Annotated in this window: 96 protein-coding genes, 4 tRNA genes and 2 pseudogenes (1 of these 102 cut by a window edge); 59 read left to right on the top strand and 43 right to left on the bottom strand. The window is 72.0% G+C overall.

Going from position 1 to position 114,319, the window contains the following annotated elements; all coding sequences use genetic code 11:
- On the top strand, positions 1-986 hold the 3' portion of the coding sequence (gene hutU, locus EU555_RS00505) for a urocanate hydratase (protein ID WP_135412498.1). 679 nt of this gene lie to the left of the window's left edge; only the last 986 of its 1,665 coding nucleotides appear in the window; the start codon falls outside the window, past its left edge; its stop codon occupies positions 984-986.
- Positions 987-2,170: 1,184 nt separating this feature from the next.
- On the opposite strand, the gene EU555_RS00500 is transcribed toward hutU, so the two are convergent.
- Positions 2,171-3,250: a replication initiator protein A gene (locus tag EU555_RS00500; protein WP_135412896.1), complete on the bottom strand. Its 1,080-nt coding sequence runs from the start codon at positions 3,248-3,250 to the stop codon at positions 2,171-2,173.
- Positions 3,251-3,603: 353 nt separating this feature from the next.
- Between EU555_RS00500 and EU555_RS00495 the strand changes: the two genes are divergently transcribed.
- Entirely contained in the window at positions 3,604-4,008 is a 405-nt protein-coding gene (locus EU555_RS00495) for a DUF1236 domain-containing protein (protein ID WP_135412497.1), read from the top strand.
- A gap of 141 nt (positions 4,009-4,149) precedes the next feature.
- Positions 4,150-6,432, top strand: a complete 2,283-nt coding sequence (locus EU555_RS00490; protein ID WP_425375063.1) for a PAS domain S-box protein — start codon at positions 4,150-4,152, stop codon at positions 6,430-6,432.
- Between the two features lie 25 nt (positions 6,433-6,457).
- Here the strand turns inward: EU555_RS00490 and EU555_RS00485 are convergent, their stop codons facing one another.
- Entirely contained in the window at positions 6,458-6,880 is a 423-nt protein-coding gene (locus tag EU555_RS00485; protein WP_135412495.1) for an EamA family transporter, read from the bottom strand.
- A 177-nt stretch (positions 6,881-7,057) separates the two neighbouring features.
- Between EU555_RS00485 and EU555_RS00480 the strand changes: the two genes are divergently transcribed.
- From EU555_RS00480 to EU555_RS00470, 3 genes are all read left to right on the top strand, one after another.
- Entirely contained in the window at positions 7,058-8,242 is a 1,185-nt protein-coding gene (locus EU555_RS00480) for a cupin domain-containing protein (protein ID WP_135412494.1), read from the top strand.
- A gap of 307 nt (positions 8,243-8,549) precedes the next feature.
- Entirely contained in the window at positions 8,550-9,473 is a 924-nt protein-coding gene (locus tag EU555_RS00475) for a LysR family transcriptional regulator (protein WP_245524069.1), read from the top strand.
- Positions 9,474-9,572: 99 nt separating this feature from the next.
- Positions 9,573-10,910, top strand: a complete 1,338-nt coding sequence (locus tag EU555_RS00470; protein WP_135412493.1) for a globin-coupled sensor protein — start codon at positions 9,573-9,575, stop codon at positions 10,908-10,910.
- Between the two features lie 9 nt (positions 10,911-10,919).
- Here the strand turns inward: EU555_RS00470 and EU555_RS00465 are convergent, their stop codons facing one another.
- The 7 genes from EU555_RS00465 to EU555_RS00435 all read right to left on the bottom strand — a co-directional run bounded on the left by EU555_RS00465 (position 10,920) and on the right by EU555_RS00435 (position 19,405).
- Positions 10,920-11,342, bottom strand: a complete 423-nt coding sequence (locus EU555_RS00465) for a Zn-ribbon domain-containing OB-fold protein (protein WP_135412492.1) — start codon at positions 11,340-11,342, stop codon at positions 10,920-10,922.
- Positions 11,343-11,347: 5 nt separating this feature from the next.
- Positions 11,348-12,514 (bottom strand): thiolase domain-containing protein, encoded by a 1,167-nt coding sequence (locus EU555_RS00460; protein ID WP_135412491.1) that lies wholly within the window; start codon positions 12,512-12,514, stop codon positions 11,348-11,350.
- A 123-nt stretch (positions 12,515-12,637) separates the two neighbouring features.
- On the bottom strand, positions 12,638-13,552 hold the full coding sequence (locus EU555_RS00455; RefSeq protein WP_135412490.1) for an SDR family oxidoreductase: 915 nt from the start codon (positions 13,550-13,552) through the stop codon (positions 12,638-12,640).
- 17 nt (positions 13,553-13,569) lie between these two features.
- Positions 13,570-14,343 (bottom strand): enoyl-CoA hydratase-related protein, encoded by a 774-nt coding sequence (locus EU555_RS00450; RefSeq protein WP_135412489.1) that lies wholly within the window; start codon positions 14,341-14,343, stop codon positions 13,570-13,572.
- Positions 14,343-15,866, bottom strand: a complete 1,524-nt coding sequence (locus EU555_RS00445; RefSeq protein WP_135412488.1) for an acetyl-CoA acetyltransferase — start codon at positions 15,864-15,866, stop codon at positions 14,343-14,345. Before EU555_RS00445 ends, EU555_RS00450 begins: the two co-directional genes overlap by 1 nt.
- 232 nt (positions 15,867-16,098) lie before the next feature.
- On the bottom strand, positions 16,099-18,198 hold the full coding sequence (locus EU555_RS00440; protein ID WP_135412487.1) for an acetate--CoA ligase family protein: 2,100 nt from the start codon (positions 18,196-18,198) through the stop codon (positions 16,099-16,101).
- Entirely contained in the window at positions 18,188-19,405 is a 1,218-nt protein-coding gene (locus tag EU555_RS00435; protein WP_135412486.1) for an ABC transporter substrate-binding protein, read from the bottom strand. The genes EU555_RS00440 and EU555_RS00435 overlap by 11 nt, the downstream gene beginning before the upstream one ends.
- Positions 19,406-19,526: 121 nt before the next feature.
- On the opposite strand from EU555_RS00435, the gene EU555_RS00430 reads away from it, so the two are divergent.
- From EU555_RS00430 to EU555_RS00420, 3 genes are all read left to right on the top strand, one after another.
- Positions 19,527-20,372: an IclR family transcriptional regulator gene (locus EU555_RS00430; protein WP_135412485.1), complete on the top strand. Its 846-nt coding sequence runs from the start codon at positions 19,527-19,529 to the stop codon at positions 20,370-20,372.
- A gap of 129 nt (positions 20,373-20,501) precedes the next feature.
- Positions 20,502-20,999, top strand: coding sequence for a cyclic pyranopterin monophosphate synthase MoaC (moaC, locus tag EU555_RS00425; protein WP_135412484.1), 498 nt, complete (start codon positions 20,502-20,504; stop codon positions 20,997-20,999).
- On the top strand, positions 20,996-22,231 hold the full coding sequence (locus tag EU555_RS00420) for a molybdopterin molybdotransferase MoeA (protein WP_135412483.1): 1,236 nt from the start codon (positions 20,996-20,998) through the stop codon (positions 22,229-22,231). The genes moaC and EU555_RS00420 overlap by 4 nt, the downstream gene beginning before the upstream one ends.
- Before the next feature lie 68 nt (positions 22,232-22,299).
- Here EU555_RS00420 and EU555_RS00415 read toward each other — a convergent pair whose 3' ends face one another.
- The gene (locus tag EU555_RS00415; protein ID WP_135412482.1) at positions 22,300-22,569 is read right to left on the bottom strand and encodes a hypothetical protein; all 270 of its coding nucleotides are present in this window, start codon (positions 22,567-22,569) and stop codon (positions 22,300-22,302) included.
- Positions 22,570-22,998: 429 nt separating this feature from the next.
- Here EU555_RS00415 and EU555_RS00410 point away from each other — a divergent pair, with 429 nt between their 5' ends.
- The 3 genes from EU555_RS00410 to EU555_RS00400 all read left to right on the top strand — a co-directional run bounded on the left by EU555_RS00410 (position 22,999) and on the right by EU555_RS00400 (position 24,229).
- Positions 22,999-23,277, top strand: coding sequence for a NepR family anti-sigma factor (locus EU555_RS00410; protein WP_135412481.1), 279 nt, complete (start codon positions 22,999-23,001; stop codon positions 23,275-23,277).
- A gap of 8 nt (positions 23,278-23,285) precedes the next feature.
- Complete coding sequence (locus tag EU555_RS00405; protein WP_135412894.1) at positions 23,286-23,831, top strand: sigma-70 family RNA polymerase sigma factor; 546 nt, start codon at positions 23,286-23,288, stop codon at positions 23,829-23,831.
- A gap of 161 nt (positions 23,832-23,992) precedes the next feature.
- The gene (locus EU555_RS00400; RefSeq protein WP_135412480.1) at positions 23,993-24,229 is read left to right on the top strand and encodes a hypothetical protein; all 237 of its coding nucleotides are present in this window, start codon (positions 23,993-23,995) and stop codon (positions 24,227-24,229) included.
- Positions 24,230-24,257: 28 nt separating this feature from the next.
- On the opposite strand, the gene EU555_RS00395 is transcribed toward EU555_RS00400, so the two are convergent.
- From EU555_RS00395 to EU555_RS00375, 5 genes are all read right to left on the bottom strand, one after another.
- On the bottom strand, positions 24,258-27,329 hold the full coding sequence (locus EU555_RS00395; protein ID WP_135412479.1) for a glycosyltransferase: 3,072 nt from the start codon (positions 27,327-27,329) through the stop codon (positions 24,258-24,260).
- A gap of 124 nt (positions 27,330-27,453) precedes the next feature.
- Positions 27,454-28,428 carry an alpha/beta fold hydrolase gene (locus EU555_RS00390; RefSeq protein WP_135412478.1) on the bottom strand — a complete coding sequence of 325 codons (975 nt, stop codon included), beginning with the start codon at positions 28,426-28,428 and terminating at the stop codon, positions 27,454-27,456.
- A 483-nt stretch (positions 28,429-28,911) separates the two neighbouring features.
- A complete protein-coding gene (locus EU555_RS00385) occupies positions 28,912-30,066 on the bottom strand; it encodes a DUF305 domain-containing protein (protein ID WP_135412477.1) in 1,155 nt (384 codons plus the stop codon).
- 429 nt (positions 30,067-30,495) lie between these two features.
- Positions 30,496-31,491, bottom strand: a complete 996-nt coding sequence (locus EU555_RS00380; protein ID WP_135412476.1) for a LacI family DNA-binding transcriptional regulator — start codon at positions 31,489-31,491, stop codon at positions 30,496-30,498.
- A 149-nt stretch (positions 31,492-31,640) separates the two neighbouring features.
- Positions 31,641-32,681 (bottom strand): L-idonate 5-dehydrogenase, encoded by a 1,041-nt coding sequence (locus tag EU555_RS00375; RefSeq protein ID WP_135412475.1) that lies wholly within the window; start codon positions 32,679-32,681, stop codon positions 31,641-31,643.
- A 155-nt stretch (positions 32,682-32,836) separates the two neighbouring features.
- Here EU555_RS00375 and EU555_RS00370 point away from each other — a divergent pair, with 155 nt between their 5' ends.
- Positions 32,837-33,604, top strand: coding sequence for an SDR family oxidoreductase (locus EU555_RS00370; protein WP_135412474.1), 768 nt, complete (start codon positions 32,837-32,839; stop codon positions 33,602-33,604).
- A gap of 262 nt (positions 33,605-33,866) precedes the next feature.
- Here the strand turns inward: EU555_RS00370 and EU555_RS00365 are convergent, their stop codons facing one another.
- The 5 genes from EU555_RS00365 to EU555_RS00345 form a co-directional block, all read right to left on the bottom strand.
- Positions 33,867-35,246: an aspartate aminotransferase family protein gene (locus EU555_RS00365; protein WP_135412473.1), complete on the bottom strand. Its 1,380-nt coding sequence runs from the start codon at positions 35,244-35,246 to the stop codon at positions 33,867-33,869.
- Between the two features lie 394 nt (positions 35,247-35,640).
- On the bottom strand, positions 35,641-37,302 hold the full coding sequence (locus EU555_RS00360; protein WP_135412472.1) for an ABC transporter ATP-binding protein: 1,662 nt from the start codon (positions 37,300-37,302) through the stop codon (positions 35,641-35,643).
- 2 nt (positions 37,303-37,304) lie between these two features.
- Positions 37,305-38,159, bottom strand: a complete 855-nt coding sequence (locus EU555_RS00355) for an ABC transporter permease (RefSeq protein WP_135412471.1) — start codon at positions 38,157-38,159, stop codon at positions 37,305-37,307.
- A complete protein-coding gene (locus tag EU555_RS00350; protein ID WP_135412470.1) occupies positions 38,156-39,112 on the bottom strand; it encodes an ABC transporter permease in 957 nt (318 codons plus the stop codon). The genes EU555_RS00355 and EU555_RS00350 overlap by 4 nt, the downstream gene beginning before the upstream one ends.
- Positions 39,113-39,559: 447 nt before the next feature.
- Positions 39,560-41,182 carry an ABC transporter substrate-binding protein gene (locus tag EU555_RS00345; RefSeq protein ID WP_135412469.1) on the bottom strand — a complete coding sequence of 541 codons (1,623 nt, stop codon included), beginning with the start codon at positions 41,180-41,182 and terminating at the stop codon, positions 39,560-39,562.
- A 500-nt stretch (positions 41,183-41,682) separates the two neighbouring features.
- Between EU555_RS00345 and EU555_RS00340 the strand changes: the two genes are divergently transcribed.
- The 4 genes from EU555_RS00340 (at position 41,683) to EU555_RS00325 (ending at position 46,545) form a co-directional block, all read left to right on the top strand.
- Positions 41,683-41,970 carry a hypothetical protein gene (locus EU555_RS00340; protein ID WP_135412468.1) on the top strand — a complete coding sequence of 96 codons (288 nt, stop codon included), beginning with the start codon at positions 41,683-41,685 and terminating at the stop codon, positions 41,968-41,970.
- 144 nt (positions 41,971-42,114) lie between these two features.
- Positions 42,115-43,551, top strand: coding sequence for an aldehyde dehydrogenase family protein (locus EU555_RS00335; RefSeq protein ID WP_135412467.1), 1,437 nt, complete (start codon positions 42,115-42,117; stop codon positions 43,549-43,551).
- Between the two features lie 41 nt (positions 43,552-43,592).
- Positions 43,593-44,726, top strand: coding sequence for a CaiB/BaiF CoA transferase family protein (locus tag EU555_RS00330; RefSeq protein ID WP_245524068.1), 1,134 nt, complete (start codon positions 43,593-43,595; stop codon positions 44,724-44,726).
- Positions 44,727-45,033: 307 nt separating this feature from the next.
- On the top strand, positions 45,034-46,545 hold the full coding sequence (locus EU555_RS00325) for a fumarate hydratase (protein WP_135412465.1): 1,512 nt from the start codon (positions 45,034-45,036) through the stop codon (positions 46,543-46,545).
- A gap of 39 nt (positions 46,546-46,584) precedes the next feature.
- Here the strand turns inward: EU555_RS00325 and EU555_RS00320 are convergent, their stop codons facing one another.
- Together EU555_RS00320 and EU555_RS00315 are read right to left on the bottom strand one after the other, a co-directional pair.
- Positions 46,585-47,379, bottom strand: coding sequence for a 2-keto-4-pentenoate hydratase (locus EU555_RS00320; RefSeq protein WP_135412464.1), 795 nt, complete (start codon positions 47,377-47,379; stop codon positions 46,585-46,587).
- Positions 47,376-48,194, bottom strand: a complete 819-nt coding sequence (locus tag EU555_RS00315; RefSeq protein ID WP_135412463.1) for an SDR family NAD(P)-dependent oxidoreductase — start codon at positions 48,192-48,194, stop codon at positions 47,376-47,378. The genes EU555_RS00320 and EU555_RS00315 overlap by 4 nt, the downstream gene beginning before the upstream one ends.
- A 171-nt stretch (positions 48,195-48,365) precedes the next feature.
- Here EU555_RS00315 and EU555_RS00310 point away from each other — a divergent pair, with 171 nt between their 5' ends.
- Together EU555_RS00310 and EU555_RS00305 are read left to right on the top strand one after the other, a co-directional pair.
- On the top strand, positions 48,366-49,037 hold the full coding sequence (locus tag EU555_RS00310; RefSeq protein WP_135412462.1) for an RraA family protein: 672 nt from the start codon (positions 48,366-48,368) through the stop codon (positions 49,035-49,037).
- Positions 49,038-49,542: 505 nt separating this feature from the next.
- Positions 49,543-50,097 carry a GNAT family N-acetyltransferase gene (locus EU555_RS00305; RefSeq protein WP_135412461.1) on the top strand — a complete coding sequence of 185 codons (555 nt, stop codon included), beginning with the start codon at positions 49,543-49,545 and terminating at the stop codon, positions 50,095-50,097.
- Between the two features lie 176 nt (positions 50,098-50,273).
- Here the strand turns inward: EU555_RS00305 and EU555_RS00300 are convergent, their stop codons facing one another.
- The 3 genes from EU555_RS00300 to EU555_RS00290 form a co-directional block, all read right to left on the bottom strand.
- A complete protein-coding gene (locus EU555_RS00300; RefSeq protein ID WP_135412460.1) occupies positions 50,274-50,486 on the bottom strand; it encodes a DUF4287 domain-containing protein in 213 nt (70 codons plus the stop codon).
- 167 nt (positions 50,487-50,653) lie between these two features.
- Positions 50,654-51,277: a flavin reductase family protein gene (locus EU555_RS00295; RefSeq protein ID WP_135412459.1), complete on the bottom strand. Its 624-nt coding sequence runs from the start codon at positions 51,275-51,277 to the stop codon at positions 50,654-50,656.
- Positions 51,278-51,281: 4 nt separating this feature from the next.
- Positions 51,282-52,232, bottom strand: a complete 951-nt coding sequence (locus EU555_RS00290) for an acetamidase/formamidase family protein (protein ID WP_205820726.1) — start codon at positions 52,230-52,232, stop codon at positions 51,282-51,284.
- Positions 52,233-52,390: 158 nt separating this feature from the next.
- Here EU555_RS00290 and EU555_RS00285 point away from each other — a divergent pair, with 158 nt between their 5' ends.
- Positions 52,391-53,293: a beta-keto acid cleavage family enzyme gene (locus EU555_RS00285; protein WP_135412458.1), complete on the top strand. Its 903-nt coding sequence runs from the start codon at positions 52,391-52,393 to the stop codon at positions 53,291-53,293.
- A 101-nt stretch (positions 53,294-53,394) separates the two neighbouring features.
- Here EU555_RS00285 and EU555_RS00280 read toward each other — a convergent pair whose 3' ends face one another.
- From EU555_RS00280 to EU555_RS00270, 3 genes are all read right to left on the bottom strand, one after another.
- On the bottom strand, positions 53,395-56,229 hold the full coding sequence (locus tag EU555_RS00280) for an ATP-binding protein (RefSeq protein ID WP_135412457.1): 2,835 nt from the start codon (positions 56,227-56,229) through the stop codon (positions 53,395-53,397).
- Between the two features lie 238 nt (positions 56,230-56,467).
- Positions 56,468-56,881, bottom strand: coding sequence for a DUF3830 family protein (locus EU555_RS00275; protein ID WP_135412456.1), 414 nt, complete (start codon positions 56,879-56,881; stop codon positions 56,468-56,470).
- A gap of 46 nt (positions 56,882-56,927) precedes the next feature.
- Positions 56,928-58,208 carry an allantoate amidohydrolase gene (locus tag EU555_RS00270; protein ID WP_135412455.1) on the bottom strand — a complete coding sequence of 427 codons (1,281 nt, stop codon included), beginning with the start codon at positions 58,206-58,208 and terminating at the stop codon, positions 56,928-56,930.
- Positions 58,209-58,470: 262 nt separating this feature from the next.
- On the opposite strand from EU555_RS00270, the gene EU555_RS00265 reads away from it, so the two are divergent.
- The 3 genes from EU555_RS00265 to EU555_RS00255 all read left to right on the top strand — a co-directional run bounded on the left by EU555_RS00265 (position 58,471) and on the right by EU555_RS00255 (position 61,269).
- The gene (locus EU555_RS00265) at positions 58,471-59,370 is read left to right on the top strand and encodes a LysR substrate-binding domain-containing protein (RefSeq protein WP_135412454.1); all 900 of its coding nucleotides are present in this window, start codon (positions 58,471-58,473) and stop codon (positions 59,368-59,370) included.
- A gap of 94 nt (positions 59,371-59,464) precedes the next feature.
- The gene (locus tag EU555_RS00260) at positions 59,465-60,580 is read left to right on the top strand and encodes a D-alanine--D-alanine ligase family protein (protein WP_135412453.1); all 1,116 of its coding nucleotides are present in this window, start codon (positions 59,465-59,467) and stop codon (positions 60,578-60,580) included.
- 188 nt (positions 60,581-60,768) lie between these two features.
- Entirely contained in the window at positions 60,769-61,269 is a 501-nt protein-coding gene (locus EU555_RS00255; protein ID WP_167858403.1) for a GNAT family N-acetyltransferase, read from the top strand.
- A 92-nt stretch (positions 61,270-61,361) separates the two neighbouring features.
- On the opposite strand, the gene mdoH is transcribed toward EU555_RS00255, so the two are convergent.
- Positions 61,362-63,146: a glucans biosynthesis glucosyltransferase MdoH gene (gene mdoH / locus EU555_RS00250; protein ID WP_135412451.1), complete on the bottom strand. Its 1,785-nt coding sequence runs from the start codon at positions 63,144-63,146 to the stop codon at positions 61,362-61,364.
- A gap of 126 nt (positions 63,147-63,272) precedes the next feature.
- On the opposite strand from mdoH, the gene EU555_RS00245 reads away from it, so the two are divergent.
- The 4 genes from EU555_RS00245 to EU555_RS00230 are packed head-to-tail and all read left to right on the top strand — an operon-like array spanning position 63,273 to position 66,468.
- Positions 63,273-64,121 (top strand): zinc-dependent alcohol dehydrogenase, encoded by an 849-nt coding sequence (locus EU555_RS00245; protein WP_135412892.1) that lies wholly within the window; start codon positions 63,273-63,275, stop codon positions 64,119-64,121.
- An 11-nt stretch (positions 64,122-64,132) separates the two neighbouring features.
- On the top strand, positions 64,133-64,534 hold the full coding sequence (locus EU555_RS00240; protein WP_135412450.1) for a 6-pyruvoyl trahydropterin synthase family protein: 402 nt from the start codon (positions 64,133-64,135) through the stop codon (positions 64,532-64,534).
- Positions 64,531-65,574: a glycosyltransferase family 4 protein gene (locus EU555_RS00235; RefSeq protein ID WP_425375073.1), complete on the top strand. Its 1,044-nt coding sequence runs from the start codon at positions 64,531-64,533 to the stop codon at positions 65,572-65,574. The genes EU555_RS00240 and EU555_RS00235 overlap by 4 nt, the downstream gene beginning before the upstream one ends.
- 27 nt (positions 65,575-65,601) lie before the next feature.
- Positions 65,602-66,468 (top strand): methyltransferase, encoded by an 867-nt coding sequence (locus EU555_RS00230; protein ID WP_135412448.1) that lies wholly within the window; start codon positions 65,602-65,604, stop codon positions 66,466-66,468.
- 273 nt (positions 66,469-66,741) lie between these two features.
- Here EU555_RS00230 and EU555_RS00225 read toward each other — a convergent pair whose 3' ends face one another.
- Both EU555_RS00225 and EU555_RS00220 read right to left on the bottom strand, forming a co-directional pair.
- Positions 66,742-67,032 carry a hypothetical protein gene (locus EU555_RS00225; RefSeq protein ID WP_135412447.1) on the bottom strand — a complete coding sequence of 97 codons (291 nt, stop codon included), beginning with the start codon at positions 67,030-67,032 and terminating at the stop codon, positions 66,742-66,744.
- The gene (locus EU555_RS00220) at positions 67,026-67,691 is read right to left on the bottom strand and encodes a PspA/IM30 family protein (protein ID WP_135412446.1); all 666 of its coding nucleotides are present in this window, start codon (positions 67,689-67,691) and stop codon (positions 67,026-67,028) included. The genes EU555_RS00225 and EU555_RS00220 overlap by 7 nt, the downstream gene beginning before the upstream one ends.
- Before the next feature lie 143 nt (positions 67,692-67,834).
- Here EU555_RS00220 and EU555_RS00215 point away from each other — a divergent pair, with 143 nt between their 5' ends.
- Together EU555_RS00215 and EU555_RS00210 are read left to right on the top strand one after the other, a co-directional pair.
- Entirely contained in the window at positions 67,835-68,404 is a 570-nt protein-coding gene (locus EU555_RS00215; RefSeq protein ID WP_135412445.1) for a LemA family protein, read from the top strand.
- A 7-nt stretch (positions 68,405-68,411) separates the two neighbouring features.
- Positions 68,412-70,349, top strand: coding sequence for a M48 family metalloprotease (locus EU555_RS00210; protein WP_135412444.1), 1,938 nt, complete (start codon positions 68,412-68,414; stop codon positions 70,347-70,349).
- Between the two features lie 99 nt (positions 70,350-70,448).
- Here the strand turns inward: EU555_RS00210 and EU555_RS00205 are convergent, their stop codons facing one another.
- Positions 70,449-70,991, bottom strand: a complete 543-nt coding sequence (locus EU555_RS00205; RefSeq protein ID WP_135412443.1) for a cytochrome b — start codon at positions 70,989-70,991, stop codon at positions 70,449-70,451.
- Between the two features lie 204 nt (positions 70,992-71,195).
- On the opposite strand from EU555_RS00205, the gene ribA reads away from it, so the two are divergent.
- A complete protein-coding gene (gene ribA, locus EU555_RS00200) occupies positions 71,196-72,296 on the top strand; it encodes a GTP cyclohydrolase II RibA (RefSeq protein ID WP_245524067.1) in 1,101 nt (366 codons plus the stop codon).
- A gap of 142 nt (positions 72,297-72,438) precedes the next feature.
- Positions 72,439-72,936 carry a bacterioferritin gene (bfr, locus tag EU555_RS00195; protein WP_135412442.1) on the top strand — a complete coding sequence of 166 codons (498 nt, stop codon included), beginning with the start codon at positions 72,439-72,441 and terminating at the stop codon, positions 72,934-72,936.
- A 32-nt stretch (positions 72,937-72,968) separates the two neighbouring features.
- Here the strand turns inward: bfr and EU555_RS00190 are convergent, their stop codons facing one another.
- Positions 72,969-73,214, bottom strand: a complete 246-nt coding sequence (locus EU555_RS00190) for a (2Fe-2S)-binding protein (protein WP_135412441.1) — start codon at positions 73,212-73,214, stop codon at positions 72,969-72,971.
- Between the two features lie 358 nt (positions 73,215-73,572).
- Here EU555_RS00190 and EU555_RS00185 point away from each other — a divergent pair, with 358 nt between their 5' ends.
- On the top strand, positions 73,573-76,023 hold the full coding sequence (locus tag EU555_RS00185) for a PAS domain-containing protein (RefSeq protein WP_245524096.1): 2,451 nt from the start codon (positions 73,573-73,575) through the stop codon (positions 76,021-76,023).
- 142 nt (positions 76,024-76,165) lie between these two features.
- Positions 76,166-77,890 (top strand): sensor histidine kinase, encoded by a 1,725-nt coding sequence (locus tag EU555_RS00180; RefSeq protein ID WP_135412439.1) that lies wholly within the window; start codon positions 76,166-76,168, stop codon positions 77,888-77,890.
- A gap of 5 nt (positions 77,891-77,895) precedes the next feature.
- Here the strand turns inward: EU555_RS00180 and EU555_RS00175 are convergent, their stop codons facing one another.
- The 3 genes from EU555_RS00175 to EU555_RS35975 all read right to left on the bottom strand — a co-directional run bounded on the left by EU555_RS00175 (position 77,896) and on the right by EU555_RS35975 (position 79,160).
- Positions 77,896-78,303, bottom strand: coding sequence for a hypothetical protein (locus tag EU555_RS00175; protein WP_135412438.1), 408 nt, complete (start codon positions 78,301-78,303; stop codon positions 77,896-77,898).
- Between the two features lie 128 nt (positions 78,304-78,431).
- The gene (locus EU555_RS00170) at positions 78,432-78,665 is read right to left on the bottom strand and encodes a hypothetical protein (RefSeq protein ID WP_135412437.1); all 234 of its coding nucleotides are present in this window, start codon (positions 78,663-78,665) and stop codon (positions 78,432-78,434) included.
- A gap of 336 nt (positions 78,666-79,001) precedes the next feature.
- Positions 79,002-79,160: a hypothetical protein gene (locus EU555_RS35975; RefSeq protein WP_167858402.1), complete on the bottom strand. Its 159-nt coding sequence runs from the start codon at positions 79,158-79,160 to the stop codon at positions 79,002-79,004.
- 319 nt (positions 79,161-79,479) lie between these two features.
- On the opposite strand from EU555_RS35975, the gene mtoX reads away from it, so the two are divergent.
- Genes mtoX through EU555_RS00155 form a run of 3 tightly spaced genes read left to right on the top strand, consistent with a single transcriptional unit; the run spans position 79,480 to position 83,298 of the window.
- Positions 79,480-80,796 carry a methanethiol oxidase gene (mtoX, locus tag EU555_RS00165; protein WP_135412436.1) on the top strand — a complete coding sequence of 439 codons (1,317 nt, stop codon included), beginning with the start codon at positions 79,480-79,482 and terminating at the stop codon, positions 80,794-80,796.
- Positions 80,797-80,801: 5 nt separating this feature from the next.
- Positions 80,802-81,488, top strand: a complete 687-nt coding sequence (locus tag EU555_RS00160) for an SCO family protein (protein WP_135412435.1) — start codon at positions 80,802-80,804, stop codon at positions 81,486-81,488.
- A gap of 34 nt (positions 81,489-81,522) precedes the next feature.
- The gene (locus EU555_RS00155; RefSeq protein ID WP_135412434.1) at positions 81,523-83,298 is read left to right on the top strand and encodes a cache domain-containing protein; all 1,776 of its coding nucleotides are present in this window, start codon (positions 81,523-81,525) and stop codon (positions 83,296-83,298) included.
- A gap of 9 nt (positions 83,299-83,307) precedes the next feature.
- Here EU555_RS00155 and EU555_RS00150 read toward each other — a convergent pair whose 3' ends face one another.
- Positions 83,308-84,339: an ABC transporter substrate-binding protein gene (locus EU555_RS00150; protein WP_135412433.1), complete on the bottom strand. Its 1,032-nt coding sequence runs from the start codon at positions 84,337-84,339 to the stop codon at positions 83,308-83,310.
- 776 nt (positions 84,340-85,115) lie between these two features.
- Between EU555_RS00150 and EU555_RS00145 the strand changes: the two genes are divergently transcribed.
- The 3 genes from EU555_RS00145 to EU555_RS00135 all read left to right on the top strand — a co-directional run bounded on the left by EU555_RS00145 (position 85,116) and on the right by EU555_RS00135 (position 88,956).
- Positions 85,116-86,114 carry an FG-GAP repeat domain-containing protein gene (locus tag EU555_RS00145; protein WP_135412432.1) on the top strand — a complete coding sequence of 333 codons (999 nt, stop codon included), beginning with the start codon at positions 85,116-85,118 and terminating at the stop codon, positions 86,112-86,114.
- A gap of 257 nt (positions 86,115-86,371) precedes the next feature.
- A complete protein-coding gene (locus tag EU555_RS00140; RefSeq protein ID WP_135412431.1) occupies positions 86,372-87,367 on the top strand; it encodes a hypothetical protein in 996 nt (331 codons plus the stop codon).
- Between the two features lie 626 nt (positions 87,368-87,993).
- Entirely contained in the window at positions 87,994-88,956 is a 963-nt protein-coding gene (locus tag EU555_RS00135; protein ID WP_135412430.1) for a hypothetical protein, read from the top strand.
- 611 nt (positions 88,957-89,567) lie between these two features.
- Here the strand turns inward: EU555_RS00135 and EU555_RS00130 are convergent.
- Positions 89,568-89,642: transfer RNA gene (locus EU555_RS00130), tRNA-Thr, on the bottom strand.
- A gap of 217 nt (positions 89,643-89,859) precedes the next feature.
- On the opposite strand from EU555_RS00130, the gene EU555_RS00125 reads away from it, so the two are divergent.
- From EU555_RS00125 to EU555_RS00110, 4 genes are read left to right on the top strand one after another with little or no spacing between them, the layout of a single operon-like run.
- Entirely contained in the window at positions 89,860-90,849 is a 990-nt protein-coding gene (locus EU555_RS00125) for an ABC transporter ATP-binding protein (RefSeq protein ID WP_135412429.1), read from the top strand.
- A 46-nt stretch (positions 90,850-90,895) separates the two neighbouring features.
- Entirely contained in the window at positions 90,896-92,179 is a 1,284-nt protein-coding gene (locus EU555_RS00120) for an ABC transporter substrate-binding protein (protein WP_135412428.1), read from the top strand.
- Positions 92,176-93,129 (top strand): ABC transporter permease, encoded by a 954-nt coding sequence (locus EU555_RS00115; RefSeq protein ID WP_135412427.1) that lies wholly within the window; start codon positions 92,176-92,178, stop codon positions 93,127-93,129. The genes EU555_RS00120 and EU555_RS00115 overlap by 4 nt, the downstream gene beginning before the upstream one ends.
- 4 nt (positions 93,130-93,133) lie before the next feature.
- Entirely contained in the window at positions 93,134-94,030 is an 897-nt protein-coding gene (locus EU555_RS00110) for an ABC transporter permease (RefSeq protein ID WP_135412426.1), read from the top strand.
- A 363-nt stretch (positions 94,031-94,393) separates the two neighbouring features.
- Here EU555_RS00110 and EU555_RS00105 read toward each other — a convergent pair.
- From EU555_RS00105 to EU555_RS00085, 5 genes are all read right to left on the bottom strand, one after another.
- Positions 94,394-94,469, bottom strand: a tRNA-Lys gene (locus EU555_RS00105).
- A 75-nt stretch (positions 94,470-94,544) separates the two neighbouring features.
- Positions 94,545-94,620: transfer RNA gene (locus EU555_RS00100), tRNA-Lys, on the bottom strand.
- Between the two features lie 75 nt (positions 94,621-94,695).
- A tRNA-Lys gene (locus EU555_RS00095) sits at positions 94,696-94,771 on the bottom strand.
- A gap of 142 nt (positions 94,772-94,913) precedes the next feature.
- Positions 94,914-96,485 (bottom strand): 2-isopropylmalate synthase, encoded by a 1,572-nt coding sequence (locus tag EU555_RS00090; protein WP_135412425.1) that lies wholly within the window; start codon positions 96,483-96,485, stop codon positions 94,914-94,916.
- A 387-nt stretch (positions 96,486-96,872) separates the two neighbouring features.
- Positions 96,873-99,239: an oxidoreductase gene (locus tag EU555_RS00085; protein WP_135412890.1), complete on the bottom strand. Its 2,367-nt coding sequence runs from the start codon at positions 99,237-99,239 to the stop codon at positions 96,873-96,875.
- Positions 99,240-99,636: 397 nt separating this feature from the next.
- On the opposite strand from EU555_RS00085, the gene EU555_RS00080 reads away from it, so the two are divergent.
- The 16 genes and pseudogenes from EU555_RS00080 to EU555_RS00005 form a co-directional block, all read left to right on the top strand.
- On the top strand, positions 99,637-100,824 hold the full coding sequence (locus EU555_RS00080) for an ABC transporter substrate-binding protein (RefSeq protein WP_135412424.1): 1,188 nt from the start codon (positions 99,637-99,639) through the stop codon (positions 100,822-100,824).
- A 25-nt stretch (positions 100,825-100,849) separates the two neighbouring features.
- A complete protein-coding gene (locus tag EU555_RS00075) occupies positions 100,850-101,773 on the top strand; it encodes a branched-chain amino acid ABC transporter permease (RefSeq protein ID WP_135412423.1) in 924 nt (307 codons plus the stop codon).
- Positions 101,770-102,759, top strand: coding sequence for a branched-chain amino acid ABC transporter permease (locus tag EU555_RS00070; RefSeq protein WP_135412422.1), 990 nt, complete (start codon positions 101,770-101,772; stop codon positions 102,757-102,759). The genes EU555_RS00075 and EU555_RS00070 overlap by 4 nt, the downstream gene beginning before the upstream one ends.
- Entirely contained in the window at positions 102,756-103,511 is a 756-nt protein-coding gene (locus EU555_RS00065; RefSeq protein ID WP_135412421.1) for an ABC transporter ATP-binding protein, read from the top strand. The genes EU555_RS00070 and EU555_RS00065 overlap by 4 nt, the downstream gene beginning before the upstream one ends.
- On the top strand, positions 103,511-104,206 hold the full coding sequence (locus EU555_RS00060) for an ABC transporter ATP-binding protein (RefSeq protein ID WP_135412420.1): 696 nt from the start codon (positions 103,511-103,513) through the stop codon (positions 104,204-104,206). The genes EU555_RS00065 and EU555_RS00060 overlap by 1 nt, the downstream gene beginning before the upstream one ends.
- A 231-nt stretch (positions 104,207-104,437) precedes the next feature.
- Positions 104,438-104,896, top strand: coding sequence for a cupin domain-containing protein (locus EU555_RS00050; RefSeq protein ID WP_135412418.1), 459 nt, complete (start codon positions 104,438-104,440; stop codon positions 104,894-104,896).
- A gap of 3 nt (positions 104,897-104,899) precedes the next feature.
- Positions 104,900-106,156, top strand: a complete 1,257-nt coding sequence (locus tag EU555_RS00045; protein WP_135412417.1) for a flavin-dependent oxidoreductase — start codon at positions 104,900-104,902, stop codon at positions 106,154-106,156.
- Positions 106,157-106,240: 84 nt separating this feature from the next.
- The gene (locus EU555_RS00040) at positions 106,241-107,008 is read left to right on the top strand and encodes an SDR family NAD(P)-dependent oxidoreductase (protein WP_135412416.1); all 768 of its coding nucleotides are present in this window, start codon (positions 106,241-106,243) and stop codon (positions 107,006-107,008) included.
- Positions 107,005-107,316 (top strand): annotated as a pseudogene (locus EU555_RS35970) (MarR family transcriptional regulator); the annotation flags it as partial. The gene EU555_RS00040 and the pseudogene EU555_RS35970, both read left to right, overlap by 4 nt.
- A 210-nt stretch (positions 107,317-107,526) precedes the next feature.
- Positions 107,527-108,360, top strand: coding sequence for an enoyl-CoA hydratase family protein (locus EU555_RS35965; RefSeq protein ID WP_167858415.1), 834 nt, complete (start codon positions 107,527-107,529; stop codon positions 108,358-108,360).
- Between the two features lie 190 nt (positions 108,361-108,550).
- Complete coding sequence (locus tag EU555_RS00030) at positions 108,551-109,696, top strand: acyl-CoA dehydrogenase family protein (protein ID WP_135412414.1); 1,146 nt, start codon at positions 108,551-108,553, stop codon at positions 109,694-109,696.
- A gap of 174 nt (positions 109,697-109,870) precedes the next feature.
- Complete coding sequence (locus tag EU555_RS00025) at positions 109,871-111,457, top strand: AMP-binding protein (protein ID WP_245524095.1); 1,587 nt, start codon at positions 109,871-109,873, stop codon at positions 111,455-111,457.
- Entirely contained in the window at positions 111,454-111,897 is a 444-nt protein-coding gene (locus tag EU555_RS00020; protein WP_135412412.1) for a RidA family protein, read from the top strand. The genes EU555_RS00025 and EU555_RS00020 overlap by 4 nt, the downstream gene beginning before the upstream one ends.
- Positions 111,897-112,739: an alpha/beta hydrolase gene (locus EU555_RS00015; protein ID WP_135412411.1), complete on the top strand. Its 843-nt coding sequence runs from the start codon at positions 111,897-111,899 to the stop codon at positions 112,737-112,739. The genes EU555_RS00020 and EU555_RS00015 overlap by 1 nt, the downstream gene beginning before the upstream one ends.
- Before the next feature lie 76 nt (positions 112,740-112,815).
- A complete protein-coding gene (gene map, locus EU555_RS00010; protein WP_135412410.1) occupies positions 112,816-113,571 on the top strand; it encodes a type I methionyl aminopeptidase in 756 nt (251 codons plus the stop codon).
- A gap of 85 nt (positions 113,572-113,656) precedes the next feature.
- Positions 113,657-114,319, top strand: a pseudogene (locus EU555_RS00005) (IS3 family transposase); the annotation flags it as partial.

Genomic DNA, 114,319 nt, shown 5'->3' with positions numbered 1-114,319 from the left:
CCTGCCGGAGCAAGACCCCGCGCTCGGTCGCGCTGCTCGGCAACGCCGCCGAGATCTTCTCGGAGCTCTACGCTCGCGGCGTGCGCCCCGACTGCGTCACCGACCAGACCTCGGCCCACGATCCGGTCAACGGCTACCTGCCGGCGGGCTGGACGGTCGCCGAGTGGGAAGCGAGGCGCGAGACCGATCCGGCCGCGGTGGCGGCGGCGGCGAAGCGCTCGATGGCGGTGCATGTGCGGGCGATGCTCGATTTCCACCGCGCCGGCGTGCCGGTGGTCGATTACGGCAACAACATCCGCCAGATGGCGCTGGAGGAGGGCGTCGAGGACGCCTTCGCGTTCCCGGGCTTCGTGCCCGCCTATATCCGCCCGCTCTTCTGCCGCGGCATCGGGCCGTTCCGCTGGTGCGCCCTCTCGGGCGATCCGGAGGACATCTACCGCACCGACGCCAAGGTGAAGGAGCTTCTGCCCGACAACCACCACCTCCACCGCTGGCTCGACATGGCGAAGGAGAAGATCCGGTTCCAGGGCCTGCCGGCGCGGATCTGCTGGGTGGGCCTCGGCGACCGCCACCGCCTCGGTCTCGCCTTCAACGAGATGGTGCGCACGGGCGAGCTGAAGGCGCCGATCGTCATCGGCCGCGACCACCTCGATTCCGGCTCGGTCGCCTCGCCGAACCGCGAGACGGAGGCGATGCGCGACGGCTCCGACGCGGTCTCGGACTGGCCGCTCCTGAACGCGCTCCTCAACACCGCGTCGGGCGCGACCTGGGTCTCCCTCCACCACGGCGGCGGGGTCGGGATCGGCTTCTCGCAGCATGCCGGCATGGTGATCGTCTGCGACGGCAGCGAGGCCGCCGACCGGCGCCTTGAGCGGGTGCTGTGGAACGATCCCGCCACCGGCGTGATGCGCCACGCCGATGCCGGCTACGAGCAGGCGGTGGACTGTGCCCGGGCGCACGGGCTCGACCTGCCGAGCCTCGGTTGAGGGCTGTTCGACGGCCTTGACGGTTTTGCTCGACGGACCTGACGTCCTCTTGGTCATCCCGGGTTCTCGGCTGCGCCGAGCCCCGGGATGACGTGGAGAGATGTCGATACGATCGCCCCTTGACGCACGCCACTCGTCAATTCAGTCTCCAAGACGCCCAAGTGGCAGCCGGCGTATTTCGGGAACTCTGCGTCTGCCCGCATCGGTCACGGCTGCAGGCGTCGCGGGAGGCGAGACCGATGCTTCCCCGCCTGGTCGCCTCCCGTCTCCGGAACGCCCCTCTCGCGCCCACCTCGTTCAATCCCGCAGGGTGCGGGATTGCGGGGACACCGTGCATGACCGGCGTACTGGTCGCTCACGATCCCCGCTGTCCCCGATGTACGTGCTCCCGCAGCCGCGCCGCTTCCGTCTCCCCGGCGATACCGCTCAGCCGGTCGTCGTGCCTGCCATCGAGACGACCGAGCCACCCTTCGCCGCCTCGGCGCCGTCCCCGATCGCGCATCACGCCCACGTCCCACCACCCGGGCGTACTTCACGAACGGTTCGCCATGGCGCGAACCCTGCCCGTCCCGCCATCGCGCATCGCCGTCCGGTTCCACCGCCGCCCTGAATCCGCTCCTACGATGCGAGGTTTGACGAGTCGAGATCCCGATCCTCCACCACGGAGAGTCCCACAGGAAAGCTTTCTGGAGTCGAGTCCAGCTCGCGCCTGCCGGTTGGACAGATGCAGTGACCCGCTGATTCGTTCCGGCGCGTGCCGTGGACTCCTGTGGGTGCCGTGTGGATCCGGCCTCGACTCGCGATTGCGGGGACCGACTCAGCCTCAGCCTCGCCGTCCGGCTTTTCCCCGGAATGCACCGCTTAGAGTGTTACAGGAATCTTTATCGATTTAGGCGCTCGGGCGGCGACGATTCCGGGAACTCGCCCAAATGCTTAATGCCGGTCGGCCGTTCCCGTTGTGCCGAGGATTCGTCCCCGTTGTGCCGCGCGGCCCGTCCCCGAAGTACCGGGCCGGCGTTCCCGATCGCACGGTCCCCGTTCCCGAAGTGCCGAGATCATCCGGGGGCGTTCCCGAAGTGCCGACGTCGCCGGACTCATTCACAGGGATTCCGGGGATCGTCCTTCGGCGTCGCCCGGCTCGCGCGTCCGTCCCCCCGTACATCGGGAACGGGCCGGCCTGTGGATCAGCGGGCGTCGCGCACGAACCGTTCGGCGAAGCCCAGGAAGGCGCTCTCGTAGTTCTTAGGCTCCCGGTCCGGATCGTCCTCGAGCCAGCGGTCGAACTCGGTCTTGAGGCCGTAGACGTCCCAGCCCGGATGGGCCTTGCGGCAGAGCGCGATCGTCTCGTCCGACAGGTGGCGGAAGAGGGGGAGCGCCGCGGCCGCTTTCGGCTTGCGGGCGCGCTTCGGCTTCGCGGCCGGGCCGACGACGATCGCGTCGGTGACGAGGTCGCGCCGGATCATCCGCAGGTGCGGCTCGCCGCGCTCCTTCTCCTCGAGCCGCAGCACGAAGCCCGGCAGCTCGTCGGCCTTGGCGATCTTGGCGATCTCGAACTTGAACCGACGGTAGGTCCCCTCCGCCCCCGACTTGTCGAACAGGGTCGGCAGGCTGATGGCGAAGCCCCCCTCCCCCGCCCCGCCGGCATGCTTGCGGGCGATGCGGTAGAGCCAGCGCTCGCGCCCGCCGGTGATCCCGAAATAGGTGGGATCGATGGCGAGCACGCCGCCATCCATCAGCACGCCCTCGTAGAACCAGTCCGACAGCGTGATCGACATGCCGCGGCTGGCATTGGTCTCCTCGTCGATCGTGTCGTCGAACGCGTCGATCCAGCTGAACTGCCGCTCCTTGCGCTTGGCCTTCTCGGCCCGGATGTTGGTGCGCACCGAGGTCGATTGCAGGCGAAACAGCGCATCGCGCAGCAGCTTGTACTGCCGACCGCCGGTCTCGCGGCCGATCCCTTTCAGCAGGTCGTAGGGCATGAAGTGGAGCTTGCGCGGGATGTCGTTGCGGCCGCGCTTCTTCATCTCGCAGATCGTCGAGGCGGCCCAGATCAGGATGTCGGCGTCCCAGATCGTCGCCATGCCGTAGGCCTGGTTCGGCAGCACGCGCACCCAGACCGAGCCGTCGGGGCTCGTATAGTCGATCTCCTTCAGTCGCTTCTGCTTGGCGATCGAGAAGAACGGCCGCTCCATCGTCTCCCGCTGGTCGCGGAAGTGGACGAAGGGCACCACCATGTCGATCTGGTCGTTGCGCCGGTGGCTCATCGTCACGCCCGTGTCACGCCCAGGGGCACGGCCGCAGACCGGATCTCCGCCGGGAGCGCCGTCCCGCCTCGCGCCGTGCCATCCTGTGCCGCCATGCCGTCTCGAATCCGCGTGTCCGACGCTGACGCTAGGCGGGGCCTGTCTTCCAAATCGTGGACGGAACGGGGTTTTTGCCGGTCGTCCCCGATGCTCTTCAATCGCGGTTAACGCCGATTCCGGTTCGCCGCGCCGGCCCATCGGACGGGAGGCGCGGCTCGCCCGCCGGTCCGAAGCCGCCGCCGACCGCACCGGAACCGGCCGCAGCCTCCCGCCGTTCTCCTGCCACGGCCAAGCTCAGCTCGACGAGACACCCCATGCGCCTCGCCACCAGCACCCTCCTCCTTGCCGCCGGCCTCACCACCGCCCAGGCCCAGGGCCCCGCCCGGGGTGCGGCGGACGGCGCGGCGCGGGGCGAGGCGATCGCCGGGCCGGTGGGGGCGGTGGTGGGCGGCGCCATCGGGGCGGCGGTCGGCACCGCCAACGGCATCCTGGGCATCGACCGGCGCGAGCGGTTCCGCATCTACGCCGCCGGCGAGCGCCGGCCGTCCTTCCGGCACGAGGGACCGTTGCGCGTCGGCACGGTGCTGCCGCCCGGTGGCGTCGTCTATTACGACGTGCCGCCGGAATTCGCGCTCAAGGGCTACAACTACACCATCGTCAACGACCACCCGGTTCTCGTCGAGCCCGGCACCCGCCGCGTCGTCGAGGTGATCGACTGACGCGGCTGCCCCGCGGGGCTGCCTCGACGGCCAGAGGCTCGCCCGCGATCGAAGGTGACGATCATCCGCGGGCAGGCTATGAGCCGGGCAGGACCACGTCTCCCGCCCGGAATGTCACGTCGCCCCGATCCGCCGATTGCCGTGTGCGACCCCGACCGCCTCGGCGCGCTCGAGGCCTACGGCATCCTCGACACCCTGCCGGAGCGGGCCTTCGACGACGTCGTGCGGCTGGCCGGCCGCCTGTGCGACACCCCGGTGGCGCTGGTGAGCCTCGTCACCGCGACGCGGCAATGGTTCAAGGCCCGCACGGGCTTCCCCGCCCCAGAGACGGATCTCAGCCGCTCGGTCTGCGCCCACGCCCTGGCGCAGCCGGACTCGCTCCTGGTCATCCCGGACCTGACGCAGGACCCCCGCACCGCCGCCAACCCCCTGGTCACCGCCTCGCCCGGCATCCGGTTCTATGCCGGTGCGCCTTTGCGCACGCCCGGGGGGCAGGTGCTCGGCACGCTCTGCGTCATCGATTACGTGTCGCGCCCCGAGGGCCTGGGCGCCGCCGAGGCCGACGACCTGCGGGCGCTGGCGCGCCAGGTGGTGAGCCAGCTCGAGCTGCGCCGGGCCGTGGCCGAGCGCGAGGCGGCGCTCAGGGACGCGCGGGCCACCGAGGAGCGCTACCGACGGGCGGCCCGGGCCACCAACGACGCGATCTGGGACTGGGACCTCTGCGCCGACCACGTGCTGTGGAACGAGGCGCTCGCGACCGCCTACGGCCACGCCCCCGCGACGGTGGAGCCGACCGGGGCGTGGTGGCTCGCCCACATCCATCCCGACGACCGGGCCCGGATCGACGCCTCGATCCACGCCGTCATCGACGGGACCGGCACCGCCTGGAGCGACGAGTACCGCTTCCTGCGGGCGGACGGCTCCTACGCCCACGTCTTCGACCGCGGCTCGGTGATCCGCGACGAGGCCGGCCGGGCGGTGCGGATGATCGGCGCCCTGCTCGACCTCACCGAGCGCGATCGTGCCGAGGCCGCCCGGCGCGACTCCGAGCGCCAGCTCGAGCTCGAGCGCGGCCTGCTCGAGGCGGTCTTCCGGCAGGCGCCGGTCGGCATCTCGGTCGCCGGAATCGGACCCGGCGCGCCGAACCTCGTCAACGCCCGGGCCGAGGAGATCCTGGGCCACGGCCTCGGCGGGCGCGGGCTGTCGCGCTACGAGGCCTTCAGCGCGCTGCACGCGGACGGACGCTCCTACGACCCGCACGAATACCCGTCCCTGCGCGCCCTGCGCGACGGCGCGGTGGTGACCGGCGAGGGGATGCGCTACCGCAACGCCGCGACCGGGGAGGTGCGCCTGCTCGAGGTCTCGAGCGCGCCGGTGCGCGGCGAGGACGGCGCGATCCAGGCCGCCGTCACGGTCTTCCTCGACGTGACCGAGCAGCGCCGGGCCGAGGCCCAGCTGCGCCGCCTCGCCCTCGTCGCCGAGCAGTCGAGCGACCTCATCGCCATTGCGGATGCCGAGGGACGGGTCGTCTACGTCAACCCGGCCGGCCGGGCCCTCGTCGGCCTGGCCGGGGGGGCCGCCCAGGCCGCCCGCCTGACCGACTTCTTCACCCCCGAGGACCTGCCCTTCGCGGAAGGCACGATCCTGCCGGAGGTCCGGGCCGGGGGCAGCTGGAGCGGCGAGTTCCGGGTCCGCCACTTCGCCACGGGCGCGGCGGTGCCGGTGCGCTACAACCTCTTCTCCCTGCGCGGGCCCGGCGGCGCCTTCGAGGGCTTCGCGGCGGTGAGCCACGACATCTCGGCCCGCAAGGCGGCGGAAGCCCAGCAGGAGATCCTGAACCGCGAGCTGAGCCACCGGCTCAAGAACACCCTGGCGATCGTGCAGGCGATCGCCATGCAGACCCTGCGCAACGCCACCGATCCGGCCGAGGCCCGCGAGGCGCTGGCCGCCCGGCTGATCGCGCTCGGCAAGGCCCACGACATCCTGATGACCGGCGAGGGCGAGAGCGCCGACCTGCGGGCGGTGCTCGCCGGCGCGCTTTCGATCCACGACGACGGCCGGCCCGGGCGCTTCCGCCTCGGCGGCCCGCCGGTGCCCTGCGGGGCGCGGGCGGCCCTGTCGCTGGCCCTGATGGCGCACGAGCTCGCCACCAACGCGGTCAAGTACGGGGCCCTGCGGGTTCCCGACGGCTACGTCACCCTCGGCTGGACCGTCACCGACCCGGCCGACCCGGTCCTGGCCTTGCGCTGGCAGGAGCATGGCGGCCCCCGGGTGGTGCCGCCTGCCCGCAGGGGGTTCGGGTCGCGCCTGATCGAGCGGGGGCTCGCCGGCAGCGTCGGCGGCGAGGTCGCGACGCACTACCCGCCCGAGGGGGTCATCTGCACCCTGACGGCGCCGCTGGCGGAGCTGCGGACCGGGGGGTGAGCGGGAGGGAGGCCGGCGCGCCGCCTCAGCCGCGATAGGTGAGCAGGTAGGCGCCCGCCGCCACCAGGCCGACGCCGAGCCAGTTGATCCCCGAGAGGCGCTCGCCCAGCAGCGCCGCGCCGAACACGGCCACCAGCACGATCGACAGCTTGTTGAGGGTCGCGACCTGCGCCGCCCCGCCGACCTTCAGGGCGCGGAAGTAGCAGGCCCAGGACCCGGCCGTGGCGAGGCCCGACAGGCTCAACAAGCCGAGGTTGCGCCCGGTCAGGGACCGCAGGGCGTGCCACTGACCGGTGGCGAGGCAGATCGCCCCGAGCGCCATGAGGATCACCACCGAGCGCAGGAAGGCGGCGGCGTCGGATTCCGCCCCGGCGCTGCCGGCCCGGGCCAGCACCGCCGTGAGCGCCGTGAACACCGCCGAGACCAGCGCCCAGATCTGCCAGGACATGCCCGCTCCATCCTCCCGCGCTGCCCGCGCGGCATCATGCATGACCGCCATGAGCCGATGCCGACAATGCGTTTCACTGGCGCACCGGGCTGGCCCAGCGTCCCGCGCGACGGCCCGACAGGGGCCGGCGGGCGACGACCGGCGAGGCCGGCGCGCCGATCTCACGGGGGACGCATCATGGATCAGACGCGGCGGCTGTTTCTGGGGACGGCGGCGCTGGGCGCCAGCGGGCTGGTGGCGACGGGCGCGAAGGCGCTGGAGCACGATCACGGCAACCCGGGCGATGGCGGCTTCGGGCGCCAGGCGGTCTCGCTGCCGCCGGGCGCGAAGGTCGCCTATCACGATCCCAACGACGTCGGGGCGATGCCCGACTTCCGCTTCTCCCTCGACGGCAACCGGCCGAAGGTGACCTCCGGCGGCTGGGCCAAGGAGGCGACGGTGCACCAGTTCCCCATCAGCAAGGGGATCGCGGGCGTGCACATGTTCCTCGAGCCCGGCGCCTCGCGCGAGCTGCACTGGCACGCCATCGCGGCCGAGTGGGCCTACGTCATCGACGGGCGCTGCCAGACCGTGGTGCTCGATCCCTCCGGCGCCAGCGAGATCAACAACTACGAGCCCGGCGACCTCTGGTACTTCCCGAAGGGCCACGGCCACTCGATCCAGACCATCGGCGACAAGCCCTGCCACTTCATCCTGTCCTTCGACAACGGCGCCTTCTCGGAGCACGGCACGTTCTCGATCACCGACTGGATCGACGTGACCCCGAAGGACATGCTGGCCCTGGAGTTCGGCCTGACGAAGGAGGCCCTCGACGCCTTCCCGAAGGGCGAGACCTACATCCAGGCCGGCCCGGTCGTGCCCGCCTCCGAGGCCCTCGACGCGCCCTGGCCGAAGGAATCGACCCACAAGTTCCGCCTGCTCAAGGACCCGCGGGCTTTGCGCGAGTTCGAGGGCGGCACCTTCCGGCTCGCCACCGTCGACGAGTGGCCGATCCAGAAGACGATGTCGGGCGGCCTGATGACGATCAAGCCGGGGCAGATGCGCAAGCTGCACTGGAACGTCAACGCCAACGAGTGGCACTACTACCTGAAGGGCAAGGGCCAGGTGGCGTTGTTCGGCTCGGGCGGGCGCGGCAAGGTCGCCGAGTTCAAGCCCGGCGACGTCGCCTACATCCCGATGGGCTTCGGTCACGCGATCAGGAACATCGGCGACGAGGACCTCGAGATCGTCCAGACCTGGGACAACGGCAAGTTCGAGGAGATCGACCTCGACACCTGGATCAAGGCGAGCCCGCGCTACCTCCTGTCGAACAATTTTGCTGGTGTGCCGAGCGACACGATCACGAAGCTGAAGCAGGCGTGAGGCGCTGGCCGCCTCCTCACGGGGCCGTCTCGCGACCCGCATGTGACCCCTCCCCCCTCCGGGGGGAGGGTGCCCCACGGAGGGGGGCGGGAGAGGGGCGGCGCGACGCTGATCCAGGGAGCGCTCGTCATCACGGTCGCGACCTCTCCGGAAGCGGCGTCCCCTCTCCCGTCCCAAGTCGGGCTTGCCCGACCTGGGCACGCTGATGCGGAACTCGGGCAAGCCCGAGTTCCGTTGGGGGGAGGGTTTAGCCGTGCCTCATACCCCGTCTATCCCCCGCCTCCCCCCTCGGCTAAACCCCCAGGCCGTGAACTGGGACGCGTTCGACTTCAAGCTCCTGATCGTGTTCGACGCGATCATGCGCGAGCGCCACGTGACGCGCGCCGGCGAGCGGCTGGGCCTGAGCCAGTCGGCGGTGAGCCACGCGCTGCAGCGCCTGCGCCGGGCCCTCGGCGACGAATTGTTCGTGCGCGGCCCGGAGGGCATGAGCCCGACGCCCCGGGCGCTGACCCTGGCCGAGCCGGTGCGGCGGGCGCTCGCCGAGATCGAGGGCGTGCTGCACCAGGACCAGTTCGATCCGGCCTCCTCGACCGCGAGCTTCCGCCTCGTCGTCAACAACACCGCCGCGGTGGTGCTCGCCGCGCCGATCGCCGCCTGGATCGGCCGCCGCGCCCCGGCGCTGCACCTCCACATGAGCCCGAGCGGCACCGTGCGGGTCGACGACCTCCTGGACCGCGGCGACGTCGACCTCGCCATCGTCGGCAGCGGCCGGGTCGAGGGCGAGCGGTTCGGCACCACCACGCTGGTCCGGGACGGGTTCGCGGTCGTCGGCCGGCGCGGGCACCCGGCCCTCGACGCGCCCCTCACCTACGAGCGGCTTGCCGGGCTCCCCCACCTCGTCGTGTCCTCGACGGGCGACGATGTCGGGTTCATCGACGCGATCCTGAGCCGGCGGGGCCTGTCGCCGCGCCGCATCGCGATGTCGGCCCCGTTCCTGTCGGCGGCTCCGATCCTCGCCGCCTCGGACATGGTGGCGGTCCTGGGCGAGCGGATCGCCCGCACCCTCGCGACCGTGCATCCGGTCGCCTGCGCGCCCCTGCCGGCGGATCCCGACCTGCCGGTCACGCGCTCGGTCCTGGTCTGGGCCCGGCGCGTCGAGCGCCATCCCGGCCACGCCTGGCTGCGCCGGCAGATCGCCGACTGCGTCCGCAGCCTCCCGGGCGGACGTTAAGATATAACACGTAACAAACCGCCCCCGCATCGATCGGCGGTAACCGAAAATTATTGACTGCCCGCTTCAGTTGTTAATGGAAACGAGTGCAACTGAATCATGGATCAAACCGTCGTCACCGCCGAGCAGCGCCGGCGCTTCGCCACCTTCGGCCTCACGGACGACGACCTCGGCCGCCTGCGCGGCCTCGCCGGGTTCGCGCGCGAGCGCCTGCCGGAGCTGCTCGCCGCGTGGAACGCCCGCTTCGCGGAATGGCCGGAGATCCAGCAGACCCTGCGCGATCCGGAGGTGCACGAGGCCCGGGTCGCCCACTGGGTGCGGGTCGTGAGCGGCGAGTTCGGCCCGGCCTTCACGGCCTCGGCCGAGCGGCTCGCCTCGGTCTTCTACGCCCGCGGCGTGCCGGGCTACGCGGTGGCGATCTGCCACGCCACGGTGACGGCCGGGCTCACCGAGGCCCTTGGCCTCGGCGCGCCGCGCCGCCTGCGCGGGGGCCGCGAGGCGGCCGCCCTGCAGGGGGCCCTCACGCGGGCGGCCTGGCTCGACCTCGAGGTGCTGCTCGAGACCTACGCGGCCGCCGAGCAGGCGAGCCGCCGCCGCACCACCGCGGCCCTGGCGCAGACCTTCGAGGACCGCGTGCTCGCGGTGATCGGCGCCGTCACCGACCAGACCCGCTCGCTCGACGGCACCGTCGACGCGCTGTCGCGCAACGCCGCGCGCTCGAGCGAGGCCGCCACCGCGGTGGCCGCGGCCGTGCTCGAGGCCTCGGCCGGCACCGAGCAGGTGGCGCGCTCCGCCGAGCAGCTCCGCGCGGCGATCGCGGAGATCGCCGGCGAGATCGGCCGCTCCCACGCGGTGGCCGAGGAGGCGGTGGCGCAGTCCGACGGGGTGGCGGCGCGGGTCACGTCCCTGGCGGAGGCGGTGACCCAGGTCGGCGAGGTGGTGACGCTGATCACCGGCATCGCGGCCCAGACCAACCTGCTCGCGCTCAACGCCACCATCGAGGCCTCCCGCGCCGGCGCGGCCGGCCGCGGCTTCGCGGTGGTCGCGGCCGAGGTGAAGGCGCTCGCCCAGCAGACCGCCCGGGCCACCGGGACGATCTCCGGCCAGATCGACGCCATGCGGGCGGCGGCGGGCGGCTCGGTCGAGGCGATCGCGCGCATCCGCGAGACGATCGGCCGGATCAGCGAGAGCAGCGCGATGATCAGCGCCGCGGTCGAGGAGCAGAGCGCGGCGACCGCCGAGATCGCCCGCAGCACCCGCGACGTCAGCGCCGGCACCGACGAGGTCGCCCGCCTGATCGACCGCGTGCGCGAGGATGCCGGCGGCACCGCCGAGGTCGCGACCCGCGTCACCGACACCACCCGCGACCTCGGCCGGCAGGCCGAGACGATGAGCGCGGCGGTGGGGGCCTTCCTGGGGGAGGTCCGGGCGGCGTGATGCCGCCCGTCACGACCTGGGCGAGGCGCTGGGATCGGCCGGCCGGAAGCACGGCACCGGCGTCCCGTTGCGCGAGCGCGCGAAGACGAGGCGCACCGGCTGGCCGATTGCCAGGGCCTGCGCGTCGCACTCGACGAGGCTCGTCAGCATCGTCGGGCCCTCCGCCAGGGTGACGTAGGCGACCGTGCGGACGGGGTCCTCGCGGGTGAGCACCGTGAAGCTGTAGATCGTGCCGTTCCCTGAGGCCTCCTCCCAGGCGGTCTCGCCGAGGCAGAACGGGCACAAGGCGCGCGGGTACCAGTGCGCCTTGCCGCAGGCCGTGCAGCGGCGCAGCAGGAACCGGCCCTCGCGGGCCGCTTCCACGAAGGGCGCGGCCTCGGGGCTCGCCGGCGGGTCGGGCCAGTCGCCGTCGCGCAACGTGATGCGGGTCATCGGTCTCATTCCCTCCCGAGCACCAGGGTCGCGGCGCCGTGGCGGCTGCCCAACAGGCCGCCGATGCCGGTCGCGACGGCGAGGTCGCAGTTCCTCACCTGCAAAGCCGGATGGGCCTCGCCGCGGAGCTGGCGCACCGCCTCGATCACCTTGGTGATGCCGCCCCGGTTGGCCGGGTGGTTGTTGCACAGGCCGCCGCCGTCGGTGTTGAACGGCAGGCGTCCGCTCCCCGCGATCAGGTTGCCGTCGGCGACGAAGCGCCCGCCCTGCCCCTTCTCGCAGAAGCCCAGATCCTCGAGCTGCATCAGCACCGTGATGGTGAAGCTGTCGTAGATCGAGGCGTACTTGATGTCGGCGGGCGTGACGCCCGCTTCCGCGAAGGCCGCCGGCCCCGAATGGCGCGCCGCCGAGTAGGTGAGATCGACCTCGCCGCCGAGCTGGCCCTTGTGTGCCTCGCCCGCCCCCATCACCCGCACCAGCGGGCGCTTGAGGCTCCGGGCGATCTCGGGCCGCACCACCACCAGCGCCCCGCCGCCGTCGCTGACGACGCAGCAATCGAGCCGGTGCAGCGGATCGGCGACTATCGGCGAGGCCACGACGTCCGCGACGCTCACCACGTCGCGCAGCATGGCATTCGGATTGTGCTGCGCGTGGTGCGAGGCCGCGACCTTGATCCAGGCGAGCTGCTCGGAGGTCGTGCCGAACTCGTGCATGTGCCGGCGTGCGCAGAGCGCGTAGAGGTTGACCGTGGTCGGGCCGAACGGCGTCTCCCAGGCGCTGTCCGGCGCGTCGGCGATGACGGGCCGGGCCGCAGTGCCGGAATGGCCGGCGCTGCGCGGGCGCCCCGCCAGCGTGATCAGCGCGACGCTGCACTTGCCCATGGCGATCGCCTCCGCCGCGTGGGCCACGTGGGCGATGTAGGAGGCGCCGCCGATATCGGTGCTGTCGAGGTGGCGTAACCGCAGGTTCATGTAGTCGGCCATCGCCAGCGGCCCGAGGCCCGGCGCGTCGCCGGCGCAGAAATAGCCGTCGACGTCGTCCTTGGTCAGGCCCGCATCGGCGAGCGCCCCGGCGGCGGATTCGGCGTGGAGCTGGGCCACGGTCTTGTCCGGGGCCTTGCGGGTCGGGTGCTCGTAGGCCCCGGCGATGTAGGCGCGTCCGTTGATCGTCATGGTCTTTCGAAATCCGATGGATTGCTGCGCAATGCGAATTTCGGCTTCGCTCAAGCGTGCGGAGCGAAGCTCCGCCGCGCGGGCTGGTGATCCGTCTTCCGGACGATGCGTCCGGAAGACGGATCACACCGGGTCCCAGGAGAAGACGTCGGGGCTGCGGTCGAGGGGGGCGAGGTGGCCGGAGAGCGCTGGCATGCCGTGCTCGGCGATGGTCTCCGGCGTCCAGCCCTCGGAGCGGTGCACGCCGCGCACCGGGCGGGGATGGTTGAACACGAACACTTCGTTGTGGCGGGCCGCGAAGATCTGGCCGGTGACGTGGGCCGCGGCGTCGGAGGCGAGGAAGACCGCGAGCGGCGCGTTCTTCTCCGGCCCCATCGCCTGGAGCTTGGCGACGCGGGCCTTCTGCTCCGGGGTCTCGGCGGGGATCGAGCTCGTCATCCGGCTCCAGGCGAAGGGCGCGATGCAGTTCGAGCGCACGCCGAAGCGGCCCATGTCGAGGGCGATCGACTTCGACAGGGCGGCGATGCCGAGCTTGGCCGCCGAATAGTTCGCCTGCCCGATATTGCCGATCAGGCCCGAGGTCGAGGTCATGTGGACGTAGGATCCCGCGCCCTGGCGCCGAAAGACCTCGGCGGCGGCGCGGGAGACGAAGAAGCTGCCGTTGAGGTGGACGTTGATGACCGACAGCCACTCCTCCGGGGTCATCTTGTGGAAGATCTGGTCGCGCAGGATGCCGGCATTGTTGACCACGACGTCGAGGCGGCCGAACGCGTCGAGGGCGGTGGCGACCATGCGTTGCGCGGCGTCCCAGTCGGCCACCGTGTCGGTGCTGACCACCGCCTGCCCGCCGCGCTGCTCGATGATCGCGCGGGTCTGCTCGCCGGGCGTCGCCGAGGTCTCTCCGAGGCCGCTCAGGCTCGCGCCGACGTCGTTGACCACCACCCTGGCGCCGGCGAGCGCCATGGCCAGCGCGATCTCCCGCCCGATGCCGCCGCCGGCCCCGGTGACGAGCGCGACCTTGCCGTCCAGCATGCCCATGGAGTTCCTCCTCTGATTCACCGCCCGGTCCAGCGCGGCGGGCGCTTCTCCACGAAGGCCCGCGGGCCCTCGCGGTAATCCTCCGACTCCTGGACCCGGGCGCGGGCCGCGGCGCTCGCGGCGCGCAAGCCCGCCTCGTCGGAACCGGGCACCATCCGCGCGACCGCCAGGCTCTCGCGCACGGCGAGCGGCGCGTTGCCGGCGATGACGGTGGCCAGCGCCACCGCCTCGTCCCGGGCCGCTCCCGCGGCGACCCGCCGGTTGACGAGGCCGAGCGCGTGGGCGCGGGCGGCCTCCAGCCTCGCGCCGGTCAGGATCAGCTCGAGGGCGACCGCCTTGGGGATCGCCCGCGGCAGCCGGTAGAGGCCGCCCGCCGCCGCGACGAGGCCGCGGGTCACCTCCGGCAGGCCGAACTCTGCCCCCTCCCCGGCGACGATCAGGTCGCAGGCGAGCGCGATCTCGCAGCCGCCGGCGAGCGCCGGCCCGTCCACCGCGGCGATCCAGGGCTTCGTCCGCGCGGCGTGCACGAAGCCGGCGAAGCCGCCCTCGTCCGTCCAGAGGTCGTCGGCGCCGCCGGCCGCGATCACCGTCAGGTCGGCCCCGGCGCAGAAGACGGGGCCGGCGCCCGCGAGCACCACCGCCCGGACCGCGTCGTCGGCCTCCGTCGCGGCGACCGCCGTCGCCAGGGCGCGGGCGAGGCCTGAGTCGACGGCGTTGCGGGCCTGCGGGCGGTTGAGCGTCACCACCGCGACGTGGTCGCCGGCGCGCTCGACGAGGACGGGCTCCGCCATCACGCCGCCTCCCAGTCGAGGAGCCCGTCGGGGGCTCTGCGCAACGCGCCCTCGCGCCCGACGGGCGAGCTATCGAGGTCGGTCAGCACGCCGAGCGTGGCGCGGTCGGTGGCGGGCACCCGGGCGAGGAGGCGGGATTCGCCCTGGCGCAGCACCACGACGCCCCTCTCGGGCGCTCCCTCGCGGTCGAACAGCACGGTGTGGGTCTCGACCGTGGCGCGGCCCGTCGCATCCTCAATGACCGGCGGCACCGGCCCGCGGCGGCGATCGGCCTCGTCCTGGACCGAGATCGGCTCGGACGGGGCCGCGAGCGGGCGGCTTCCGAGCACCAGGGCGTGGTGCTTGGTGACGAACTCGCCCTGGCCGTAGAGCAGGCCGGCCGCGCCGGGGGCCTCGCGCAACCGCCGGACCATCGCGCAGGCGGCGTGCGCCATATAGCCGTTGAGCGGCGCGCCGAAGAAGGTGAGCCCGCCCGCCACCGTCGGGACGGCGTCCTCCGGCAGGCCGAGGCTGCGCCGCGCCATCTTGGGCACGCAGGGAAAGCAGCTGTAGAGCTCGACCGCCGCCAGGTCCGAGGCCGCGAGGCCGGCCCGGCGCAGGGTGGCGGCCAGCACCGCGTCCTGCGCCGGCGCATGGTCGAAGCGGTCGCGGGCGAGCCAGTCCCGCGGCTCGTTCGCGGCGGCGCCGGGCCCGATATGGATCAGGCGGTGCTCGGGGAGGCCGGCGGCGCGGGCGAGCGCCAGGCTCGCCACGATCACGGCGGCGGCCTGGTTCACCACGGGGTTGGCCACCATCAGCTTCGGATAGGGCCAGGCGATCGGCCGGTTGGCGGGCGAGGGCGTGGCGATCTCGTCCGCGCCGAAGGGGCGGCGCAGCCAGCCATGCGGGTTCTCGGCGGCGACCCGGGACATCGCGGCCCACAAGGCCGCCGATTCGTCGCGGCCCTGCCGCGGGGTCTGGCCCCAGGCGGCCTGGAGGGCGGTCTCGTAGAGCGGGTAGGCGAAGACCGGCTGCGACAGGCCGTGGCGCAGGGCCTGGGGGTGGAGGTAGTCGCGCACCCGCGGGTTGGTCCAGGCGGGGTCCGGCGCCGTCCAGGGCGGAGCGGCGTCGCGCTCCGGCCTCGATCCGGCGCGCCGCGCCGCCGCGGCGCTGTGCTCCGCCTCGCCGCTGCACAGGGCCGCCACCGCGGCCTCGCCGCGGGCGATGCGCAGCGCCGCCTCGTGCAGGAAGCGGACCGGCGTCTCGCCGCCCACGGGTCCGTAGGCGAGGCGGGCCGGGCGGTGGCCGATCATCTCGGCGACGCGAAGGGCTAAGTCGGCGTAGGGCCAGGACACCGCGTTGACGACGTCGAGGGAGGAGAGCCGCGCCAGCCAGCCGCCGCCCGCATCCGCCTCGGCGCGGGCCAGGGCCTCGGCCATCAGGGCGGCGGGCTCGGGGCCGACCGGGCCGCGGCCCGGCGCATCGGGCCGGTCGGCGATCTCGCCGATGCCGACGATGACGGGGATGCGGGCGGGGTCGGTCATGGCGAACCCGTCGCCGGAGAGATGCGCGCCCGACCCTCCCCCCTCTGCGGGGGAGGGTGGCGAATGAAGTGAGCCGGGAGAGGGGCAGCGCGACGCTGTTCCAGGTGGCGCCCTTCACGAAGCACGAGACATCTCCGGAAGCGGCGTCCCCTCTCCCGGCCCGGCCTCACGGCCGGGCCACCCTCCCCCGCAGAGGGGGGAGGGTTCAGGCGTGGCGCCTTGAACCCGCTCATCACCCCGCCTCCCCCACCTCGATCACCGCATCCGCCGCATACGCCCCCTCGGGCAGGGCGAAGACCGGGTTGAGGTCGATGGACGCCAGCCGCGGCCCCGCCGAGGCGGCGAAGACCGAGAGGCGCGACAGCATCCGGGCGAGCGCCGCGACGTCGCAGGGCGGCCGGCCGCGGGCGCCGGTGAGGAGCGGGGCGGCCTTGATCGAGCGGATCATCGCCTCGGCGACGTCCTCGCCGAACGGGCAGCGCCGAAAGACCACGTCGCGCATCACCTCGACGAAGACCCCGCCGAGCCCGACCATCGCCACCGGGCCGAAGACCGGGTCGCGCTGGATGCCCATGATGCACTCGACCGCGCCCTTGACCTGGCGCGCCACCAGCACGCCCTCGATCCGGGCTGACGGCGCGTGGCGGGCGGCGCGCTCGAGGAGGGTGGCGTGGCCGCGCCGGACCGCCCCGGCGTCGGCGATGTCGAGGAGCACGCCGCCGATCTCGGTCTTGTGCAGGATGTCCGGCGACAGGATCTTCATCACCACCGGGAAGCCGAAGCGTTCGGCCGCCGCGACCGCCGCCTCGGCGTCGGTGCAGACGGCCTCCGGCACCGTGGCGATCCCGGCCGCGGCGAGCAGGCGCTTCGCTTCCGCCTCGCTCGGGGTCGCCGCCGGCAAGGCCACCGGCCCGCCCGAGGGCGGCACGGTCGGCTCAGGCTCCGAAAAGCTCGCGCCGAGGCGGCCCATCGCGTCGAGGGCCGTGACCGCCCGGGCCGGGTCCTCGTAGAGCAGGTAGCCGTCGGCCTCGTACTCGCGGTTGCGCTCCTCGGAGGCCAGGACCGAGAGGGCGTAGAGCCGGTCCGGGTGGCCCGCCTTGACGGCGTTGAGCTGGGCGCGGATCGCCGGCGCCATGCTGGGGGCGCCGCCGATCTGGGTGAAGAAGGCGAGGATCGAGGAATAGCCGCCGTCGGCGATCATCGATTCGGTGAAGCGGCCGATCAGCGACAGGTCGTTGAAGGCCTGGGCGGTGCAGTCGACCGGGTTGCGCGGCGAGGCGAAGGGCAGCACCGCCTTCAGGCGCGCCTGCGCTTCCTGCGGCATCTCCGGCATCGGCAGGCCGGCCGCCTCGGCGGCGTCCGAGATCAGGACGCCGGCTCCCCCTGAGATGGTGATGACCCCGAGGGTATTGGGCACCGGGTAGATCCGCCGCGTCGCCGCGTAGGCGATGTCGATCAGCTCTTCCGTCGAGCGGGCCCGGATCGCGCCGTGCTCGGCGAGCACCGCGGAGAAGATCGCGTCGTTGCCGGCGATCGAGGCGGTGTGCGACTGCGCCGCCGCGCTGCCGACCGCGCTGCGCCCGACCTTCATCACGATCACGGGCTTTCGCGCCCGCCGGGCCGCGGCGAGGGACCCCGCGAAGGCTTCCCCGTCCTGCACGCCCTCGACATAGGCCATGATGACGTCGAGGTCGTCGTCCCGGGCCATCCAGCCGATCGCGTCGGCGACCGAGAGGTCGGCCTCGTTGCCGGTGGTGACCAGCATCGCGGTGCCGATGTTGCGGGTGCGGCAGGCGGCGAAGAGGTGGGTGCCGTAGGCGCCCGACTGGCTGGCGATGCCGATCCGCCCGGGCAGCGGCAGCCCGCCCTCGAGCGAGGCGGAGAAGATCGGGTAGAAGCCGGCCGCCGCGTTGAACAGGCCGAGGCAGTTGGGACCCAGGAGCCGCAGGCCGTGCCGCCGGGCGGTGGCGACGAGCGCAGCTTGCGCCGCCGCACCCGCCTCGTCCACTTCGGCGTAGCCCGCCGTGAACATCACGGCGAAGCGGGTGCCGCGCGCGCCGAGCTCGTCGACCGCCTGGAGCGCCGCCTCCCCCGGCACCGCCACCACCGCGACGTCGGGGACCTGCGGCAGGGCCGCGACGGAGGGGTAGCAGGGCAGCCCCTGCACCTCGGCCCGGTTCGGGTTCACCGGCAGGATCGCGCCCTGGAACCCGGCGCGCAGCATGTAGGCGATCGGCCGGCCGCCGATGCGGGTCGGGTCGGCGGAGGCGCCGATGATCGCGACCGCGCCGGGCCGGACCAGGGCGGCGAGATCGGCCGGTTCACTTGACATACGGGCACCCGCCTTCGGCGAGCGGCCGGAACGCCTCGTCGCCGGGAATCGTCGCCACGAGTTCGTAGAGGTCCCAGCGGCCCTTCGACTGGGCCGGCGTCTTGAACCGCATCAGGTACATGTCGTGGACCATGCGGCCGTCGGGCCGGACCTTGCCGCCTTGCGCGAAGAAGTCGTTGACCGGCGTCTCGCGCATCCTGGCCATCACGGCCGCCGCATCGGTGGTGCCGGCGGCCTTGACCGCGTTCAGGTAGTGGGTGAGCGCCGAGGTCACGCCGGCCTGGTAGGCGGTCGGCATTGCCTTGCGCAGGGCGTAGAAGCGCTCGGAATAGGCCCGGGTCTCGGGCGTGCGGTCCCAGTAGAAGCTGTCGGTGAACAGCGCGCCCTGCACCACCTCGAGGCCCAGCGACGCCGAATCGGTCAGCGTCACCTGGAGCGCCGCCATGATCTTGTCCGACTGGGACAGGCCGAACTCGTGCGCCTGCTTGATCGCGTTGGCGAAGTCGCTGCCGGCATTGGCCAGCGCGATCACCTTGGCGGGCGAGGCCTGCGCCTGGAGCAGGAAGGAGGAGAAGTCGGGGTTGTTGAACGGGTGGCGGACCTTGCCGACGACTTGGCCGCCCGCCGCCTCGACCGCCCGGGCCGCATCGCGCTCGAGGGCATGGCCGAAGGCGTAGTCGGCGGTGAGGAAGAACCAGGTCTTGCCGCCGCGGGCGGCCAGCGCCTTGGCGGTGGCGTTCGACGAGGCGTAGGTGTCGTAGGTCCACTGCACGCTGGTCGGCGAGCAGGACTTGCCGGTGATGTCGGACGAGCCGGCGCCGGAGATCAGGAAGATCTTTCCGCGCTCGCGGGTCACAGCCTGGATCGCCAGGGCGACCGCCGAGTTCACGCCCTCCGCCACCACGTCGACGCCCTTCGTGTCGAGCCAGTTGCGCACGATGCCGGACGCCACGTCGGGCTTGTTCTGGTGGTCGGCGGAGATGATCTCGATGCGCCTGCCCAGCACGGTCGGGCCGAAATCCTCGACCGCGAGCTTCGCGGCGGCGACCGAGCCCTCGCCGTTGCCCTCGCTGTACTGGCCGCTCATGTCGGTGATGATGCCGATCCTGAGCACGTCGCCGTCGGCGCGGGCCGCAGCCGCACCGATCACCGCCATCAGCATCGCCCCGGCGCAGCGCGCCGCCAGGGCCCGTCGCGTGCCTGCCATCCTGCTCCTCCCGTTGCCGCCGGGCCCGTTTCCCGGGCCTCGCGCGGATCGTCGTTTCCATTCCGCGGGCTGAACGATATTCTGGACCGTAAATGCGCGACCCGGCAAGGGGGGGTGGGGTGTGAACCAGGAGCTCGGCGAGCGGGCGGCGGTGATGGAGGTCGGCCGCGAGGTCGGGGCGGTGACGCAGGCCGCCGCGATCCTGCGGGCGGTGGCGGGCGCGCGGGACGCGCTCGGGGTCACGGCGATCGCCCGCGCCGCGGGGGTCAGCCCCTCGACCACCCTCAACATCCTGCGCACCCTGGTGCACGAGGGCTTCGTCGCCCTCGCGCCGGACACCAAGACCTACCGCCTCGGCCTCGGGCTGCTCGAGGTGGCGCGCCCGCTCCTCAACCGCTCGGACGTCGAATTGCTCCAGCCCGGGCTGCAGCAGGTCGCGACCGAGTTCGAGGCGACGGCGAGCGTCTGGCAGGTGGCGCCCGACGACAAGGCGCTGCTCCTCGGGCGGATCGTGCCGGCGAGCGGCATCCACATCGAGTTCCGGCTCGCCACCCGCATCCCGGCCTATGCCGGGGCGATCGGCCGGGCGGTGGCGGCGGCGGGCCAGCGCGCCGGCCTCCTGCCGCGCGCCACCCTGCGGGCCCGGTTCGGGGCGATCCGCTGGCACGTCCCGGTGCCGTTCGAGACCTACCTGGAGGAGGTCGAGGCCGCGTCCGGCCGCGGCTACGCCGTCGATGTCGGCCACCTCATCCGCGGCGTCACCTCGGTCGCCGCCGCCCTGTGCGACCGTAACGCTAGGCCGCGCCTCGTCGTGGCGGCGCACCTCTTTCAGGGGCAGCTCACCGAGGAGCGGCTGGCCGCGCTCGGCCTCGGCTTGCGGGCCCTCGTCGCGACGGCGCAGCCGGCGATGTTCGGCGCGGCCGGGACGCCGGGGCCGCCGGCGCCGCGCCGGGGCGGCGCCCGCTGACAGGATCTCGCCGATCCGTCCAGCGGGTCTGCCCTGCGGCGGTCATCGGGAAGCGCGCGTCGCGGGAGCGCCATGGCGGCGGCGCCGGCCGCCGTGCTAAGCGCGAAGCCGATCTTCCGGAGCCAGGCCATGCCGACCCTGACCCATCTCGACGCCGCCGGCGCCGCCAACATGGTCGACGTCACCGACAAGGCCGCGACCGACCGGGCCGCCCGCGCCGAGGGCCTGGTGGTGATGAACCCCGACACCCTGCGGCTGATCCGCGAGGGCGACGCCAAGAAGGGCGACGTGCTCGGCACCGCGCGGCTCGCCGGCATCATGGCGGCCAAGCGCACCCACGAGCTGATCCCGCTCTGCCACCCGCTGCTCCTCACCAAGGTCAGGGTCGAGTGCGAGCCGGACGAGACGCTGCCGGGGATCCGCGTCACCGCGGAGGTGCGGGTCCAGGGCCCGACCGGGGTCGAGATGGAGGCGCTGACCGCGGTCTCGGTCGCGTGCCTGACCGTCTACGACATGGTCAAGGCCGCCGACCGGGGCATGCGGGTCGAGGGCGTGCGGCTGCTGCACAAGAGCGGCGGCCGCTCCGGTGTGTGGGAGGTCTCCTCCCACAGGGAGGCCGGCGAATGAGCGCGCTCCTTCCCGTCGCCGAGGCGCTGGCGCGCATCCTCGCCGGCGCCAAGCCCGTCGAGCCCGAGACGATGCCGATCACGGCCGCCGCCGGACGCACGCTCGCCGAGGACGTGCGGGCCTTGCGCACCCAGCCGCCCTTCGCGACCTCCGCCATGGACGGCTACGCCGTGCGCGCCGCCGACGTCGCCGGGGCCTCGCCCGAGGCGCCGGTGCGGCTGACCGTCACCGCGACCAGCGCCGCCGGCCACGGCGCCCGCGGGCCGGTGGGCCCGGGCGAGGCGATCCGCATCTTCACCGGCGCGCCGCTGCCCGAGGGCGCCGACACGATCGTGATCCAGGAGGACACGCTGCCTGAAGGCGATGCGGTGCTGGCGCGGGTCGGCAACCCGCCGGGCCGCCACATCCGCGGCAGCGGGCTCGATTTCCGCGAGGGCGACCGGCTGCTGACGGCCGGCGAGCGCCTCGACGGCTGGCGGGTGGCGCTTGCCGCCGCCGGCGGCCACCCGACCCTGCGCGTCCGGCGCCGGCCGCGCGTCGCGGTGCTCGCCACCGGCGACGAGCTGGTGCGGCCGGGCGAGCCGGCGGACTGGGACCAGATCGTCGCCTCGAACGGCCTGGCGCTCGCCGCGATGGCGGAGGCGGCCGGCGCCGAGGCGATCGACCTCGGCATCGCCGGCGACACCTTCGCCGACCTTGAAGCCGCCATCACCCGCGCCCGCGACGCCAAGGCCGACCTCCTGGTCACGCTGGGGGGCGCCTCGGTCGGCGACCACGACCTCGTCCAGTCGGCGCTCACCCGGCAGGGGCTCGATCTCGGCTTCTGGCGCATCGCGCTCCGGCCCGGCAAGCCGCTGATGCATGGCCGCCTCGGGCCGATGGCGGTGCTGGGCCTGCCCGGCAACCCGGTCTCGTCGGTGGTCTGCGGGCTGCTCTTCGTCCAGCCGCTGATCCGGGCGCTGCTGGGCGATCCTGATGCCGGGGCCGACCGCAGCGAGCCGGGCCTCCTCGGGCGCGACCTGCCCGCCAATGACGGTCGCCAGGACTACATGCGGGCCGCCCTCGACACCGCGCCGGACCGGCTGCCGGTGGTCCACCCGGCCGAGCGGCAGGATTCCTCGATGCTCTCGGTCCTGGCCCGCTCCGAGGCGCTGCTGATCCGCGCGCCCCACGCGCCGGCGGCCCGGGCCGGCGATCCCTGCCGCATCCTGCGGCTCGACCGCGGCCTGTGAGGCGATGCGAGCCTCACGGCCCGGAATCATCTTGGGAGCCTGGGGAGCCTTGCGGCACCCCGGCGCGCCTATTCCGGCTGGACGCTGCCGCCGCCGGTCTTGCGGTCGTAGGCGGTGATCGCCGCCCGGCACTGGGCCGAGAGCTTGGCGCGGTTGCGTGCGAAGCAGCGCTCCACCTCCGGGCTGTCCGGGTCGGCGCCGGCGCACAATTTGAAGTAGTCGCCGGCACAATTCATCTGCAGGCCCTGATCGTCCCGCTGGGCGAGGGCCGGCGTCACCGCCAGGAGCGTCAGGAAGGCCGCGGCTGCGGCGGGTGCACGAAGCGACTTCGGGTTCAAGGCGTCATCCCCGCTGGAGAAACAGAGCCCCTAGGGTAGGTGCCGCGGGCCGCCGGACAAGCGCGGCCAGGTCACACAGGTGCGCGACCTGCTGCGCGAAGCGGGCGGCGCGTCGGTGCGCCTCACGCGGTCCGGCCGGTCGCCGATCCCGGTTATCAACCCCGTTAGATAATGATGGCCGAGATACTTGGCAATGTCGGTCTTGTCGTATTAAGCTCAAGCTTCACATGCTTATAGACAAGCTGGATCTCTACAGCCGAGCTTGGATTAAAATTCGCTGAATAGCCTTTTCAGAGAGCATTAAAATCCACGGCTTTATTGCGGCGCCGAACGAAGCACGAGGCGGCTCACAATCGGCGCGCCGCGGCTCCGGCCGGGCATCCTGCCTGGGCCGCGGCCCGGCCCCGGCAGCCGCGAGGCGAACCGGCGATGCACGACGACGAGACCGATACCGACGCTCCGGCCGGGCCGGAGCCGGGATCCCGCGGGCGGCCCGCCGGAAAGCCCGACAGGGCAAGGGGCGAGCTCGACGCCGCGACGCGGCGCCGGCTCGGCCGGGCCCTGCGTGCCCACTACGCCGACCTGTTGAACGCTCCCGTGCCGGAACGGTTCGCGGCGCTGCTCGCCGGGCTCGATGCGGGCGCCTCGCCGGGGGAGGCCGCCGGCGCGGCCGAGAGCCCCGCGGCCGGTCAGGAGGACGCGCGATGACGCCGTCGATGAAACCCGTCGATCCCGAGATGCGCGCGCTGCTGCTGGGCTCCATCCCGGCCCTGCGCGCCTTCGCGTTCTCGCTGACCCGCGACCTCGACCGCAGCGACGACCTGGTGCAGGAGACCCTGGTGCGGGCCTGGACCAAGGCGGACAGCTTCACCCCCGGCACCAACCTCTACGCCTGGCTCTTCACCATCCTGCGCAACCTGTTCTACTCCGAGCAGCGCAAGCGCCGGCGCGAGGTCGAGGATGCCGACGGGGTGATGGCCGGGCGGCTGACCGCTCTGCCGGACCAGGAGGCGCGGGTCGAGCTCTCGGCCTTCCAGGACGCGCTGAGCACCCTGCCGGCCAACCAGCGCGAGGCGCTGGTGCTGGTGGGGGCCCAGAACTTCACCTACGAGGAGGCGGCCGAGATCTGCGGCGTCGCCGTCGGCACCATCAAGAGCCGGGTCAGCCGGGCGCGCGGTCGCCTGGTCGAGCTCCTCGGCATGACCGGCCCCGACGACATCGGCAGCGACGGCGCGACGCTCGCCGCGATGGGCAATCCGTGAGGCGGCCGCGCGCTCCCGGCCCGGGCTCCTGTGAAGGCGACGGCCGGGGCGCCGCGGTCCCGGAACCGTTTTCGGGCCGGGGCGGTTTCGATGGCCCGGCGACGGACCTGCGGCGCCGTCCGATCGCGCCTGCGGCGCCTCTCAATCCGTGGAGTTGGTCGATGCCCCGCCCCTACGAAGCCGTCGCGGATGCGATCCGCACCGCCCGCGCCATCGTGATGCAGGAGGGCTCCGCGCTCGCCGCGGCGGCGCGGGGCGGGGACGACGCGGCGCTCGACGCGGCGAGCTGCGATCTCGTCAGCCGGATCGCCCAGGCGATCCTCGACGCCGAGAACGATGCCCTGGCGCGCGGGCTCGTGGCGCCCGACGCCCACCCGGCGAAGCGGCTGAGCGCATGACGCTCTATCTCGGAGGCCCGAGGCCGCCTCAGAGACCCGATCCTTCCGCGCCCTTGCCCGCCTCGATCGCGGCCTCGTAGGCCGCGAGGCTCGGCGCCGCCGCGGGCAGGGCCGGGATCCGGACCTCCGCCAGCCGGTTGCGGGCCTCCACCAGCGCGTCGAGCAGCATCGAGGTGTCGCGGCTGAGCGGCAGCAGCAGGCCGCCTCCCTCGGCGCGGATGCGCTCGGCCGGGGCGCCGGTGTCGAAGGCGACGACCGGGTAGCCCGCCGACCACGCCTCCGACAGGACGTAGGAATAGGTCTCGGGCCAGACGCTCGACAGGAAGACGTAGTCCGGATCGGCCTCCGCCAGCAGGCGCGGCAGGTCCGCGGGGTCGTAGGCGCCCGTCACCGTCAGGTTGGCGAGACCCGCCGCCCGCCGCGGGTCGGCGACGGAGCCGATCACCGTGAAGGCGATCGGCCGCCGCTCCCGGGCCGCGCGCTCGGCGAGCGCCACGACGAGCTCGAAGCCCTTGTGGTGGCCGATGGAGCCGACGAGCGCCACCCGCACCGCCCCGGTCCGGGCCCGCCGCGGCCGCGCAGGCGTCGCCGCCGGCGCCGCCTCCGGATGCGGCACCACCGCGATGCCGGTGAGGCCGAGGCGGTGCGCATAGCGCTCCGCGGTGTCGCGGGAGGGCGCCACCAGGCGCCGGGCGCCGCGCAGGATGCGCTCGTTCGTCGCCAGCCAGGCGTCGAGGCCGCCGCCCATCAGGGCGTTCTGGTCGGCGTAGTCGTGCGTCACCCCCCGCACGGTGCAGTGGCGGCAGACCTCCGGCGGCGGCTCCTCGCAATAGACGTCGCGTCCGTCGACGAGGTGCACCTTCGGGCAGTACCACTGGAAGTCGTGCAGCGTGACGGCGTAGGGCCAGCGGCCGGAGAGCAGCCGGTCGAGGAGGGCCGTCGGGTAGCCGAAGCGGGCGTTGAGGTGGAGGTCGATGGCGACGCCCTGCCGTTCCAGCGCCTCCAGGAGGGCGAGCAGGCTCCCGGGCCTGAGGCTCAGGGCCGCGCCGGCGGTGTCGAGGGTCAGGCTCAGGCGCCGGCCGGCCGGCGCCAGGGCGGCGATCTCGTGGTCCGGCGCCCGGTTAAGCCCGCGGACCTGGTCGACGTAGCGCGTCGCGCCGCCGCCGAGGCCATGCCCGAGATGCAGGGTCAGGCGCCGTACGCTCTGGGCCAGCAGCGCCCCGAGGGCGCCGACCCGCACCGGCTCGAGGGGGTCGGCGGCGATGAACGCGTCGACCTCGTCCTGGTAGTCCGGGTAGCGGGCGACGAGCCGGTCGTGGTTCTGCGCCAGGATCGCCAGCCGCTCGGCCTTGCCGAACGACACCGAGCCCTCGTGCTCGACATACGTGTCGGTGGCGGCGACGTGGATCCAGCCGAGGTCGCGGGCCTTGAGGCACCAGTCGACCTCCTCGCAATAGCCCCGGCCCCATTCGGGCGAGAGCCCCCCGACCTCGTCGAGGGCCTGCCGGTTCAGGTGGAGGCAGAAGCCCACCCCCGTCGGGATCGTCACCGGCTGGGGAGCGGCGGCCTCGAAGGCGGCGTCGATCGCCGCCGGGGTGAACCCGCGGAGCGGGCCTTGCGCCTCCGGCATGCCCGGGAAGCCCAGGATGGTGGCGTTGTTCGAGAGCGGGGTGGCGCTGGCGATGCCGGGGCGGCGGTGGCAGGCGCGGGCGAGCTTCTCCAGCGCGCGGGGCGCCAGCACCGTGTCGGCGTTGACGAGCACGGCGTCCTCGCCCGGCTCGAGCAGGGCGAGCCCGGCATTCACCGTGCCGATGAAGCCGAGATTGGCCTCGTTGCGCAGGACCGTCAGGCCCGGACGGCCCTCGGCCGCGAGCGCGTCGAGGGCGCGGGTGACGCCCGGATCGGGCGAGGCGTCGTCGATCACCAGCGCCCGCATCCGGCCGGGCGCGAGCTGCGGCAGCAGCGAGGCGAGGCAGCGCTCGAGGTCGGCGAGACCGTCATAGACCGGCACGATCGCGCAGGCGGGGGGCGGCGTGCGGCCGCTCTCCGGCACCGGTTCCGGCGCGGCCGGCTCGGCCAGGACGAGGCGCGCGCCGCCGCCGGGCCGGATTGCCGCGACGAGGCGGTCGCGCAGCGCCCGGCGCTCCGCGAGGGTCGCGGACGGGTCGTTGCGGAGCAGGAGGGTCCGCGCCTCCGCCTGGGCCAGCTCGATGCGGCCGCGCAGGTGGCCGAGCACCGGCCCGGCCCCGACCGGGCCGACCGCGAGGTCGGTGCCCGGCGGCAGCGCGCCGGGCGGGAAGGCGAAGGCGGCCGAGTGCCGGCCGAACCGCTCCAGCAGGTCGGGCCGCGGATGGGTCTCGACCTCCGCCACCGGCTCGCCGTCGCGGACGGCCCGCACGAGGCTCGGCCGGTCGGGCCCGGCCGCGTCGAACACCCAGCCGGTGACGCGGCTCGGCGCCTCGACGTGCAGGCTCGCGCGCAGGCGCGGGGCGTAGGGCCCGAGCTTCACCAGGGTGTCGCCGGCCCGCACGGCGAGGAGGTGGGGCTGCCCGTCGAGGGCCCAGGCCGGCAGCGTCAGGCGAAAGCCGTTCCAGCCGCCCTCGCGGCTGCCGAAGCGCAGCTCCGGCCGGTAGATCGCGGGCAGGACCGCCTCGCCCTCCAGGCCGTCGACCACGAGGTGCAGGGCCGGCAGCGGGTCCGACGACAGCGACGAGACCCAGCCCTCGACCGCGCCCGCGACGATGCCATCGAGATGGAGCGTGTCGCGCCCGGGCCCGACCGCGATCCGCTGCTGGTCGGCGCGGCCCGGCTCCACCACCGTCAGCCGCAGCGTCGCGGGAGCGGCCAGCAGCGCCGGGTCGAGGGCGGCGTGCAGGTAGGTCGTGCCGTTCTCGACGAAGCGGCGCTCGACCGGCAGGTCGCGCTCGCGCTCGCCGCCCCGCGCCAGGGTGAGCGCGACGGCGTCGGCCTCGGCGCCGGGATTGAGGGCCACCAGCACGCCGCAATTGTAGAGCCGGCCCCAGGCGACCGGGCCGGGGGGCGGCACGAACCAAAGGCGCCCCGTCTCGGCGAGGCGCCGCGCGCGTTTCAGGATCGTCACGTCGCAAAAGACCGCACAGGAGGGAGCCGCCGGCACCGGCCGGCGGGAATCGATGCCCCCTCCTAGCCGAGACCGGGGCCGTCTGCGAAGGACCGCAGCGTCACAGCGCCGGCCCCGCCCGCCTTCAGGCGCGCGTGATCGCGTCGAGCACCCGGTCGGGGGCGATCTGGTGCAGCATGTGGCCGGCGCCCTCGACCGCGACGAGGCGGCTGCCGGGGATGTGGCGGTGGAGCGCCACCGCCTGGTCGGCGTGGGAGAGCAGGCGGTCGCCGGTGCCCGACAGGATCGTCACCGGCGCGCGCAGGGCGGCGTAATGCGGCCGGAGCGCGAAGGCGTCCGGCACCAGCAGGACCGATTCGGCGGCGGCCGTGCGCAGCTGCGAGGGCCGCAGCACCATCTCGACCGGGAAGTCGCGCGCGAACCGCTCCGGCACCGGGCTCGGCCCGAACAGGCGGCCCAGGATCCGCGGCCAGAGCAGGCGGCTCGCGACCGGGGCGAGCGTGTGGCTGATGAGGTCGCCGAGGCCCGGCAGGCCCTGGGGCGCGAACAGCAGGCTGTCGATGCGCGGCGACGGGAAGTAGTAGCCCGATTCGAGCACCAGGGCGCGCACCCGGCCCGGGTCCTGCAGCGCCAGGGCGATCGCCACCTGCGCCCCCCAGGAATGGCCGAGCACGGTCGCCTCGTCGACCCCGAGGCTGTGCAGGGCGCCGCTGATCAGCCCGGCCTGCATCGCCGGTGTCCAAACCCGGCTGCGGGGCCGTGCGCTGTAGCCGAAGCCCGGCCGGTCGACCACGATCACCCGGTGCGTCCGCGCCGCCCCGTCGACGAGGCCGCTCACCAGCCAGTCCTGGATCAGGCTGCCGTTGCCGTGCAGCAGCACCAGGGCCGGCCCCCGCCCGCGCTCGAGCACGTGCAGCCGCGTCCCGCCGACCTCAAGGAACCGCCCGACCGGCGGCGTCTCCCGCTCCGCCGCGCGGGCGCGCCGCCCGTTCTCGACCGCGCCGGCGCCGAGGATCGCGGCACCGGCGAGGGCGAGGCCGGCGGCGGGGGACAGGGCGCGCGGCGGGCGGGCGTGTCCGGGATGGAGATGTGCGGGCATGCCTTCACAACGGCGGGGCGTTGGGTTGGTTCGCGGCGGGGGGCGGGCGCGCTGTTGGTGCCGGTGATGCCAGGGCCGTGGCGGGGCGGCACAGGGAGTGGCGCGGGTCTTCTCCTCTCCCCGCGGGCGGCTTGTAGGTCCAAACACCGCTAATGAAGCCCAACCCTTTGTAAAGGCGAATACTTTCCCCTCCCCCTTGTGGGGAGGGGCTAGGGGTGGGGGTGGTGCCGAACGAAGCTCGCGCTCTACGCGGCACCACCCCCACCTCCAACTCCTCCCCACAAGGGGGAGGAGAGGCGCGCGACCTTTAATGGGGGAAGAGGTCGGACTAGGTTGTATGGATGCGATAGCAGTGGGCGGGGAGAGGGGAAGGCCCGCCCCTTCTTCCTCTCCGGATAGCGTTTCCGGTCCCGGCCTGGAGCAGGCCAGCAAGACTGGAACGGATCCGGGATCCGCCCCAGGCCTCGCCGCGACGCGGCGCGGTCACGGCCCCGCCCCCGTGAGCGCGCGGTCCGCCGGGACGCGGCCGAAGGGCAGGAGCAGGTTCCGGGCCGCCGCCGCGACCGCCGCGACGCCCCGGACTCCCCGCATCAGGTCGATCTCGCCGCGCTGCTGGTGGCGGATCGCGTGGGCGAGCAGGCGCACCCGCGGATCGCCGGCCTGGCTTAAGGCCTCGTCGGCCATCTGCACGGCGCCGGCGTGGTGGCGGCTCATCACGGCGACGAAGCGCGCGTCGAAGTCCCGCCCGCTCGCCCGGCGCAGGCCCTCGACCTCGCCCGGGCTCGCCATGCCGGGCATCGCCTCGCGCTCCTGCGGCGGGCAGAGCGGCGAATCTGCCGGGAACCAGCTGTCCCACCACTGCATCATCACGGCGATCTCGCCGTTCTGGCCGGCGACCATCAGCCGGGCGAGGGCGCGCAGGCGAGGGTCCTCGGCGTGCTCCGCCGCCAGGCCCGCGAGCTCGGCGCCCTGGGCGTGGTGCTCGGTCATCCGCCGCAGGGTGCTCTGGTCGGAGGCCGCCGCACCGCCGAGATGCGGCACCTCCCAGCCGAGCCAGCCGAGGAGCGCCAGGATCCCGAGCGCCGAGGCGCCCGCCGCCGCGAGGCCGGCCCAGAGGGCGGCAAAGCCCCGGTGGGCCGAGGGCACCCGCCCCGCGACCCGGTCGCGCAGCCAGGGAAACAGCGGGTAGAGCGAGGCCGAGGTCAGGTGGACCAGGAAGCCGATCCAGTAGGGCTGCTCAAGGGTGAAGAGCGGCTGGCGGAACGGCAGCAGCGGCACCAGCACGAACCATTCGAGGGCGGAGGTCAGGAGCGCCCAGGGCCCGCACAGGACCAGGAGGGTGGCGGGCGACAGGCCCGCCGTCCAGCGGCCGAGGAGCCCGAAGAACACCAGCGCCCAGGAAAGATCCGCCCATTGGTGAAAGAGGATGCCGGCCGCGACGACGGGCCAGGTCGGCTCGGTCTGGAGCGCCGCGTCGCGCAGCGGGATCGCCGCCACCACCATCCAGTCCACCATGGCGTCGCGCCCGATGCGGGCGGCGGTGAACTGGCTCACCAGGGTCGAGAAGGTGCTGCTGAGGAGCCCCAGCAGGGCAGCGGCGCGCCAGGCGGTGGCGGGCCCGAAGGGCCGGATGGGCATCGTGACGGATCGCTCCCGCGCGGGGTCCGTCCAACGTCTTACGGGAAGGCGGACGCGCGCCACGACAGCCTATGTTGCCCGCTCGCACCATTGCGCGGCCCCGAGCGGTCCCGTCCGGCGCGGCTTCCTGCGGCCGCGCGGCGATCGGCCGTCGTCGCGTGAACCAAACCATGGTGCGGTGCGTTGAGCTGAACCCCGAGGTTTGCAGCGCCCCATGTCCCACTCACGCTTCGTCAAGGCCGATGCGCCCCCCTCCCCGCTCGTCGGTCCCTTCGGCCCGGTCCTGACCGGCGTGTCGCGCGGGCTAGAGGAGCTGTTTCCCCCGTCGAGCTGCGCCGCGGGGCGCGGAACCCTGACGCCGGGACCGAGCGCAACGCCGTCGCCCCGGTGCTGCGGCCGCGCACGCCTCCCGACCCGCGGCTGATCTGATCAGCCGGTCGTCTCCCGCAGGACCAGCCGGAACCCGAGGTCGATCACCGCCGGCTCCCGGTCCTCGCCGTCGAGGAGGCGCAGCAGCAGGGTCCCGGCCTGGTGGCCGATCTCGGTGGCGTCGACCGCGATGGTCGAGAGGCGCGGCACGCATTGGCGGCCGATCTCGAAATCGCCGAAGCCGAGGAGCTTCATGTCCTGCGGCACCCGGATGCCGCGGCGCTGACACTCCGTCAGGGCGCCGAAGGCCGAGATGTCGGAGACGAGAAACACCGCCTCCGCGCCGCCGCGGGCCAGCAGTTCCGTCATCGCCTCGGCCCCGTGCGCGAAGGCCCCGGCGGCCCGGCCATGATGCAGGATCAGGCTCTCGCCGAGCCCGGCCTCCTTCAGGCCGTCGCGCAGGCCGCGCAGGCGCTCCTCGCCGCGAAAATCCCGGGCCTCGCCGGTCCGCTCCGGCCCGAGCCCTGCGATGCGGGTGGCGCCGAGATCCGCCAGGGTCCGGGCCGCGAGCCGGCCGGCCTCGTAGTTCGAGAAGCCGACCGCCCGGTCGATCGGCGCCTCCGGCCGGTCCCAGATCTCCACCACCGGCACGCCGGCCCGGGCGAGGAGGCCGCGGGCGGCGGGCAAGCGGTGCATCCCCGACACCACGAGGGCGTCCGGGCGGCGCGACAGCATCGCGCGCAGGACCACCTCCTCCTCGGCGAGCGAGTAGCCGGTGACGCCGATCAGGGGCTGGTAGCCGCGCGGGCGCAGCGCGGCGGTGAGGCCGGCGGCGGTGTCGGCGAAGTTCGGGTTGATCAGCGTCGGGACGACCAGGGCGACGAAGCCGGTGCGCCGCGACGACAGGCCCCCCGCCCCGCGATCCGGCACGTAGCCGAGCTGCTCGACCGCCGCCAGCACCCGCGCCCGGGCCTCGTCCGAGACGAGGCCCGGCTCGGCCAGCGTGCGCGAGACCGTCATCGGCGAGACGCCGGCGAGGCGCGACACGTCGCGCATCGTCGGCGCCCGGCGAAGGTCCCGACCCTGCCGGGCGCGGTTCCCGGTCACGGGCGAGCTAAGCAGGTTCGCATGGCGCAACTCTGCTTATCTTCTTGTTTTTGCATCATTTTCACCGCCGAACCGGTGACCGCTCCGGCAAATGATGCTTAGAACGCGAGGTGGACCTTGATCGCCCGGCTGCGGTCGGCGGCGAGGGCGAAGGCCTCGTCGGCCCGGGCCATCGGCATCTCGGCCGAGAGGATCGGCCCGACATCGATCCGGCCGGCGGCCAGCAGCGCCACGGCGGTGCGGTACTCCTCGTGGAACCGGAAGGCGCCGACGAAGTCGATCTCGCGGGCCATCAGGAGGTTGGCCGGCACCGGCACGTCGCCGGGCGGCATCATGCCGAGCTGCACCACCCGGCCGCCGGGCCGCACCACCCGGAAGAGCGAGGCGAGGGCTGCCGGCGCGCCGGTGGCCTCCAGCGCGACGTCGAAGGTGCCCTTGTCGGCCTCGTAGGCCGCCAGCCGCTCCGGCTCCGTGCCGACATTGATGGTCTCGGCGGCGCCGATCTCGCGGGCGATGGCGAGCGGCCCGTCCGCAAGGTCGGTGCAGACGATCCGCCTCGCGCCGGCGAGCCTCGCGGCCATCAGGCACAGGAGGCCGATCGGCCCCGCCCCGGCGATGAGGACGTGGCGGCCCAGAAGCTCGCCCGCCCGCCGCACCCCGTGCAGCGCCACCGCCAGTGGCTCGCCGCAGGCCGCGACCCGCATCGGCATCGACCCGGGCACCACCACGCACTGGTCGGCCCGGGCGAGGAAGAGCTCGCTGAAGGCGCCCTGGACGTGCGGGACGATCGCCGCCGAGCCGAAGAAGCGCATGGAGCGGCACAGGTTCGAGCGGCCGGCGCGGCAATAGTCGCAGGACAGGCACGGCCGGCTCGGATCGACCGCGACCCGGTCGCCGGGCTTCACCGCGGTGACGGCGGCCCCGACCCGCGTCACCGTGCCGGCGACCTCGTGGCCGAGCACCATCGGCTCGCGCAAGCTGAAGTCGCCGACCCGGCCCTTGCCGTAATAGGACAGGTCCGAGCCGCAGATGCCGCCGGCGCCGAGCGCCACCACGACCTCGTCCGCCTCCGGCTCGCGAAGGGAGACCGCCTCGACCCGCAGGTCCTTGGCGGCGTGGATGCGCGCGGCGAGCGTCATGGGCGTCCTCTCCTCCCGGTCCGGCTCCCTGGCGCGGCGGAGCCGGGAAGCCTCTTGCCTTGGTACCGGTACCATGGTTCCTTCCCGGCACAAGCGCAATCGCGGCAGTGGCCCTGACGGTCGCCTGTCCGACCGTGCGCGGGGAGGAAGCGCCGGTGTCGACTGCCTTGTTCGATCTGTCGGGCCGCCGGGCCCTGGTGACCGGCTCCAGCCAGGGCATCGGCCTGTCGCTGGCGCTGGGCCTCGGCCGTGCCGGAGCGGCGATCGTGCTGAACGGCCGCGATCAGCAGAAGCTCGACGGCGCGGTGGCGGAGCTGCGGAAGGAGGGCATCACGGCCGAGGCCGCCGCCTTCGACGTGTCGGATGCCACCGCCGTGAAGGTGGGCGTCGACCGGATCGAGGCCGAGATCGGCCCCCTCGACATCCTGGTCAACAATGCCGGCATCCAGCGCCGCACGCCGCTCGAGGACTTTCCGGTCGAGACCTGGCACGAGCTGATGCGGGTCAACCTCGACAGCGTGTTCTATGTCGGCCAGGCGGTCGCCCGGCACATGATCGGCCGCCGGCGCGGCAAGATCATCAACATCGCCAGCCTGCAGAGCGAGGCGGCGCGCTACTCCATCGCCCCCTACACCGCCTCGAAGGGCGCGGTGAAGAACCTGACCAAGGGCATGTGCACCGACTGGGCCCGCCACGGCCTGCAGGTGAACGGCATCGGCCCGGGCTACTTCGCCACGCCGCTGAACCAGGCGCTGATCGAGAACCCCGAATTCGATGCCTGGCTGAAGAACCGCACCCCCGCCGGGCGCTGGGGCCGGGTGGAGGAATTGCAGGGCGCCGCGATCTTCCTGGCCTCGGCCGCCTCGGACTTCGTCAACGGGCAGATCCTCTACGTCGACGGGGGTGTCCTGGCGACGTTGTAACGTCGCCCCGACGCTGTGACGTCGCCTCAGAGCCTGTTTGACTGCGGAGAGCGGGATCGCATGGGCCCGATCTATCCCATCCACGGCCTCATCCTGAGGTGCGACTGAAAGGAGCCTCGAAGGAGGGCTCCAGAAGCCACTGCGATCCCTGGAGCCTCCTTCGAGGTCAGTCGATCTTCAATCGACTGACACCTCAGGATGAGGTGGAGGGTGGGATAGATTTGCCAGACATGTCAAACAGGCTCTCAGCCCCGGCGGGCCGTCACGCCAGCGCGCGGCGCACCTCGGCGACGTCGAGGACGTCGTTGAGCGTCTGCTCGAAGCGGGCGAGCAGCAGGTCGATCTCGGCGTCGGTGCAGCAGAGCGGCGGCGCGAAGCCCACGATGTCGTCCGCGAAGGCGCGGAAGACCAGGCCGTTGCGGTAGCCGAAGCGGGCGAGGTGCCCGGAGATCCCGAGGTCCGGCGCCGGCTTCGTGCGCCGCGCCTTGTCGGTGACGAGCTCGATGCCGGCGAGAAGCCCCCGCACCCGCACGTCGCCGACGAGGGGATGGTCGGCGAGGCGCCTCAACCCCGCCGCGAAGCGCGCCCCCGCCCGGCGGCCGTTCTCCAGGATGCCGCCCTCGGTGTAGAGCCGCAGGACCTCGAGGCCGACCGCGGCGCTGACCGGATGGGCCGAGTAGGTGAAGCCGTGGCCGATCGGCTTGGCCGCCGGCGCCCCGTCCGCGATGGCGCGGTAGATCCGGTCCGACATGAGCACCGCGCCCATCGGGCTGTAGCCCGAGGTGAGGCCCTTGGCGACCGTCATCAGGTCCGGCACCACCCCGTCATGCTCGACCCCGAAGAGCGGGCCGGTGCGGCCGAAGCCGGTGATGACCTCGTCGGCGACGAACAGGATGTCGAGCTCGCGCGCGGCCTCCCGCATCGCCTTCAGCCATCCGTCCGGCGGCACGATCACGCCGCCCGAGCCCTGGACCGGCTCGGCGAAGAAGGCTGCGACATTCTCCGACCCCAGTTCCCCGACCTTGGCCTTCAGCGCCGCCACCGAGGCGGCGATCACCGCCTCGTCCGTGTCGCCGGCCGGGTTGCGGTAGGGATAGGGCGAGGGGATGTGGTGCTGGAGCGGGGTCGGCGCGTCGAAGCCGTCGTGGAAGGCCGGAATGGCGGTGAGCCCGGCGCCGATGGTCGAGGAGCCGTGATAGCCCCGCTCCAGGGCGATCATGTGCTTCTTCGCCGGCCGGCCGGTGACGTTGTGGTAGTAGCGGATGAACCGCACCGCCGAATCGACCGCGTCCGAGCCGCCGAGGGTGAAGTAGACGTGGTCGAGGTCGCCCGGCGCCAGCTCGGCGAGGCGGGCGGCCAGCCGGATCGCCGGCTCGCTCGAGAAGTGGAAGTAGCCGGTGGCGTAGGGCAGCCGCCGCATCTGCTCGGCCGCTGCCTCGACGATCGACTCGTGGCCGTACCCGACATTGACGCACCACAGGCCCGAGAAGCCGTCGAGGAGGGTGTGGCCCTCGGCATCGGTGAGGGTCGCGCCTTTCGCCGATTGCAGCACCGTGGCGCCCCGCGCCTCGTGACCCTTCCACGAGATCACCGGGTGGATGAGATGGTCGCGATCGAGCTCGATCAGGGAATTGGCGCGCATGGGGTGAGGCTCCGGGCGGCGGGCCTTGAGGATGCGCGGGGGCTGGTGGGATTTTCCGCCGAGATGGGTGTGCGGCACCGTGTGGGGCGCGGGTTTGAATGGGGTGAGGCGGCAGAATCGGCGGGCGGCAGGGTTGTCCGGGGAGGATTCCTTAAAGAATCAGGCGCGGGATCCCCTCTCCCGTGTGGGAGAGGGGTAGGGGTGAGGGTGACACGGTTCCGGATAAGACACTGGCCGACACGCTGCCAGCACCACGCTCAGCGGTTTACTCGGAAGCGTGTCACCCTCACCCCCGGCCCCTCTCCCACACGGGAGAGGGGAGACGTGCCTCTTCTTTTGCCCGACAGCCCTGTCCTCTGGGAAGGAGAAGCGCCTTGTCTGAAAGCGGATTGCCCTACGCCGCCACCCCCCGCCCCGCACGCACGTCATCCAGCCACCCGGTCCGCAATTCCGGCACCGAGGACAGCAGCAGCCGCGTATACGGCTCCTTGGGATCGGCGAGCAGCGCCTCCGTCGGGCCGGATTCGACCACGCGGCCGTGCTGGAGCACCATCACGGCGTCGCTGATCGAGCGGATCACCCCGAGGTCGTGGCTGATGAACACGTAGGCGACGTCCAACGCGCGCTGGATCTCGACCAGCAGGTCGAGCACCGCCTCGCCCACCACCGTGTCGAGCGCGGAGGTGACCTCGTCGCACAGGATCACGTTGGGCTCGGCGGCGAGCGCGCGGGCGAGGTTGACCCGCTGCTTCTGGCCGCCGGACAACTCGCCCGGGTAGCGCTCGGCGACGCTGCGCGGCAGGCGGACCTGATCGAGGAGCTGCATCAGCCGCTGCCGCCGGGCCGCGGCGCCGAGGCGGTGGTAGAAGGCGAGCGGCCGCTCGAGGATCTGGCCGATGCTCTGGGCCGGGTTCAGCACCGTGTCGGCGTTCTGAAACACGATCTGGACCCGCCGCAGGGTCTCCCGGTCGCGCTGCGCGAGGGCCGGCGGCAGCACCCGTCCGTCGAGCCGCACCGCGCCGCGGGCGGCCGGCACGATGCCGGCGATGACCCGGGCGAGCGTGCTCTTTCCCGAGCCCGACTCGCCGATGATCCCGAGTGTCTCGCCCCGGCGCAACGAGAAACCCACGTCGTGCAGGATCCTGATCCCGGGCAGGCCGTCGGGCCCGGCCGGGCCGTAGCCGGCGGTGATGCCGGTGGCGGCGAGCACCGGGGCCTCGCCGGTCTCTGTCGGCGCTTCCGGCCCTTTCCGCTTCACGGGGGCCGCCGCCGCGATGAGCTGGCGGGTATAGGGGTGGGCGGGTGCGCTCACCATCTGCTCGACGGCGCCGATCTCGGCGAGTCGCCCGTGGCGCAGGACCGCGATGCGGTCGGCGATCTGGGCCACCACCGCGAGGTCGTGGCTGACATAGATCCCGGTGATGCCGCGGTCGCGGATCGCCGCCTTGAACGAGACCAGCACCTCGATCTGCGTCGTCACGTCGAGCGCCGTGGTCGGCTCGTCGAAGATGACGAGGTCGGGATCGTTGAGGAGCGCCATGGCGGCAAGCAGCCGCTGCAGCTGCCCGCCCGACACCTGGTGGGGATAGCGCTCGCCGATCGTGTCGGGGTTCGGCAGGGCGAGTTCGGCGAACAGCGCCTTCGCCTTGGCGGTGGCGGCCTCCGCCGTCAGCGAGCCGTGGATCAGCGCGCTCTCGATCACCTGCGCCATGATGGTGCGGGCGGGGTTGAACGAGGCCGCGGCGCTCTGGGCGATGTAGGCGATGCGATTGCCGCGCAAGCGCCGAAGCTGGGAGGCCGAGCAGGCCAGAACCTCGGTGCCGAACACGTCGATCGATCCGCCGCGGATCGCGCAGCCCCGGCGGGCGTAGCCCATCATGGCGAGCGCGATCGTGGTTTTCCCCGAGCCCGATTCGCCGATCAGCGCCAGCACCTCGCCGCGGGGGATCGCGAACCCGACCTCGTGGACGATCACCGTCTCGCGCCCGTCCTCGGCCTTCGCCGCGACCGTGAGGGCCTCGACCCGGACGGTGCCGCCCTCGCGTGCCTGCGCCATCGTCACCGCCCTCCCGCCCGTGCCCGGCCGGGCAGGTTGTCGACCAGGAGGTTCACCCCGATGGTCAGGATCGCGATCGCGACCGCCGGCATCACCACCGCCGGGGCGCCGTAGCTCAAGCCCGCGATGTTCTCCCGCACCAGCGAGCCCCAATCGGCGTAAGGCGGCTGCACGCCGAGCCCGAGGAACGACAGGCTCGAGAGCAGCAGCAACACGAAGACGAAGCGCAGGCCGAAATCGGTGGCGAGGGGTCCGACCATGTTCGGCATCACCTCGCGCAGCATGATGTAGAGGCGGCCCTCGCCGCGGGCGCGGGCCGCCAGCACGAAGTCCTCCGCCGCGATGGTCACGGCGAGCGCCCGGGTGATGCGGTAGCAGCCCGGCACGTAGATGAACGCCATGGTCAGCACGAGGACCGGCAGCGACGAGCCGAGGCCGGCGATCAGCACCAGCGCCAGCATCTTGGAGGGGATCGACGTCAGGGCGTCGAGGGTGCGGCTCAGGATCGCGTCGGTCCAGCCGCCGACGACCGCCGCGAACAGCCCGAGCCCGATGCCGCAGGTGCAGGCGAGCGCGGTGGCGAGCGCCGCGATGCCGACCGTGTAGCGGGCGCCGAGCAGGATCCGGCTCAGCATGTCGCGGCCGAGATAGTCGGTGCCGAGCGGATAGGCCCGGCTCATCGGGCCGAACACGTCGACGTCGACCACGGCGCCGGCATCGTAGGGGCTCAAGAGCTGGCCGAACGCCGCGACGAAGATCCCCGCCAGGACGATCGCGGCGCCGAGGGCGGCGACGGGGTGGAGGCGCAGGCGCATCCGCGGGGCGGCCGGGGCGATGTCTGTCACGGTCTCGCTCATGCGTGCCGCAGCCTCGGGTTGGACAGGATGGCGACGATGTCGGCGCAGGTCACGAGCAGCAGGTAGACGGCGCAGAACACGATGGCGCAGGCCTGCACGACCGGCATGTCGCGCATCGACACGCTGTCGACCATCAGCTTGGCGATGCCCGGATAGTTGAAGATCGTCTCGACGATGATGACGCCGCCCAGCAGGTACGACAGGCTGAGGGCGACCGCGTTGGCGATGGCGCCGACGGTGTTGGGCAGCACGTGGCGCAGCACGATCCGGGCCGGGCTCGCGCCCTTCAGCGCCGCCATCTCGACGTAGGGCGACGTCATCGCCTCGATCACCGCGGCCCGGGTCATCCGCACCATCTGGGTGACGACCACGAAGGACAGGCTCATCACCGGCATCGCCACGGCGCGCAGGAATTGCAGCGGGCTCGCGGAGCGCGGCATGAAGGACAGGGCCGGCAGCCATTGCAGGTGCACGGCGAAGATCAGCACCGCCAGGGTGGCGACCAGGAATTCGGGGATCGACACCGCCGAGATCGTCACCACGCCGACTGCCCGGTCGTAGAGCGAGCCGCGCCAGACTGCCGCCGTGATGCCCAAGGTCAGCGCCAGCGGCACCGAGATGCCCGCCACGATGCCCGCCAGCAGGAGCGAGCTCGACAGCCGGGCCCAGATCAGGCCGCCGACCGGCTGGCGGCTGACGAGGGAGACGCCCGCATCCCCGGTGAGGAGCCCGCCGAGCCAGGCCGCGAAGCGCTGGATCGCCGGGGCGTCGAGGCCGAGCGCCTGGCGCAGGCCGGCGACCGCCTCCGGCGTCGCGCTCTGGCCGAGGATCGCCTGGGCGACGTCGCCCGGCAGGAGCTGGGTCGCCCCGAACACGACCACCGAGACGAAGAGCAGCGTCGCGAGGGCGACGAGCACGCGGCCCGCGATCATCGTCACCATGCGGCGGCTCATGTGCCCTCCCTGGTCCTCGGTCGGCCCTCACGGGCCGGTGGGTCGTTGCAAGTTCGGCGCCTCGGACTGATCCGGTGTTTCGGGATGGAGACCCGCCGAGACGATCGAGGAAGCCCCGAACTCATCCTTCACACCCGCGACCTCATCCTGAGGTGCCGGAGCGTAGCGGAGGCCTCGAAGGAGGGCTCCAAGTCCCTCCAAGGCTTCTGGAGCCCTCCTTCGAGGTCAGTCGATCTCCGATCGACTGACACCTCAGGATGAGGTTGCGTGTTGGATGGATTGCCGGATCGGGTGGATACTTCTGCGACGACCGCATCGCGCGTCCCGTTGCGTTCTGCAGGACCTGCGGTTCTGGATCCCGGGCTCTCGCCTTCGGCGAGCCCCGGGATGACCCTGTGAGGTGGGAACGGATGCCCACATCCTGCCGGTCTTGCAGCGGAATGGCCCTTACGCGTCCAGCCACGCATACTCGCCGAACGCGTACCCCATCAGGCCGCCGGTCGGCATCGGGCGGATGCCCTTGAGCTTGCCGGAATGGACGTCGAGGTTGCTGATGAAGGTCGGGATGCCGATACCGGCGCCCTCGTGCACCAGCACCTGCGCGTCGTGGTACATCTGCTTGCGCTTGGCCTCGTCGCGCTCGGCCCGCGCCGCCACGATCAGCTGGTCGAATGTCTCGTTCTTCCAGCGCGACTCGTTCCAGTTCGCATCCGACTTGAAGAACAGACTGAACAGGAGGTCGGCGGTCGGGCGCGGGTTGATGTTGCCGAAGCAGAAATTGTTCTTCATCCAGTAGTTCGACCAGTAGCCGTCGGACGGCACCCGCTGGACGTCGAGGTTGAGGCCAATCTTCTTGGCCTCCTGCTGCAGCAGCACCGCCATCTCGACCGAGGCGTCGGCGGCCGGCGAGGCGACGAGCGGGATGGTCGAGCCGAGCACGCCCGCCTTGCCGAAGTGGAACTTGGCCTTCTCGGGGTCGAAGGAGCGCTGCGGGATGTCGGCGGCGTGGTAGCGGTTCGTGGACGGGATCGGGTGGTCGTTGGCGACCTCGGCGTAGCCCCGGTAGATCGCGCTGCGGATCTGGTTGCGGTTGAGGAGATGCTTCATGCCGAGCACGAAGTCCGGGTTGGCGCCCGGGCCCTCGTCGAGGCGGGCGATCAGGTTGGTGTAGAGGCCGGCCTTGGTCTCGAGCACGTTGAAGCCGCCGGCGCTCTCGATCACCCTGAGCGAGCGCGGATTGATCACCGCGGCGATCTGCACGTCGCCGGACAGAAGGGCGTTCAACCGCGCCTGCTCGTCGGCGAGGCCGAAGAACTCGATGCTGTCGAGGAACGGGCCGGGCTGGCGCCAGTAGTTCGGGTTGCGCACGGCCATGGCGCGCACGCCCGGGGTGAACTCCTTGCAGATGAATGGGCCGGTGCCGATCCCCTTCGAAAAGTCCGTCGTGCCGGCCTGGACGATGTGGAAATGCGACGTGCCGAGGATCATCGGCCAGTCGGCATTGGCGCCGGTGAGCACGATGCGCACCTCGTTCGGGCCGGAGGCCTCGACCGAGGCCATCTGCTTGGCCAGGGTATTCGCCTTCGAGCCGACCGCCGGGTCGAGGTGGCGCTTGAGCGACCAGACCACGTCCTCGGGCGTCAGCGCCTTGCCGTCGTGGAAGGTCACGCCTTTCCGGATCGCGAAGGTCCAGGTCCTGGCGTCCGGGCTGTCGAAGCTCTCGGCCAATTCCGGGGTCGGGGCGCCGGTCTGGTCGATGAAGACGAGCTTGTTGTAGAAGAAGTTGCAGCGGACGTAGTCGCTCGCGGTCGTCTGCTTGGCCGGGTCGAGGGTGTCGGCCGTGGAGCTGGTATAGGTGCAGACGCGGATGTGGCCGCCGCGCTTCGGGGTCTGGGCGAGCGCCCGCGTGGCGCCGCCGAACACCGCATTGCCCGCCACGAGGCCCAGGCCGGCCGAGCCGAGCAGGCTTAAGATGTCGCGCCGCGACGCCCCCCGGCGCAGACCGTCGAGGACGCGGCCGCGCTCGGAATGGCTCAGGGTCTCAAAGGCGTCTGCGTCCGCTCGCGACATCGTCTTCCCCTCGAAATGCCTGGTGCCGCCGGGCGGCGCCGGTTCCGGTGCGGTGCGGCACGCGATGCCGTACCGCCGAAATTTTGGGCATGATCCGTCCGGCACAAACAATCATCACCATCTTCGTAGGATTGTCAACAATCCGAATCGTCCGATCGCGACGCCGCGACGCTCCGGGTCGGCGTCGACGCCGTCGGCATCCGCCGGCAGCAGTGTGCCCGGCACATGCCGGGTCGAGCGCCGCCCCCGGGGCGGTGAGCCACGGCACCGGGGCCGGTCTGTTCCGGTCCGGCGGCCTCCTGTCGATCCTCCGCGGGCCCGGCCGCATCGCCGAGGCGCACCGGCCGGACGAGTCGATCGGCCTTGCCGACCTCGATGCGGACTGCGCGATGCTGCACCGCGTCATCGCATATCACAGTCGAGCGCAGACGAACCGGATGAATTCACGCGCGTTGTCGGGTCCAGGATCTAACGAATCCAGGATCCGACAGGAGAGCAGCATGCGTTCGATTTTCGCAGGACTCGCCGCCGGCCTTCTCGTCGCCGGTGCGGCCTCGGCCCAGACCGCCGCCCCCTCGACCGCCCCCGGCACCGCCGGAACGGGTCCCGCCGCCACCGGCACCGTCGCGCCGGTCCAGAACAACACCGGCGGCCGCGCCGGCGGCGTCGTGGCGCCCGGCCCGACCGGCGCCTCGACCATCACCGGCAACTCGGCCGCCGGCGGCAATGCCGGCCAGCCGTCGCGGGCGGTGCCGCAGGGCAGCAGCAACAGCGGCGGCAGCAAGTAGCGCCGCGCCGGGCGGACGCCATATCCCGTTCCTATCGCGCCCGCCCGCCGATCGTATTGGAATCGCTCCGCCCGGCGGGGTAACACCGCTCCCAAGAGCCGGCCGGCCTCCGCAACGAGGCCGGCCTCACGACAGGGAGCGAGCATGAACGCCCATCAGCACTTCATCGGCGGCACCTGGACCGGCGGCGAGACGACCCTGCCGGTCATCAACCCGTCGCACGGCCAGGAGATGGCCCGCATCGCCCGTGGCGGCGCGGCCGAGATCGACGCCGCCGTGAAGGCCGGCCACGCCGCCATGGAGGGCGAGTGGGGCCGCCTCGACGCCGCCTCCCGCGGCCGGCTGATGCTGAAGCTCGCCGACCTGATCCGCCGCGACGCCGAGATCCTGGCGAAGATGGAGAGCGAGGACGTCGGCAAGCCGATGAGCCTTGCCCGCAACGACGCCCAGGTCTGCGCCCGCTACTTCGAGTATTACGGCGGCGCCGCCGACAAGGTGCACGGCGACACGATCCCGTTCCAGAACGGCTTCACCGTCATGACCGTCTACGAGCCGCACGGCGTCGTCGGCGTCATCGTGCCGTGGAACTATCCGCTGCAGATGACCGGCCGCTCGGTCGCCCCGGCGCTGGCCATGGGCAACGCGGTCGTGCTCAAGCCCGCCGAGGACACCTCGCTCTCGGCGCTGCATCTGGCCAAGCTCGCGGCGGAAGCCGGCTTCCCGGCCGGCAGCCTCAACGTGGTGACGGGCCTCGGCGAGGAGGCGGGCGCCGCTCTGGCCTCGCACAAGGGCATCCACCACATCAGCTTCACCGGCTCGCGCGAGGTCGGAATCCTGATCCAGGCGGCCGCGGCCAGGAACACGATTCCCGTCACGCTGGAGCTCGGCGGCAAGTCGCCCCAGGTGGTGTTCGCCGATGCGGACCTGTCGGAGGCCGGCACCGTCATCGTCAAGGCGATCACCCAGAATGCCGGCCAGACCTGCTCGGCCGGGTCGCGGGTGGTGATCGAGGACACGATCTACGACAGCTTCACCGCCGACCTCGCCCGGCGCTTCAAGGACCTGCGGGTCGGCTCGGGCGAGCAGGACCTCGACCTCGGCCCCGTGGTCAACGCCAAGCAGTGCGAGCGGGTGCAGAGCTACATCGATCTGGCCCGCCGCGACGGCCTGACGATCCTGGCCGAGGGCGAGCTCGGCACCAACGTTCCGGGCGACGGCTACTACGTCCGCCCGACCCTGATCGGCGACGTGCCGCCGGACCACCGCCTGGCTCAAGAAGAGATCTTCGGGCCCGTCCTGGTGGCGATCCGGGTGCGCGACGAGGCCGAGGCGCTGAAGGTGGCGAACGGCACCGAGTATGGTCTCGCCGCCGGCATCTGGACTCAGGATCTCGGCAAGGCGCTTCGCCTGTCGAAGGGCATCAAGTCGGGCCAGGTCTTCGTCAACAATTACGGCGCGGGCGGGGGCGTCGAGCTGCCCTTCGGCGGCGTGAAGGGCTCGGGCCACGGCCGCGAGAAGGGCTTCGAGGCGCTCTACGGCTTCGGCGCCATGAAGATGATCGCGATCAAGCACGGGGTCTGACGGCCATGTCGGCGGGGACTTTGGCGGCGGGGAGTGGGGCAGTGGGGAGTAGGGTCCTGCCGCTCAGCGGCCTGACGGTGGTGGCGCTCGAGCAGGCGGTGGCAGCCCCCTACTGCTCCTCGCGCCTGGCCGATGCGGGCGCCCGCGTCATCAAGATCGAGCGGCCGGAGGGCGACTTCGCCCGCGGCTACGACGCCTCGGTGAACGGGCTGGCGAGCTACTTCGTCTGGCTCAACCGCGGCAAGGAGAGCCTGGTCGCCGACATCAAGGACCCGGGCGACGCGGCCCTGCTGCACGCCGTCCTCGCCAGGGCCGACGTGTTCATCCAGAACCTCGCACCGGGCGCCGCCGCCCGGGCGGGCTTCGGCTCGGAGGAATTGCGGGCGCGCTACCCGCGGCTCATCACGGTCGACGTCACCGGCTACGGCATGGGCCATTCCTACTCCGACATGAAGGCCTACGACCTCCTGGTCCAGGCCGAGAGCGGGCTCGCCGAGATCACCGGCCACCCGGCCGGGCCGGGCCGGGTCGGGGTGTCGGTCTGCGACATCGCCTGCGGGATGGCGGCCCATGCGGCGGTGCTGGAGGCGCTGATCGCCCGGGGCATCACCGGCGAGGGGGCGAAGCTCGAGGTCAGCCTGTTCGACGGCATGGCCGACTGGATGAACGTGCCGCTCCTCTACTTCGAGGGCACCGGCCGGGCGCCGCAGCGGGTCGGCCTCGCCCACCCGTCGATCTGCCCCTACGGCGCCTTCCCGACCCGGGACGGGGCCCTGGTCTTGATCTCGATCCAGAACGAGCGCGAATGGGCCCGGTTCTGCGCCGCGTTCCTGCGCCAGCCCGACCTGCCCTCGCGGGCGGGCTTCGAGAGCAACAACGCCCGGGTTGCGAACCGCCCCGAGGTCGACGCGGTGGTGGCGCGGGTCTTCTCGGACCTGAGCCGCGACGAGGCGGCGGACCGCTTACGCACGGCCGGCACGGCCTACGGCTTCGTCAACGGCCTGTCCGATCTCGTCACGCACCCGGCCCTGCGGCGGGTGACGGTGGAGACCGAGGCCGGCCCGGCCTCGATCGTCGCGCCCCCGGCGCTCCGCAACGGGCAGGCCCCGGTGCTGGGGCGCGTGCCGGGGATCGGCGAGCACAGCGAGGCGATCCGGCGGGAATTCGCGGCGTAAGCTTTACCAAACGTCGAGAAGTCGAGCACACTCCCCTCTCCAGGCGATGCCGGGCTTGCCCGGTATCGCTGCAAGGTGTGGGAGAGGCGCCGTGGCGATCGTAGATCGCACGTGAGGGTGCTACGGTTCTGAGTCTAGCTCTAACCGTCGCGCTGCCAGCACTGCGCTCAGCGCTCCATACTGAAACGTGTCACCCTCACGTGCGATCTGCGATCGCCACTACCCCTCTCCCACACAGGAGAGGGGATCCCGCGCTCTACGAGTAAAAGGTGCGGTAGATTCTGATAACCATCCCGGGAGGACCACCATGGCCACCATTCGCGAAGAGGACCTGGTCGCCTCCATCGCCGACGCCCTGCAGTTCATCTCGTACTACCACCCGGCGGACTACATCCGGAACCTCGCCGAGGCCTGGCGGCGCGAGGAGAGCCCGGCGGCGCGGGACGCGATGGCGCAGATCCTGGTCAATTCCCGCATGGCGGCCTTCGGCCGGCGGCCGATCTGCCAGGATACCGGCACGGCTCAAGTGTTCATGAAGGTCGGGCTCAATGCCCGCATCGTCTCGAACCGCTCGCTGCAGGAGATCGTCGACGAGGGCGTGCGCCGGGCCTGGCGCGAGGAGCGCAACCCCTTGCGCGCCTCGGTGGTCTCCGAGCCGCTGTTCGGGCGCCGCAACACCGGCGACAACGCGCCGGCCATGCTCCATGTCGAGATGGTGGCGGGCGACACCGTCCAGGTCCACGTCGCCGCTAAGGGCGGCGGCTCGGAGAACAAGGCGAAGTTCGCCGCCCTCAACCCGAGCGACTCGGTCGCCGACTGGGTGGTGCGCACCGTCGAGACGCTGGGCGCCGGCTGGTGCCCGCCCGGCATGCTCGGCATCGGCGTCGGCGGCTCGCCCGAGAAGGCGATGACGCTGGCCAAGCTCTCGCTCCTCGACCCCATCGACCTGCCGCAGATCCGCGCCCGGGGCCCGTCCTCGAAGGAGGAGGAGTTGCGGCTCGAGATTTTCGAGCGCGTCAACGCGCTCGGCATCGGCGCGCAGGGGCTGGGCGGGCTCACCACCGTGTTGGATGTGAAGCTCAAGACCTTCCCGGTCCACGCCGCCTCGCTGCCCGTCGGCCTGATCCCGCAATGCGCCGCCGACCGGCACGCCCACTTCACCCTCGACGGCAGCGGTCCCGCCATCTTCACCCCGCCCTCCCTCGATCTCTGGCCGCAGGACATCAGCGTCGCGACGGCGGCCGGGCGGCGGGTCGACCTCGACCGGCTGACCCGCGAGGAGGTGGCGACCTGGCGCGCCGGCGAGACCCTGCTGCTGTCGGGCCGCCTGCTAACCGGGCGCGACGCGGCGCACCTGCGCCTGACCCGGATGCTGGAGGCCGGCGAGCCGCTTCCCGTCGACCTGCGCGACCGGGCGATCTACTATGTCGGGCCCGTCGACGCGGTCGGCGACGAGGCGGTCGGGCCCGCCGGCCCCACCACCGCGACCCGGATGGACAAGTTCCTCGAGCCGATCCTGTCGCAGACCGGCCTCCTCGTCATGGTCGGCAAGGCCGAGCGGGGCCCGGCCGCCGTCGAGACCATCGCGCGCCACGGCGCGGCCTACCTGATCGCGGTCGGGGGCGCGGCCTACCTCGTCTCGAAGGCGATCAAGTCGGCGCGGGTGCTGGCCTTCGCCGATCTCGGCATGGAGGCGATCCACGAATTCGTCGTCGAGGACATGCCGGTGACGGTGGCGGTCGACGCCGCCGGCACCTCGGTCCACCGCGACGGCCCGGCCCGCTGGCGCCGGCCGGTGCGCGAGGCGGTGCCGGCCTGAGCGCCGGCACCGGGGCGCTGGGGGGCCGGGACGCCCCCGTTACTCCGGCCGGATGCGCACCGTCAGCGTGCCGATGCCGCCGAGATCCGCCCGCACCACGTCCCCCGGCGCGACCGGCAGCGGCACCGTGGTGGTGCCGGTGGTCACGACCTGTCCGGCCCGCAGGGTCAGGCCCTGGTCCGACAGGGCGTTGGCGAGCCAGGTCAGCGCGAGCCGCGGATCGTCGAGGGCGTTGCCGCCGCGGCCCCGGTGGGGCTCCCGCCCCTCCGCCGTGATCGCGGTCGGCATGGCGGGAAGGTCGATCGCGCGCCAGCCCTCGGGCGCCTTCGGCCCGAGGACGAAGAGATGCGCGCAGGCATTGTCGGCGATGAGCGCCGCCTCGCCGGCCCTCTCGAAGGCCTCGAGCCGCGAATCCGGAAATTCGATCGCCGGGTGGGCGTCGGCCACCGCCGCCATCACCTCGTCGACCGTGTAGGGCTCGGCCCGGGGCGGCAGGTCGCGTCCCATGCGGAACGCCACCTCGGCCTCGGCCACCCGCATCTGGTTGTGGGCGAGCGGCACGGGCGCGTCGGGCGCCAGGACCTGCTCGGCGAGGAGCCGCCCGGCGAGCGGCCCGTCGACGCCGATATGCTGCTGCCCGGCCAGGCTCGTGGCGGCGATCTTCCAGCCATAGAGGGCCGAGGCGCTGCGCGGCTCGAGCAGGGCCTGGACCGCATAGGCGGTGCGGCGATCGGCCGGGGCGAGGTCCGGCGGCAGGGCGGCGATGAGGCGCCCCTCGCGCCAGTGGCGCCAGAGGACGTCGGAGGCGGCCTGCAGAGGCGCTTGATGGCTCACGCGACCCTCCCGGTCAGGCCGCCATCGACGGGCAGCGCCACGCCGGTGATGTAGGCGGCCTCGTCGGAGGCCAGGAACAGGGCCGCGTTGGCGACGTCCCAGGCGGTGCCCATCCGGCCCATCGGGCAGGCGGCGTCGCGGGCCCGCACCATCTCCTGCGGATCGGCGTACTGGCCGGAGATCTGCTGGTGGATCAGCGGCGTGTTCATCAGCCCGGGCATAATCGCGTTCACCCGGATGCCGTCCTTCGCGTATTGCAGCGCGAGGCCCAACGTGAAGTTGTTCACCGCGGCCTTCGCGGCGTAATAGGCCGCGTAAGGATAGCCGGTGTAGCGGATCGCCGCCGCCGACGAGATGTTGACGATGCTGCCGGCGCGCTGCGCCAGCATGTGCGGCAGCACGTGCTTGCAGGTGAGGAAGCAGGTGGTGAGGTTGAGGTCGAGGGTGCGGTGCCAGTCGGCCTCGCTCAGCTCGACCGGACCGCCCATCTGGGCGTAGCCGACATTGTTGTGCAGCACGTCGATGCGCCCCTGCGCCGCCATCACCTCGGCGACGAGGGCCGCGACCGCGCCCGAATCGGTGGCGTCGCAGGCCGCCGCCGTGGCGGCGCCGTCCTCGCGCCGGATGATCTCGGCGGTTTCCTCGGCCGCCTCGCGCCGCACGTCGACGCAGACCACCCGGGCGCCGTGGCGCGCGAAGGTCACCGCCGCGGCCTTGCCGTTGCCCCAGCCCGGCCCCGCCGAGCCGGCGCCGAACAGCAGCGCCACCTTCCCCTCGAGCCGCCGCGAGCCCGGGGCGCTTCCGCCCTCCGCCATACCGGTCCTCCCTGGTGCTCCCGGTGGGAGCCCTCGTGTCCTGGCGCCTGTCGGCGCGTCGGATTCTTGCTTGCCCCACGCCTGTCGGCGCGGTGGCGGGCAGCCTATAGAGGTTGGGCACCGGCCGCAAAGCGCGCGGACACCGAAGCCGGACGTTCGAGAGGAGACGCCATGCCGACCCGCATCATCGCGGACACCCCTCCCCGCCTCCCCGCCGGGCTGATCGCGCGCTTTTCCGCCGTGCCGGTCGCGGTGGTGGTCGACCTGCTCGAGGGCCGCACCCAGGTCGATCCGGCGATCCGGCCGCTGCGGCGCATCGCCGGGGGCCCGGCCCTCCTCGGCAGCGCCGTCACGGCCCTGTGCGACCCGAAGGATTACGGCGCCGTCCACCACGCGATCGCGGTCGCTGAGGCCGGCGACGTGGTGGTGATCGATGCCGGGGGGCGGAGCGACGTCGCGATGATCGGCGACCTGCTCTCCACCGCCGCGCGGCGCAAGGGGATCGTCGGCCTCCTCGCCGACGGGGCGGTGCGCGACACCGGCATCCTCGGCGGCTGGAGCGATTTTTCGGTGTTCACCCGCCACGTCACCGCCCGCGGCCCGGCCTCGAAGGACGGCGGCACGGTCAACGCCCCGGTCACGATCGGCGGCGCCCCGGTCCGCCCCGGCGACCTGATCCTCGGCGACGACGACGGCGTCGTGGTGATCCCGCGCGAGGCGGCCGAAGGGCTGATCGCCCAGGCCGAGGAGCGGGCGCAGGCCGAGATCGGCTGGGAGAAGCGGCTCTCCGACGGGGAGAGCACGCTCGCGGTGTTCGGCGTGCCGGACGCGGTCAGGGGGTAGGGTCAGGCCCGATCCGTTCGACCGTGCGGGGGACTTTTGCGGGTGGAGGGCGACCCTCCACGCCGTGCCGGTGTGAGTTGGGCTCGCCCGGCTGACCCGAAGCCACGCTCGACGGAATGCGTCCCGGGTGACCACGAGGAGCCTTCCGATGACCTGGGACGCATGTCTGGGAGCCTGTTTGACGTGGCCGGCAAATTTATCCCACCCTCAACCTCATCCTGAGGTGTCAGTCGACTAAAAGTCGGCTGAACTCGAAGGGGGCCTCCAGTAATCACTGTGAAATCTAGAGTCCTCGTTCGAGATCAGCCGATCTCCGATCGCGTGCGATCTTCGATCGCCAGCACCTCAGGATGAGGTTGAGAGTGAGATAAATTTGGCAGGCACGTCAAACAGGCTCTGACAAAAATTGCTTTCCGGATTTCTCTCGCGTGTCGCCGCGCTGGCTTGAGCGTCGTCACGCCGTACGGCATGTGCACTTCGCAATAGGGCGAGATGGAGCGGTTTCATGGATCGTCCGTCCCTGGAGCTCAGAACGCGGCGCCTTGTGCTGCGCTCGTTCACGAACGCCGACGCAGCCGCCCTGCAGGTGATCGCGGGCGAGCGCCGGATCGCCGACACCACGATCAGCGTGCCTCACCCCTTCACCATGGCGGACGCCATCAGGTGGATCGAGAAGGCTCAGCGTGGCCTGATCGATGGGACTCAGTACGGCTTTGCGATCGCACTCCCCACCCCGGCCCGTCTGATCGGGTATGCAGCGCTTCACGAGGTGGACAGGGAGCACGCCGGGGCCGAGGTGAGCTTCTGGATCGGCGCCGAGTTCGAAGGGCAAGGTTTCGTGACCGAGGCCGCCGCTCGTGTGATCAGCTTTGCGTTTGACGAGATCGGACTGAACCGCCTGTGCGCCTTCCACATGGTCCGCAACCCGGGGTCGGGTCGGGTGCTCGAAAAGCTCGGCTTTCGACAGGAGGGCTACCTTCGCCATCGCGTGCGCAAATGGGGCACCTTCGAGGACGTCCTCGCCTGGAGCCTCCTGCGCGGCGACCGCGAGGCGGGGTAGCTAACCCGAAGGTTGCTTGTCCCCAAGGCGGGCGAGATCAGGGTCGGCGCAGCCAGTTGCGGTTCCTCCACCGGCACGGCGGGAACGCCGGGACCAACCGACATCCGCCGCGCCGACCCTGCCCGTGCCGCCTGGGCAGGGGCGCCAGACAGCCAGGCCTGCCGCCATTCCGACGGTCAGGTCCTCTCCGCGGCGAGGACATGGGCCACGATCGCGTTGGCATGGCCATGGCCCATTCCATGGTCGGCCTTCAGCATCGCGATCAGTTCCATGTGCTTGGCGGGCAGCTTTTCACGAACCACTTGCTGCCATTCGCCGATGGGCCGACCATACTTCTTCTCGATCGACGGGAAATAGGAGGCTGGCCCCTTGGCCGGTTCCGTGGACACGGCGCGACATGCTCCGGACGAGTTTGGCTGACGGCAGTGTGAGCACAGACTTCTCAAACCGCAACGGTGCTTGAACGGTGCTCGGCAGGGCGAGGCTGGTTGCGCGCCGACGCCCGCTCGGGGCCGGCGGCGGCCCCTCCCAGAGCCGAGCGGGCCGGGCTTGACCCTCAGGCCCTCCGCGCCTCCTCCGGCGTGACCCGGGGCACCGCGAAGCGGTCGCCGGTGCGGGCGTAGAGATCCGCGTAGAGCCGGCCGACCGGCAGGAAGGCGCCGTCGCGCAGGTGGCGCCCGTCCGGGGTGAACAACTCGTCCCGGGCCTGCAGCGACACGACCTGCCCGAGCACGATCCGGCGCTCGGGCGAGAGGTCGATGACGGTGTGGGTGCGGCAGCCGAGGCTCGCCGGCGCCTCGGAGATCCGCCCCGGCGCCACGCCGGTGCAGGGCAGGAGCGTCAGCCCCGCCGCCGCGATCTCGCTCTCGTCGGGCGGGAACTCGGCGGCGCAGACGTTCATCGCCGCGACCAGGCCCTCGTCGACGAGGTTGACCACGAACTCGCCCGTCTCGGCGATGTTGCGGGGCGTGTCCTTCTGGTTGCCGTCGGAGCGCAGGTTGAAGCTCAAGACTACGATCGGCGGCTCCTCGGCGAGGACCTGGAAGAAGCTGATCGGGGCCGCGTTGTCGGTGCCGCTGGCGGACCGGGTGGTCACGAGGGCGATCGGCCGCGGCGTCACCAGCGCGGTGAGCAGGCGGTAGCGGTCGCGGGGCAAAAGGTCGTCGAAATGCAGGTCCATGCGCTCATCGCGCTCCGGGAAGCGCGCTCTTGGGCAAGAGCATGTGCACCCCCTTGTTGCCGTCGACGGTCTGGGTGATGCGCAGGTTCCCGGCGAGCGAGCACAGCATGTAGGCCTGGTTGCGGGTGAGCCCGGTGCGGGCCGTGACGTGGCGGATCATCTCGCGCACCGCCTGGCGCATCGCCTCGTCCAGGCTCTCGTGCAGGCCGATCGCCATCAGGTCGGTCGGCGTCTCGGCGAAGGGCCAGCCGAAGGCGAGATCCTTGCGCAGGGTCAGCCGGAACGTGCCGGTGAGCCCGGTCTCGAGGGCCGTGATGCAGACCTCGCCGTCGCCCTGCACGCCGTGGCCGTCGCCGGCATAGAACCCCGCCCCTTCGGTGAAGACCGGGAGGTACAGGGTGGTGCCGGTCTTCAGCTCCTTGTTGTCCATGTTGCCGCCGAAGCGGCGCGGCACCGGCGAGGTCACCTTGCCCCAGGCCGGCGGCGGGGAGGTGGCGAGGATGCCGAAGAACGGGTCGAGCGGCAGTTCCGTGCCCCAGGGCAGCACCGCGACGCCGCGCGCGGCGTCGATGTCCGGGTGGATCGTCTCGTACTCCTCGAACTCGTCCGGCAGGGTACCGAGCAGCGGCAGGATCGCCACGAAGCCCCAGTCCATGCGGAACTTCAGGTCGAGGATGTCGACCTGCAGCACGTCGCCGGGCATCGCGCCGCGGACATGGACCGGGCCGGTGACGAAGTGCGGGCCGAGGCCGGGCGAGAGCGCGTCGAGGGCCGCCAGGTAGTCGGCCGGGTGGCGGGCGGGATCGGGATGCAGCGTCGCCCGCCCGCCGGCCGGGTGCGAGTGCAGCGTGACGGTGTCGCCGGACTCGACCGTCAGCACCGGCGGCAGCGCAGCGTCGAAATAGCCCAGCACCATCGTGTCGGGCGTGGCGGGGATCTCGTGGTGCGTCGGCAAGGAATCCTCCCGGAGGCGGGACCGGAGTCTGTCAGCGCCTGCACCGCTTGCAAGACCTGCACCGCTCGCAAGAGCCGAGCCGCGCGTGCGCCGCGCCGCATGGCAGACAGGCCCGCGCCGCCGGCGCATGATGCCGCGAAATCCGTGGGAGGCCGGTCATGGCGGAGATCTGGATCGAGGCGGCCCTGAACGGGCCGTGGGGGCGCGAGCGCCAGCCCGGCATCCCGATCACGGTCGCGGAGGTGGTGGAAGACGGGCTCGCGGCAGCGGCGGAGGGGGCGGCGATCGTCCACGTCCACGCCTACGATCCGGCGACCGGGCGCCAGAACGACGCCTGGGAGACCTATGCCCGCATCATCGAGGGCATCCGCGCCAAGGCCGACGTGATCGTCTACCCGACGATTCCCCTCGCCGGCTCGGATTACGCCGCGAGCGCGGCGCAGCGCTACGCCCATACCGAGGAGCTGGCCCGGCGCGGCCTGATCGAGTGGACGGTGTGCGATCCGGGCTCGACCACCTTCCTGCGCTACGACGAGGTCTCGGCCGAGGAGAGCGGCTTCCTCTACCGGAACCCGATGGCCGATATCCGCTGGGGCCTGCGCATCGCCCGCACCCACCGGATCCGCCCGGGCTACGCCATCTACGAGCCGGGCTTCACCCGCCTCGGCGCGGCTCTCGCGGCGCTCGCGCCGCGTCCGCCGGTGCCGGTCTACCGCTTCATGTTCTCGGACGAGTTCGCCTGGGGATTCCCGCCGCGGGAGGCCTATCTCGAGGCGCATCTGGCGCTGCTCGCCGAATGCGCGCCGGGCGCGCCCTGGATGGTGGCGGGCCTCGGCGTCGACATCCTGCCGCTGGTGCCGGCGGCGGTGGCGCGCGGCGGGCATGTGCGGGTCGGGCTCGAGGATGCGCCGTGGGGATCGGCGCGGGGCAACCGGGCCTGGGTTGAGGCGGCGCGCCGGGCGATCGAGGCGGCGGGCGGGACGGTGGTGGGGGCGGAGGCGGTGCGACGGGATCTGGCGGAGCGGGATGGGAATGCATCTCCGCCGGGCTCGGCGACGTAACGCGCTCGCTTCGGATCCGCCCGGGGGTCAGAACACTTCGTCCCACTCGCAACCTCAGGACGAGGTCGTGGGTGGGATCGAACGACTGTCTGAGATGCCCTTCACGCCGCCCGCAACGTCTCGATCTGCGCGAGCGCCGCCGCCCGCGCCGCCTCGATCCGGCGCTGGAGGTCCGGCAGGTCGGCGCCGGCGAGGCAGGCATCCTCGATCTCGCGGCAGAGGTCGGACAGGCCGGTGAAGCCCAGGAGGCCGGCGGCCGAGATCATCGCGTGGGCGTCGCGGGCGAGGCCGGCGCGGTCGCCGCTGCGCACCCGGAAGCGCTGCTCGAGCTCGGCGGCGAGCAGCCCGAGCAGGCCGTCGATCCGCTCCGGGCCCATCAGGGAGCGGGCCTGCGCGAAGGCCTCGAAGTCGATCAGCGCCGGAAGCGGCACGGGCCCGCCGCCATCGGCGCGGTGGCGGGCGATCGCGGCGGCGAGCTCGGCGCGCTTGAACGGCTTGCCGACATGGCCGTCCATGCCGGCGGCCCGGAAGGTCTCGAGCTGGGCCGGCAGCACGTTGGCGGTCATCGCGACGATCGGCACGCGGCCTTCGGGGCCGGGCAGGCCCCGGATCGTGCGGGTCGCGGTGATCCCGTCCATCCCGGGCATCTGCACGTCCATCAGCACGAGGTCGTAGGGGTTGGCCCGCACCGCCTCGATCGCCGCCGCGCCGTCGCCGGCGACGTCGACGCGGTGGCCCTCGGATTCGAGCACCGCCCGGGCGAGGTCCTGGTTGATCGGCACGTCCTCGACCAGCAGCAGGCGGGCCGGGCGGACCGGCGCCGGCCGCCCCTCCGCGGCCTCCGCCGCCAGGGCCGGGCAGGCCGGCAGTGGCACCCGGAACCAGAACGTCGAGCCGGCGCCGGGCCGGCTCTCGACCCCGATCGTGCCGCCCATCAGCTCGACCAGCCCCTTGCAGATGGCGAGGCCGAGGCCGCTGCCGCCGTATTGCCGCCGGATCGAGCCGTCGACCTGGCTGAAGCGGCGAAACAGGCGGTCGTGCTGCTCGGGGGCGATGCCGATCCCGGTGTCGGACACGCAGAAGCGCAGGGTCCCGCCCTCGGCCGCGACGCGTACCGCGACCCGGCCGGCGGGGGTGAACTTGACGGCGTTGTTGAGGAGGTTGAGCAGGATCTGGCGCAGGCGGTCGGGGTCGCCCCGGACCCAGTCCGGCACCGTGGGATCGAGCGCCACGTCGAGGGCGAGGCCCTTGGGCTCGGACAGGCCGCGCACGATCGAGGCGGCGTTGTCGACGAGGGCGGCGGGCGCGAACGGCACCTCCGCGAGCGCGATGCCGCCCGCCTCGATGCGCGAGAAGTCGAGGATGTCGTCGACGACGGTGAGGAGCGCCCCGCCCGCCGAGGCGATCCGGTCGAGGTAGCGCCGGTGCCGGCCCGGCAGGGTGCGGTCGGCCAGCAGGAGGTCGGCGTAGCCGATGACGCCGTTCAGCGGCGTGCGGATCTCGTGGGACATCGAGGCCAGGAAGTCGGTCTTGGCCTGGCTCGCCCGCTCGGCGGTGATCCGCGCCTCCTCCAGCGCCCGGGCGTGGCGCTGGCGCTCGCCGACGTCCCGGAAGGTCGCGATGATCGCGGGCTCGCCGGGCGCGGCGCCCGGGATCCGCCGGAACGCCCCCTCGACCCAGACCCAGGATCCGGTCCGGTGGCGGGCGCGGCAGACCACGCTGACCTGGGTCTCGCCGGCGGCGAGGCGGCGGGCCTGGGTCACCAGGAGCGCGAGGTCCTCGCGGTGGACGCAGTCGCGCAGGCGCATCGCGGCGGCCTCCTCCGGCGTGTAGCCGAGCAGGCGCCGCACGGCCGGCGAGACGTAGCTGCGCCGGCCATCGTCGTGGGCGAGCACGATCAGCTCGCTGGTGTTCTCGGCGAGCAGCCGGTAGCGCGCCTCGCCGGCCGAGAGCATGCCGGCGGCGCGCCTCGCCTCAGCCTCGAGGTCGCGGTGGCGCATCAGCGCCCGGGTCAGCCCGAAGCCGAGCCCGACCAGGACCGTGCTGATCCCGAGCACCACCGCGGCGTCCTGCCGGACGCCGTCGCGCCAGGCCGCCAGGGTCTCGTCCTTCGAGACGCCGGTGGTGACGAGGAGCGGCGCGCCGGTGACGCGCTGGAAGCTGCCGTAGCGCGAGACGCCGTCGATCGGCGAGGCGCTGGCGTCGAAGCTGCCGCCGGCCGACCCCGCGGCGGCCCGCATCAGCGACCCGCCGGCGATGCTCCGGCCGACCTTGTCCGGCACGTAGGGGTGGCGCACCAGGACCACCCCGTCGCTGCGCAACAGCCCGATGGCGCCGTTGGGCCCGAGGTCGAGCTGGCCGTAGAGCCGCTGCAGCTCGGTGAGCGACAGGTCCGCCACCGCGACGAGCGGCGTCTCCCCCGGGCGCGGCATCACCAGGCGGGCGACGCTGACGAACCAGGAATCGGCTGGCCCGACCCGGGTCGGCCAGCCGATCGCGAGCTCGGACTGGCCCACCGCCAGGGCGGAGCGCACCAGCTCGGCATCGGTGGGCCGGCCCTCGCTGCCGGCGCCGCCCTGCCCGAACAGCACGCCATTGGTGCTGCCGTCGAGCACCCGCACGGCCATCACCGCCGGGATATGGGCCATCAGGCCGGAGACGATCTGGCGGGTGTAGTGCGGGCTCGCCCCGAAGGTGTGGGCGTCGACCCGGGCGCTGGCGGCGCTGAGCAGCATGTCGATCGAGGAGACGAGGCGGTTCGCCTCCTGGCCGAGCGCCTGCACCACCGCCTCGGCCGTGCTGCGGGCATCGCGGATCGTGCGCTCGTAGTCGCGGGTGTCGGTCCAGACCGTGACCGTGGCGAGGCCCAGGCAGGTCGTGAGCACGCCCGCCCAGACGCCGCCGACGAGACTGCGGTAGGACCGTTTCAGGTTCATCTCTCGCGCCCTGCGCGGGCTCCCCCGCACCCGCCCGGGATCCCGGGCGGAATGTCCGTCAGGCGTACGGGGCGCGCCGCCCCGCCGCAAGGGGATCGTGTGAGACCAAAGTCCGCGGTGGCGCCGGCTCCCGCGGTTTCCATTCCTCCCGTCCAGGCATGTCCTGAAGTCAGGCAGGTTCTCAAGTCAGGCAATTCCTGACGTCAGGCCAGCTCCGGCGGCCGGACACCGTCCCGGCTCAGATCGCCTCGAAGCGGATCGGCTGGGCGCCCTTGAGCAGGGTCATGCGGCCGAGGTCGTAGACGTGCTCGAGGCCGGTGGTGATGGTCAGGAAGTGGTTGCCGGCGAGCTGGCCGACCTTGCTGGCGAAGTGCACGCCGCCATAGGCGAGCAGGATCTCGGTCTCGCTGATGCCGCCCGGATACAGGATCATCTGGCCCGGGGCCGGATAGCTGGTGTGGTTCTCGTAGCCCACGCCGAAATCGAGGTCGCCGAGCGGCATCCACACGCCCTCGCCGCTCCAGCGCACGTGGATGACCTCGCTCACGAAGGGCAGCGCCTTGATGAAGGCCGCACAGGTCTGGGGCGCCTTCTCGAGCTCGAGCCGGCCGACGAGGTCGAACGGGCCGGCCTTGATCTTCAGTTCCTTCACGGGGGTTTCTCCTGGTTGACGCTCAGGGATGGAGGCTTGATCCGGCTCAAGGGCGTGCCGGGGTGTCCGGCCGGAGGTGGCGCAGGATGTCGACGAGCAGGCGCGTCGCCGCGTCGGCATCCGCCTCGGTGATCGATTCGGCCGGCGAGTGGCTGAGCCCGCCGGCGCAGCGCACGAAGATCATGCCGATCGGGCACAGGCCGGCGAGCGCCAGGCCGTCATGGCCGGCCCCGCTCGCCAGGCGCAAGGGGGGCAGGGGCGCGGGCGGCAGGCCGAGGCGGCCGATGCCCGCCGCCACCGCCTCCATCAGCCAGGGGGCGCAGGGCGCGGCGGGCTCGTCGTAGCCGGCCTCGGCCCGCACCGCGACCCCGCGGCGCTCCGCGATGTCCTCCCAGGCGGCGCGCAGGCGCGCCAGCGCGGCGTGGCGCACGGCGTCGCGCGGGCTGCGCAGGTCGAGGCTGAACGCGGTGCGGGCCGGGATGACGTTGACGGCGCCCCGCGGCACCTCGATCTGACCCACCGTGGCGACGAGGTCCGGGGTCGCCTGCGCCTCCGCCTCGACCGCCAGCACCATCTCGGCCGCTGCCGCCAGGGCGTCGCGGCGCAGCCGCATCGGCACCGTGCCGGCATGGCCCGCCCGCCCCTCGACCGTGACCGCGAGGCGGCTCGCCCCAGCGATGGCGGTGACGATGCCGACCGGCAGGCCCGCATCCTCCAGCACCGGCCCCTGCTCGATATGGACCTCGAGGTAGCCGAGCAAAGAGGCCGGGTCGCGGGCGAGGCGGGGCAGGCCGGCGGGGTCGCAGCCGAACTCCCGCAGCGCCTCGGCCAGGCTCACGCCGTCGTGGTCGCGCGCCGCCAGGCAGTCGGGCCGCACCAGCCCGGCGAGCGCCCGCGAGCCCGTGAGGGTGACGGGGAAGCGCACCCCCTCCTCGTCGCCGAAGGCCAGGACCTCGATCGCGAAGGGCAGGCGCTCGCCCGCCTCGTGCAGCACCCGCACCGCCGCGATCGCCAGGACCACCCCGAGATTGCCATCGTAGCGGCCGGCATCGCGCACGGTGTCGATGTGGGAGCCGAGCAGCAGGGTCGGGGCGCCCGGCAAAGCCGCCTCGTAGCGCCCGACCACGGTCGCGGCGGCGTCGAGCCGGGCCTCCAGGCCCGCCTCCTCCATCCAGGCCATCACCTGCAGGGCGGCGGCCTTGTGGGCGGGGGTGAGGTAGAGGCGGGTGAGCCCGTCGGGATCGGCGCTGAAGCGCGCGAGATCGGCAAGGCGCGCCATCACCCCCGCCCCGAGGGTCGTGCCGGTGACGGGCCGATCATGCTGCATGGCGGTCGAGTCCGATCATTGCCCCTGGGGTATGGAAGGGGGCCGGTGCTGTCCAGCCGCCTGGACCGCGCCGTCCGGGCCTCGCGTCGCTCGGTGCCTTCGGGATCGCGAAGAAATCCGTCCTGTCCGGACCGAGGCCGCACCATCGCGATGGCCAAGCTGGACGTCCAATACGCGGTTGCGTATGATTCAGACGTTTTTCGTCTGGATCCGCCCGGCCGGTCGGCCATCCGAGTGATCACCCTTGCTCTGAGTGTTCACCGTGGAGCTGCGGCATCTGCGCTACTTCGTGGCGGTGGCGGAATCCCTGAGCTTCACCGCGGCCGCCGAGCGCCTCGGCGTGTCGCAGCCGCCGCTGAGCCAGCAGATCCGCGACCTCGAGGCGGAACTCGGCACGCCCCTACTCTGGCGCACCAGCCGGCGCGTCGCCCTGACCCCGGCGGGCACCGCCTTCCTGGCCCGGGCCCGCGCCATCCTGGCGGAGGTCGAGGCGGCCTGCGCGGAGGTCCGGGCGATCGGCGCCGGGCGCTCCGGCACCCTCGACATCGGGCTCACCGGCTCGATCCTGGCCGGACCCCTCGGGCGGCTGATCCGGCTGTTCGGCGAGCGCCATCCGTCCGTCCTGGTGCGCCTGCACGAGATGGCGCCGGGCGAGCAGCCGGCGGCCCTCCACGCCCGCCGCACCGATCTCGGCTTCCTGCGCCGGCCGCCGGACGATCCGTCCCTGCGGGTGGTGCGGGCCTGGCCGGAGGCGGTCGGCGTCGCGCTGCCGGCGGGGCACCGCCTCGCGTCCCGTCCCGCGATCACCCTGGCCGACCTGCGGGACGAGGCCTACCTGTCCTTGCGGCTGCACGATTCGCGCTTCGCGCGCGACCTCTGGGACGCGTGCCTGGCCGCCGGCTTCGCGCCGCGGCTGGTGCAGCAGGTGGTCGAGTCCGCCTCGCTGGTGAACCTCGTGGCGGCGGGCCTCGGCGTCGCGCTGGTGCCGGAATCGATCGGGATCGTGCCGCGGCCGGACATCGTCTACCGCCCCCTCGCCGGCCCGGCCCCGGTCGCCGACGTCTGCGCCCTCCACCGGGTGCCGGCCGGGCCCGTGGCGGAGAATTTCCTCGCCCTGATGCGCAGCGAGTTCGGCCGGGCGGACGGCCCGGCCGCCTCGTAGGGTTTCTGAAATCCTCATCGGGCGATAAGCAGGGTCGCCGCGCGGTCCTTGCGCGGGATCGGACCAGGGTTGCTGGGGAATCGAGAGTTCGCGCATGACCGAGAAGACCCGCGTCGCCGTCCTGTACGGCGGCAGATCCGGCGAGCACGAGGTCTCGCTGCAATCCGCGGCCTCCGTGGTCCGCCACCTCGACCGCACCCGCTTCGAGGTGATCCCGGTCAGCATCGACAAGGCGGGGCGCTGGCAGCGCCACGACCTGCGCCGGATCGAGCAGACCGGCGACCCCGCGCTCGCGATCCCGCCGGAGAGCCCCGAGGTGCGCCTTGCGCAAGGCGCCGACGGGCGCGCCGGCCTGGTGCCGCTGTCGGGCGATCAGGGGCGCACCGAGATCGACGTGGTGTTCCCGGTCCTGCACGGGCCGCTCTGCGAGGACGGGACCCTGCAGGGCCTTCTGGAACTCACCGAGACGGCCTATGTCGGCTCGGGCGTGCTGGCTTCCGCGGTCGGCATGGACAAGGACGTCGCCAAGCGGCTCGCCGGCCTCGCCGGGATCCCGGTCGCGCCCTACCGGGCCTTCACCCGGAAGGCCTACGAGCGCGGCGCCGTCTCCCTCGACGACATCGCGGCCTCCCTGACGCTCCCGGTCTTCGTCAAGCCCTGCAACATGGGCTCGAGCGTCGGCATCCGGAAGGTCAAGGACTGGGCCGACCTGCCGGCGGCGCTCGCCGACGCCTTCCAGTACGACGTCAAGGTGCTGGTCGAGCAGGGCATCGACGCCCGCGAGATCGAGGTCGCGGTGCTCGACGGCGACCCGCCCTTCGTGAGCGTCGCGAGCGAATTGAACCCGCAGCCCCATCACGACTTCTACTCCTACGCCGCCAAGTATCTCGACCCCGACGGCGCCACCGTCGACCTGCCGGCCCGCCTCGCTCCGGAACCGATGGCGCGCGTGCGGGCGCTCGCGCTCCAGGCCTTCGAGGCGCTCGAATGCAGCGGGCTTGCCCGGGTCGACTTCTTCCTCGACCGGACGAGCGGCGAATTCTACCTCAACGAGATCAACACCCTGCCGGGCTTCACGGCGATCAGCATGTACCCGAAGATGATGGAGGCCTCGGGCGTGCCCTATCCGGAGCTGCTGACGCGCCTCGTCGCGCTGGCGCTGGAGCGCCACCGGGTGCGGCGGGGATTGCGGCGGGAATTCGTGGGGTGAGTACCGTCCCCGTCGGACGGGCGGGGCGCCGGCTTTCGCCGCTTGCAGACGGCGACAGGAGACGGATCGGGATTGAACCGGAGGGCGTGCCCCTGCGAGGGGGGTACGCTCACCCCGTTGCGGACCTCGCACGCCGTCCGTAAACACCAGCCATGCGGATGCGGATCGCCACAGCGGCCGACGGGCCGTTGCTTGCACACCTTCACACGGCGAGCTGGAGGAGCGCCTATCGGGCGATCCTCGATCCCGGCTTCCTCGCCGGGCCCATCGAGCAGGAGCGGCTGAGCCTCTGGGCCGCCCGCCTCGCGCAAGCTCACCCGCACGAGACCGCCATCATCGCCGAGATCGCCGACGAGCCCATCGGCTTCGTCTGCGCGGTCGGGGCGGAGGATGCGCGTTGGGGCACGCTGATCGACAACCTCCACGTCCTTCCCGGGGCAAAGGGACGGGGATGGGGCACCGCCTTGCTCGGAGCGGCCGCCGAATGGTCGCTGAGCGCCTACCCGAATTCGGGGATCTACCTGTGGTGCTTCGAGCAGAACGAGCCCGCCCGCCGCTTCTACGAGCGGCGTGGGGGCGTGCTCGTCGAGCGCAGCATGCACGAGGCTCCCGGCGGGGGCGAACGGCCGGTGCTGCGCTTCCACTGGCCCGATCCGGCCATGGCATTCAGCCCCGCAGATCGCCGCTGACCGCCCTCGGTCACCCCTCGCACATGCCAGCTGATCCGGGTTGGACCCCGGCACCGGGTGGCGAGAGCCTCCCCACCCGCTAACGAGCCTGATCACCCTGACACGGCTCCACCGAGCCGCGCGATCTCCCACGGCGGCGCGATCTCCTCGCGGGTCGCGCAGAGCCCGGTCCTGGCCATCGCGCGGCCCGCACCCGGCGCCGCCGTCAGGACGCAGAACGGCACCGCGAGCAGGCTGCCGAGGGTGAGGGGCAGGCTCCAGGCGAGGAGCGCCGGCGAGACGAGGGCCAGCGCCCCGCAGACCAGGAGCCCGAACAGCGTGACCCCGCGCAGCGCCGAGACGGCCTCCCCCCAGGTCACGCCCCGGGCGTCCCGCCCCTGCGCCGTCCACGACCCGGCCCGCCCGACGAGGAGCCCGATCAGCACCGCGGTGAGCCGCACCGACGAGGCGCCGAGCAGCAGGAACGAGGCCGCGACCTCGGCCGCCACCCCGGCGAGGAAGCGGAAGGCCCCGCCATGGGCCGCCCGTGTCTCCCGGTCCGCCAGCACGGCGCCGTAGCCGGCGAGCTTCGGGGCGAGGGAGAGCAGGAGCCAGAGGAGGTAGAGCGCCGCGGCGCCGGCGGCCTCGCCGTCCTGGGTCGCGGCGCGCAAGGGGAGCAGCAGCAGCGCCAGCGTCAGGGCGGGCGGGTTGAGGAACATCATCACCGCCCAGGCGAGCTGGAACCGGCTCATCGGCAAGAGCCCCGGCAGGCCCGGCAGGCGCAGGTACTGCAGGTTGCCGCGGCACCAGCGGGCGTCGCGGGCGAGGTGGTCGAGGAGCGTCGGCGGATTGTCCTCGAAGCTGCCCTCCTCGAGCGGCAGCACCCGCACCTCGTAGCCGGCCCGGCGCATCAGCACCGCCTCGACCTGGTCGTGCGACAGGACCGCCCCGCCGCCGCGCAGGGGCGGCAGCCGGCAATGGGCCGCGAAGGGGGCGATGCGCACGAGCGCGTTGTGGCCCCAGAACGGGCCGCATTCCGCCCCCCACCAGGCGGCCCCGAGCGTGTAGGGCAGCATGCCGTGGCGCATGCCGAACTGGAACAGCCGGGCGAAGGCGCTGCCCGCCGGCGCGCCGACCGCCAGGCTCTGCAGGATGCCGAGGCGGGGATGGGCCTGCATGATCCGCACGAGGCGCAGGATCGCCGGACCCGTCATCAGGCTGTCGGCGTCGAGGGGCAGCATTAGGTCGGCGTCGCTGCGGGCGCAGAATTCCTGCAGGTTGCCGGCCTTGTAGCCGGCATTGTCGGTCCGCCGCCGGTAGTGGATCCGGGCGGCCGCTGCCTCGGGCAGGCCGGCGCGCCAGGCCGCGACCCACGCTTCCTCCGCCCGGATCACGCCCGCCGCGTCGCTGTCGCTCAGCACGTGGTAGCGGAAGGCGTCGCCGTGGCCGGTGCGCTCCAGGCTCTCGCGCACCAGGGCGAGGCGGGCGAGCGCCCGGTCCGGGTCCTCGTTGCGCAGGGTCATCACCACGGCGGTCGTCAGATGGAGCGGGGTGTCGCCCTCCCCCGCCGGGGCGTGCGGGGCCGCCGAAACCAAGCCCGCGCGGCCGGCCCGCAGGAGCAGGACACCGATCGCGGCGTTCCAGAAGCCCAGCACCGTCCAGGGCAGGGTGGCGACGCCGCAGGCGAGGAGCGCCAGGTCGAGGGCATCGAGCCCGTCCTGCGCCAGCACCGCGCCGAGGGCCGCCGCGAAGGCGAGGCCGGTGGCCAGCGTGAGACCGAGCACGAGGAGACGGCGGCGACGCAGGGTGATGCAGGCTTGCAGGCCCGTCGGCGTCGTGAGAGGAGCGCGGGCGGACCCGTCCGCGAGGGCGACGACCGAGGAGTCGGTTTGCGGCATCGTCAAGTATCCGGGAGCGGCACGGCGGACGCCGTGCGGGCGCTCTGGTATAGCGCAGCCGGGCAAGCGGAGCTGCGGCATGAGCGCCTGCCCGCCCCCGGCGAGGGCGAGGTCCGGGTGCGGACCCTGTGGACGGCCCTGAGCCGCGGCACCGAGCGGCTGGTCTTCGAGGGCCGGGTGCCCGACGCGGTGGCCGGTCGGATGCGGGCGCCGGCGCAAGAGGGCGCGTTCCCGTTCCCGGTCAAGTACGGCTATTGCGCGGTCGGCGAGACCGAATGCGGCGAGCGGGTCTTCGCGCTCCAGCCCCATCAGGAGGGCTTCAATGCCCCCCGCGCGGCGCTCTGCCCGCTGCCGCCCGGCCTTCCGCCGCGCCGGGCGGTGCTCGCCGCCAACATGGAGACGGCGCTCAACGCCGTCTGGGACTCCGGCGCCGGGCCGGGGGACCGGATCGCCGTGGTGGGCGGCGGCGTGGTCGGGCTCCTCGTCGCCCATCTCTGCGCCGGCCTGCCGGGGGCCGAGGTGAGCCTGATCGACCACGATCCCGCCCGCGCGGCGGTGGCACGCGCCCTCGACCTGCCCTTCCGCCTGCCGGAGGCCGCGAATCCCGAGGCCGACATCGTCTTCCACGCCAGCGCCAGCGAGGCGGGCTTGCGCCTCGCCCTGTCGCTCGCCGGCGAGGAGGCGGCCATCGTCGAGCTGAGCTGGTACGGCGACGAGGCGGTCGCGGCGCCGCTGGGCCTCGCCTTCCACGCCAAGCGCCTGCGCCTCGTCGCGAGCCAGGTCGGGGCGGTGGCGGCCTCGCGCCGGCCGCGCTGGTGCCACCGGCGGCGCCTGCTCAAGGCCCTCGCTCTCCTCGCCGACGACCGCCTCGACGCCCTCCTCACCGAGGAGGTCGCCTTCGACGCCCTGCCCGCCGCCCTGGGCCGCCTCCTCGCCCCCGGGGCGCCGGGCCTCTGCACCGTGATCCGCTACTGACAGGAGCCCGCATGTACGCCGTCGAGGTCCGCGACCACGTGATGATCGCCCACAGCTTCAAGGGTGCGCTGTTCGGGCCGGCGCAGGGCCTGCACGGGGCGACCTTCGTGGTCGACGTGGCGTTCTTCCGCGACAGCCTGACCGCGGACGGCGTGGTGGTCGATATCGGCCGGGCGGGCGAGGCGCTGAAGGCCGTGCTGGCGCCGCTCAACTACCGCAACCTCGACGACCTGCCGGAATTTGCGGGCCGGAACACCACCACCGAGTTCCTGTGCGGCCACATCCACGGCGCGATGGCCGCCGCCGCCCGGGCCGGCGCCCTCGGGCCCGGCGGCGAGGGGGTGAGCCGCATCCGCGTCACCCTGCACGAATCCCATCTCGCGCGGGCCTGGTTCGAGGCGCCGGTCGCCTGATGCGCCTCGTCCTCGCCGTCCCGGGCGACCTCGCGGCCCCCACCGGGGGCTACGCCTATGCCCGCCAGCTCCTCGCCCACCTGCCGGCGCAGGGCGTCGCGGTCACGCATCTGCCCCTGCCGGGCGGGTTCCCGGACCCGAGCGCCGACGACCTCGCCCGCACCGCGGCGCTGCTGGCCGCGGTGCCGGCCGAGACCCGCCTCCTCGTCGACGGCCTCGCCTACGGGGCGCTGCCGCCGGAGGTGATCCGCGCCGCCGGTCGGCCGGTGGCGGCCCTGGTGCACCATCCCCTCGGCTACGAGACCGGCCTTGCGCCCGGGCGTGCCGCGTCGCTGATCGCGAGCGAGCGCGCGGCCCTGGCGCAGGCCTCCCGCGTCGTCGCCACGAGCCGCTTCACCGCCCGGATGCTCGCGGACGCGTTCGGCGTGCCGCCGGGGCGCCTCACGGTCGCCGAGCCCGGCACCGCCCCCGCCGCCCGGGTGCGGCCGCGGCCGGGCCCCTCCCTCCGGCTCCTCTCGGTCGGCACCGTGACGCCCCGCAAGGGCTACGACGTCCTGGTGCAGGCGCTCGCCTCCCTCGCCGACCTCGACTGGTCGCTCACCATCGCGGGCAGCCTCGACCGGGCGCCGGATTGCGCGGCGTCCCTGCGCGGGCGGATCGCGGCGCTCGGCCTGCGGGACCGGATCACGCTCGCCGGCGCGGTGACGCCGGAGGCCCTCGACCGGCTCTACGCCGAGGCCGACCTCGCCGTCTCGGCCTCTGTGTTCGAGGGCTACGGCATGGCCCTGACCGAGGCCCTGGCCCGGGGCCTGCCGCTCGTCGCCACCACCGGGGGCGCGGCCGCCGAGACGGTGCCGGCAGGCGCCGGGATCGCGGTGCCGCCCGGCGACGCGCCCGCCCTCGCGGCCGCCCTGCGCGGCCTGATCGCGGATGCGGACCTGCGCGCCGAGGCCGCCGCCGCGTCCTGGGAGGCGGGCCGGCGCCTGCCGGACTGGCCCGCCACCGCGGCGGCGGTCGCCGCCGCCCTGAGGAATCCATGAGAGGCCTTCGATGAGCAGGAGCCTTCGATGAGCGGCTTCAGCCCCGACTGGCTCGCCCTGCGCGAGCCCGCCGACCACGCGGCGCGCGATCCCGGCCTCGTCGCCGCGCTCAAGCGGGCCTTGCCTGCGCCGGTGCTGGCGGTCGATCTCGGCTGCGGCACCGGCTCGAACCTGCGGGCGCTCGCGCCCCATCTCGGCCCGGCGCAGGACTGGGTGCTCGTCGACCACGACCCGGCCCTGCTCGCCGCCGCGCGGGCGCGCCTCGCGGCCTGGGCCGGGCAGGCGGAGGCGGCGGGGGACGCACTGATCCTGCACCGGGACGGCGCGCGGATCGCCGTGCGGTTCCGCGCCCTCGACCTCGCGGCCGATCCGGCGGCGGCCCTCAGGGACGCGCCGGACCTCGTCACCGCGGCGGCCCTGTTCGACCTCGCCTCGGACGATTGGATCGCCGCCGTCGCGCAGGCGGTCGCTGCGATCGGCGCCGTGTTCTACACCGCCCTCACGTATGACGGCCGCGAGACCTGGACCCCGCCCCACCCGGCCGATGCGGCGATCCACGCCGCCTTCCTGGCCCACCAGGCCGGCGACAAGGGCTTTGGGCCCGCCGCCGGCCCGGGCGCCACGGAGGCGCTGGCGTCGGCCTTCCGGCGCCACGGCTATGCGGTCGAGACCGCCGCGAGCCCCTGGCGGCTCAGCCCGGGTGAGGCGGCGCTGCTGCGCCAGCTCGCCGAGGGCACGGCGCGGGCGGCCGAGGAGACCGGGCGGCTCCCGCCCGGGGACGCCGCGGCCTGGGCCGCGGCGCGGCGGGCGTCCGGCACGGGGGCGGTGATCGGGCATCGGGATCTCCTGGCGGTGCCGCCAGGGTGGAACCGGCGGCACGACGCACCCGCCTGAGCATCATTCCGCCGGTCGCGAACGACCGGTCACGAACCTCCGACCCTCAAACCTCATCCTGAGGTGCCCGCGTAGCGGGCCTCGAAGGAGGGCTCCAGGCGGCGCTGCGATCCCTGGCGCCCTCCTTCGAGGCTGCTGCAAGCAGCAGCACCTCAGGATGAGGTCGCGGGTGAGAGGGGCTGACGCTACCTCGAAACCCCGCTGTCGTGTACCCGTGCATGCAATTCTGCTTAGCCGCCCCGGGGACGATCCGTCCGGGTCGCCCCGTTGAGATCACGCCCCGCGGGCGTCCCGCGCCCGGGCGAAGCTGCGCCGGCCCATCCAGCCGATGCCGGCCGCCATGGCGCCGACGCCGATGAGGGTGCCCAGGTCGCCGAAGAGCCCGGCTGCGAGCGCCGCGAAGCCCCAGATCAGCGCGAAGAACCAGCAGACGAGGCCGCGGAGGTAATGGCCCCCGGTCCGGGCCAGCGCGGCGCCGCTGGCGGCGGTCGCCCGCAGCTCCTGCGCCCGGCGCGCGAGCGGATCGGGGCGCAGGAGATGCGCCGGGGGCTTCTGGATCACCATGCGGCCCTCTGCCCCTTGAGGGCGGCGAGGCGCCCGGCGATCGCGGCGCTGCGCTGCAGGGCGTCGATCTCGGCGACGCCGGCCGCGGCCCCTGCGTCGGTCCGCGGCGGGGCGGCTTCCGCCATCACCCGCGCGAAGGCCTGCTCGGCCGCCTCGATCCGGCGCTCCGCCTCGCCCGCCGGATGCGGTCCCGCCGCCTCCGGCACGGCGGCCTCGCGCCGGGCGGCGAGATACGCCGACAGCGCGTCCTCCATCAGCGCCTTGCGCGCCCGGAGCGCGGCCACGCCCGCATCGAGGCGCGCCTCCTCCTGGCGCGCCTCCTCCTGCAGGGCGGCGAGGGTCCGGGCATGGGCCTCGAAGTCGAGCTGCTGCGACAGGGCCGCCTCGGCGAGGTCGTCGCGGCCGCTGTCGACCGCGAACCGCGCCTTCTCGGCCAAGCCCTCGACCCGCTTCGCCAGCAGGACCTGCTGGCGCGCGGCCTGGAGGCGGCGCGCCATGACCGCGTCGCGCTCGGTCACGACCTCGTCGACGGCGCGGTCCGCCTCGCGGATCGCCTCGCGCATCACCGCCTCGCCGCCGGCCTTCTCGAGACGATCGACCGAGTCTTCGGCCGCAGCCGAGACAATGCGCGCGATGCGGTTAAGGATCGACTCAGCCATTCGATGCTCCGATCAAGTCATGGTATGCATGTACATTTCCGACATTAAGTCCAGCTTAATGCGACCGCGATACAACCGGTCTCATAAAATTGTCTGCATCGGCCTCGTCTGCAGACAGTCGAACAGAACCCGCGGGGAAGGCCATGTCATCGACCATCTTGCTGATCGCGCTCGCCGGACTCGTCGTCCTGCCGGTCTTCGCCGTCGTGGCGACCTACAATCGCCTGGTCGCCCTCGACCAGCGCTGCGAGACCGCCTTCGCCGACATCGACGTGCACCTGAAGCACCGCCAGAACCTGATCCCCAACCTCGTCGAGACGGTGCGGGGCTTCGCGCGCCACGAGCACGAGATCCTGCTCGGCGTCGCCCGGGCCCAGGCCGAGGCGGCGGCGGCAATCGCCCCCGAGGCGCGGCTGAAGGCCGAGCGGGACCTGACGCAGAGCATCACCAGCCTGATCGGGGTGGCCGAGCGCTACCCCGAGCTTCTCGCCTCGGGCCATTTCTGCGCCCTGCGCGACGAGCTCGTCGGCGCGGAGAACCGCATCACGGCGGCGCGCCGCTTCTACAACCTCGCCGTCGGCGAGTACGGCGCGACCCTGCGCCAGTTCCCCGGCAGCCTTGTCGCCCGCCACCGCAATCTCGAGCCCCGGACGCCGTTCGACCTCGGCCTCGAGCGCGTCCTCATCGACGAGCCCAGCGCCGTCAAGCTGTGAGGGCGCCATGGTCCTGAGGGTCAACGGCCTCTTCGGCTGGGTACGGGCCAACGACCGGCGCTCGATCGCGCTGTTCGGCGGCCTGATCCTGGCGATCAATGTCGGGGCGGCGTTGTTCCTGCTCCTGCCGCTCCTTGCCGTCGATCCCGACCACGCGCCCGTCACGGCTTGGGGCGGCTACGCGCGGCGCTACGTGCCGCTCGTCACGCTCGCGGCGGGCGCGGTCTTCGCCCTGCACCTGATGCGGCACGTCCGGTCGGTGCAGCGGCTGACCGGCTTCGCCTTCGTGGACGATGCCGACGAGCCGCGGCTCTGCCGCCTCGTCGAGCCGCTCGCCATCGGCATGGGGCTGCCGGCCCCCTATGTCGGGGTGATCGAGGCGCGGGCGCTCAACGCCTTCGCGTGCGGCCTCGGCCGCCGGGACGCCGTCGTGGTGGTCACCCGCGGGCTGATCGACGCCCTCGACGACGAGGAGCTCGCCGCCGTGCTGGCCCACGAGCTCGCCCACATCGTCAACGGCGACATCCGCCTCCTGGCCGCCGCCGATGCCGGCCTGCGCCTGGTCGGCTGGCTGGCGCGGCCGCCGGCGGCGCGGCGCCAGCAGGTCGGGGCGCTGCTCTCCCTGCCGGTGATCATGGCGGTGCTGCCGCCGCTGTTCGTGTTCATCCTGATCGCCGGCATCTGCGGGCAGGCGGCGATCCGCGGCAGCCGGCTGATCCGGCTCATGATCTCCTCCTCGCGCGAGTTCATCGCCGATGCCTGCGCGGTCGAGGCGACGCAGAACCCGGCGGCGCTCGTCTCGGCGCTCCGGCGGATCGACGGCCGCAGCCGGCTCAACCACCTGCCGCCCGGCCAGGATGCGATGATGATCGACGGCGCCAGCGAGGGCGGGTTCGCGACCCACCCCACCATCGCCCGGCGCATCGCGGTGATCGTCGCGGTCACCGGGTCGATGGCCCTGAACGCGCCGAAGCGGCGCGACACCCGCAGCCCGGACCAGCGCGACCGCGCCGCCTGCGCGATCCGCACCGGCGTGTTCGGGGCGGCGCCCCCCGCCTCCGAGCGCGGGACGCCGGATCTCGTCGATCCCGGCGACGCGCGCAACTGGCTCGGCTTCACGCCGGTCATGACCCTGGGCGCGGTGCTCGCCGTCGCGGTGTTCCTCGGCATGCACCGGCACGACCTGCACCGTCCGGCCGCGCTCGCCGCCGCCCTCGACCCGCGTCCGGCCGGCATCCTGCTCGCGGTGGTGGGACGCGAGTTCGTCTGCAACGCCGCCTTCAGCTCTGTCGGCCTGGCCCTGCGGGCGACGGGCCTCGACAGGCCGGTCGGATGCGACGCCGCGCCGGCCCGGGACCTCGCGGCGGCCCAGACGTCGGGATCGGTGGGCAGGTTCCTGGCGGCGCTCACGGAGCCTCCCGCCGGTCTGTCCATGCACCCGAACGGGACCTTCGGCAGCGCGCCGTCGCCCGCGACGGAGGCGGAGACCGTGCGGACCCGGCGCTGCTTCCGGACGAAGGGCTACGCGCGAGGGGACGGGGGGCTGCACGCGGTCGACGCGCCGCCCCGCCGCGACGGGGCCTTCGACATCGGCCGCTGGCTGGCCGGCGCCGAGGCCCAGGCCGTCCAGACGGCGGCGGCGGGCCCCGAGGCCGGCGACAGGCCGCTCGACGACTATCTCTCGAGCCGCAAGTCCATCGTCCACGCGGTCGACCGGTATTTCGGCGAGCCGGGCCTCGCGATGATGCGCCGGTCCTTCGCGTCCCCGTCGCACCAGCGGGCGATCGGGCGCCTGCGCGAGCGCCTCGGCGATCCGCGCTGGGCCGCGGGCCTGCCGCCGGTCAGGCGGGCGGAGTTCACCCTGCTGGCGAACAGCCCCGAGGACTTCGTGACCTGCTCCGCCCGCGACCGGATGGACCGGAAGGCGACCGTACCGCCGACGTGAGCGTCCGGCTAAGCATCATTCGCCGAAGCGGTCACCGGTTCGGCGGTGAGAATGATGCAAAAACAAGGAGCTAAGCAGAGTTGCGCCATGCGGCTCTGCTTAGCCCTCCCCGCCCCCCGGTAGCATCCGCCGCAGCGTCCCGTCCCGCCGCACCAGGTGGTGGTGCAGGGCCGCCGCGACGTGCAGCGCGACGAGGGCGACCAGCGTGAAGGCCGCGACCTGGTGCACCTTCAGAATCGCCTCGCCGACCGGCATGCCGCCGGAGATCGGCAGGGTGAGGGGAAGCGTGAAGTACAGCATGACGGGGGCGCAGCAGGCCGAGGTGCCGGCCCAGCCGAGGATCGGCACCAGCACGATCAGCGCGTAGAGCGCGAGGTGCGAGGTCCGGGCCGCCCGGCGCTGCCAGGCCGGCAGGCCGTCGACCAGCGGCGGGGCGCCGCGGGAGGCGCGCACCAGGAGGCGGGCCAGCGCCAGCGCCAGCACGGTCAGCCCGAACGACTTGTGCCATTCGTAGAGCGCGTTCTTCAGCCCGCCGTCCGGCAGGTTCGCCATGGCGAGCGCGATCGGCACCAGGGCGAAGATCAGGATCGCGATGATCCAGTGCAGGACCTTCTGGGATGGAGCGTAGCGGCGCGGCGTCATGTAGCCTCACTCCCGGGGTGTATGGACGTCCTGGACAATCGCGAAAGGTTGATCGAGGAATCCGCGGCGAAGCGGGGCCGGACGCACCACATGCGGTCCGGCGTCGAACCGTGGCGCTTTCCCCCCACCGTTTCTTCCTTACGGTTCACGGCCCGACGCGACGGCGCCGGGCCGCCTCTCTCAGGGTCGATGATGTCGGTCACGATGCAGAGTCACAGTCTAGACCCGGCCGCGGGCCGGGAACAGGTCGAAGTCGAGCGGGCGCTGATGGAGGTCCGCGCCGGACGCCCCGTGCTGCTGCGCGGCCGCGATCCCGTGCTGGCCCTCTCCGCCGAAGCCCTCGACGCGGACAGGGAGATCGCCCTGGCGGCGCTGGCGGGCACCGGCGCACGCCTCGTCCTGCCGGGGCCGCGCCTGCGCCGCCTCGGCCTGCCCGAACGGGTGGAAGCCGGCGCCGTCGCCCTGCCGGTGATCGACGCCGCGCGGATCGAGGCCCTGGCCCTGCGCCTCGACGGGCGGATCGACGCACCCGTCGCGCCGGCCTCCCCCGGCGACGAGGCGGCGCTTGCCCTGATGGCCCTCGCGCAGGTGCTGCCGGCCGTCCTGGTGGTGCCGGGCGAGGCCGCGCCCCCCGGCACCCTGAGCGTCGCCGCGGAGGCGGTCGCCCGCTACCCGGCCCGGCAGGCCGCGTCCCTGCATCCGGTCAGCCGGGCGCCGGTGCCGCTCGCGAGCGCGCCGGAGAGCGAGTTCGTGGTCTTCCGCGGCGGCGAGGGCCTGCGCGACCAGGTCGCGGTGGTGATCGGCCGGCCTGACCTGTCCGGGCCGGTAGCGGTGCGGCTGCACTCGGCCTGCCTGACCGGCGACCTGTTCGGCTCGCTCAAGTGCGATTGCGGCGACCAGCTGCGCGGCACCGCCGGCTGGATGGCGCAGCATGGCGGCGGCATCGTGCTCTACCTCGACCAGGAGGGCCGCGGGAACGGGCTCGCCAACAAGATCCGCGCCTACGACCTCCAGGCCCGCGGGCTCGACACCTACGAGGCCGACGAGGCCCTGGGCTTCGGCCTCGACCAGCGCCGGTTCGACTTCGCGGCGGCGATGCTGAAGGCGCTCGGGGTCAGCCAGGTGCGCCTTCTCAGCAACAATCCCGAGAAGGCCGCGAGCCTCGAGGCCGCCGGGCTCACGGTGGTCGACACCCAGCGGGCGCTCGGCCGGGTCACGCCGGAGAACATCCGCTATCTCACCGCCAAGCGCGACCGGGCCGGCCACGCCCTCGACCTCGACGCCTTCGCGTGCCTCGACGCGTGATCGTCGACGCGTGATCGCCGCGCGGGCACCGTGCGTCGGGGCCCGGCCGCTGTGGCCCTCAGGGACGTTCGCTGATAGCTAGGCTCAGGGCGGCCGGCACCCGCCCGGCCCCGTTTGGACGATCGATACGGGAGATCGAACGATGAAGGGTGACGCCAAGGTCGTCGAGTACCTCAACCGCGGCCTGCGCAGCGAGCTGACCGCGGTGAGCCAGTACTGGCTCCACTTCCGGATGCTCAACGACTGGGGTTACATCGATCTCGCCAAGTTCTGGCGCAAGGAATCGATCGAGGAGATGAACCACGCCGACCGGTTCGTCGACCGGATCCTGTTCCTCGAGGGATTCCCGAACCTGCAGGAGCTGGACCCGCTGCGGATCGGCCAGAACGTCCAGGAGATCATCGAGTGCGACCTCTCCGCCGAGGTCGATGCCCGCAGCCTCTACCTCGAGGCCGCGAAGTACTGCGACTCGATCAACGACCGGGTCTCGAAGCAGCTGTTCGAGGACCTGGCCGCCGACGAGGAAGGCCATATCGACTTCCTGGAGACCCAGCTCGAGTTGATCCGCCAGGTTGGCCTGCCGCTCTACGCCCAGCGCCATATCGGCGGCCTGGAGAAGATCGAGCCCGAGGTCGAATAATCGTCCCGGACCTTACGGGGAGCGGGGCCGCCTCACGCGGCCTCCTCCTTCAGTTCCTTCAGCGTGCAGGCCGCGCCGCAGGTCGTGGTGCAGGCGGCGTGCGCCTCGGCGAGCGCGCGGTCGAGGATGCCCCGGATCGTGCGGGCGCAGCGGCCGCATTTCGGGCTGCAGCCGAGGCAGGCATAGACCTGGGCCGGCGTGCGCGGGCAGGCCGGGCCGGGATTGAGGCACGCGCGGACCTGGCCGTCGGAGAGCACGTTGCAGGAACAGACGATCATGCGGGGACTGAGGCATCCGGTGCGCGGAGCGCCGCCGGATCGCGCCGGTGGGCCGCTCGCAGATTAGAACTTTTGAAAACTACAACATAATCAACAAGTTACCGTTCGGGCGGCGATTCGGCAAGCCGTCGCGACCCGGCCCCGACAGGGCATCGCGCCGCAGTCTGCCGATGCGGCGCCGGCCTGCGAAGACTGAGGAAACCACAAGGCCATTTGCCGGTTGCCTGCGGGAAACCGTCCGTCTATCCGGTGCTGTTCCGCAAGGTCCGGCGCGTTTCCGAGCCGGCCGCAACGATCAGCCATGACCAGCCACCACGAAAGCGGGAAGACGAGACCGGCCGGCCGCGGCGCCTCCCTCGTGGCCGGCGACCCTGGGTCGGATCTCGCCGACGCGGCCCGCCTCGCCCGGATCGTCTGCGGCGCCGCCTTCGCGCTGGTCCATCGGCCGGAGGCGCCGCTCGCCGGACCCGCTCCGCCCGGGCTCGATCCGGACGAGGCCGTGGCGCTCGGTGCGCTCGCCCTCGCGGCGCCGGGGCTTGTCGTCATCCCGAACCTGGCGCGGGATCCGCGCACCGCCGGCCTGTCCGCGGTGGCCGGCCCGGCACGCCTGCGCTTCTACGCCGGCCTTGCCCTGTCCGACGCGGACGGCCCACCCCTCGGCGCCCTCTGCGTGCTCGATCCGGAGGCCCGGGCGGGCGGGCTGACGGACCGCGAGGCCGAGGCCCTCAAGACCCTGGCGGGCCAGGCCGCGCGGGAGCTCGGGCTCGCCCGCGCCCTCGCGGAGACGAGGGCCGACCGCGACGGCCTGCGCAGCATCACCGAATCGGCGCCGGCCCTGATGGCCGCCCTCGACCGCGACGAGGTCTGCCGCTTCGCCAACGGCAATTTTTCGCGATGGTACGGCCTGACGCCGGCCGAGGCCGTCGGGCGCCCGCTGCGCGCCATCGTCGGCGAGGCCTTCTACGCCGTGCGCCGCCCGCTCCTCGCCCGGGCCTTCGCGGGCGAGACCGTGTCCTTCGAGACGCCGCATCCCGGCGACGACGGGCGCCATGCCCTGGTGCGCTACGTGCCCCATCGCGGGCCCGACGGCGCGGTGCTCGACCTGCACCTCCTCGGCGTCGACATCACCGCCGAGAAGGCCGCGCGGGCGGCCCTCGCCGACAGCGCCCTGAAGTTCCGGGCGATCGCCGAATCGATGCCCCAGATGGTCTGGTCGACGCTGCCGGACGGCTACCACGACTACTACAACCCGCGCTGGTACGAGTTCACCGGCATGCCCGAGGGCTCGACCGACGGCGAGGGCTGGAACGCGATCTTCCACCCGGGCGAGCAGCAGGAGGCCTGGCGGCGCTGGCGCCGCTCGCTCGCCACCGGCGAGCCCTACGAGATCGAGTACCGCCTGCGCCGGCACGACGGGGTCTACCGCTGGGTGCTCGGCCGGGCGGTGCCGATCCGCGATCCCGAGACCGGGGCGATCGAGCGCTGGTTCGGCACCTGCACCGACATCGACGACCAGGTGCGGGCCCGCGAGACCCTGGCCCGCAGCCGCGAGGAACTGGAAGCGCAGGTCGCCGAGCGCACCGCGGCTCTGGCCGAGGCCAATGCACGGCTCACCGCCGAGATGGAGGAGCGCGCCCGGATCGAGGAGGCCCTACGCCAGTCGCAGAAGATGGAGGCGGTGGGCCAGCTCACCGGCGGCATCGCCCACGACTTCAACAACCTGCTCACCGGCATCGTCGGCTCGCTCGACCTGATGCAGACCCGCATCAACGAGGGCCGTACGCAGAACCTGACCCGCTATGCCGGCCTCGCCATGGCCTCGGCCCAGCGCGCCGCCGCGCTCACCCACCGGCTGCTCGCCTTCTCGCGCCGCCAGCCCCTCGAGGCCCGGGCGGTCGACGCAAACCGGCTGATGAGCGCCATGGACGAGCTCCTGCGCCGCAGCTTGGGCGAGCGGGTGCAGCTCGAAGTGGTGGTGGCGGGGGGCCTGTGGCTGACGCTCTGCGACCCCAACCAGCTCGAGAACGCGATCCTCAACCTCGCGATCAACGCCCGCGACGCGATGCCGGAGGGCGGGCGGCTGACCATCGAGACCGCCAACGCCCATCTCGACGACGCCTATGCGTCGCGCGAGATCGGGGTGCGGGCCGGCCAGTACGTCTGCGTGAGCGTGACCGATACGGGCAGCGGTATGCCGCCGGACGTGATCGCCCGGGCCTTCGACCCGTTCTTCACCACGAAGCCGCTGGGCCAGGGCACGGGCCTCGGGCTCTCGATGATCTACGGCTTCGCCAAGCAGTCCGACGGGCACGTGCGGATCTATTCCGAGGTCGGTACCGGCACGACGGTGAAGCTCTACCTGCCGCGGCATCTCGGACAGGCCGCGGACGAGCCGGGGGAGACGGCGGCGGGCCTGCCGGCGCCGCGGGCCGAGCGGGGCGAGACCGTGCTGGTGGTGGAGGACGACGCCACCGTCCGGGCGCTCGTCGGCGAGACCCTGACCGAGCTCGGCTACCGGGTGATCGAGGCGCCCGACGGCCGGACCGGCCTGCGCATCCTCCAGGCGCCGGGGCGGATCGATCTCGTCGTCACCGATGTCGGCCTGCCGGGCCTCAACGGCCGCCGGATGGTCGACGAGGCCCTGGCGGGGCGGCCCGGCCTGCGGGTGCTGTTCATCACGGGCTATGCCGAGAACGCCGCCTTCGGCAACGGCCACCTCGCGCCCAGCATGCGGATGATCACCAAGCCCTTCGCCATCGAGGCCTTCGCCGCCAAGGTCCGGGCGATGATCGAGCCGGGGCCGGCGTGAGGCGCGGACCCCACGCCCGCGGGCTTTCCGACGAACCGGGCCGGCGAGGCTTTCTCCCACGGGTTGCTTTACGATAAGATCGCGTCCCAGCCAGGACGGGGCCGCCGGGCCGCCGCCTTCGCCAAAGACGCGGATCGCCTCCTTGCCCCAGCCGCCGCTCCGCGTCTTCCTGGCCCTCGGTCTCGGGGTCGCGGGCCTGGTGGCGACCCTGGTGCTCGCCCTGGTGGCGTCCCGGGTGGCGAGCCAGCGGCTCGAGGCGCGCATCGAGGCCGAGCTCGCCGACCTCGCCGAGCACATGGCCGGACAGCTCGACCGCGGCCTGTTCGAGCGCTGGCGCGACATGGTGATCCTGGCCGAGAACGACACGATCCGGGACCCGGCCGCCCCGGTCGAGCGCAAGCGCCGGGTGATGCGGCGGGCCCAGGAGACCTACTCGGACTACGCCATCATCGGGCTGATCGACGCCGCGGGCCGCATCGAGGCGACCAGCACCGGGGCGCTCGAGGGGATCGACGTCGCGCACCGGGACTACTTCACCAGGGGCCGCCACGGCCCCTTCGTGGGCGACGTGCACGACGCCCTGCTGCTCGCCGCGCTGAAGCCCGGTCACGACCCGGCCGACCCGCCCCGGGTGCTCGACATCGCGGCCCCGGTGCGGGCCGATGACGGACGCCTCGTCGGCGTGGTCTCGGGTCACCTCGACTGGGCCTGGGCCCGGGGCGTCGAGGCCTCCTTGCGCGAGACCTCGGCCGGCCAGCGCGACGTTACCGCCCTGGTGCTCGCCCGGGACGGCACCGTGCTGCTCGGCCCCGACGCGTTGCGCCGCACGACCCTGCCGGCGGCGCTGCCGAGCGTCGCCGCCGCCAGGGCCGGGCGCGCCGGCACCGAGACGGAGACCTGGCCGGACGGGCGGCGCTACCTCACCGGCTACCGGCCGACCCGGGGCTACCGCGACTATCCGGGCCTCGGCTGGACCGTGCTGGTGCGCCAGGATGCCGGCACCGCCTTCGCGTCGGTGGCGGACCTGCGCCGGCAGATCCTGCTCTGGGGCCTCGTCGTCGCCACCCTGGCGGCGGGGTTCGGCTGGTTCGCCGCCGGCCTGCTCGCGCGGCCGCTGCGCCGCCTCGCGGTCGCGGCCGCCGCCCTCGGCCGGGGCGCGCCGGTCGAGGCGCCGGCCTCCGCCGTGCGGGAGGCGCAGGCGATCAGCCACGCCCTGACCGCCGCCGCCGCCGCGCTGCAGCGCCAGGAGGCGGAGCGCCGGGCGGCCGATGCGCGCCAGGAGCTGCTGATCCACGAGCTGAACCACCGGGTGAAGAACACCCTCGCCACCGTGCAGTCGATGGCGCGCCAGACCGCCCGCAGCGCCGCCTCCCTCGCCGACTTCACCGGCAGCTTCGAGGCCCGGCTGCTGGCGATGTCCCAGACCCACAACGTCCTCACCGCCAATCACTGGGAGGGGGCGGGTCTGCGCGGCATCCTCTCGGCCGAACTCGAGCCCTATTCGAGCGGGCGGGCCGACCGCATCCGCCTCGACGGGCCGCCGGTCTCCCTCACCCCCGCGATGGCCCTGCCCCTCGGGATGGCGATCCACGAGCTCGCCACCAACGCGGCGAAGTACGGCGCGCTCTCGGCCGAGGCCGGCCAGGTGGCGGTGGAGTGGCGGGTCGGGCCTGGGGCGCTGGAACTGCGCTGGCGCGAGAGCGGCGGGCCCCGGGTCGTGCCGCCGACCCGGACCGGATTCGGCACCCGCCTGATCCGCGCCAGCCTGGAGCGGGAGCTCGCCGGCGAGGTCCGGTTCGATTTCGCCGAGGGCGGTCTCGCCTGCCTGATCGCGGTGCCCCTCGCGGTCCGGACCGAGGCGGCCTGACCCCGCTACCGGCCGTAGGGGTAGCAGCGGCTGCGCTCGAGCGGGATGCCGAGATGCGCGGCCAGCACCCGGATCGCCTCGGCGTGCTCGACGTAAGGGTCGCGGTTGCCGACGCCGACGATGATCGGGCAGCCGGCGCCCGAGGGCACCATCGCGGTGGCGAGCCCGTTGCCCTCCGGGTCGCGCAGGGTGAAGAATCGCGGCATGGTCCGGCGCAAATGCGCCTTGAGGCCGATCTGCTGCTCGATGAAGGGGCCGGAGGGCGGCACGTAGGACGCCTCGGCCCGGGCCATGGCCTGCCGGAAGTGCTTCTCGACGGCGTGGCCCATCAGGGCCGATTCCCGGATCGCCTCCGCCTCGGTGTCGATCCGGAACCAGGTCTTTCCGCCTGGAACGTCGCAGACGTAGTCCATCGCTCTCCTCGACGGCCTGCCCGGGCCGCGGCCCGCTCCCTCATCTTAAGACCGAAAAGGCCGGTTTTGAAGCGCCGGTGCGGCTCTAAGCCCTTGTGACAACGGGTGTCCGCGGGCGGCCGACCGCGTCACGGCTCGCGCAATGCGTCACGCCCCCGCGGGGTGATGCGCCAGGCCGCCGAGGCGCTGCCCGGAAGCGCGCCGGGCTCTTCGCCCAGGAAGGTCAGGTGGCCGTCATTCTCCAGCGCGCAGAGCCGGCTGTGGTCGCCGGGCCAGGCCCGGTCCGGCTCGCGGCGCAGGGTGATGCGGCCCTCCTCGGCGAGGGCGGCCCGGCTCAGGAGGCGGCGGCGGTGATCGATCATCGCGTCGGATCCTCGGGTTGGGTCGGCCGCGCGGACGAAGCCCGGGAGGCCGTTGGGCCGCCCGGCGGCGCGGCCGGCAGGACGCGGGACGCGCGTCCGGATGGGACGAAGCCGCCCGCGCCCGGGATCACGGCCCGCGGCAGGGGAGGCGTGGTGCCGCTCATGCGGCATCGACGATCGCGCGCGTCGCCGTCCGACGGCGCGTTGGCGGCCGGGCACGCGTCGCGTGCCGGCCGGCACGGCCAAGCTTAGCAGTCCGTCACCGGGACGCAACCCACGCGGGTTCGCGGCGGTGCCGGACCGGCGCGAACCGGGCGCGCATCGGTTTCCGTGAGATCAGCCGCCGCCCGTGAGGAACAGGCCGGCCTGCGTCCAGCCGCCGAGGAGGTCGGCGCCCGCCAGGGCGAGGCCCGCGGCCAGGAGGGCGATGCCGAACGCGATATGGCCGAGCGCCTCGAGGGGGCGCCAGCCGGAGTGGCGAAGCTGCGCGTACATGGCCGGCTCACTGCGCCGGTATGGTTAACAAATCGTGACCGCCTCCGATGCCGGCCGGCGTGCCCGGACGGCGGCCAAGCAGAACGTGGATCCGTCTGACCAGGACGGTCCGGATCAGGCTTCCCGCACAGCAATCGGGGGCGAGAGACGCACAAACCGCCAGCAATGTCTCGATGTTCGAACAGCCGCACCGATGCCGGCAATTGACACCTCGTCCAAATCGGCGAAGCATGACCATGCCTCTTCACGCCGATGCGATGGCAGGCGACGAGTGACGAGGCAGGGTGATGGTCCGGCCGGAAGAGCATGGGGAGAGCCTATGGCGAGGATCCGCGCATGGCCGCCTGGTCGGTTGGCCCTCGCATGCTGCGCCGCATGGATGCTCGTGACCGAGCCGGCGCGCGCCGACGAGACCTGCCAGTCGCCCTACATGGCGAAGATCACCGGCCTCGAGGACTTCGTCTACGTCTGGACGCTCGGGGTCGAGGGGCTCGGCGACGGGTCGGACAAGCTCGTGACGGTCGATGCGCGTGAGGCCTCCCCCACCTTCGGCAAGCCGATCCATGCCGCGTCGGTGGGCGGCCGGCACGAGGCGCATCACGGCGGCTTCACCGACGACCGGCGCCAGTTCTGGGCCGCCGGCCTGTCGGACAGCAGGATCTTCATCTTCGACGTCGCCAGCGAGCCGGCGAAACCCCGGCTCGTCAAGGTGATCGACGACTTCGTCGAGAGGAGCGGCGGCGCGGCCGGGCCGCACGGCGCCTACGCGCTGCCCGGCCGCATGCTGATCCCGAGCCTGTCGAACCGGGACGGCACCGGCCGGGCGGCCCTCGTCGAGTATTCGAACGAGGGCGACTACGTCGCGACGCACTGGCTGCCCACCGAGGCCGCGCCGAACGGCGCGCGGATCGAGGCTACGGCCGACGGCTACGGCTACGACGCCCGCGTGTTGCCGCGCCGCAACGTCATGCTGACCTCGTCCTTCACCGGGCGCGAGAACTACATGCGCCCCCTCGGCGACCTGATGAAGGACGGCGAGGCGATGAAGCGGTTCGGCCAGACGATGGTGGTGTGGGACTTCCACGCCCGCCAGCCCCGCACCGTGCTGAGCGTGCCCGGCGTGCCGCTGGAGATCCGCTGGGCCTGGGGGCCGCAGCACACTTACGCGTTCACCTCGACCGCGCTCACCGCGAAGCTCTGGCTCGTGCGCGAGGACGCGCACGGGGCCTGGAGCGCCAAGCCGGTGGCCGATATCGGCGACCCGTCGACGCTGCCGGTGCCCGTCGACATCAGCCTCTCGGCCGATGACCGCACCCTGTTCGTCGACACCTTCATGGACGGCACCACCCGCGTCTTCGACGTCTCCGATCCCGACAGGCCGCGGCAGATCTACGAGAAGAAGATCGGCGCGCAGCTCAACATGGTCTCGCAGAGCTGGGACGGCAAACGGATCTACTATACCAGCTCGCTCCTGGCGAACTGGGACAAGACCGGGGTGGAGAACGAGCAGTTCCTGAAGGCCTATACCTGGAACGGCCGTGAGCTGGCGGCGCGCTTCGCGATCGACTTCACGGCCGAGCGGCTCGGGCGCCCGCACATGATGGCGTTCGGCGCCGCCGCGCTCTACGCGCCGTGACGCCGATGCGACCCGCCGCTCTCCTCGGCCTCGCGGCGCTGGCCCTCGGTGCCGCCGCCCGCGCCCATGACGGTCACGCGCCGCGGCCCGAGGCGGCGGCCGGCTTCCCGATCCCGCCGCCGGGGAGCTACCGCCTGCCGCCGATCAAGCCGGCGGGGGGAGGCGCCGTCCTCGACGAGGCCGGCAGGAGCCGGGACCTTTTGGGCCGGGACCTTCCGGGTGACACGCCCGGCATCACCGTGCTGGCGCTCATCTACACGCGCTGCGGCGACGTCTGCCCGCTCGCCAGCGCGGGCATGGCCCGGCTTCAGGACCTCGCCGCGACGGATCCGGCCGTGGCGCGCCGGATGCGCCTCGTCACGCTGAGCTTCGATCCCGAGCACGACACGCCGGAGGTGATGCGCAGCTTCGCGGCCGCCTGGCGCTCCGCCGATCCCGCCGCGCCCGCCTGGGCCTTCCTCACGACGCCGGGCCGGGACGCGCTCGCGCCGATCCTCGCGGCCTACGGGCAGCGGGTCGATGCCCGTCCGGGCGGGACGCTGAACCACGTCTTCCGCGCCTTCCTGATCGATACCGGGGGCCGGGTGCGCAACATCTACAGCCTCGACGTCTTCGAGCCTTCGCTGATTCTCACCGACATCCGCACGCTCCTTCTCGAAGACGCCGGCTCCGGGGGTGCGCGGGGCCGCTGAACGGGGGCGTCCGGGGCGAGGGGCGCGCAAAGCCATGGTCACGCTCGCGCTCGATCCGCGCCGCTCGCTCTTCGCGAAGTACTGCGTCGTCCTGTTCGCGGCGGTGGCGCTGCCCCTGTTCGCCAGTGGCGGCCTGGAGGCGTGGCTCGGTTACCGTGACCGGCGCGACCAGCTGCACGCTTTGCTCGGCCTGGAGGCGCGCGACGCGGCCTTCCGCATCGAGGGCTTCATCGACACCATCCGCACGCAGCTCGGCTGGATGGTGCAGCTGCCCTGGACGCCCCCCGCGGAGGAGCGCCAGCGGCTCGACGCCCTGCGCCTGCTGCGGCAGGTGCCGGCCGTCGCGCAGCTGACCCTCGTCGATGGGGACGGTCGCGAGCGGCTGCAGGTCTCGCGCGTCAGCCTCAACCGCGCCGGGAGCGGCGTGGACCGCTCCGCCGATCCGGCGGTGGCGGGGGCCCGGATGGCCCAGTCCCGGACGGCCGAGTCCAGGCTTGCCGAATCCACGACGGCCCGGGCCTGGTACGGTCCGGTGATCGACCACCGCGGCTCCGAGCCCTTCATGACCGTGGCGGTGGCGGGCAACCGCGCCTCCGTCGGCGTGGCCGTGGCGGAGGTCAACCTGAAGCTCATCCGGGACGTCGTCTCGGGCATCCGCGTCGGCGAGACGGGGCAGGCCTTCGTGCTCGACGGCCCGGGCCGCCTCATCGCCCATCCCGACCTCAGCCTCGTGCTGCGCGGGGCCGACGACCCGGCGGCCCGTGCCCTCGCGGCGTTGCGCGCGGTCGTGCGTGCGGCCGGGGGCGCCGCGACGGGCGTGGACGCCGCCGGCCGCGGCGTGATCGCGGCGGCGGCCACGATTCCCGGCCTCGACTGGACGGTGGTGGTGATGCAGCCCGCCGCGGAAGCGTTCGGGCCGATCGTGCGGGCGCTCCTGCGCACCGGCGCGCTGATCCTCCTCGGTCTCCTGCTCGCCGGCGCCCTCGCCTACGGGCTGGCGCGCCGCATGACCGGCCCGATCCGGCTGCTCGAGCACGGCACGCAGCGGATCGGGGCGGGGGATTTCGCGCACCGCATCGCCATCGCCTCGGCGGACGAGCTCGGCCGGCTCGCCGCGCGCTTCAACGCCATGGCGGGCGAGCTCGCCCTGTCGCAGGAGCGGCAGGAGCGCATCGCGCGGCTGCGGCGCTTCCTCGCCCCGCAGGTCGCCGAGCTGGTCGACCGGTGCGGGGACGACGGCGTGCTCGACGGGCGGCGTCTCGAGGTGGCGGTGATCTTCGGCGACCTGCGCGGCTTCACCGCCTTCTCGGCCGGCTCCCCGCCCGAGGTGGTGATCGCGGTGCTGGGCGAGTACTTCGCGGCCTTGGGGAACGCGATCACGGCGCACGGCGCCACCCTGGTCACCTTCACGGGCGACGGCCTGATGGCCCTGGTGAACGCCCCCGTGCCGACCCCGGATCCCGGTCCGACCGCCGTGCGGCTCGCCCTCGCCATGCAGGAGGCGGTCCGGCCGCTGGCGGACGGGTGGGACGCCGAGGGCTTCCGCCTCGGCTTCGGAGTCGGCGCCGCGATGGGACCCGCGACCGTCGGGCGGATCGGCTACGAGGGCCGGTCCGACTACACGGCGATCGGCCCCGCGGTGAACCTCGCCGCTCGCCTCTGCGCCGCGGCCGCGGACGCGCAGATCCTGATCGACATAAGCCTCGCCGAGGCCGTCCGCGGGCGATGCGCCGTCACGGCGCTGGGCACGCTGCCGCTGAAGGGGCTCGCGGACGAGGTTCCGGTCTTCGGGATCGCGCGGGAACCGTGAGGCCCGCCCTCACTCGAGGACCGTGTCGGCGGCGCTGAGGAGCGCCGGCGGGACGATCACGCCGAGGGCATCGGCGGCCTTGAGGTTCACGAACAGCTCGACCTTCGTGACGAGCTGCACCGGCAGGTCGGAGGGCCGCTCGCCCTTGAGGATCCGGCCGGCATAGAGGCCGGCGAGCCGGTGCGTCTGCGTGAAGTCGCCGCCATAGCTCATCAGGCCGCCCGCGAGGGGGAAGTCCCGCGTCTGCGTGACGGCCGGCACGGCGTGGCGGATTGCGAGGGCGGCGAGCAGCCGGCTGCGCAGGGCGAAGTAGGGATCGGAGGTGAAGACGAGGCCCCCCGGCCGCCGCGCGGCCGCGGCCTCGACGATCGGCGCGAAATCCGCCTCGCTGGCGACCGGCGAGGCCCGGATCTGCACGCCCAGGGCCTCGGCGGCCTCGTGCAGGGAGCGCAGCTGCGAGGGCGCGGTCGGGCTCGTCGGGTTGAACGCCACCGCGAAGGCCGCGGCGGCCGGCACGGCCTCGTGCAGGAATTCCAGCCGTTTTCGCGAGACCTCCACGCTCAGGCTGGACACGCCCGTCACGTTGCCGCGCGGGCGCGCCAGATCCTGCACCACCCCGAGCGCGACCGGATCCCCGCCCATCTCGAAGACGATCGGGATCGTCGCGGTGGCGGCCTTCGCGGCGAGCGCAACCGGCGCACCGCCGGGCGCCGCCAGGACTGCGACCCGGCGCTCGACCAGGTCCCGGGCGAGCCCGGGCAGCCGCTCGTAGCGCCCCTCGGCCCAGCGGAAGTCGATCGCGACGTCCCGTCCCTCGACGAACCCCGCCTCGGCCAGGCCTTCGCGGAAGGCGGCGAGCCGGCTGGCATAGGGGTCGGGCGCTTCGAGGCCGAGATAGCCGATGACGGGCAGGGCCTTCCGCGGCTGCGCACCGGCGACGCGCGGAACGGCGGCCGTCCCGGCGAGCCAGGCGAGCACGTCCCGGCGCGTCGCCCGCGGGGCGGTGAGGCCTCCCCTGTCGAATCGCCATCGCGCCGTCATCGCAGGGCATCCGAGAAGATCCGATCGGCGAGCCGGAGCATAGCCGCCTTTCCTCGGCCCGGCGACCGGCCGGATCCCGAAGAGGACCGGGCGTCCTCGAGAATGACGAGACGGGCGGGCCCGGCATCGCCGCGATTCCCGCTCCGATGGGGGACGGCGCCGAACTGCGCCGCGGAATCCGGCAAGGCCGGGTGGGCCGGCATCGGGAGGCCGTGCGAGCAGGACGTCGAGCGACCCGAGCTGCGGGAGAGAGGAGACCGGTCATCGCAGCGGATGCGTCGCCGCAGCGCGCCCGGCCCCCGGCGACGGAGATCAAGGCCGGTCATCCTCTGTCCTGGATCCGAGGTGACCGGCGGGTGGATCGGGAGCGGGAGCGCCAGGGCGTATCGGGATCAGCCGGTGAGGCAGGCGGGATCGTGCAGAGGCAGGCGTTCAGACCGTGACAGGCTGCGAAGCCGAACAGCGGTTGCTCCAGACCGGGGACACGCTCGCCCCACAGGCGGACACTGCTTTTTCTGACAAGGGACGCCAGCGAAAGTCACAAAGTCCGCATCTCATCATGTCGCCCGCAGTATATCAAAATCACCGTCTGGTCAATCATCATAGCTGGACTCATATTGACAGTCGAGCTAAGATCGTTTGTGGATCTAGATTGGAGGGTTTTTTAAAAATTAGTCGGAACAACAAGAAAAGATAGCAAGATATATGGGTGTGGATCTGCAAAACCTGCTGTAAGGGCAATCGATCTTACATTCCAGCAAATCCGGAGAACTGCCATGAAAGCGCCGAAGATCAACAACGACAAGTATTCCGACATCCTGTGGCAGAACAAGAATACGGGAGAGGTGGAATATTGGTTGCTCCGCTCTGAAAATTCGGCGTCGGAGATCATCGGCTCCAGCAGTCAGGGCATGGTCGGTCCGGGCTGGAATGTTGTCAATAACGGTGACTACAACTCGGACGGCATCGACGACATACTGTGGATGAATCAAAATTCAGGCCAAGTTGTCTGGTGGGATCTGGCCGGTGGCGGACAAAACACGGTTCACGCAATTGCAAATATCGGCCTGGAGTGGAAGGCCATCCCGTTCTACGGCACGAATGCTACGACCGTCAGTCCTCCTCCTCTGCTGTGGTTCAACACGTCAACGGGCCAAGTCGTACAGTGGAACCTCTTAAATGGCGAAGTTAAGTCGATTACGGAAGTAGGAAGGGCGGATCCGAACGCCGGATGGGAAGCCCTCGGGTCAAACGCCGGAAAGATTTATTGGCGGAATCAGCAGACTGGTGAGACAGGTTATTGGACTCCATCTTCTAACGGCCAGTCGTGGAACCGGACGGAGAACAGGGGGGCAGATTGGAAGTTTTTGGGCTTGGGCGATTTTCGCAACGACGAGTCGTCACAATCCTCAAGCGGATCGACAGGGATCAGCCGGCCGCCCGGAACTTTATGGCAAAACACGATAACGGGCGAAGTTTCGACTGGTTATGATGAAACAACCTTCGTCACTACTAATATTTTTCAGACCTATTTTCACACTGAGCACAAAACGATGACGCTCGGATATGCAGCACAAGGGTGGGACGCGATGGTCGGCCAATTTACCTCTCAGACGGCAGGCCAAATTCCCGGAAATCCTCCCAGGGGCGGCGTCACAGATAGCATACTCTGGCATAATCAGTCGACCGGTGAAAGTCTTGTCTGGGATGTTGGGAATGGACCAGGAGCCTTTCATACGACCAATAGCGTCAGCTCGGATTGGAATATTATATGATATCAGTGTGGGTGGATACGAGTCGATTTGAGGCTAGCCGAGGCTCGTCGTCGACGCCCTCCCAGCATTACGGTTGCACATTTCGCTCTCTATCTGGTTGCGAGAAATAAGAGGTTGCGATGCCGAATGCCTGGCTCGAAGCGGCGCTGGAACTCTGGCCGACGAGCCCGCGTACGGCATGGAATGACATTGATATTTGCACATATTGATCGTCAGAACATGATCTAACGGAAATCGAACAAGCACGGAGAGCTGCCATGAAAGCGCCGAAGATCAACAACGACAAGTATTCCGACATCCTGTGGCAGAACAAGAATACGGGAGAGGTGGAATATTGGTTGCTCCGCTCTGAAAATTCGGCGTCGGAGATCATCGGCTCCAGCAGTCAGGGTATCGTGGGGCCAGGCTGGAATGTCGTCAATCATGGCGATTATAACTATGATGGCATCGACGATATATTGTGGGTGAACGAGAATTCCGGTCAAGTTGTCTGGTGGGATCTAGCTGGTGGCGGTCAAAACATCGTTCATGAACTCAACAATATCGGTCCAGAGTGGAAGGCAATTCCGTTCTACGGCAGCAATGCGACGGGGGACACTGGTCTTTCTCCCCTTCTGTGGTTCAACACGTCGACGGGCCAAGTTGTTCAGTGGCGCATGCAGAATGGAGCAATCAGCGGGATCACCGAGGTGGGAAGAGCAGATCCGAATGCCGGCTGGGAAGCGCTTGGATCAAAAGATGGAAATATTTACTGGCACAATCATCAAACCGGTGAGACAGGCTATTGGAGCACTTTTGCTGGTGTACAATGGAACAGGACTGAAAATAGAGGGGGTGACTGGAAATTCTTAGGTCTCGGCAAATTTGTCAATGATGAGGTGAAATACGTTAACGGCGTTCGACAAGGCTACAATAGACCAGCGGGAACATTATGGGAAAATCTGATCACCGGAGAAGTGTCGGCGAGTTATGATGAGACGGTGGTTGTTCAGCCAACTTGGTTTCAGACATTTGTCCATACCGAACACAAAATACAGACGATCGGATATGCGGGACAGGGGTGGGATGCGACCATCGGTCAATTCACATCGGAAACGGCCGGTCAAATCCCGGGGGTCGCTCAAGGGAGGATAACGGATAGTATTCTATGGCATAATCAGTCGACGGGCGAAAGTCTCGTCTGGGATGTTGCGAACGGACCGGGAGCCTTTCATACGCTCAATGGCGTCAGCTCGGAATGGAGCATCATATAGCGTGGATCTCGACTCTCAGGAGTCCAGGTCGGGGTCAGCTGAGGCTGGCCATGGACGCCCTCGCGGGGCGCCGCGCAGGCTCACCAACGCCTCCTGGTGCCTCTGCCAGATGTCGGGCGGCCCCGGATGAGGCTAGCCGATCACGGCCTCGTCCGCGACCGTGCCATGCCGATGCTCGTCGAGTTCCCGCTTCGACCCTCGCGCCATCGCACGGACACGTCGATGCGACGGTGTTCCTCGGGTGCGACCCGCTGCGGTCCTTCGGGGTGTCTCCTGCCGGCGGGGCGGTCCGCGGGGACTGGCCGGGCGTGCTGATCCCACTGAGCCGCGACGTGGCCGAAGTGAGACGTGGCCGAAGTGAGACGCGGCCGAGGTGAGACGCGGCCGAGGTGATGGGCGAGTCGATCCGGATCGGGGCTGGTCGGGCGTCCCGGCTCCGAATCCGCCGTCCCGAAGGAATCGATCGGATCCGGGATGAAGCCGGATGCGGTCGATCCGAGCGAGGCGGTCAATGGACGGGAAGGCATGGCGGCCGAAGCCCGGCTGCTCCGGCCCGAGTGGTAAGAGTCCGTTCACCTCGGACCTCTCGCTTAGGCAGTATGACCTAACCCCAGGCGACTGCCCCAATGCGCTTCCTTCTCGCACCGGCCCTGCTCGGTGCCACGTGCTGCTCCTCCCTTGCCGCCGCACCCTCGCCGTTCCGCGCGGCCCTCGCGGCGGCCGGCGGCTGCGGCGCGCACCGTGCCCTCGCGGAGGAGAGGCTCGGCCGGCTCGGCGCCACGGCGGCGTCCGCCGTGCCGCAGGGCGAGGCCGACCTGTTCGGCAAGCCGGCCGGGCAGTGGACCGAGGACGATATCCGCGACGCCCTGTCCGCCTTCGCAGCCTGCGAGACCCGCTCCGGGCCTGCCGGCACCGGGCGGAGCGAGCGCCTCGCCCGCGACCTGCGCGGCCTCGACACGGCCCTGCGCCGGGTCATCGTCGTCGGGCACGCCCGCGCCCCCGTCGAGGCGGGCGAGGAGCGGGCGCCGCACGGGTCCAACCGCGGTGGTGCGCCGACCGGGCCCACACGGCTGCGGCAGGGCTCGGCCTTCACCCCCGCCCTGCGGAGCGGCGGCGTACCGGGAGGCCCGCGACCGGTCGCGGCATTCGGGGACTCCCCGCCCGCGGAAGCGCCACAGGCGGTCGCCGGACCGGCCGCCTCCCCCGATGCGGGGGACGATGCACCGCCCGCCGGCGCCTGGCACAGGCAGCCGCCGGCCGCCGATCCGGCGCCGGCTGCATCGTTCCGCTCCGCGCTGGCGCCGGTCGCCGCGCACCGGCCGCCGACCGGGCGGACGCAGTGCCCGGTCAGCCTCGGCACCTTCGAGATGCTCCAGGCCGAGATGCGTCTCTCCGAGGTCGAGGGCCTGCTCGGCTGCCGCGGCACCATCGACGTCACCGCGACGATCCCCGGGCTCGGCACCTTCGAGACGTATCTCTGGTCGGACCGCGGCAGCGGCGGCGCCACCATCACGCTGGTCTTCCAGAACAAGCGCCTGCGCTCGAAGGCGCAGCGCGGCCTCGGCGCGGAAGCCGGGCGCGGCGGCTGAGCGACGGGACGGGAGCCGATACGCAACGACGCTGTTCCCGGCGCTGCGGCGCCGACGTCACACCGGAATGCTGCTCGCCCGTCAGTCGAGCCCAGAGCCGCACCCAACCCGCTTGGGGCCTCCCCGCTCCGGGCGGGGACGAGGGGGGATGATCGTGGAAGCGCCGCCCTTGGAGATGCTGTCCTTGGAGATGCCGCCCTTGGAGATGCTGTCCTTGGAGATGCCGCCGGCCTCGCCGCTCGAGGAGACGCACCTGATCGCGGATCGCGTTCGACCGGCCGCTGGACGCGGCGCGGGCCCATCCCCCCCCTGCGGCTCTCCCTGCACCTCGCGATCGCGGCGGCCGGCGGCAACGCGGCGATCCTGGACCTCGCCCGGGACCACGTCGCCGTCGCGCGCGGGCTGCGGGCGCGCCGCCCAGCGAGATCGCTGCGTATCCCGGGCACGGCGACACCGCGTCGGCCACGACCCGGTACGCGCGGTTCACGCCCACGCACCTGCGCCGCTCCGGCCCTGGAGGTTGGACGGCTACGGGTTCACGTGAACCTGTGAGCGCATCATAAACCAGCCAGGGTGCCCTGCCTAAGTCTTTGATTTTCCAAGAAGAGAGATGGTGCCGCTGGGGAGGATTGAACTCCCGACCTCATCATTACCAATGATGCGCTCTACCACTGAGCTACAACGGCCCGTCGGCTCCGCTTCACCGAACCTGCCCCGTGGCCGCGAAGGCCGGGCGGTCCGTGGCCGGGCGCCGAAGACGAGCGGGGGATAGCGGATCGGTCGGCGCATTGCAACAGGCCCGCGGCGCAAGAATCGCGGAAGGGCCCGGCGGAGGCGCCGCGCCGTTCCGACCGGGGTGGCTGGCCCGCCCCTTGCTACCCACCCGGCCTCAGGGGAGCGCGCATGGACATCGAACTCGTCAGCCTGACCAAGCGCTACGGGGACACCGTCGCGGTCGACGGGATCAACCTGAAGATCCGCTCGGGCTCGTATTGCTGCCTGCTGGGCCCGTCGGGGTGCGGCAAGACCACGACGCTCCGGATGATCGCCGGACACGAGACCGTGTCGTCGGGCGACGTGGTGATCGGCCCCAAGGCCGTGGGCGACCTGCCGCCGTCCGAGCGCGGCACCGCGATGATGTTCCAGAGCTACGCGCTGTTTCCCCACCTCACCTGCCGCGACAACGTCGCGTTCGGGCTCAAGATGCGCGGCGTGCCGAAGGCCGAGCGGATCAAGCGCGCCGAGGCGATGCTGGCCCTCGTCCAGATGGACAAGCTCGCCGGGCGCCTGCCGGCGCAGCTCTCGGGGGGCCAGCAGCAGCGCGTCGCGCTCGCCCGCGCCCTCGTCACCGGCCCCAAGGTGCTGCTCCTCGACGAGCCGCTCTCCGCCCTCGACCCGTTCCTGCGGGTGCGGATGCGCACCGAGCTGAAGCGGCTGCAGGGCGAGCTCGGCATCACCTTCGTGCACGTCACCCACAGCCAGGAGGAGGCGATGGCGCTCTCCGACCTCGTGGTGGTGATGAATGGCGGCCGCATCGAGCAGGCGGCCGATCCCCGCACGGTGTTCGAGCGGCCGGCCACCGCCTTCGTGGCCCGCTTCATCGGCGGCCACAACGTCATCGCGCTGCCCGACCGGCGCATCGCCGTCAGGGCCGACCGGATGCGCCTCGGCCCCGAGGCCGGCCCCGAGGCGGCGAGCGCCCGCGTCGTCGCGGTCGAGTACCAGGGCAGCACCGTCCATGTCAGCCTCGAGGCGCCTGAGCTGTCGGCCGAGGCCGGCGCACCGCTCACCGCGATCCTGAGCGACCACGCCTACGCCGACCACCCCCTCGCCCTCGGAGATACGGTGCGGGTGGGCTGGCCCTCGGCGGAAGCCCACCGCCTCGACGCCTGAGCGCGCCGCGGCCCCGAACCCCGGACGACCTGAGGGAGACCACGACGTGACCGAGACCAAGACCCCCCGCCTGTCCCGCCGCACCCTGCTCCAGGGCGCCGGCGCCGCGGCCGGCCTCGCCGCCGGCTCCGGCGTCGTCACGGGCTTCCCGGCGATCATCGCGGCCGAGCCCGTCACCCTGCGCTATCTCGGCACCGCCGTGAACCAGAGCGGCGACATCGCCCGCAAGGTGAAGGAGGATCTCGGCATCACGATCGAGTACATCCCGGTCGTGACCGACGAGGTCTCGAAGCGCGTCGTCACCCAGCCGAACTCGTTCGACATCGTCGATTCGGAGTATTTCAGCCTCAAGAAGCTGATGCCGTCGGGCAACCTGGTCGGCATGGACGCCCGCCGGATCAAGAACGCCGACAAGATCACCCCAGTCTTCACCAAGGGCGAAGTGGCGGGCAAGACGATCGGCGACCAGGGCACGGCGCCCAAGAAGGTGTTCTATCTGGAGGGCCAGAACTCGACCAAGTTCGCGTCCTCGCCGACCGAGTGGATCACCCTGATCCCGACCACCTACAACGCCGATACCCTCGGCATCCGCCCCGACCTGATCAAGCGCCCGATCTCGAGCTGGAAGGAGCTCCTGAACCCCGAGTTCAAGGGCAAGGCCTCGATCCTCAACATCCCGTCGATCGGCATCATGGACGCCGCGATGGTGGTGGAGGCCACCGGCGACTACACCTATCCCGACAAGGGCAACATGACTAGGCCTGAGATCGACCGCACCATGAAGGTGCTGATCGAGGCCAAGCGCGCCGGGCAGTTCCGCGCCTTCTGGCAGGACTTCAACGAGTCCGTGAACCTGATGGCGTCCGGCGAGACGGTGATCCAGTCGATGTGGTCGCCGGCGGTCACGAAGGTGCGCTCGCAGGGCGTCGCCTGCACCTACCAGCCGCTCAAGGAGGGCTACCGCGCCTGGGCCTCGGGCTTCGGCCTGCCCAAGACCCTGACCGGCAAGAAGCTCGACGCTGCCTACGATTTCATCAATTGGTTCCTGTCCGGCTGGGCCGGTGCCTATTTGAATCGCCAGGGCTACTATTCGGCGGTGCTCGAGACGGCGAAGGCCCAGATGGAGCCCTACGAATGGGCATTCTGGATGGAGGGCAAGCCGGCCGAGAAGGACATCAAGGCGCCGGACGGCACCGTGATGGAGAAGGCCGGCGCGGTGCGCGACGGCGGCTCGTTCGAGCAGCGCATGGGCGCCGTCGCCTGCTGGAACTCGGTGATGGACGAGAACACCTACATGGTCCGCAAGTGGAACGAGTTCATCGCCGCATGAGCACGGCGACCGCTCGCGTGCCCTCCCTGCCGGAGGCGGCGCAAGCCGCCCCGGCTCTCCCGGGCCTCGCCGCCGAGACGCGGCGCCAGCGGCGCCTCGCCTACTGGCAGGCGATGCCGCTCGGGCTGGTCTTCCTCGCGTTCTTCCTGGTGCCGCTGGCGCTCACCCTGATCGTCAGCTTCTGGGAGTACAACGAGTACGAGATCATCCCGGCCTTCACCCTGCAAAATTACGCCGACGTGTTCGAGGGCTGCCTGTCGGGGGCCGACCTCTGCACGACCTTCCGGACCTACCTGTCGACGCTGAAGTTCTGCCTGCTCGGCTGGGCCGCGACGCTGACGGTCGGGTTCACGGTGGCCTACTTCGTCGCCTTCCACGTCCGCTCGACGGCGATGCAGACGGTGCTCTTCCTGATCTGCACCATCCCGTTCTGGACCTCGAACGTGATCCGGATGATCGCCTGGATCCCGCTGCTCGGCCGCAACGGCCTCGTCAACGACACGCTGATGGGCCTCGGCGTGACGAAGGCGCCGATCGAGGGGCTGCTCTACTCCGACTTCTCGGTGGTGCTGGCCTTCATCCACCTCGATACGGTGTTCATGATCGTGCCGATCTTCAACTCGATGATGCGGATCGACCGATCCCTGATCGAGGCGGCGACGGATGCGGGCGCCACCCCCTGGCAGACCCTGTGGAACGTCATCGTGCCCCTGTGCAAGCCCGGCATCGCCATCGGGTCGATCTTCGTCCTGACGCTGATCATGGGCGACTTCGTCACGGTGGGCGTCATGGGGGGTCAGCAGATCGCCTCGGTCGGCAAGGTGATCCAGGTGCAGATGTCCTACCTGCAATTCCCGGCGGCCGCCGCCAACGCGGTGGTGCTGCTCGGCGCCGTGATGGTGCTGATCGGCGCGCTCACCCGCCTGATCGATCTGCGCCGGGAGCTCTGACGCCATGCGCCGCGACGGTCCCCGTCCCCTCTCGTTCTACCTGCTGGCGGCCTTCTTCGGGCTGTTCGTGCTCTTCCTCTACGGGCCGACCCTGACGATCCTGGTGCTCAGCTTCCAGGGCCCGCAGGGCGGCCTCACCTTCCCGATGAACGGGGTCTCGACCTTCTGGTTCTCGCGCCTGTGGGCGGGGCTCGGCGTCGTCGACATCTGGGCGGCGTTCCGGCGCTCGCTGGCGCTCGGCATCGTGGTGATGGCGCTCACCGTTACCCTCGCGTTCTTCGCCGGCCTGGCCTTCCGCAAGGGCTTCCTCGGCCAGACGCCTTTGTTCTACACCGCGGTGGCGAGCCTGATCGTGCCCTCGATCGTGGTGTCGCTCGGCATCGGCCTCGAGTTCCGGCTGATCGACGAGGGGCTGAAGGCGCTCGCCGCCTGGACCGGCTGGGGTTTCCTGCAGGACCACGGCACCGTGATGGGTCTGTTCACGTCGGCGCTCGGCGCCCACCTAACCTGGACCCTGCCCTTCGGCCTCCTCATCATGTTCGCGGTGTTCAACCGCTTCAACCCGGCCTACGAGGAGGCCGCCCGCGACCTCGGCGCCACCGGCCCGCAATCCCTCCGTCACGTCGTGGTGCCGATCATCCTGCCCTCGCTCGTCGGCGTGGCTTTGTTCGGCTTCACCCTATCGTGGGACGAGCTCGCCCGCACCAGCCAGGCGATCGGCGGGCGCAACACCCTGCCGCTGGAACTCCAGGGCCTCACCACCACCGTGACGACGCCGGAGATCTACGCGCTGGGCACCGTGACGACGGGCGTGTCGCTCCTCGTCATCGGGCTTGCCTTCGGCAGCTTCCTGCTGATCCAGCGCCGACGGGCCCGGCGGGTGACCCTGCCGGGGACGTGATGCGCCGGGGGGCGGGGGCCGCCCGTCGTCGCGCGACCGAAGTGCCGACATGGCAGCTCGGTTGTGGCCCCGGCCTTCCTGCCGTCCACGACCTCATCCTGAGGCGCACGCGAACCGTGCCTCGAAGGAGGGCTCCAGAAGCCACCACGATCCCTGGAGGCGTCCTTCGAGGCACGCTTCGCGTGCGCCTCAGGATGAGGTTGAGGGCAGGAGAGCCGAAGGCCCGCCTCACCCGCTTGTCGTGCAGCCTGGTCGTTCGGCGTGGCGGACCACCGCCTTGATGGTTCTCGAGAACGGCGCCGGGAGGGCGGGCCTTGCCGCGTCCGCGGCCCTGCGCTCGTGAAGGGTGTCGAAGAGAGGGGATGGTGGGCGCACTAGGGCTCGAACCTAGGACCCGCTGATTAAGAGTCAGCTGCTCTACCAACTGAGCTATGCGCCCGTCGCTCGCGAGAGCGAAAGGGGAACGGCCACCAACCGTTCCTGAGTGTATGAGTTACCGCGAGAGTAACCGGAATGGTGGGCGCACTAGGGCTCGAACCTAGGACCCGCTGATTAAGAGTCAGCTGCTCTACCAACTGAGCTATGCGCCCGTCGCTCGCGAGAGCGAAAGGGGAACGGCCACCAACCGTTCCTGAGTGTATGAGTTACCGCGAGAGTAACCGGAATGGTGGGCGCACTAGGGCTCGAACCTAGGACCCGCTGATTAAGAGTCAGCTGCTCTACCAACTGAGCTATGCGCCCGTCGCTCACAGGAGCGAACCCGGGGAAGCCACCAACCGCCCCGGCGGTGAGGGTCGTTTAATGGGCCGGCCGGGGGCTGTCCAGCCCCGATCCCGCCGGCCCTTCGATTTTTTGCCGGATCACGCGCTCCGGCACAGGCCGCTCACTCGGCCGCGGCGTGCTGGGCGTGCAGGCGGCTGGCGCCGGCCATCAGCTTGTTGAGCGCCGCGAGATAGGCCTTGGCGGAGGCCACCAGGGTGTCCGGGTCGGCGCCGCGGGCGGTGACGATGCGGTCGCCCTGGCGCAGGCGCACCGAGACCTCGGCCTGGGCGTCGCTCCCGCCCGTCACCGCGTGGACGTCGTAGAGTTCGAGTTCGGCGTCGTGGTTCACCAAAGCCTTGATCGCGTTGAACACCGCGTCGACCGGGCCGTTGCCGTCGACCTCCTCGGTGACGGTGCGGCCCTCGATGGCGAGCTTCATCGTCGCCCGCTGCGGGCCGCGGGTGCCGGCGACCACCGTGAGCGAGACCAGCCGGATGCGGTCGTGGGCGGTGGCCAGGTTCTCGTCGACCAGCGCCTCGATATCCTCGTCGTAGACGTGCTTCTTGCGGTCGGCCAGCGCCTTGAACCGCTCGAAGGCGTCCTGGAACTGGTTGTCGGACAGGCGGTAACCCATCTCGTCGAGCTTCGAGCGGAAGGCGGCGCGGCCCGAATGCTTGCCCATCACCAGGGAGGTCTTGTGCACGCCGACCGATTCCGGCGTCATGATCTCGTAGGTGGTCTGGTTCTTCAGCATCCCGTCCTGGTGGATGCCGCTCTCATGCGCGAAGGCGTTCCGGCCGACGATCGCCTTGTTGTACTGCACCGGGAAGTGGGTGGCGCCGGCGACCAGCTTCGAGGCGCGCACGAGCTGGGTGGTGTCGATGGAGGTCTCGTAGGGCAGCACGTCGGCGCGGGTCTTGATCGCCATCACGATCTCCTCCAGCGCGGCGTTGCCGGCCCGCTCGCCGATGCCGTTGATGGTGCACTCGATCTGGCGCGCGCCGCCCTCGATGCCGGCGAGGGAATTCGCCACCGCCAGGCCGAGGTCGTTGTGGCAATGGACGGAGAAGACCGCCTTGTCGGCATTCGGCACCCGCTCGCGCACGGCGCGGAACATCGCCCGGTACTCCTCGGGCGTGGCGTAGCCGACCGTGTCGGGCAGGTTGATGGTGGTGGCGCCCATCCGGATCGCCGCCTCGACGCAGCGGCACAGGTAGTCGATCGGGGTGCGGGTCGCGTCCATCGCCGACCACTCGACGTCCTCGACGAGGTCGCGGGCCTGGGCGACGGTCGTCAGGATGATCTCCAGCACCTCGTCCTCGGTCTTGCGCATCTGGTGGGCCAGATGGATCGGCGAGGTCGACACGAAGGTGTGGATGCGCCCGCGACGCGCGAACCGCACCGCCTCGCCGGCGCGGGCGATGTCGGCGGGAATCGCGCGGGCGAGGCCGGCGATCACCGCGGACTTCGCGCGGAGGGCGATCTCCGCCACCGCCTCGAAGTCGCCGTTCGAGGCGATCGGGAAGCCGGCCTCGATGATGTCGACGCCCATCGTGTCGAGCATCTCGGCGACCGCCAGCTTCTCCTCGAGCGTCATGGTGGCGCCGGGGCACTGCTCGCCGTCGCGCAGGGTGGTGTCGAAGATCAGCACGCGCTCGGGCGACGAGGGGGTGCGGGCGGTGGTGTCGGTCATGTCGGGAATCCTGGTTCGCCCGGGACGTCGGGTCGCGCGGGCCGGCTGGTCTTGTCCGCTTCACGATCCCCCAAGGGCCCAGGCGCATGCCCGGACGGCCCTCAGGGGCTGATAAGGAGAAGGAGGCCGGCGAGGAGGAGCGCGCGCGACCGCGCCGCCGCGAGGGCGGTCGTCGGGGGCGTCAGCAGGGAGCCGGCATGAGCCACGGCTCGCGTCTCCTGGAGGGTGCGGGACCCGGTGCGAGGGTCCCCCGTGTACCGGGCCGCGCGCGCGATGACAAGCCGCAGCCTGCAGGGCGGTGGCGACGGCGCCGTGGCGCGCTCAATGGGCCCCGAAGAGTTGGATGGAAGGGCCTGACCCAGCGTGCCAGCGTGAGCCGGGAGGCCCCTACTCCGCCGCCTCCCGCCCCGCCTGGTGCGGCCGCGGCCGGGCCTTGCGGCGCAAGGCGATCTCCTGCTCGCGGACTTTCGGCAGCTCGCGGTGGGCCTGGTCGCGGCCGGGCAGGTAGGGCTTCGGCCAAAGTTGCGTGCGGGCGTCGTACCAGGCTGCGGCCTGGCGGCAGAAATTCGGGTTCCACAGATGCGGCCGGCCGAGGGCCACGATGTCGGCCCGGCGGGTGTGCAGGATGGTGTTGACTTGGGCCGCCTCCGTGATGGCGCCGACCGCCATCACCGCCATGGGCGCGCGATTGCGGGCGCGGTTGCGGATCGCGTCGGCGAACTGGACCTGGAACATCCGGCCGTAGACCGGGCGCTGGTCAGGCACGGTCTGGCCGGCCGAGACGTCGACGAGGTCGCAGCCCGCCTCGTGCAGCGCCTCCGCCACCGCGATCGTGTCCGCCTCGGTCATGCCGCCTTCCGCCCAGTCGGTGGCGGAGATGCGCACCGACATCGGGCGCTCCGCCGGCCAGGCCGCCCGCATGGCGGTGAAGACCTCGAGGGGGAACCGGAGGCGCTTCTCGATCGAGCCGCCGTACTCGTCGGTGCGGGTGTTGGTGAGCGGCGAGAGGAACGAGGCCATCAGGTAGCCGTGGGCGCAGTGCAGCTCCAGCATGTCGAAGCCCGCCCGCGCCGCCCGCGCCGTGGCCTGCACGAAGTCGTCGCGAATCCGGTCCATCCCGGCCCGGTCGAGGGCGCGGGGCACCTGGCTCACCCCGTCGAGATAAGGAATCGGGGAGGCCGAGACGATCGGCCAGTTTCCTTCAGGGAGCGGCCGGTCCATCCGCTCCCAGCCGACCTGCGTCGAGCCTTTGCGCCCGGCATGGCCGAGCTGCATGACGATTCTGGTGTCGGTATGGGCGTGGACGAAATCGACGATGCGGGCCCATTGCGCCTCGTGCGCGTCGGTCCACAGGCCGGGGCAGCCCGGGGTGATGCGGGCGTCGGCCGACGGGCAGGTCATCTCGGTGAAGAGCAGGCCCGGGCCGCCGAGCGCGTGCGAGGTGTAGTGGACGAAGTGCCAGTCGGTCAGGTTGCCGCCCGCATCGGCCGAGTACTGCGCCATCGGCGCCATCGCGACGCGGTTCGGGATCCGCATCTCGCGTAAACGCAGCCCCGTGAACATCGGGGTCGGCCGGCTTGTCCGGTAATCCTCGCCGGTCTCGGCGTGGAGGCGGGCGTAGAACGCGTCGTCGACCGCCGCGACGTAAGCGGGATCGCGCACCACCAGGTTGTCGTAGGTGATGGATTTCGCCCGGCACATCACCACCATCGAGAACTGCTCCGCGTCCATGTCCCAGGAGCGGTTCATGTGCTCGAACCAGGCGAGCGAGACGTCGGCGTTGTGCTGCACGACCTGGCAGGGGGTGCGCCGCGCCCGGTCATAGGCCGAAAACGCCGCCTGGACGTCCTCCTCGCCCTTCTCGACGAGGGCATCGGACAGCGCGATGGCGCATTCCATCGCCAGCTTGGTGCCCGAGCCGATCGAGAAGTGGGCCGAGGCCTTGGCGTCGCCGAGGAGCACGATGTTCCCGTGCGACCAGCGATGGCAGAAGATCCGCGGGAAGCGGCGCCAGGTCGAGCGGTTGAGGAGAAGGCCGTGGCCCTGCAGTTCCTCGGCATACATCGTCTCGAGGATCCGGCGCGAGCCCTCCTCGTCGGTCTCGGTGAAGCCGTGCCCCTGCCAGCAGGCCTCGTCCATCTCGAACACCCAGGTCGAGCGGCCGGGCTCGTACTGGTAGGTGTGGGCGCAGACGATGCCGTGCGGCGTCTCGCGGAAGAAGTAGTTGAACTCGTCCATCGGCCGGGTCGAGCCCATCCAGCAGAACCGGTTGGACTTGATCTCGACCTCCGGCTGGAAGGCTTCGCGATAGTGCTCGCGGATGCGCGAGTTGATGCCGTCGCAGGCGACGATCACGTCGGATTCGGGAAAGCGGGCGGAGAGCTGATCCGGCGGGATGCTCTCGCCGAAGTGGAGGTCCACGCCCTCCTCGCGGCAGCGCTCCTGGAGGATCTGCAGCAGGCGCATCCGGCTCACCCCGGCAAAGCCGTTGCCGCCGCAGCGCATCACCCGGCCCTCCTTGTGGATCGCGACGTCGTCCCAGTACGAGAAGGCGTCGCGGATGCGGGCGAATGAGCGGGGGTCGCGCGACAGGAACTCGTGGAGCGTCTCGTCGGAGAACACGACGCCGAAGCCGAACGTGTCGTCGGCCCGGTTCTGCTCATAGACCTCGACCTGCCAGGCGGGCCGGCGCTTCTTGGTCAGGAGCGCGCAATAGAGCCCACCGGGTCCGCCGCCGATCACCGTGACGCGCATCGGGCCTGTCATGGGGGCTCCTCCTGTGGCGGCGGGTCCGCCGATAGAGAAACTTTATACTTGAAATATCGCGGCGCAAGAGGGGGGCCGGCAGATCGCGGCCCAGCGCTCGACAGCGCGCGGTCCTGTCGCGAGCGCGGTTCCGAATGCTGCGATGCAGCGATCAAAAAGCCTTGTCTTTCAGCAGTCTGCTCGCTGCATTGCACAACAATACGGCAAGGCGAAAAAGTCGCCAGGAGCGGTTGCCAGGCGATATTTCATGCGTAAAATATTCCCTGCGAGGCGGGGCCGGGACCCGACGAAAGAGCGCTGCTTCGAGCCCGGCGCCGACTCGACTTCGGCAGCAGGGCACCGGACAAGTGCCGACGATGCTCTCGACCAGAAGGGGACCCACGGGATGACGCCGAACCGGACCAAAGCCAGCCGCCTCGCGACCGCGCTCGTCTGCGCCACGCTGCTGGCCGGCCCCGCCGCCGCGCAAGGCGCCGAGAAGGTCCGGGTCGGGCTGATGTTCACGCTCTCGGGCCCCTCCGCCGTGCTCGGCGAGCAGGGCCGCGACGGGTTCCTGCTCGCCCTCGATACGCTCGGCAAGAAGCTCGGCGGGCTCGAGGCCGAGGTCGTGACCGTCGACGACGAGCTGAAGCCCGACGTCGCCACCAACAAGGCGCGCGAACTGGTCAAGCGCGACCGGGTCGACTTCGTGGTCGGGCCGACCTTCTCCAACGTGCTGCGCGCGGTGGTGCGCCCGGTGACCGAGGGCGGCGCCTTCCTGATCTCGCCCAATGCCGGCACCTCGAACTATGCCGGGGCGGAGTGCAACCCGAACCTGTTCGTCTCCTCCTACCAGAACGACCAAGTCCACGAGGTGCTGGGCAAGTACGCCCAGAACAAGGGCTACAAGCGCCTCGTGCTGCTGGCGCCGAACTACCAGGCCGGCAAGGACTCGCTTGCCGGATTCAAGCATTCCTACAAGGGCGAGGTGGTGAACGAGATGTTCACGCCGCTCGGCCAGCTCGACTTCTCGGCGGAGCTGGCGCAGATCTCGGCCGCCCAGCCCGACGCGGTGTTCGCCTTCATGCCCGGCGGCATGGGCGTCAACCTGGTGCGCCAGTATCGCCAGGCGGGCCTCAGCACCATCCCGTTCCTCTCCGCCTTCACGGTCGACGAGAGCACCCTGCCGGCCCAGAAGGACGCGGCGGTCGGCTATTACGGCGGCGCCAACTGGGCGCCCGACCTCGACAACCCGCAATCGAAGGCCTTCGTGGCGGCCTACGAGAAGAAGTACGGCAGCGTGCCGGGCACCTACGCCATGCAGGCCTACGACGCCGCCCTGATGATCGACGCCGCGATCAAGCGCGCCAAGGGCGACCTCAAGGACAAGGATGCCTTGCGCGCCGGCCTCAAGGCCGCCGAGTTTCAGTCCCTGCGCGGCAACTTCAGAATCGGCAACAACCACTACCCGATCCAGGACTTCTATCTCGTCAAGGCGGCCAAGCGCCCGGACGGCAAGTACGAGACCCAGATCGCCGAGAAGATCTTTTCGAATTATCAGGACAACTACGCTGCCGAGTGCAAGATGAAGTGATCGACGGACAGAGGGTGCCGGGCCGATGCTCAACCTGTTCCTGATCCAGGCGCTGAACGGCGTCCAGCTCGGCATCCTGCTGTTCCTGGTGGCGGCGGGGCTGACGCTGATCTTCGGGGTGATGGACCTCATCAACCTCGCGCACGGCGCCCTCTACATGATCGGCGCCTATCTCTCGGCGACGCTCACCGCCGCCACCGGCAGCTTCGGCCTCGGCCTCCTGCTGGCGCTCCCGGCGACGCTCGCCTTCGGGCTCGCCCTCGAACTGCTGGTGGTGCGCCACCTCTACGGGCGCGACCACCTCGACCAGGTGCTCGCCACCTTCGGGCTGATCCTGATCCTCAACGAGGGCGTGCGCATCGTCTGGGGCGCCGCCCCGATGAGCGTGCCGGTGCCGGACGCCCTGTCGGGCTCGGTGCGGCTCGTCGGCACCCTGCACTACCCGCTCTACCGGGTCGCGATCATCGCGGCCGGCCTCGCCACGGCTCTCGGCCTCCACCTCCTCGTCAACCACACCCGGCTCGGCATGCGCCTGCGCGCGGGGGCCAGCAACGGCCCGATGGTGGCGGCCCTCGGCGTCGACATCCGCCGGCTGTTCCTGGTGGTGTTCGGCCTCGGTGCCATGCTGGCGGGCTTTGCCGGCGCGATGGTGGCGCCGATCCTGTCGGTCGATCCCGGCATGGGCGATTCGGTGCTGATCCTGACCTTCGTGGTCATCGTCATCGGCGGCGTCGGCTCGGTGCGGGGCGCGTTCGTCGCCGGGATCCTCGTCGGCCTCGCCGACCAGCTCGGGCGCACCTTCGGGCCGATCCTGCTGCGCAGCGTGATGGACGCCTCCGCCGCCTCGCAGACCGGGCGGACGCTCGCCCCGATGCTGATCTACATCCTGATGGCCGCCGTCCTGTTCTTCCGGCCCTCCGGCCTCTTCCCGGCGCGGGGGGCCCGATGACCGCGCTTGCCGCCCGCGTCACCGCCGAGCCGCCCCGGCGCCGCGCCGCCCTCCCCGGCGCCGCCCTCGCCGGGCTGGTGCTCGCCGCCCTCGCCGCCCTGCCGGTCGCGGCGGAGGCGGCGGGGCTCCCGTTCCTGGTCGTCACCGCGACCCGGATGATGATCTTCGGGCTCGCCGCCCTCTCCCTCGACCTCGTCCTCGGCTACGGCGCGATGGTGTCGTTCGGCCACGCCGCCTTCATCGGCCTCGGGGCCTACGCGGTCGGGATCCTGGATGCCCACGGCATCCGCGACCTCGCGATCCAGGCGCCGGCGGCGGCACTCGTCTGCGCCCTCTTCGCCCTCGTCACCGGGGCGATCTCGCTCCGCACCCGCGGCGTCTACTTCATCATGATCACGCTGGCCTTCGGGCAGATGGCGTATTTCTTCATGGTCTCGCTCGCGGCCTATGGCGGCGACGACGGCCTGCCGCTGTCCGGCCGCTCGACCCTGTTCGGGATGCGGCTGATCGCGGGCGACCCGGCGCTGTTCTACTGCGTGCTGGCGGTCCTCACGGTCGCGCTCCTCACACTTCGCCGCGTCGTCGCCTCGCGCTTCGGCCGGGTCCTGCGCGGCAGCCGCGACAACGCTTTGCGGATGCAGGCGATCGGCTTCTCCCCCCTGCCCTACCGGCTCACCGCCTACGTGATGGCCGGCGCCATCGCGGGCCTCGCCGGGGTGCTGCTGGCGAACCAGGCCGAGTTCGTCTCGCCGGCCTACATGAGCTGGCAGCGCTCGGGCGAGCTGATCGTCATGGTGGTTCTCGGCGGCATGGGCACGCTGGTCGGGCCGGTGGCCGGCGCCGCGGCGCTGATCGCCCTCGAGGAGGTGCTGGCGCATTATTCCGACCATTGGCGCCTCGGCCTCGGGGTGATGCTGGTCGCGGTGGTGCTCCTCTCCCGCGGCGGCCTCGCGGGCCTCGCGGCGAAGCTCGGGAGGCGTGCGTGACGGCTCCGCTCCTCTCCGTTCGGAACCTCCGAAAATCCTACGGGGCGCTCAAGGTCACCGACGACGTCAGCCTCGACGTGGCGTCGGGCGAACTCCACGCCATCATCGGCCCGAACGGCGCCGGCAAGACCACGCTGATCCACCAGCTCTCGGGCAGCTTAAGCAGCGATTCCGGTTCGGTGCACCTCGCCGGCGAGGACGTCACGCACCTGTCGATGGTCGCCCGGGTGCGCCGCGGCCTCGCCCGCTCGTTCCAGATCACCTCGATCCTCGACGGGTTCTCGGTGCTGGAGAACGTGGCGCTCGCGGTCCAGGCCCGCTCCGGCTCGAGCTTCCGGTTCTTTCGCCCCGCCGCGCGCGAGGCCGCGCTCAACGACGCGGCTGTGGCGGCCTTGTCGCGCGTCGGCCTCGCCGACCGGGCCGGGCGGCGGGCCGGCAGCCTGTCGCACGGCGAGAAGCGCCAGCTCGAACTCGCGGTGGCGCTCGCCACCGGCGCCCGCCTGCTCCTCCTCGACGAGCCGCTCGCCGGCACCGGCCCGGAGGAATCGGCGATCCTGGTCGGGCTGATGCGCGAGTTGAAGGCGACCCACACGATCGTGCTGATCGAGCACGACATGGACGCGGTGTTCGCGCTCGCCGACCGGATGAGCGTGCTGGTCTATGGCCGGGTGATCGCCAGCGGCCGGCCCGAGGCGGTCCGGTCGGATCCGGCGGTGCGCGCCGCCTATCTCGGCGAGGAGGAGGCGGCCTGATGCTCACCGTCGAGGGCCTCGAGAGCGCCTACGGCGATTCCCGCATCCTGTTCGGGATCGACCTGTCGGTTGCCAAGGGAGAGGTGGTGACGCTGCTCGGCCGCAACGGCATGGGCAAGACCACCACCGTGAAGTCGATCTTCGGCCTGCTCAAGCCCCGGGCCGGCCGGATCCTGATCGACGGCGAGGACATGGCGGGGCGCCCGTCCCACCTCGTCGCGCGCCGCGGCCTCGGCCTGGTGCCGGAGGGGCGCCAGGTCTTTCCGACCCTCTCGGTCGAGGAGAACCTGGTCGCCACCCATCGCGGCGGGCGCGGCGCCAAATGGAACCTCGACGCCGTCTACCGCCTCTTCCCGCGCCTGAAGGAGCGGCGCCGCAACGGCGGTGACCAGCTGTCGGGCGGCGAGCAGCAGATGCTGGCGATCGGGCGGGCGCTGATGACCAATCCGCGCCTCGTCGTCCTCGACGAGGCGACGGAGGGCCTGGCGCCGCTGATCCGCGAGGAGATCTGGGCCTGCCTGCGGGCGATCAAGGACGAGGGCGAGGCGATCCTGGTGATCGACAAGAATGTCGATGCCCTCGCCCGCTTCGCCGACCGCCACGTGGTGATCGAGAAGGGCCGCGTGGTCTGGACCGGCACCAGCGCGGCGCTCCGGCAGGCGCCGGAGGTGAAGGACCGGTTCCTTCATGTGTGAAATGTCCACCACCCTATCCCCTCCCCCCTCTGCGGGGGAGGGTGGCCTGCGAAGCAGGTCGGGAGAGGGGAACCCCGCTTCCGGGAAGGTCGCGACCTGGGTGAAGGGCGCTCCCTGGATCCACGTCGCGCTGCCCCTCTCCCGCCCGGCTCCGCCGGGCACCCTCCCCCACAGAGGGGGGAGGGGGATTTACGGCGATCGTCAGTTCAAGTCTCACGAAGGAGTTCGTCCATGACCCCCATGACCGCAGGCATCACCCGCGCCGGTGAGGGCATCGAGGGCGTCCGCTGGAACATCCTCGGCCAGATCTACGTCCCCAAGCAGCTCTCCGAGAGCTCGCTGTCCTGGCACGCCACCTTCCCGCCGGGCACCTTCGTGCCGCCGCACATCCACCCGACGCAGGACGAGTTCCTGTACATCCTGCAAGGCAGGCTCACCGCCGTCCTCGACGGGCAGGAGAGCGTGGCCGAGCCCGGCGACACGATCCGGCTACCGCGGGGCCAGCCGCACGGGCTGTTCAACCGCTCGGACGCGGACGTGAAGTGCCTGTTCTGGGTCTCGCCGGCGCGCCGGCTCTACGACCTGTTCTGGGCCCTGCACAATCTCGGGCCGCAGGCGAACCCGGCCGACGTGGTGGCGATCTCGGCCAAGCACGAGGTCGACTTCCTGCCGCCCCCGGATGCGGAGTGAACGATGCGCGTCATCATCGTCGGCGCCGGGATCGGCGGGCTCGCCACCGCCCTGATGCTCCATCGGCGCGGCATCCGCGCCGAGATCTTTGAACAGGCCGCCGAGGTGCGCGAGGTCGGGGTTGGCATCAACACCCTGCCGCACGCGATCCGCGAACTCGCCGAACTCGACCTGCTGCCGGCCCTCGACCGGGTGGCGATCCGCACGAAGGAGCTGGCCTACTTCAACCGCCAGGGCCAGGAGGTCTGGCGCGAGCCGCGCGGGATCGATGCCGGCCACCCGGTGCCGCAATTCTCGATCCACCGCGGGCGCCTGCAGGCGGTGCTCTACGAGGCGGTGCGCGAGCGCTTAGGGCCGGACGCCGTGACGACCGGCCTGTCGCTCGCCGGCTTCCTGCAGGACGAGGGCGGGGTCACCGCCCACTTTACCGATTCGCTGAAGGGCGATGCCGGCCGCACGGTGCGGGGTGACGTGCTCATCGCCTGCGACGGCATCCACTCGGTGGTGCGCAAAAAATTCTTCCCCGACGAGGGTCCGCCGCGCTGGGACGGGGTGCTGATGTGGCGCGGCGCCACCGAGTGGGCGCCCTGGGGCGACGGCCGCACCATGGCGATCGGCGGCGGGATGGGCGCGAAATGCGTGCTCTACCCGATCGCCGAGGCGGCAGACGGCCGCCAGCTGATGAACTGGGTGGTGTTCGTGAAGATGGCGGACGGCCAACTCTCGCCGCCCCCGAAGGAGAGCTGGTCGCGCCCCGCCCACCGCTCGCAGGTGCTGCCTTACGCAAGGCGCTTCGCCCTGCCGGATTTCGACCTCGCCGCCCTCGTCGAGGCGACGCCCCAGATCTTCGAGTACCCGATGTGCGACCGCGATCCGCTGCCGCGCTGGACCCACGGGCGGGTGACGCTGCTGGGGGATGCCGCCCACCCGATGTACCCGGTCGGCTCGAACGGCGCCTCCCAGGCGATCCTCGACGCCCGGGCGCTCGGCGACGCCCTGGCGCGCGCCGAGCACCCGATGCAGGCGCTCCACGCCTACGAGGCCGAGCGCCGGCCGAAGACCGCCGAGATCGTGCTCCTCAACCGCAAGGGCGGGCCGGAGCGGGTGATCGACGAGGTCGAGAAGCGGGCGCCGGCGGGCTTCTCCCGCATCGAGGACGTGCTGAGCCACGCCGAGCGCCAGGCGATCGTCAGCGGCTATGCCGGCAAGGCCGGGTTCGCGGTGGCGGGCAAGGTGAGCCCGCTGCGGGTGGCGGTGTAGCTCCTTCCCCTCCCCACAAGGGGGAGGGGAAGCGCTTCACCCCGAGAACGACCCGCGCCCAAATCCTTTAAGGTTGAAATATCCATGACCCACCCCTCCTCCCCTCCCCGCCACGTCCTCGTCACCGGCGCCGCGCGCGGCATCGGGCGGGCGATCGCGGCGGCGTTCGTGGCGGCGGGGGAACGGGTGACCGTGCTCGGCCGCAGCCCGGAGAGCGCCGCGCGGGCGAAGGCCGAGCTCGGCGCGGCCCACGCGGTCGCGGCGGACGTCACCGACGCGGCGGCTTTGCAGCGCGCCCTGGCAGCGGCCGCCGAGCAGGCCGGCCCGGTCGCGGTGCTGGTCAACAATGCCGGCGGGGCCGAGACCGCGCCGCTCGCCCGCAGCGACGTCGACACCTTGCGCCGCATGATGGCGCTCAACGTCGAGCCGGTGCTGGTCGCGGCCCGCGCCGTGGTGCCGGGCATGAAGGAAGCGGGCGGGGGCCGGATCGTCACCGTCGCCTCCACCGCCGGCCTCAAGGGCTATGCCTATGTCGGCGCCTATTGCGCCGCCAAGCACGCCGTCCTCGGGCTGACCCGGGCGCTGGCGCTGGAGCTGGCCGCCACCGGCGTCACCGTCAACGCGGTCTGCCCCGGCTTCACCGACACCGACCTCGTCGGCAGCGCCATCGACGGGCTCGAGGCCAGGACCGGCCGCACCCGCGACGACCTGCTGACCGAGTTCACCCGCCACAACCCGATGGGCCGCCTGATCCGCCCGGAGGAGGTGGCCGACGCCGTGCTCTGGCTCGCCGGGAGGCAGGCCGGCGCCGTCACCGGCCAGGCGATCGCGGTCGCGGGAGGCGAGCTGTGAACGCCAAGGCCGACATTCCCGCCGAGATCCCTGCCGACATCCCCGCCCACCGCAGCGAATTGCGGCTGTGGCTGCGCCTGCTCACCACCGCCAACACCATCGAGGCGGAGATCCGCCGGCGCCTGCGCGACCGCTTCAACACCACGCTGCCCCGCTTCGACCTGATGGCGCAGCTCGATCGCGCCCCGGACGGCATCCAGCTCGGGGAATTGTCGCGCCGGATGATGGTGTCGAACGGCAACGTCACCGGCCTCGTCGAGCGCCTGGCGCAGGAGGAGCTGATCGACCGCCAGGTCTCGGAAGCCGACCGCCGGGCGGTGCAGGTGCGCCTGACCCGCCAAGGCCGCGCCGTCTTCGCCGAGATGGCCCGGGCGCATGCCGACTGGATCGCCGAGCTCGTCGGCGCCCTCGGCCCGGCCGAGCAGGAGGCCCTGTCGAGCCAGCTCTCCGCCCTCAAGGCCTCGGTGCGGCCGGGCGGCGCCCCAGCAAAACCGAAACAGAAACGCCAGGGAGGCACCATGAGGCGCCAGAACGCCATCGCGGCCCCGCTCGACGGCTTCACGCCGCAGCATTTCGGCTTCGCGATCCAGGACGGCATCGCGACCGTGACGCTGAACCGGCCGGAGAAGAAGAACCCGCTCACCTTCGAGAGCTACGCGGAGCTGCGCGACACCTTCCGGGCCCTGCGCTTCGAGGAGAGCGTGACCGCGGTGGTCGTCACCGGTGCGGGCGGCAACTTCTCGAGCGGCGGCGACGTGTTCGAGATCATCGAGCCGCTGACCACGATGGGGGCCGCTGACCTCCACGCCTTCACGACCATGACCGGCGATCTCGTCAAGGAGATGCGGGCCTGCCCGCAGCCGGTCGTGGCCGCCGTCGAGGGCGTCTGCGCGGGCGCGGGCGCGATCATCGCCATGGCCTCCGACCTGCGGGTGGCCGCTTCTGGCGCCAAGGTGGCGTTCCTGTTCAACCGCGTGGGCCTGGCCGGCTGCGACATGGGCGCCTGCGCGATCCTGCCCCGGATCATCGGCCAGGGCCGCGCCTCCGAGCTCCTCTATACCGGCCGCTTCATGAGCGCCGAGGAGGGCGAGCGCTGGGGCTTCTTCAACCGCCTGGTCCCGGCGGGCGAGGCCTTGGGCGCTGCCCGCGAGACCGCCCGCGCGCTCGTCCAGGGCCCGGCCTACGCCAACGGCCTGACCAAGCGGATGCTGCACATGGAATGGGCGATGGGGGTCGATGCCGCCATCGACGCCGAGGCGGTGGCCCAGGCGCTCTGCATGAAGACCCAGGATTTCCGCCGCGCCTTCGAGGCCTTCGCCGGCAAGGCGAAGCCGGTCTTCGAGGGGAACTGAGCGATGGCGCCCGTTACGCCGTTCCATCCCACCCGCGACCTCATCCTGAGGCGTCAGTCCATCGGAGATGGACTGACCTCGAAGGAGGGCTCCAGGACCCTGTGCGATCCCTGGAGCCCTCCTTCGAGGCTGCCGCACGCGGCAGCACCTCAGGATGAGGTTCGGGGTGGGAAAGCGGGAGGCCGCTGACATGCCGGACCGGACCTTCCTCGACTGGCCGTTCTTCGAGCCCCGCCACCGCGACCTCGCGGCCGAGGCCGATGACTGGGCCGCCCGCACGGTCCCCGCCCTCGTCGACCATCACGACGTCGACGGCTCGTGCCGGCGCCTCGTCGCGGCTTTGGGCGAGGCGGGTTTTCTCCGCTTCGCCGCCCCCGAGGACGGGGTGTTCGACGTGCGGGCTTTGTGCCTGCTGCGCGAGACCTTCGCGCGCCACGACGGGCTCGCCGACTTCGCCTTCGCCATGCAGGGCCTCGGCACCGGGGCGCTGACGCTCGCCGGCACGGCGGCCCAGCGCGAGGCGGTGCTGCCTGGGGTACGGGCGGGCCGCCGCATCGCCGCCTTCGCGCTGACCGAGCCGGAGGCGGGCTCCGACGTCGCCCAGATCGCGCTCTCGGCGACGCCGATGCCCGACGGCACGGTGCGGCTTACCGGCGAGAAGACCTGGATCTCGAACGGCGGCATCGCCGACACCTACGTCGTCTTCGCCCGCAGCGGCGAGGCGCCCGGGGCGCGCGGCCTCTCGGCCTATCTCGTGCCGGCGGACACGCCCGGCCTGGCGATCGCGGAACGGCTCGACACCATCGCGCCCCACCCGCTCGCCCGGCTCCGCTTCGCCGACTGCCGCGTGCCGGCGGCGAGCCGCATCGGCGAGGCCGGGGCCGGGTTCAAGGTCGCGATGGCGACGCTCGACGTGTTTCGCGCGACCGTCGGCGCCGCGGCCTTGGGCTTTGCCCGCCGCGCCCTCGACGCGTCCCTGGCACGCGCGCAGACTCGACACCTGTTCGGGGCACCGCTCGCCGCGATGCAGCTGACGCAGACCAGCCTCGCCGAGATGGCGACGGCGATCGATAGTGCGGCGCTCCACGTCTACCGCGCCGCTTGGACCCGGGATTCCGGGGCGCCGCGCATCACCCGCGAGGCCGCGATGGCCAAGATGGTGGCGACCGAAGCCGCGCAAGAGGTGATCGACCGGGCGGTGCAGCTCCATGGCGGCGAGGGCGTCCGCTCCGGCTCGGTGCCGGAGATGCTCTATCGCGAGATCCGGGCGCTCCGGATCTACGAGGGCGCCACCGAGGTCCAGAAGCTCGTCATCGCCCGCCAGATTCTCGCCTGAGAGGACCGTCCGATGGAGGCTGCCGTGCCGGAGACCCGCATGCCGGAGACCCCGATTCCGGAAAATTCGGCGATCGCGCATCGAGGGGCCGCCCTCGCGAATAGCCCCGGCGGCAGCCCGTGGGCCCGGCAGCCCGACACTTTCGTGCGGGACAACCTGCCGTCGCCCGACCGGATGCCGGACTTCATCAACCTCGACCGGCTCGGCTACCCCGACCATCTCAACGCCACCGTCGAGCTGGTCGACCGGCACGTGACGGAGGGGCGCGGCGACCGGGTGGCCGTCGTCGGGCCGGACGTCACCTGGACCTACGCCGAGCTGAAGCGGCAGATCGACCGAATGGCGAACGTCCTCGTCGAGAAACTGGGGCTGGTGCCGGGCGGGCGGGTGCTGCTGCGCTCGGCCAACAACCCGACCAAGGTCGCGCTCTATCTGGCGGTCATCAAGGCAGGCGGGATCGTCGTGGCGACGATGCCGCTGCTGCGGGCGCGTGAGCTGACCCAGATCCTCGACAAGGCCCGCATCCCGCTCGCCCTCTGCGACGCCGGCCTGATCGACGAGATGGCGAAGGCCGCGGAAGGGCGGACCGAGCCGGTGCGGGTCGTCACATGGCGCGGCACCGCCGGGGGCGAGCTCGGCGACCTCCTCGCCGGAATGTCCGACCGCTTCGATCCGCCCCCGACCCGCGCCGACGATCCCTGCCTCCTCGGCTTCACCTCCGGCACCACCGGCCTGCCCAAGGCGACGATCCACTACCAGCGCGACCTCCTGGTGATCTGCGACTGCTACGCCCGCGAGGTCTTGCGGGCGACCCCGGACGACGTGTTCATCGGCTCGCCGCCGCTTGCCTTCACCTTCGGCCTCGGGGGCCTGGTGCTCTTTCCGTTCCGGGTTGGCGCCCGGGCAGTGCTGCTCGAGAAGGCCGGGCCGGCGGACCTCGCCGCGGGAATCGCCCGCCACCGCGCCACGGTTCTGTTCACGGCGCCCACCGCCTACCGGGCGATGCTGGGGCTGATCGGGCAAGCCGACCTGTCAAGCTTGCGAAAGTGCGTCTCGGCCGGCGAGACCCTGCCGGCGCCGACCTTCCATGCCTGGTTGACGGCCACGGGCCTGAAGCTGATGGACGGCATCGGCGCCACCGAGATGCTGCACATCTTCATCGCCTCGCCCGAGGACGAGATCCGGCCCGGCGCCACCGGCAAGCCGGTGCCGGGCTACGAGGCGCGGGTGATCGACGAGGCCAGCCAGCCCTGCCCGCCCGGGGTGCCGGGGCGCCTTGCCGTGCGCGGACCGATCGGCTGCCGCTACCTCGCCGACGAGCGCCAGACGGTCTACGTGAAGGACGGCTGGAACATCACCGGCGACACCTACCTGGAGGATGCCGACGGCTATTTCTGGTTCCAGGCCCGCAACGACGACATGATCGTCTCGGCCGGCTACAACATCGCCGGGCCGGAGGTGGAGGCGAGCCTGCTCGCCCATCCGGCGGTGGCCGAATGCGGCGTCGTCGCGGCGCCCTGCCCGGAGCGCGGCCGCATCGTCGCGGCCTACGTGGTGCTGAATCCCGGCCACACCGGCGACGACGCCCTGACCAAGGCGCTGCAGGAGCACGTGAAGAACGACCTCGCGCCCTACAAGTACCCGCGGGCGGTGCATTACGTGCCGGCCCTGCCCAAGACCGAATCCGGCAAGCTGCAACGCTTCGCCCTGCGCCGGCAGGCCGAGGCGGAGGCCGCAGCCATCCAGGGAGAATCCGCATGACCGCCAGCCCGATCCCGCTCCGCCCCGAGACCGAGGCGCCCCCGCTGACCACGCTCCAGCCGCCGGGCTGGAAGAAGCCGAAGGGCTACGCCAACGGCATGGCCGGCCGCGGCACCGTGGTGATGACCGGCGGCCTGATCGGCTGGGACGAGAACGAGGTGCTGGCCGAGGGCTTCGTGCCCCAGGTCGAGCAAACCTTACGCAACATCATCGCCGTCCTCGCCGAGGCCGGCGCCGGGCCCGAGCACGTCGCCCGCCTGACCTGGTACGTGCGCAGCGTCGACACCTACCGCGCCTCGCTCAGTGAGCTCGGGCCGGTCTACCGCCGGGTGATGGGCCGCCACTTCCCCGCCATGGCCCTCGTCGGCGTCGCCGACCTCGTCGAGCTCGGCGCGCTCGTCGAGATCGAGGCGACCGCGATCGTGCCGGACGACGCCTGATGCAGGCCCCCACCTGGACCATCGGCGGGGCCGTGGGCGACATCGACCGCGCCTACGACAATGTCGGAGCCATCCCGGATGCCAAGACGTACCCGGCCCGCTGGGGCGAGGCCGCCGCGGCCTTCCGCGCCCGCCTGTCGGCGCAAGGGCGCGCCCGCCTCGGCCTGCCCTACGGCGCCGGCCCGCGCCACGCCTACGACCTGTTCCTGCCCGAGGGCGCGCCGCGGGGCCTCGCGGTGTTCGTCCATGGTGGCTACTGGAAGGCGTTCGACCGCTCGGTCTGGTCGCACCTCGCCGCGGGCCCCCTCGCCCACGGCCTCGCCGTCGCGCTGCCGAGCTACACGCTCTGCCCCGAGGCGCGCATCTCCGCCATCACGGCCGAGATCGCCGCCTTCCTCGACCGCGCGAGCGCCGAGGTGCCGGGACCGATCCACCTCTCCGGCCACTCCGCCGGCGGGCACCTCGTGACCCGGATGCTCTGCGCCGATATCGGCCTCGCCTGCGCGGATCGCATCGCGCGGGTGGTCTCGATCAGCGGCGTCCACGACCTGCGCCCGCTCCTCCTCACCCAGATGAACGAGATCCTGCGCCTCGACGCAGCGGAAGCCCGGGCCGAGAGCCCGGCCCTGCACGCGCCGCGCCCGGGCGCCCGGCTCGTCGCGGTGGCGGGCGGGGACGAGCTGCCGGAGTTCCGCCGCCAGAACCTGCTCCTGCCGGCGATCTGGCACGGGCTCGGGGCCGGGACGGAGGCCTTCGAGATCGCGGGAACGCACCATTTCAGCGTCATCGGCGGACTGGCCGAGCCGGACAGCGCGCTCACCCGGGCGCTGGTGGGCGGCTGAGGCTTTGCCGGCTCCCGCGACGGTGGCACAAGCGGGCGTTCAGGGCCCGCTGTCCGGCCGCCCGAGGGATGACGCCATGACCGTGTCGAGCGACGACGAGCTGGAGGGCCTGCGGCGGATCGGGCGCATCGTCGCCGAGGCCCTCGAGGCGATGGGCAAGGCGATCGAGCCCGGCATGACCACGGCGGAGCTCGACCGGATCGGGCGCGACTGCCTGGAGCGGGACGGCGCCCGCCCGGCGCCCGAGATGGTCTACGGCTTTCCCGGCGCGACCTGCATCAGCGTCAACGAGGAGATCGCCCACGGCATCCCGGGCGAGCGCCGGATCGCGCCTGGCGACCTCGTCAACATCGACGTCTCGGCCGAGAAGGACGGCTGGTTCTCCGATACCGGCGCCTCCTTCGCGGTGCCGCCGGTGACCCGCGCGGTCGAGCGGCTGTGCCGGGACGGGCGCCGGGCGATGTGGACCGGCCTGCGCCAGGTCGGGGCCGGCAAGCCGCTCGCCGGCATCGGCCGGGCCGTCGGCGCCTTCGCGCAGAAGAACGGCTACACCCTGGTGCGCAACCTCGCGAGCCATGGCGTCGGCGCCTCGCTGCACGAGGAGCCGACCGAGATCGCGACCTGGCCCGATCCGTCCGAGCGCCGGATCATGGCGGAGGGGCTGGTCTTCACGGTCGAGCCGTTCCTGTCGCTGGGCGCCAGGGTCGCGGAGAACCGCGACGACGATCCCTGGACGCTCTACAGCCAGCCCCGCGCGCTGACGGTCCAGTACGAGCACACGGTCGTGGCGACCCGCAACGGTCCGCTGGTGCTCACCATGCCGGGGCACTAGGCAGAGTTGCTTGGCGCAACTGGTCAGCCCCCAGCGGAGTGGTCCGGCCTGAAGTATGGCTTTGAGCCGACGGAGGACGGACGTGATGGGAACGAAGAAGCACAAACCGGAAGAGGTGGTGGCCAAGCTGCGGCAGGTGGATGTGCTGGTCTCGCAGGGGCAGAGCGTGGCTGATGCGATCCGCGCCATCGGCGTGACGGAGGTCACCTACTATCGTTGGCGTAAGGAGTTCGGCGGGCTCAAGTCCGACCAGGTGCGCCGGATGAAGGAGCTGGAGACCGAGAACCAGCGGCTACGCAAGGCGATCGCGGATCTCACGCTCGACAAGCTGATCCTGCAGGAGGCCGCCCGGGGAAACTTCTGAGCCCCGCGCGCCGGCGCGCCTGCATCGAGCATGTCCGGACCGTGCTGACGGTCTCCGAGCGCCGCGCCTGCCGGGCGCTTGGCCAGCATCGCTCGACGCAGCGCAAGGTGCCGCGGGGGAGAGACGACGAGGCGGCGCTGTTGGCCGACCTGGTCGAGTTGGCGCGCCGGTATGGCCGCTACGGCTACCGCAAGATCGCCGCCCTGCTGCGGGCGGCGGGCTGGCTGGTCAACGACAAGCGGGTGGAGCGGCTGTGGCGGCAGGAGGGGCTCAAGGTGCCGGCCCGCCAGCCCAGGAAGGGCCGGTTGTGGGACGGAGATGGCTCCTGTGTCCGGCTGCGGCCCGAGCACCGCGATCATGTCTGGTCCTACGACTTCGTCGAGG

Origin of the sequence: Methylobacterium nonmethylotrophicum (genome assembly GCF_004745635.1) — a bacterium.
Taxonomy (GTDB): Bacteria; Pseudomonadota; Alphaproteobacteria; order Rhizobiales; family Beijerinckiaceae; genus Methylobacterium; species Methylobacterium nonmethylotrophicum.
Note: the sequence above shows the minus strand (reverse complement) of the source record. Positions and strands in the feature narration are given on the sequence as shown.

Coding starts and splice junctions, on each gene's coding strand:
- EU555_RS00125 (WP_135412429.1), top strand. CDS start 89,860: ATGGACATCGAACTCGTCAGCCTGACCAAGCGCTACGGGGACACCGTC.
- EU555_RS00230 (WP_135412448.1), top strand. CDS start 65,602: ATGAGCGGCTTCAGCCCCGACTGGCTCGCCCTGCGCGAGCCCGCCGAC.
- EU555_RS00260 (WP_135412453.1), top strand. CDS start 59,465: ATGACCGAGAAGACCCGCGTCGCCGTCCTGTACGGCGGCAGATCCGGC.
- EU555_RS00205 (WP_135412443.1), bottom strand. CDS start 70,991: ATGACGCCGCGCCGCTACGCTCCATCCCAGAAGGTCCTGCACTGGATC.
- EU555_RS00495 (WP_135412497.1), top strand. CDS start 3,604: ATGCGCCTCGCCACCAGCACCCTCCTCCTTGCCGCCGGCCTCACCACC.
- EU555_RS00025 (WP_245524095.1), top strand. CDS start 109,871: ATGCCGGACTTCATCAACCTCGACCGGCTCGGCTACCCCGACCATCTC.
- EU555_RS00440 (WP_135412487.1), bottom strand. CDS start 18,198: ATGTCAAGTGAACCGGCCGATCTCGCCGCCCTGGTCCGGCCCGGCGCG.
- EU555_RS00170 (WP_135412437.1), bottom strand. CDS start 78,665: ATGATCGATCACCGCCGCCGCCTCCTGAGCCGGGCCGCCCTCGCCGAG.
- EU555_RS00480 (WP_135412494.1), top strand. CDS start 7,058: ATGGATCAGACGCGGCGGCTGTTTCTGGGGACGGCGGCGCTGGGCGCC.
- EU555_RS00380 (WP_135412476.1), bottom strand. CDS start 31,491: ATGCGCGACGTGTCGCGCCTCGCCGGCGTCTCGCCGATGACGGTCTCG.
- EU555_RS35965 (WP_167858415.1), top strand. CDS start 107,527: ATGAGGCGCCAGAACGCCATCGCGGCCCCGCTCGACGGCTTCACGCCG.
- EU555_RS00360 (WP_135412472.1), bottom strand. CDS start 37,302: ATGGCGCAGGCACGCGAGGGCGGCACCGTCCGGGTCGAGGCCCTCACG.
- EU555_RS00375 (WP_135412475.1), bottom strand. CDS start 32,681: ATGACGCTCGCCGCGCGCATCCACGCCGCCAAGGACCTGCGGGTCGAG.
- EU555_RS00500 (WP_135412896.1), bottom strand. CDS start 3,250: ATGAGCCACCGGCGCAACGACCAGATCGACATGGTGGTGCCCTTCGTC.
- EU555_RS00345 (WP_135412469.1), bottom strand. CDS start 41,182: ATGTCGCGAGCGGACGCAGACGCCTTTGAGACCCTGAGCCATTCCGAG.
- map (WP_135412410.1), top strand. CDS start 112,816: ATGACCGTGTCGAGCGACGACGAGCTGGAGGGCCTGCGGCGGATCGGG.
- EU555_RS00070 (WP_135412422.1), top strand. CDS start 101,770: ATGACCGCGCTTGCCGCCCGCGTCACCGCCGAGCCGCCCCGGCGCCGC.
- moaC (WP_135412484.1), top strand. CDS start 20,502: ATGCCGACCCTGACCCATCTCGACGCCGCCGGCGCCGCCAACATGGTC.
- EU555_RS00085 (WP_135412890.1), bottom strand. CDS start 99,239: ATGCGCGTCACGGTGATCGGCGGCGGACCCGGTGGGCTCTATTGCGCG.
- EU555_RS00485 (WP_135412495.1), bottom strand. CDS start 6,880: ATGTCCTGGCAGATCTGGGCGCTGGTCTCGGCGGTGTTCACGGCGCTC.
- EU555_RS00160 (WP_135412435.1), top strand. CDS start 80,802: ATGCGACCCGCCGCTCTCCTCGGCCTCGCGGCGCTGGCCCTCGGTGCC.
- EU555_RS35975 (WP_167858402.1), bottom strand. CDS start 79,160: ATGTACGCGCAGCTTCGCCACTCCGGCTGGCGCCCCCTCGAGGCGCTC.
- EU555_RS00435 (WP_135412486.1), bottom strand. CDS start 19,405: ATGGCAGGCACGCGACGGGCCCTGGCGGCGCGCTGCGCCGGGGCGATG.
- EU555_RS00015 (WP_135412411.1), top strand. CDS start 111,897: ATGCAGGCCCCCACCTGGACCATCGGCGGGGCCGTGGGCGACATCGAC.
- EU555_RS00060 (WP_135412420.1), top strand. CDS start 103,511: ATGCTCACCGTCGAGGGCCTCGAGAGCGCCTACGGCGATTCCCGCATC.
- EU555_RS00335 (WP_135412467.1), top strand. CDS start 42,115: ATGAACGCCCATCAGCACTTCATCGGCGGCACCTGGACCGGCGGCGAG.
- EU555_RS00210 (WP_135412444.1), top strand. CDS start 68,412: ATGGTCCTGAGGGTCAACGGCCTCTTCGGCTGGGTACGGGCCAACGAC.
- EU555_RS00090 (WP_135412425.1), bottom strand. CDS start 96,485: ATGACCGACACCACCGCCCGCACCCCCTCGTCGCCCGAGCGCGTGCTG.
- EU555_RS00030 (WP_135412414.1), top strand. CDS start 108,551: ATGCCGGACCGGACCTTCCTCGACTGGCCGTTCTTCGAGCCCCGCCAC.
- EU555_RS00115 (WP_135412427.1), top strand. CDS start 92,176: ATGAGCACGGCGACCGCTCGCGTGCCCTCCCTGCCGGAGGCGGCGCAA.
- EU555_RS00350 (WP_135412470.1), bottom strand. CDS start 39,112: ATGAGCCGCCGCATGGTGACGATGATCGCGGGCCGCGTGCTCGTCGCC.
- EU555_RS00040 (WP_135412416.1), top strand. CDS start 106,241: ATGACCCACCCCTCCTCCCCTCCCCGCCACGTCCTCGTCACCGGCGCC.
- EU555_RS00385 (WP_135412477.1), bottom strand. CDS start 30,066: ATGCCCATCCGGCCCTTCGGGCCCGCCACCGCCTGGCGCGCCGCTGCC.
- EU555_RS00280 (WP_135412457.1), bottom strand. CDS start 56,229: ATGAACCTGAAACGGTCCTACCGCAGTCTCGTCGGCGGCGTCTGGGCG.
- EU555_RS00295 (WP_135412459.1), bottom strand. CDS start 51,277: ATGGACCTGCATTTCGACGACCTTTTGCCCCGCGACCGCTACCGCCTG.
- EU555_RS00220 (WP_135412446.1), bottom strand. CDS start 67,691: ATGGCTGAGTCGATCCTTAACCGCATCGCGCGCATTGTCTCGGCTGCG.
- EU555_RS00240 (WP_135412450.1), top strand. CDS start 64,133: ATGTACGCCGTCGAGGTCCGCGACCACGTGATGATCGCCCACAGCTTC.
- EU555_RS00460 (WP_135412491.1), bottom strand. CDS start 12,514: ATGACGATCAACGGACGCGCCTACATCGCCGGGGCCTACGAGCACCCG.
- EU555_RS00305 (WP_135412461.1), top strand. CDS start 49,543: ATGGATCGTCCGTCCCTGGAGCTCAGAACGCGGCGCCTTGTGCTGCGC.
- EU555_RS00050 (WP_135412418.1), top strand. CDS start 104,438: ATGACCCCCATGACCGCAGGCATCACCCGCGCCGGTGAGGGCATCGAG.
- EU555_RS00285 (WP_135412458.1), top strand. CDS start 52,391: ATGGCGGAGATCTGGATCGAGGCGGCCCTGAACGGGCCGTGGGGGCGC.
- EU555_RS00325 (WP_135412465.1), top strand. CDS start 45,034: ATGGCCACCATTCGCGAAGAGGACCTGGTCGCCTCCATCGCCGACGCC.
- EU555_RS00270 (WP_135412455.1), bottom strand. CDS start 58,208: ATGCAGCATGATCGGCCCGTCACCGGCACGACCCTCGGGGCGGGGGTG.
- ribA (WP_245524067.1), top strand. CDS start 71,196: ATGCAGAGTCACAGTCTAGACCCGGCCGCGGGCCGGGAACAGGTCGAA.
- EU555_RS00045 (WP_135412417.1), top strand. CDS start 104,900: ATGCGCGTCATCATCGTCGGCGCCGGGATCGGCGGGCTCGCCACCGCC.
- EU555_RS00450 (WP_135412489.1), bottom strand. CDS start 14,343: ATGGCGGAGCCCGTCCTCGTCGAGCGCGCCGGCGACCACGTCGCGGTG.
- EU555_RS00145 (WP_135412432.1), top strand. CDS start 85,116: ATGAAAGCGCCGAAGATCAACAACGACAAGTATTCCGACATCCTGTGG.
- EU555_RS00315 (WP_135412463.1), bottom strand. CDS start 48,194: ATGGCGGAGGGCGGAAGCGCCCCGGGCTCGCGGCGGCTCGAGGGGAAG.
- mtoX (WP_135412436.1), top strand. CDS start 79,480: ATGGCGAGGATCCGCGCATGGCCGCCTGGTCGGTTGGCCCTCGCATGC.
- bfr (WP_135412442.1), top strand. CDS start 72,439: ATGAAGGGTGACGCCAAGGTCGTCGAGTACCTCAACCGCGGCCTGCGC.
- EU555_RS00175 (WP_135412438.1), bottom strand. CDS start 78,303: ATGGACTACGTCTGCGACGTTCCAGGCGGAAAGACCTGGTTCCGGATC.
- EU555_RS00400 (WP_135412480.1), top strand. CDS start 23,993: ATGCCCCGCCCCTACGAAGCCGTCGCGGATGCGATCCGCACCGCCCGC.
- EU555_RS00020 (WP_135412412.1), top strand. CDS start 111,454: ATGACCGCCAGCCCGATCCCGCTCCGCCCCGAGACCGAGGCGCCCCCG.
- EU555_RS00110 (WP_135412426.1), top strand. CDS start 93,134: ATGCGCCGCGACGGTCCCCGTCCCCTCTCGTTCTACCTGCTGGCGGCC.
- EU555_RS00225 (WP_135412447.1), bottom strand. CDS start 67,032: ATGGTGATCCAGAAGCCCCCGGCGCATCTCCTGCGCCCCGATCCGCTC.
- EU555_RS00310 (WP_135412462.1), top strand. CDS start 48,366: ATGCCGACCCGCATCATCGCGGACACCCCTCCCCGCCTCCCCGCCGGG.
- EU555_RS00190 (WP_135412441.1), bottom strand. CDS start 73,214: ATGATCGTCTGTTCCTGCAACGTGCTCTCCGACGGCCAGGTCCGCGCG.
- EU555_RS00080 (WP_135412424.1), top strand. CDS start 99,637: ATGACGCCGAACCGGACCAAAGCCAGCCGCCTCGCGACCGCGCTCGTC.
- EU555_RS00215 (WP_135412445.1), top strand. CDS start 67,835: ATGTCATCGACCATCTTGCTGATCGCGCTCGCCGGACTCGTCGTCCTG.
- EU555_RS00405 (WP_135412894.1), top strand. CDS start 23,286: ATGAAACCCGTCGATCCCGAGATGCGCGCGCTGCTGCTGGGCTCCATC.
- EU555_RS00455 (WP_135412490.1), bottom strand. CDS start 13,552: ATGGGCATGCTGGACGGCAAGGTCGCGCTCGTCACCGGGGCCGGCGGC.
- EU555_RS00355 (WP_135412471.1), bottom strand. CDS start 38,159: ATGAGCGAGACCGTGACAGACATCGCCCCGGCCGCCCCGCGGATGCGC.
- EU555_RS00135 (WP_135412430.1), top strand. CDS start 87,994: ATGCGCTTCCTTCTCGCACCGGCCCTGCTCGGTGCCACGTGCTGCTCC.
- EU555_RS00155 (WP_135412434.1), top strand. CDS start 81,523: ATGGTCACGCTCGCGCTCGATCCGCGCCGCTCGCTCTTCGCGAAGTAC.
- EU555_RS00365 (WP_135412473.1), bottom strand. CDS start 35,246: ATGCGCGCCAATTCCCTGATCGAGCTCGATCGCGACCATCTCATCCAC.
- EU555_RS00470 (WP_135412493.1), top strand. CDS start 9,573: ATGGATCAAACCGTCGTCACCGCCGAGCAGCGCCGGCGCTTCGCCACC.
- EU555_RS00410 (WP_135412481.1), top strand. CDS start 22,999: ATGCACGACGACGAGACCGATACCGACGCTCCGGCCGGGCCGGAGCCG.
- EU555_RS00140 (WP_135412431.1), top strand. CDS start 86,372: ATGAAAGCGCCGAAGATCAACAACGACAAGTATTCCGACATCCTGTGG.
- EU555_RS00465 (WP_135412492.1), bottom strand. CDS start 11,342: ATGACCCGCATCACGTTGCGCGACGGCGACTGGCCCGACCCGCCGGCG.
- EU555_RS00420 (WP_135412483.1), top strand. CDS start 20,996: ATGAGCGCGCTCCTTCCCGTCGCCGAGGCGCTGGCGCGCATCCTCGCC.
- EU555_RS00075 (WP_135412423.1), top strand. CDS start 100,850: ATGCTCAACCTGTTCCTGATCCAGGCGCTGAACGGCGTCCAGCTCGGC.
- EU555_RS00150 (WP_135412433.1), bottom strand. CDS start 84,339: ATGACGGCGCGATGGCGATTCGACAGGGGAGGCCTCACCGCCCCGCGG.
- EU555_RS00390 (WP_135412478.1), bottom strand. CDS start 28,428: ATGCCCGCACATCTCCATCCCGGACACGCCCGCCCGCCGCGCGCCCTG.
- EU555_RS00445 (WP_135412488.1), bottom strand. CDS start 15,866: ATGACCGACCCCGCCCGCATCCCCGTCATCGTCGGCATCGGCGAGATC.
- mdoH (WP_135412451.1), bottom strand. CDS start 63,146: ATGCCGCAAACCGACTCCTCGGTCGTCGCCCTCGCGGACGGGTCCGCC.
- EU555_RS00340 (WP_135412468.1), top strand. CDS start 41,683: ATGCGTTCGATTTTCGCAGGACTCGCCGCCGGCCTTCTCGTCGCCGGT.